The organism is Pedobacter ginsengisoli (assembly GCF_030244015.1).
Taxonomy (GTDB): Bacteria; Bacteroidota; Bacteroidia; order Sphingobacteriales; family Sphingobacteriaceae; genus Pedobacter; species Pedobacter ginsengisoli.
In genome coordinates, this window is the sequence record NZ_JASSYX010000001.1 from 1,380,256 (window position 1) to 1,495,598 (window position 115,343).

101 protein-coding genes and 1 pseudogene (2 of these 102 only partly in view) are annotated in these 115,343 nt (G+C 41.6%); 50 read left to right on the forward strand and 52 right to left on the reverse strand.

Going from position 1 to position 115,343, the window contains the following annotated elements; genetic code table 11:
- The 7 genes from QEP08_RS05955 to QEP08_RS05985 all read left to right on the forward strand — a co-directional run.
- Positions 1–526, forward strand: partial view of a PhnA domain-containing protein gene (locus tag QEP08_RS05955; RefSeq protein WP_285056566.1) — the 3' portion only. It extends 56 nt beyond the left edge of the window; 526 of the gene's 582 nt are visible here — the last part of the coding sequence; its start codon lies beyond the left edge, outside the window; it ends in the stop codon at positions 524–526.
- A gap of 57 nt (positions 527–583) precedes the next feature.
- Entirely contained in the window at positions 584–1,054 is a 471-nt protein-coding gene (locus QEP08_RS05960; RefSeq protein ID WP_285056567.1) for a (2Fe-2S)-binding protein, read from the forward strand.
- Between the two features lie 4 nt (positions 1,055–1,058).
- A complete protein-coding gene (locus QEP08_RS05965; protein WP_285056568.1) occupies positions 1,059–3,242 on the forward strand; it encodes a molybdopterin cofactor-binding domain-containing protein in 2,184 nt (727 codons plus the stop codon).
- 278 nt (positions 3,243–3,520) lie between these two features.
- On the forward strand, positions 3,521–5,980 hold the full coding sequence (locus QEP08_RS05970) for a patatin-like phospholipase family protein (RefSeq protein WP_285056569.1): 2,460 nt from the start codon (positions 3,521–3,523) through the stop codon (positions 5,978–5,980).
- A 29-nt stretch (positions 5,981–6,009) separates the two neighbouring features.
- Positions 6,010–6,330: a hypothetical protein gene (locus tag QEP08_RS05975; protein ID WP_285056570.1), complete on the forward strand. Its 321-nt coding sequence runs from the start codon at positions 6,010–6,012 to the stop codon at positions 6,328–6,330.
- A 65-nt stretch (positions 6,331–6,395) separates the two neighbouring features.
- Positions 6,396–6,635, forward strand: coding sequence for a hypothetical protein (locus QEP08_RS05980; RefSeq protein WP_285056571.1), 240 nt, complete (start codon positions 6,396–6,398; stop codon positions 6,633–6,635).
- 116 nt (positions 6,636–6,751) lie between these two features.
- The gene (locus tag QEP08_RS05985) at positions 6,752–10,042 is read left to right on the forward strand and encodes a glycosyl hydrolase (RefSeq protein ID WP_285056572.1); all 3,291 of its coding nucleotides are present in this window, start codon (positions 6,752–6,754) and stop codon (positions 10,040–10,042) included.
- Here the strand turns inward: QEP08_RS05985 and QEP08_RS05990 are convergent.
- From QEP08_RS05990 to QEP08_RS06020, 7 genes are all read right to left on the reverse strand, one after another.
- Positions 10,039–10,575, reverse strand: coding sequence for a hypothetical protein (locus tag QEP08_RS05990; protein ID WP_285056573.1), 537 nt, complete (start codon positions 10,573–10,575; stop codon positions 10,039–10,041). The two genes, QEP08_RS05985 and QEP08_RS05990, sit on opposite strands and share 4 nt — an antisense overlap.
- A gap of 39 nt (positions 10,576–10,614) precedes the next feature.
- A complete protein-coding gene (locus tag QEP08_RS05995; RefSeq protein ID WP_285056574.1) occupies positions 10,615–11,187 on the reverse strand; it encodes a D-sedoheptulose-7-phosphate isomerase in 573 nt (190 codons plus the stop codon).
- Positions 11,184–12,131 (reverse strand): ROK family protein, encoded by a 948-nt coding sequence (locus tag QEP08_RS06000; RefSeq protein ID WP_285056575.1) that lies wholly within the window; start codon positions 12,129–12,131, stop codon positions 11,184–11,186. Before QEP08_RS06000 ends, QEP08_RS05995 begins: the two co-directional genes overlap by 4 nt.
- A gap of 76 nt (positions 12,132–12,207) precedes the next feature.
- Positions 12,208–12,714 carry a GNAT family N-acetyltransferase gene (locus QEP08_RS06005; RefSeq protein WP_285056576.1) on the reverse strand — a complete coding sequence of 169 codons (507 nt, stop codon included), beginning with the start codon at positions 12,712–12,714 and terminating at the stop codon, positions 12,208–12,210.
- Positions 12,715–12,960: 246 nt separating this feature from the next.
- On the reverse strand, positions 12,961–14,145 hold the full coding sequence (locus QEP08_RS06010; protein ID WP_285056577.1) for a hypothetical protein: 1,185 nt from the start codon (positions 14,143–14,145) through the stop codon (positions 12,961–12,963).
- Entirely contained in the window at positions 14,142–14,750 is a 609-nt protein-coding gene (locus tag QEP08_RS06015; RefSeq protein ID WP_285056578.1) for a YceI family protein, read from the reverse strand. Before QEP08_RS06015 ends, QEP08_RS06010 begins: the two co-directional genes overlap by 4 nt.
- A gap of 40 nt (positions 14,751–14,790) precedes the next feature.
- Entirely contained in the window at positions 14,791–15,669 is an 879-nt protein-coding gene (locus QEP08_RS06020) for an AraC family transcriptional regulator (RefSeq protein WP_285056579.1), read from the reverse strand.
- Positions 15,670–15,825: 156 nt separating this feature from the next.
- Here QEP08_RS06020 and QEP08_RS06025 point away from each other — a divergent pair, with 156 nt between their 5' ends.
- The 3 genes from QEP08_RS06025 to QEP08_RS06035 are packed head-to-tail and all read left to right on the forward strand — an operon-like array spanning position 15,826 to position 18,760.
- Entirely contained in the window at positions 15,826–16,887 is a 1,062-nt protein-coding gene (locus tag QEP08_RS06025) for a sensor histidine kinase (protein WP_285056580.1), read from the forward strand.
- Positions 16,884–17,609, forward strand: a complete 726-nt coding sequence (locus tag QEP08_RS06030; protein WP_285056581.1) for a LytR/AlgR family response regulator transcription factor — start codon at positions 16,884–16,886, stop codon at positions 17,607–17,609. Before QEP08_RS06025 ends, QEP08_RS06030 begins: the two co-directional genes overlap by 4 nt.
- Positions 17,606–18,760 (forward strand): hypothetical protein, encoded by a 1,155-nt coding sequence (locus tag QEP08_RS06035; protein WP_285056582.1) that lies wholly within the window; start codon positions 17,606–17,608, stop codon positions 18,758–18,760. Before QEP08_RS06030 ends, QEP08_RS06035 begins: the two co-directional genes overlap by 4 nt.
- Before the next feature lie 11 nt (positions 18,761–18,771).
- Here the strand turns inward: QEP08_RS06035 and QEP08_RS06040 are convergent, their stop codons facing one another.
- Entirely contained in the window at positions 18,772–19,635 is an 864-nt protein-coding gene (locus tag QEP08_RS06040; RefSeq protein ID WP_285056583.1) for a DUF808 domain-containing protein, read from the reverse strand.
- 224 nt (positions 19,636–19,859) lie between these two features.
- Between QEP08_RS06040 and QEP08_RS06045 the strand changes: the two genes are divergently transcribed.
- Both QEP08_RS06045 and QEP08_RS06050 read left to right on the forward strand, forming a co-directional pair.
- Positions 19,860–21,005 carry a serine protease gene (locus tag QEP08_RS06045; protein ID WP_285056584.1) on the forward strand — a complete coding sequence of 382 codons (1,146 nt, stop codon included), beginning with the start codon at positions 19,860–19,862 and terminating at the stop codon, positions 21,003–21,005.
- A 125-nt stretch (positions 21,006–21,130) separates the two neighbouring features.
- The gene (locus QEP08_RS06050; RefSeq protein WP_285056585.1) at positions 21,131–23,221 is read left to right on the forward strand and encodes a PAS domain S-box protein; all 2,091 of its coding nucleotides are present in this window, start codon (positions 21,131–21,133) and stop codon (positions 23,219–23,221) included.
- Positions 23,222–23,229: 8 nt separating this feature from the next.
- On the opposite strand, the gene QEP08_RS06055 is transcribed toward QEP08_RS06050, so the two are convergent.
- The gene (locus tag QEP08_RS06055) at positions 23,230–26,181 is read right to left on the reverse strand and encodes a glycosyl hydrolase (protein WP_285056586.1); all 2,952 of its coding nucleotides are present in this window, start codon (positions 26,179–26,181) and stop codon (positions 23,230–23,232) included.
- Between the two features lie 98 nt (positions 26,182–26,279).
- Between QEP08_RS06055 and QEP08_RS06060 the strand changes: the two genes are divergently transcribed.
- The 5 genes from QEP08_RS06060 (at position 26,280) to QEP08_RS06080 (ending at position 31,261) form a co-directional block, all read left to right on the forward strand.
- On the forward strand, positions 26,280–27,047 hold the full coding sequence (locus QEP08_RS06060; protein WP_285056587.1) for a hypothetical protein: 768 nt from the start codon (positions 26,280–26,282) through the stop codon (positions 27,045–27,047).
- A gap of 19 nt (positions 27,048–27,066) precedes the next feature.
- Complete coding sequence (locus tag QEP08_RS06065) at positions 27,067–27,825, forward strand: helix-turn-helix domain-containing protein (RefSeq protein ID WP_285056588.1); 759 nt, start codon at positions 27,067–27,069, stop codon at positions 27,823–27,825.
- Positions 27,826–27,853: 28 nt separating this feature from the next.
- Positions 27,854–29,023 (forward strand): FAD-dependent oxidoreductase, encoded by a 1,170-nt coding sequence (locus tag QEP08_RS06070; protein WP_285056589.1) that lies wholly within the window; start codon positions 27,854–27,856, stop codon positions 29,021–29,023.
- Between the two features lie 286 nt (positions 29,024–29,309).
- Positions 29,310–30,575 (forward strand): exo-beta-N-acetylmuramidase NamZ family protein, encoded by a 1,266-nt coding sequence (locus QEP08_RS06075; protein ID WP_285056590.1) that lies wholly within the window; start codon positions 29,310–29,312, stop codon positions 30,573–30,575.
- Between the two features lie 23 nt (positions 30,576–30,598).
- A complete protein-coding gene (locus tag QEP08_RS06080) occupies positions 30,599–31,261 on the forward strand; it encodes a Rossmann-fold NAD(P)-binding domain-containing protein (protein WP_285056591.1) in 663 nt (220 codons plus the stop codon).
- Between the two features lie 13 nt (positions 31,262–31,274).
- On the opposite strand, the gene QEP08_RS06085 is transcribed toward QEP08_RS06080, so the two are convergent.
- Entirely contained in the window at positions 31,275–31,871 is a 597-nt protein-coding gene (locus QEP08_RS06085) for a dihydrofolate reductase family protein (protein ID WP_285056592.1), read from the reverse strand.
- Between the two features lie 352 nt (positions 31,872–32,223).
- The gene (locus QEP08_RS06090) at positions 32,224–32,997 is read right to left on the reverse strand and encodes a hypothetical protein (protein WP_285056593.1); all 774 of its coding nucleotides are present in this window, start codon (positions 32,995–32,997) and stop codon (positions 32,224–32,226) included.
- A 60-nt stretch (positions 32,998–33,057) separates the two neighbouring features.
- Here QEP08_RS06090 and QEP08_RS06095 point away from each other — a divergent pair, with 60 nt between their 5' ends.
- The 4 genes from QEP08_RS06095 to QEP08_RS06110 all read left to right on the forward strand — a co-directional run bounded on the left by QEP08_RS06095 (position 33,058) and on the right by QEP08_RS06110 (position 37,055).
- A complete protein-coding gene (locus QEP08_RS06095) occupies positions 33,058–34,260 on the forward strand; it encodes a C1 family peptidase (protein WP_285056594.1) in 1,203 nt (400 codons plus the stop codon).
- A 202-nt stretch (positions 34,261–34,462) separates the two neighbouring features.
- On the forward strand, positions 34,463–35,500 hold the full coding sequence (mltG, locus tag QEP08_RS06100; protein WP_285056595.1) for an endolytic transglycosylase MltG: 1,038 nt from the start codon (positions 34,463–34,465) through the stop codon (positions 35,498–35,500).
- Positions 35,501–35,622: 122 nt separating this feature from the next.
- Positions 35,623–36,270 (forward strand): hypothetical protein, encoded by a 648-nt coding sequence (locus QEP08_RS06105; protein WP_285056596.1) that lies wholly within the window; start codon positions 35,623–35,625, stop codon positions 36,268–36,270.
- A 14-nt stretch (positions 36,271–36,284) separates the two neighbouring features.
- A complete protein-coding gene (locus tag QEP08_RS06110) occupies positions 36,285–37,055 on the forward strand; it encodes an AAA family ATPase (RefSeq protein ID WP_285056597.1) in 771 nt (256 codons plus the stop codon).
- Positions 37,056–37,236: 181 nt separating this feature from the next.
- On the opposite strand, the gene QEP08_RS06115 is transcribed toward QEP08_RS06110, so the two are convergent.
- The gene (locus tag QEP08_RS06115) at positions 37,237–39,108 is read right to left on the reverse strand and encodes a M1 family metallopeptidase (protein WP_285056598.1); all 1,872 of its coding nucleotides are present in this window, start codon (positions 39,106–39,108) and stop codon (positions 37,237–37,239) included.
- Positions 39,109–39,155: 47 nt separating this feature from the next.
- Positions 39,156–40,289: a helix-turn-helix domain-containing protein gene (locus QEP08_RS06120; protein WP_285056599.1), complete on the reverse strand. Its 1,134-nt coding sequence runs from the start codon at positions 40,287–40,289 to the stop codon at positions 39,156–39,158.
- Positions 40,290–40,505: 216 nt separating this feature from the next.
- Here QEP08_RS06120 and QEP08_RS06125 point away from each other — a divergent pair, with 216 nt between their 5' ends.
- Positions 40,506–41,246: a tetratricopeptide repeat protein gene (locus QEP08_RS06125; RefSeq protein WP_285056600.1), complete on the forward strand. Its 741-nt coding sequence runs from the start codon at positions 40,506–40,508 to the stop codon at positions 41,244–41,246.
- 105 nt (positions 41,247–41,351) lie between these two features.
- On the opposite strand, the gene QEP08_RS06130 is transcribed toward QEP08_RS06125, so the two are convergent.
- Positions 41,352–42,068 (reverse strand): hypothetical protein, encoded by a 717-nt coding sequence (locus QEP08_RS06130; protein WP_285056601.1) that lies wholly within the window; start codon positions 42,066–42,068, stop codon positions 41,352–41,354.
- A 207-nt stretch (positions 42,069–42,275) separates the two neighbouring features.
- On the opposite strand from QEP08_RS06130, the gene lepB reads away from it, so the two are divergent.
- The 4 genes from lepB (at position 42,276) to QEP08_RS06150 (ending at position 46,610) form a co-directional block, all read left to right on the forward strand.
- Positions 42,276–43,451 carry a signal peptidase I gene (gene lepB, locus QEP08_RS06135; protein ID WP_285056602.1) on the forward strand — a complete coding sequence of 392 codons (1,176 nt, stop codon included), beginning with the start codon at positions 42,276–42,278 and terminating at the stop codon, positions 43,449–43,451.
- Between the two features lie 62 nt (positions 43,452–43,513).
- Positions 43,514–44,056, forward strand: coding sequence for a hypothetical protein (locus tag QEP08_RS06140; protein WP_285056603.1), 543 nt, complete (start codon positions 43,514–43,516; stop codon positions 44,054–44,056).
- A 101-nt stretch (positions 44,057–44,157) separates the two neighbouring features.
- The gene (locus QEP08_RS06145) at positions 44,158–44,562 is read left to right on the forward strand and encodes an LLM class flavin-dependent oxidoreductase (RefSeq protein ID WP_285056604.1); all 405 of its coding nucleotides are present in this window, start codon (positions 44,158–44,160) and stop codon (positions 44,560–44,562) included.
- Positions 44,563–44,954: 392 nt separating this feature from the next.
- Positions 44,955–46,610 carry a DUF4932 domain-containing protein gene (locus tag QEP08_RS06150; protein ID WP_285056605.1) on the forward strand — a complete coding sequence of 552 codons (1,656 nt, stop codon included), beginning with the start codon at positions 44,955–44,957 and terminating at the stop codon, positions 46,608–46,610.
- Between the two features lie 54 nt (positions 46,611–46,664).
- Here the strand turns inward: QEP08_RS06150 and QEP08_RS06155 are convergent, their stop codons facing one another.
- Positions 46,665–47,471: a 3-keto-disaccharide hydrolase gene (locus QEP08_RS06155; protein WP_285056606.1), complete on the reverse strand. Its 807-nt coding sequence runs from the start codon at positions 47,469–47,471 to the stop codon at positions 46,665–46,667.
- Positions 47,472–47,509: 38 nt separating this feature from the next.
- Positions 47,510–50,539, reverse strand: coding sequence for a PVC-type heme-binding CxxCH protein (locus QEP08_RS06160; protein WP_285056607.1), 3,030 nt, complete (start codon positions 50,537–50,539; stop codon positions 47,510–47,512).
- A 310-nt stretch (positions 50,540–50,849) separates the two neighbouring features.
- Here QEP08_RS06160 and QEP08_RS06165 point away from each other — a divergent pair, with 310 nt between their 5' ends.
- Positions 50,850–51,353: a hypothetical protein gene (locus QEP08_RS06165; RefSeq protein ID WP_285056608.1), complete on the forward strand. Its 504-nt coding sequence runs from the start codon at positions 50,850–50,852 to the stop codon at positions 51,351–51,353.
- A 139-nt stretch (positions 51,354–51,492) separates the two neighbouring features.
- Here QEP08_RS06165 and QEP08_RS06170 read toward each other — a convergent pair whose 3' ends face one another.
- The 9 genes and pseudogenes from QEP08_RS06170 to QEP08_RS20905 all read right to left on the reverse strand — a co-directional run.
- Positions 51,493–52,800 (reverse strand): hypothetical protein, encoded by a 1,308-nt coding sequence (locus tag QEP08_RS06170; RefSeq protein WP_285056609.1) that lies wholly within the window; start codon positions 52,798–52,800, stop codon positions 51,493–51,495.
- A gap of 73 nt (positions 52,801–52,873) precedes the next feature.
- Positions 52,874–53,356 carry a cupin domain-containing protein gene (locus QEP08_RS06175; RefSeq protein WP_285056610.1) on the reverse strand — a complete coding sequence of 161 codons (483 nt, stop codon included), beginning with the start codon at positions 53,354–53,356 and terminating at the stop codon, positions 52,874–52,876.
- A 355-nt stretch (positions 53,357–53,711) separates the two neighbouring features.
- Positions 53,712–54,401 carry a hypothetical protein gene (locus QEP08_RS06180; protein WP_285056611.1) on the reverse strand — a complete coding sequence of 230 codons (690 nt, stop codon included), beginning with the start codon at positions 54,399–54,401 and terminating at the stop codon, positions 53,712–53,714.
- A gap of 186 nt (positions 54,402–54,587) precedes the next feature.
- Complete coding sequence (locus tag QEP08_RS06185; protein WP_285056612.1) at positions 54,588–54,926, reverse strand: cupin domain-containing protein; 339 nt, start codon at positions 54,924–54,926, stop codon at positions 54,588–54,590.
- Between the two features lie 283 nt (positions 54,927–55,209).
- Positions 55,210–56,331, reverse strand: a complete 1,122-nt coding sequence (locus QEP08_RS06190; protein WP_285056613.1) for an AAA family ATPase — start codon at positions 56,329–56,331, stop codon at positions 55,210–55,212.
- On the reverse strand, positions 56,303–57,010 hold the full coding sequence (locus QEP08_RS06195; RefSeq protein WP_285056614.1) for an RNA ligase family protein: 708 nt from the start codon (positions 57,008–57,010) through the stop codon (positions 56,303–56,305). Before QEP08_RS06195 ends, QEP08_RS06190 begins: the two co-directional genes overlap by 29 nt.
- Positions 57,011–57,323: 313 nt before the next feature.
- On the reverse strand, positions 57,324–57,917 hold the full coding sequence (locus QEP08_RS06200; protein WP_285056615.1) for a hypothetical protein: 594 nt from the start codon (positions 57,915–57,917) through the stop codon (positions 57,324–57,326).
- 229 nt (positions 57,918–58,146) lie between these two features.
- The gene (locus tag QEP08_RS06205) at positions 58,147–58,440 is read right to left on the reverse strand and encodes a hypothetical protein (RefSeq protein WP_285056616.1); all 294 of its coding nucleotides are present in this window, start codon (positions 58,438–58,440) and stop codon (positions 58,147–58,149) included.
- Positions 58,418–58,543, reverse strand: a pseudogene (locus tag QEP08_RS20905) (PD-(D/E)XK nuclease family transposase); the annotation flags it as partial. The gene QEP08_RS06205 and the pseudogene QEP08_RS20905, both read right to left, overlap by 23 nt.
- A gap of 400 nt (positions 58,544–58,943) precedes the next feature.
- On the opposite strand from QEP08_RS20905, the gene QEP08_RS06210 reads away from it, so the two are divergent.
- Positions 58,944–60,377 carry a YncE family protein gene (locus QEP08_RS06210; RefSeq protein WP_285056617.1) on the forward strand — a complete coding sequence of 478 codons (1,434 nt, stop codon included), beginning with the start codon at positions 58,944–58,946 and terminating at the stop codon, positions 60,375–60,377.
- A 124-nt stretch (positions 60,378–60,501) separates the two neighbouring features.
- Here the strand turns inward: QEP08_RS06210 and QEP08_RS06215 are convergent, their stop codons facing one another.
- Complete coding sequence (locus QEP08_RS06215; RefSeq protein ID WP_285056618.1) at positions 60,502–60,948, reverse strand: hypothetical protein; 447 nt, start codon at positions 60,946–60,948, stop codon at positions 60,502–60,504.
- Between the two features lie 11 nt (positions 60,949–60,959).
- On the opposite strand from QEP08_RS06215, the gene QEP08_RS06220 reads away from it, so the two are divergent.
- Positions 60,960–61,664 carry a phytanoyl-CoA dioxygenase family protein gene (locus QEP08_RS06220; protein ID WP_285056619.1) on the forward strand — a complete coding sequence of 235 codons (705 nt, stop codon included), beginning with the start codon at positions 60,960–60,962 and terminating at the stop codon, positions 61,662–61,664.
- 166 nt (positions 61,665–61,830) lie between these two features.
- On the opposite strand, the gene QEP08_RS06225 is transcribed toward QEP08_RS06220, so the two are convergent.
- The 8 genes from QEP08_RS06225 to QEP08_RS06260 all read right to left on the reverse strand — a co-directional run bounded on the left by QEP08_RS06225 (position 61,831) and on the right by QEP08_RS06260 (position 71,649).
- On the reverse strand, positions 61,831–62,055 hold the full coding sequence (locus QEP08_RS06225) for a hypothetical protein (RefSeq protein ID WP_285056620.1): 225 nt from the start codon (positions 62,053–62,055) through the stop codon (positions 61,831–61,833).
- A 159-nt stretch (positions 62,056–62,214) separates the two neighbouring features.
- Positions 62,215–62,991, reverse strand: a complete 777-nt coding sequence (locus tag QEP08_RS06230; RefSeq protein ID WP_285056621.1) for a hypothetical protein — start codon at positions 62,989–62,991, stop codon at positions 62,215–62,217.
- An 86-nt stretch (positions 62,992–63,077) separates the two neighbouring features.
- Positions 63,078–64,100 carry a hypothetical protein gene (locus QEP08_RS06235; RefSeq protein ID WP_285056622.1) on the reverse strand — a complete coding sequence of 341 codons (1,023 nt, stop codon included), beginning with the start codon at positions 64,098–64,100 and terminating at the stop codon, positions 63,078–63,080.
- Positions 64,101–64,145: 45 nt separating this feature from the next.
- Positions 64,146–65,477, reverse strand: a complete 1,332-nt coding sequence (locus tag QEP08_RS06240) for an HlyD family secretion protein (protein WP_285056623.1) — start codon at positions 65,475–65,477, stop codon at positions 64,146–64,148.
- A gap of 3 nt (positions 65,478–65,480) precedes the next feature.
- Positions 65,481–67,700 (reverse strand): peptidase domain-containing ABC transporter, encoded by a 2,220-nt coding sequence (locus QEP08_RS06245; protein ID WP_285056624.1) that lies wholly within the window; start codon positions 67,698–67,700, stop codon positions 65,481–65,483.
- 27 nt (positions 67,701–67,727) lie between these two features.
- Positions 67,728–69,887: a glycosyltransferase gene (locus QEP08_RS06250; RefSeq protein ID WP_285056625.1), complete on the reverse strand. Its 2,160-nt coding sequence runs from the start codon at positions 69,885–69,887 to the stop codon at positions 67,728–67,730.
- Between the two features lie 7 nt (positions 69,888–69,894).
- Positions 69,895–70,626 (reverse strand): capsular polysaccharide synthesis protein, encoded by a 732-nt coding sequence (locus QEP08_RS06255; protein WP_285056626.1) that lies wholly within the window; start codon positions 70,624–70,626, stop codon positions 69,895–69,897.
- Positions 70,627–70,773: 147 nt separating this feature from the next.
- Entirely contained in the window at positions 70,774–71,649 is an 876-nt protein-coding gene (locus QEP08_RS06260; RefSeq protein ID WP_285056627.1) for a beta-1,6-N-acetylglucosaminyltransferase, read from the reverse strand.
- A 146-nt stretch (positions 71,650–71,795) separates the two neighbouring features.
- On the opposite strand from QEP08_RS06260, the gene QEP08_RS06265 reads away from it, so the two are divergent.
- Positions 71,796–72,887 carry a carboxypeptidase-like regulatory domain-containing protein gene (locus QEP08_RS06265; RefSeq protein ID WP_285056628.1) on the forward strand — a complete coding sequence of 364 codons (1,092 nt, stop codon included), beginning with the start codon at positions 71,796–71,798 and terminating at the stop codon, positions 72,885–72,887.
- Between the two features lie 136 nt (positions 72,888–73,023).
- Here the strand turns inward: QEP08_RS06265 and QEP08_RS06270 are convergent, their stop codons facing one another.
- The 6 genes from QEP08_RS06270 to QEP08_RS06295 all read right to left on the reverse strand — a co-directional run bounded on the left by QEP08_RS06270 (position 73,024) and on the right by QEP08_RS06295 (position 78,288).
- On the reverse strand, positions 73,024–74,124 hold the full coding sequence (locus QEP08_RS06270) for a serine hydrolase domain-containing protein (RefSeq protein WP_285056629.1): 1,101 nt from the start codon (positions 74,122–74,124) through the stop codon (positions 73,024–73,026).
- 386 nt (positions 74,125–74,510) lie between these two features.
- Positions 74,511–75,350, reverse strand: a complete 840-nt coding sequence (locus QEP08_RS06275) for a DUF3800 domain-containing protein (protein ID WP_285056630.1) — start codon at positions 75,348–75,350, stop codon at positions 74,511–74,513.
- Between the two features lie 220 nt (positions 75,351–75,570).
- Entirely contained in the window at positions 75,571–75,792 is a 222-nt protein-coding gene (locus tag QEP08_RS06280) for a hypothetical protein (protein WP_285056631.1), read from the reverse strand.
- Positions 75,793–75,796: 4 nt separating this feature from the next.
- Positions 75,797–76,408, reverse strand: coding sequence for a hypothetical protein (locus tag QEP08_RS06285; protein WP_285056632.1), 612 nt, complete (start codon positions 76,406–76,408; stop codon positions 75,797–75,799).
- Positions 76,409–76,652: 244 nt separating this feature from the next.
- A complete protein-coding gene (locus tag QEP08_RS06290; protein ID WP_285056633.1) occupies positions 76,653–77,069 on the reverse strand; it encodes an HNH endonuclease domain-containing protein in 417 nt (138 codons plus the stop codon).
- A gap of 310 nt (positions 77,070–77,379) precedes the next feature.
- Positions 77,380–78,288 (reverse strand): protein NO VEIN domain-containing protein, encoded by a 909-nt coding sequence (locus QEP08_RS06295; RefSeq protein ID WP_285056634.1) that lies wholly within the window; start codon positions 78,286–78,288, stop codon positions 77,380–77,382.
- Positions 78,289–78,589: 301 nt separating this feature from the next.
- Here QEP08_RS06295 and dndC point away from each other — a divergent pair, with 301 nt between their 5' ends.
- The 3 genes from dndC to QEP08_RS06310 are packed head-to-tail and all read left to right on the forward strand — an operon-like array spanning position 78,590 to position 82,426.
- Positions 78,590–79,915: a DNA phosphorothioation system sulfurtransferase DndC gene (gene dndC, locus QEP08_RS06300; RefSeq protein WP_285056635.1), complete on the forward strand. Its 1,326-nt coding sequence runs from the start codon at positions 78,590–78,592 to the stop codon at positions 79,913–79,915.
- Complete coding sequence (locus QEP08_RS06305; RefSeq protein ID WP_285056636.1) at positions 79,909–82,047, forward strand: AAA family ATPase; 2,139 nt, start codon at positions 79,909–79,911, stop codon at positions 82,045–82,047. The genes dndC and QEP08_RS06305 overlap by 7 nt, the downstream gene beginning before the upstream one ends.
- Positions 82,037–82,426, forward strand: coding sequence for a DndE family protein (locus tag QEP08_RS06310; RefSeq protein ID WP_285056637.1), 390 nt, complete (start codon positions 82,037–82,039; stop codon positions 82,424–82,426). The genes QEP08_RS06305 and QEP08_RS06310 overlap by 11 nt, the downstream gene beginning before the upstream one ends.
- 8 nt (positions 82,427–82,434) lie before the next feature.
- On the opposite strand, the gene QEP08_RS06315 is transcribed toward QEP08_RS06310, so the two are convergent.
- From QEP08_RS06315 to QEP08_RS06330, 4 genes are read right to left on the reverse strand one after another with little or no spacing between them, the layout of a single operon-like run.
- Positions 82,435–83,496, reverse strand: coding sequence for an AlbA family DNA-binding domain-containing protein (locus QEP08_RS06315; protein WP_285056638.1), 1,062 nt, complete (start codon positions 83,494–83,496; stop codon positions 82,435–82,437).
- Positions 83,497–83,498: 2 nt separating this feature from the next.
- Complete coding sequence (locus tag QEP08_RS06320) at positions 83,499–85,679, reverse strand: AAA family ATPase (RefSeq protein WP_285056639.1); 2,181 nt, start codon at positions 85,677–85,679, stop codon at positions 83,499–83,501.
- Between the two features lies 1 nt (position 85,680).
- Positions 85,681–85,896 (reverse strand): hypothetical protein, encoded by a 216-nt coding sequence (locus tag QEP08_RS06325; protein ID WP_285056640.1) that lies wholly within the window; start codon positions 85,894–85,896, stop codon positions 85,681–85,683.
- The gene (locus QEP08_RS06330; RefSeq protein ID WP_285056641.1) at positions 85,893–88,082 is read right to left on the reverse strand and encodes a DEAD/DEAH box helicase family protein; all 2,190 of its coding nucleotides are present in this window, start codon (positions 88,080–88,082) and stop codon (positions 85,893–85,895) included. Before QEP08_RS06330 ends, QEP08_RS06325 begins: the two co-directional genes overlap by 4 nt.
- Before the next feature lie 1,042 nt (positions 88,083–89,124).
- Between QEP08_RS06330 and QEP08_RS06335 the strand changes: the two genes are divergently transcribed.
- From QEP08_RS06335 to QEP08_RS06380, 10 genes are all read left to right on the forward strand, one after another.
- Positions 89,125–89,661: a hypothetical protein gene (locus tag QEP08_RS06335; protein ID WP_285056642.1), complete on the forward strand. Its 537-nt coding sequence runs from the start codon at positions 89,125–89,127 to the stop codon at positions 89,659–89,661.
- Positions 89,658–90,122: a hypothetical protein gene (locus tag QEP08_RS06340; RefSeq protein ID WP_285056643.1), complete on the forward strand. Its 465-nt coding sequence runs from the start codon at positions 89,658–89,660 to the stop codon at positions 90,120–90,122. The genes QEP08_RS06335 and QEP08_RS06340 overlap by 4 nt, the downstream gene beginning before the upstream one ends.
- On the forward strand, positions 90,119–90,256 hold the full coding sequence (locus QEP08_RS06345; protein WP_285056644.1) for a hypothetical protein: 138 nt from the start codon (positions 90,119–90,121) through the stop codon (positions 90,254–90,256). Before QEP08_RS06340 ends, QEP08_RS06345 begins: the two co-directional genes overlap by 4 nt.
- A 90-nt stretch (positions 90,257–90,346) precedes the next feature.
- On the forward strand, positions 90,347–90,766 hold the full coding sequence (locus QEP08_RS06350; RefSeq protein ID WP_285056645.1) for a hypothetical protein: 420 nt from the start codon (positions 90,347–90,349) through the stop codon (positions 90,764–90,766).
- Between the two features lie 4 nt (positions 90,767–90,770).
- On the forward strand, positions 90,771–91,316 hold the full coding sequence (locus QEP08_RS06355) for an RNA 2'-phosphotransferase (RefSeq protein WP_285056646.1): 546 nt from the start codon (positions 90,771–90,773) through the stop codon (positions 91,314–91,316).
- A 21-nt stretch (positions 91,317–91,337) separates the two neighbouring features.
- On the forward strand, positions 91,338–91,724 hold the full coding sequence (locus QEP08_RS06360) for a hypothetical protein (RefSeq protein ID WP_285056647.1): 387 nt from the start codon (positions 91,338–91,340) through the stop codon (positions 91,722–91,724).
- Between the two features lie 407 nt (positions 91,725–92,131).
- The gene (locus QEP08_RS06365) at positions 92,132–92,572 is read left to right on the forward strand and encodes a hypothetical protein (protein ID WP_285056648.1); all 441 of its coding nucleotides are present in this window, start codon (positions 92,132–92,134) and stop codon (positions 92,570–92,572) included.
- 141 nt (positions 92,573–92,713) lie between these two features.
- Entirely contained in the window at positions 92,714–93,874 is a 1,161-nt protein-coding gene (locus tag QEP08_RS06370; RefSeq protein WP_285056649.1) for an ATP-binding protein, read from the forward strand.
- 326 nt (positions 93,875–94,200) lie between these two features.
- Positions 94,201–95,184, forward strand: coding sequence for an Rpn/YhgA-type helix-turn-helix domain-containing protein (locus QEP08_RS06375; protein WP_285056650.1), 984 nt, complete (start codon positions 94,201–94,203; stop codon positions 95,182–95,184).
- Between the two features lie 11 nt (positions 95,185–95,195).
- Positions 95,196–95,447, forward strand: a complete 252-nt coding sequence (locus QEP08_RS06380; protein WP_285056651.1) for an Rpn/YhgA-type helix-turn-helix domain-containing protein — start codon at positions 95,196–95,198, stop codon at positions 95,445–95,447.
- 140 nt (positions 95,448–95,587) lie between these two features.
- Here QEP08_RS06380 and QEP08_RS06385 read toward each other — a convergent pair whose 3' ends face one another.
- Entirely contained in the window at positions 95,588–95,839 is a 252-nt protein-coding gene (locus tag QEP08_RS06385; RefSeq protein ID WP_285056652.1) for a hypothetical protein, read from the reverse strand.
- Between the two features lie 50 nt (positions 95,840–95,889).
- Here QEP08_RS06385 and QEP08_RS06390 point away from each other — a divergent pair, with 50 nt between their 5' ends.
- Entirely contained in the window at positions 95,890–96,123 is a 234-nt protein-coding gene (locus tag QEP08_RS06390; protein ID WP_285056653.1) for an early set domain-containing protein, read from the forward strand.
- Between the two features lie 199 nt (positions 96,124–96,322).
- On the opposite strand, the gene QEP08_RS06395 is transcribed toward QEP08_RS06390, so the two are convergent.
- The 6 genes from QEP08_RS06395 to QEP08_RS06420 form a co-directional block, all read right to left on the reverse strand.
- Complete coding sequence (locus QEP08_RS06395) at positions 96,323–96,694, reverse strand: hypothetical protein (RefSeq protein WP_285056654.1); 372 nt, start codon at positions 96,692–96,694, stop codon at positions 96,323–96,325.
- Between the two features lie 504 nt (positions 96,695–97,198).
- Positions 97,199–99,124, reverse strand: coding sequence for a sialidase family protein (locus QEP08_RS06400; RefSeq protein ID WP_285056655.1), 1,926 nt, complete (start codon positions 99,122–99,124; stop codon positions 97,199–97,201).
- A gap of 292 nt (positions 99,125–99,416) precedes the next feature.
- Entirely contained in the window at positions 99,417–100,181 is a 765-nt protein-coding gene (locus QEP08_RS06405; protein ID WP_285056656.1) for a GLPGLI family protein, read from the reverse strand.
- Positions 100,182–100,188: 7 nt separating this feature from the next.
- A complete protein-coding gene (locus QEP08_RS06410; RefSeq protein WP_285056657.1) occupies positions 100,189–102,945 on the reverse strand; it encodes an outer membrane beta-barrel protein in 2,757 nt (918 codons plus the stop codon).
- Between the two features lie 9 nt (positions 102,946–102,954).
- A complete protein-coding gene (locus QEP08_RS06415) occupies positions 102,955–103,656 on the reverse strand; it encodes a LytR/AlgR family response regulator transcription factor (protein ID WP_285056658.1) in 702 nt (233 codons plus the stop codon).
- Between the two features lie 2 nt (positions 103,657–103,658).
- On the reverse strand, positions 103,659–105,002 hold the full coding sequence (locus QEP08_RS06420; protein WP_285056659.1) for a sensor histidine kinase: 1,344 nt from the start codon (positions 105,000–105,002) through the stop codon (positions 103,659–103,661).
- 254 nt (positions 105,003–105,256) lie between these two features.
- Here QEP08_RS06420 and QEP08_RS06425 point away from each other — a divergent pair, with 254 nt between their 5' ends.
- Positions 105,257–105,835, forward strand: a complete 579-nt coding sequence (locus QEP08_RS06425) for an RNA polymerase sigma factor (protein ID WP_285056660.1) — start codon at positions 105,257–105,259, stop codon at positions 105,833–105,835.
- A gap of 18 nt (positions 105,836–105,853) precedes the next feature.
- Here the strand turns inward: QEP08_RS06425 and QEP08_RS06430 are convergent, their stop codons facing one another.
- Positions 105,854–106,948 carry a beta-propeller domain-containing protein gene (locus tag QEP08_RS06430; RefSeq protein ID WP_285056661.1) on the reverse strand — a complete coding sequence of 365 codons (1,095 nt, stop codon included), beginning with the start codon at positions 106,946–106,948 and terminating at the stop codon, positions 105,854–105,856.
- 384 nt (positions 106,949–107,332) lie between these two features.
- Between QEP08_RS06430 and QEP08_RS06435 the strand changes: the two genes are divergently transcribed.
- From QEP08_RS06435 to QEP08_RS06455, 5 genes are all read left to right on the forward strand, one after another.
- A complete protein-coding gene (locus QEP08_RS06435; RefSeq protein ID WP_285056662.1) occupies positions 107,333–107,629 on the forward strand; it encodes a GIY-YIG nuclease family protein in 297 nt (98 codons plus the stop codon).
- Between the two features lie 178 nt (positions 107,630–107,807).
- Positions 107,808–108,977: a FecR family protein gene (locus QEP08_RS06440; protein WP_285056663.1), complete on the forward strand. Its 1,170-nt coding sequence runs from the start codon at positions 107,808–107,810 to the stop codon at positions 108,975–108,977.
- Positions 108,978–109,142: 165 nt separating this feature from the next.
- On the forward strand, positions 109,143–112,508 hold the full coding sequence (locus QEP08_RS06445) for a SusC/RagA family TonB-linked outer membrane protein (RefSeq protein ID WP_285056664.1): 3,366 nt from the start codon (positions 109,143–109,145) through the stop codon (positions 112,506–112,508).
- A gap of 21 nt (positions 112,509–112,529) precedes the next feature.
- Positions 112,530–114,047 carry a RagB/SusD family nutrient uptake outer membrane protein gene (locus tag QEP08_RS06450; RefSeq protein WP_285056665.1) on the forward strand — a complete coding sequence of 506 codons (1,518 nt, stop codon included), beginning with the start codon at positions 112,530–112,532 and terminating at the stop codon, positions 114,045–114,047.
- A 31-nt stretch (positions 114,048–114,078) separates the two neighbouring features.
- A protein-coding gene (locus QEP08_RS06455) for an alpha/beta hydrolase family protein (protein WP_285056666.1) crosses the window boundary here: on the forward strand, positions 114,079–115,343 show its 5' end (the start). It continues 1,465 nt past the right edge of the window; 1,265 of the gene's 2,730 nt are visible here — the first part of the coding sequence; it begins with the start codon at positions 114,079–114,081; the stop codon falls past the right edge of the window.

The window sequence follows — 115,343 nt, forward strand, 5'->3', positions numbered from 1 at the left end:
ATCAACGGACAGCCTTAGTGTTTATGAGGTGCCACCTAAAACACAAAACACTGCTGAAGAGTGTGTGCTTGTGTGTAGTAAATGTTTGGCGCAAATCGAGAAGAAAGAAACGCTGGACAATAAGCATTGGGCCTGCCTGAATGCAAGCATGTGGAGTGAAGTTCCCGGGGTACAAGTGCTAAGCTGGCGAATGTTAAACAGGCTCAGACATGAGAGTTGGGCTATCGATAATCTAGATATGATGTACTTGGATGATGATATGCTCTCCTGGGCTAAAGCTACAGGCGACCATGAGAACGACTCTGCAGTAGAATTTCACAAAGACGCCAATAATAATATATTGGAAAATGGAGATACAGTGGTACTGGTGAAAACGTTGGACGTCAAGGGCTCAAGCCTGAGCGCCAAACTAGGTACAGTAGTAAAAAATATTAAGCTTGTTGATGACAATAAGGAACAGATTGAAGGCAGGATAGAGGGACAGCTGATTGTAATCCTAACTAAGTATGTCCGTAAACAAAGTTAGTAATTGAACAAACGCTACCGGAAAAATTCTTAAATTGAGAAAGATTTTATCCTTATCATGAGCGTTATTGTATTGACTGTAAATGGCAGGAAGCACCGCCTGAATATCGATCCTGCAACACCATTGTTGTATGTACTTCGTAACCAGCTAGCCTTAAACGGCCCCAAATTTGGCTGCGGCATGCAGCAGTGTGGCGCCTGTATGGTGCTGATTGACGGCAAAGCGCAGTACAGCTGCACGATGCCAGTTTCTCTGGTGGAGAAAAAGTCAGTCATTACATTAGAAGGACTTGCATCAGCAGAAGATGTACTTCATCCGGTACAGCAAAGTTTTCTTGATGAACAAGCGGCCCAATGCGGATATTGTCTGAATGGTATGGTCATTTCGGCGGTTAGTTTACTCAATACTTCCACACATTTGGATGATCTGACCATTAGAAAAGGAATGCAGCATGTGCTTTGCCGCTGCGGTTCCCAGGCAAGGGTATTGCGTGCAATAAAACGTGCTGCAAGTGCTTCAGATAAATAATACGATGAAGACAAGCAGAAGGAATTTCATCAAATCGGCCGGAAGCCTTACAGTTTTGTTTTCATTAGACCATACCGGTTTACTGGCTTCCGTAACGGCGGGCCAAGATCCTGAATTGCCCGGTATTTTACGGCGTACTCCAGCTGTAAGCGCATGGCTTGAAGTGTTGGCTGACGGATCGGTACGTGTATTCACAGGTAAAGTGGAGCAGGGCCAGGGTTTGTGTGGTGCAATTGCCCAGGTTACAGCAGAAGAGCTTGACTTGAAAGTTAGCCAGGTAGAAGTGGTCATCGCTGATACGCGCCGTACCCCCAATGAAGGTTTTACAGGTGCGAGCTCGTCTACGGAAAACAGTGTATTGTCGGTCAGATATGCCGCTGCTGCAGCGCGCCGCGAACTAATGGATCTTGCAGCTGTGGCTTTGGGCGTTCCATCAGAGACCCTGAAAATGCTCGATGGCAAAATACTTCAAAAATCCGGCGGACATCCGCTCTCTTTTTTTGAATTGCTTGATGGCAGAAAATTAAAGTCTGAAGTCCGTTTGCCGCTTCATTTAAAACCGAAGGAGCAATACCGTATATCCGGGAAAGCTGTTCCGCGGGAAGATTTTAAACGTATGATCATCGGCGGAGAAATGTATATTCAGGATTTGCGCTTTCCTGGAATGGTGCATGCGCGCACGGTCAGTCCACCGGCTTACGATGCCAGACTCCTGAGTTTTGACGAGACCGGGCTCCGCAAAGCAGTCCCTGTTCTTAAAACGATAAGAGATGGAAGTTTCCTGGCAGTAATTTGTGAGGATGAATTTCAAGCTGTGAAAGCACAGCGCCATCTTGCCCAGCAGGTTAAATGGTCGGTATTGCAACACAAATCGACAAGCCTGCCGGTACCAGAACTCCTGAAAAGTCTCACCGTAGCATCAAGTAAAGTCAAGACTGCTCCAGTACCCTTTCCAGAAGGGATTCCAGCCATAAGATCCTCTTATTATAAACCATACGTGATGCATGGCGCAATCGCTCCATCCTGTGCTGTGGCGCGATACGCAGATGGCTTGTTAGAAATATGGACTCATAGTCAGGGGGCCTATCCACTGCGGGATACGATCAGTGACCTGCTCAAAATCCCTGCTGCTCAAATTCAGGTAACCTGCTTACGCGGTTCCGGTTGTTATGGTCACAATGGCGCTGATGACGCAGCTGCTGAAGCTGCTCTGATCGCAATGGCCTTTCCTGGCAGGCATGTGCGTTTACAATGGTCACGCGAACAGGAGCATGCCTGGGAACCTTACGGCACGGCGATGTACATGGAACTGGAAGCCATTTTGGAAAAGAACGGCAGGATCTCCCACTTCCGAAATTCTATATGGTCCGATACACATTATATCCGGGGCAATCCGGGATATTTGAATGTAGCTGTTTTAAGGGATGCTCCATTTGAGCGGAAGAAAAACCCGTCAGGATCCGGTGGTTACAGAAATGCCGATTTGTATTACACTGTGCAAAATCAAACTGTGACCGCCAATTTCTTCAACGGACCCTTGCGCACCTCAAATCTCAGGAGCCTTGGTTCTTACGCCAACCTCTTTGCAGTGGAGTCTTTTATGGACGAGTTGTCAGATCATGCTAAAATCGAACCTTTTGACTTTAGAATCATGCACCTTGAGGACCAAAGGGCCATCGAAGTACTGGACAAATTAAAACACAAAGTAGCCGGGCTTCCCAAGCAGAAAAATACGGGAATGGGCATTGCGTTTTGCAGGTATAAAAACAGTGCGGCATACATTGCTGTAGCGGCACAAGTAAAAGTGCATCCTTCGACTTTTAAAATCACGCTCATAAAACTATGGGCTGTAATTGATGCCGGAGAAATTATCAGTCCTGATAGTGTGGTTAACCAGATTGAAGGTGGCATGATACAGGCAGCCAGCTGGACGCTGTTCGAAAAAGTTGGATTCGAGCAGCAGACCGTACAAAGCCGCACCTGGACAAGTTATCCGATCATTCGTTTTAATGACGTACCAGAGGTAGAGGTTGAAATCATTTCACGTCCGAATGAAAAATTGCAGGGGGTTGGAGAAATCGCAATGTGCGTAACCCCCGGGGCAATTGTAAATGCCATCGCCATCGCCTGCGGACAGCGAATCAGGAATTTGCCTGTGGGTGATCAACTAAGCATAAAAAACCGGTAAAATATAAGCTGATGAAAAGAGTATTAAAATTACTTCAACAGCAGCGGCCCTTTCAGAGAAATTAGAAGTCTACAATCTAAAAGTGATCTCGCTTAGAAAACTAATGCTGCTATATTTTAACTTATAGTGTAGTAATGTAAATTTTAATTATATTTATATACCTTCTAACTAGATTATATGTACCTAAAATCGCTTCGCACTCCAGATTCCGGTTTCCTCCAACTGAGTTGAGGGTATCCGACAGACAAATCAGCTATCGAAGCTTAAAAACCCCTATTATGAGTAAAACACTAAAACTTGGTTTTGCAATGGGAGGTGGCGTTTCACTCGGAACGTTTTCCGGAGCAGCTTTGTCTGAAACAATTAAACAGGCAGTATTACATGCAGGTTATTATAGCAATGATACTGGAGAAGAGATTTTCCATGAATATGACAAGGTGATTATTGATGTATTTGCCGGTGCCAGCGCCGGTTCGATGTCTCTTGCCATTATGTTAAGAGGCCTGGCTCATCAAACGCCTGAAGAAAGAATAAAGGCCGAGAACATATTAAGGAGCGATCCTGCAATCAATTTTGATACCTTGAGCCCCGGGAAAAAGAAGGACCTGATCGTAGCTCAGGTTGTTCAAAACCTACAGGAAGACATCTGGATCAATGAGATCAATATAGAAAAATTGCTCGGCACCACGCTCAATGACCAGGAGAACCTGGCCTATGAAGGCGGAATACTTAGAAGGGGTGCTCTTGAAGAAATTGCAAAAAAGTATTTCGATCTTAAAGAAGCTTACAATTCAAATTTTGAGGATAAGAGACTGTTGTCAGATGAGATAGTATTTGGAAGTTCATTATCCAATCTTACGGGGTTAAAGACAGACAGCAGGGGCGGAAAAGATTTCAATAATGATAATTTTGCCGCTTCAGCAGATGCCTTTACTTCAATATGCCATAAAGAGTTTCGTGTGTTTCATTTGTTTTTTAATTCTCAAAAAAGCAGAGATGTTAAAAAGAATCCGGAGGTCTATCCGGGCAAATGGATCCGTTACCACAATGGAGATAAAAAGAGTGGGTTTTTTGGTGATCTTCGTACTGCGCCGGCGTGGTCGCGCATAGTCGCTACCTCCATTGCCTGTGGAGCTTTTCCGTTCGCATTCGAGCCCGTTGTTCTTGAACGTTTCAAATTTGAATTTAATGAATGGCCGGCAGAATTAGAGGATGCAAAGTTATGTGAAAGAGCGACAGGGAGACCGGATCAGTTGTCATACCCATTCACTTATATGGACGGCGGTACATTTAATAATGAGCCGGTTAGAGAGGCCTTTAGAATGGCAGCTTTTTTAGACGCAAAGGATAAGTCGGATAATTTTGACCGCTTAATTGTTTTTGTTGATCCTAGTGTGGGTGCTGAAACCATAGACTTCAGGGTTCCTGTTCACAAGGAATTTAGTATGAAGAAGCCTAGAAATATTCTTGGAAATATTGATGGCTATGACCTCATCAGAAAGTCGACGCTTGATCGTTTGGCCGGACACTTTGGAACAATTCTGACCATGATCATAAATGAAAGCCGGGTCAATGAAAATGATAAAATAGCCTACATTTCAGAGTTATTCGATAGTAAAGGCTCCTATAATGACCTGCTGTCAAGTCTTATCGAACAAACGGACGATGTCATTCCACTGGTGGAGCGCATAGCTAAAATCCTTGAACAGATGATCGATCTTGAAAAGGTCAATGAACTTTTGCCGCAAGGAGCATTGACACTTGCCGGGGAACTGAGACGGGTTGTTAATGAAAATCAAGGTCAATTTGCCGGATTGGAAACAAAAATAGACTCCTTTGAAGAAAACGGCATTCAGGCAGTTTTGTCGAATGACCACTTGTTGTTAAAGGCGATGTTTGTGGTCTTTGTAGACCGGCTGCTCAATCTTACGGGAAAAAGCAAACAGACCAAAATTATGGCAATAGCGCCTACTGTTATAATAGATGGTGTTGAGAAAGTTCAGAAGCTACCTGGTGACTACCTGATGGCATTTGCAGGCTTTACTTCTAAATTGCCAAACGTATACGCAGCTAATTTGGCCAGACACTGCACTGCAAGACTGATGAAAAAACTAAAAGTACTTAAAGCGGACTCGCAAATTCCACCATATGAAGATTGGAAGGGTCAAAAGCCCTATGTTGAAGAGTATAGGAGCAAGTTGTTGCTTATCCGTTCGAGAATTGAAAACCTTTTCACACGCTCAAAAATTATTGATATTTTTCCCGGCGTTGACAGCATAATTTTAAACGGGCTGAGCAAAGCCGTCAAGAATGCTTTAGACGATATCGACCTGTTTGACGATCCTTTTTGGTCGTTTCTTTTCAAAATTGAAGTCGATTCCAAAAATATGGAGATCGACGGGACGGGCTCCTTTAACGATACCGCGCCGCAGAAAATTGACGGCAGGCTTTTTCTGATTACCGAACTGTATTACTTCTATGGAGAAAATATCAGATGGGAAGGAGTAAATGTTCAGGACGGTATGATCGTCGTCAATAAGGATGGGTTTTTCTCTGACAGAAAGTTTTGCAAATTGCTGCTTCCTGACAAATCCGAAATTGAAATAGCCAATAAGATGCCGAACCCAATATTTGAATACGCTAAACTGACAGATGCAGACGCAGGAAAAGATCTGCCCGCCAGCGGATGGGTGCTGAAACCGGGGGTGAGGCGTATTGACGAAGATTTATTGGTGTAAATAACTAAAAAAAGTATCTTTATCCCATTATGGGTTACGCAAAAGAAAGAGCAAAGCTGGAAAAACTGCTGAAAAAGCTGGACGTTATACATACGTTTGATGAGAAAAATATGGCAGTACTGCAGGACGTTCATGAAAACTATTCGCACACAGTCAGAATATTGAAGAACAAAGCACCTGAATTGTTCCTTTCTCTTTATCAAAATGAATTGCAGGCAGTGAAAGATGGCAGAAAAGCGGTTAAGGAAAGCATAGACGAGGAACCCAGACAAACCAATTTTATCGCCTATAAAGAAGCGATCATCAAAGCATTGGAAGATACGATCAACGTTACGAACGAGACGGTTTAGAATCAGGGTATATTCTTTATTGCAGTAAAATTTCTTAATTTGTTTATCTCAAATTAAATTATTGTATGACTGCAAATGTGCTCTTAAGAATCATAATCCCTTTTGTGTTTGCTTTTTCATTTCTTAAGCCGGATCAGGTATCGGGACAAACACCAATAGTGCTATCGGATTCCATTGCGAAAAAGGTAGATGCTTTGTTTAAGAAATGGGACACTCCCAACAGTCCCGGTTGTGTCATAGGAATCTCGGGGTTTGAAGTTAATGACGGGAGGATCATGCATTTGCGGTTTGATAAAATAGACTAGCAGGAAGACCAGCTGCTAAAGGTAACTCCTGACAGTACAGGACGGTTTCACAATAACTTTTAGGTAACTTGGGTTGATGTAAACCAAATGTATAACCTGTAATACCAAGCTCCTGCGTGAAATACAATAACTCATCTGTCTCTTTTTTTCTGGGAATCTTTCTATCGTTCAGCTATATAGTTTCTTCGACTGCCCAGGTAGCGAAGGTTCCTTTCGTACCCTCCCAACAGGAAATTAACCGGCCGTTTGGCAAGCATGACGCGGCATCTTTTCTCAAGCCACCAAAAGTGTATCATCCGGAAACATGGTTTCACTACATTGGCGGCAATGTCTCAAAAGAAGGGATCACCAGAGACCTTGAAGCAATCGCAAAGGCTGGTATTTCCGGGATCCAACTGTTTCACGGTCAGTTTGGCGGTCCATGGCCTGGCGTCACGCCTCAGATTGCAAGCCTGAGCGAGAACTGGGACGATGCGGTGAAGCATACTGCACAGGAATGCCTTCGTTTAGGCCTCAGGTTCTCCATGAACGCCTGCCCGGGATGGGCAACTTCGGGTGGTCCCTGGATCACACCCGAAAATGCGATGCGTACCCTGACCTGGAACCGTACAGATGTTGCGGGTGGTAAACTGATCAGTCAGGTCCTTTCCGTTCCGGAACCCCATTCGGAGGATTGGCGTGATTATCATGACATTACTGTTTTGGCTTTTCCAACGCCGCTTGGCGATACAGGTCAACCCCTTGTTCCTCAATCGATACAAAGCAACGTCAATGTAGACTGGCAACCATATCTGGCCGGGCGGGCCCGCGAGCCCATCCGTCTGTCTCCGGCAGCACCAGATAAGCCTTATTGGGTAGAAGTGAGTTTCGCTGAGGACGTGATGCTGCGCAGCGTTGAATTTCCTAGTATTAACGGAGCAAATCATGCCCAGAACTTTGAGCCGGGTATCAAGATCGCTGTTCAGGCGGTTATGCCTGATGGCAAGCTGCGTGATATTGTACGTGCAGATATGCCTCGGGCGAGCTGGCAGGACGACAGGCCGATCACATTTGCCTGCTCAGAATTGCCCGGCGTGAAAAAATACCGCATATCAATCAATAATAAACATGACATGGCTTTCGCTTCTCTGCGGCTGTTTTCTGCAGCAAGGAAGAACAGCTGGGAATCTGAAGCAGCCTGGACCCTGCGCAGCCTGGAGCGTACGGCACAGCATCCAAAACAATCTGCTGCGGCCTTTATTGCACCTGGACAGGTGCTTGATCTTTCAGATAAAATGAATAAGGACGGTCAGTTGAACTGGCAGGCGCCGAAAGGCAACTGGACCATACTACGTCTCGGACATGTAAATTCCGGTAAGAAGAACGGCCCCGCACCGGCAGAAGGGACTGGCTGGGAGGCCAATAAACTCGCAGCCTCAGGGGCTGATGCACAATTTGCCGGCTATCTTGGACGACTTTCCGGGCCAAACGGGCCATTGGCGGGCGGCTTGCTGAATGGTGTGCTGATCGACAGCTGGGAGTGCCATACGCAAAGCTGGACCACAAATATGGAAGCAGAATTTCAGCACCTGGCCAACTACTCTCTACACAAATGGATGCCGGCCCTGCTTGGTTATGTGGTACAGGACCACGAAACTACTGCGCGGTTCCTGACCGACTGGAGAAAGACCCTGAACGACTTGGTTACCAACAATTTTTACGGACGTATGGCAAGCCTTGCACGTAAAAACGGGCTGTCCGTTACTTATGAAACCGCCGCAGGTGACGTCATTCCGGCCGATATCATGGAATACTTCAAGTATGCTGACGTGCCCATGTGCGAGTTCTGGCAACCGCTGTCCGATAACTTTGTGGGCTCTCTCAACTTTAAGCCAATTAAACCAACTGCATCAGCAGCAAGACTTTATGGAAAGCCACGCGTCGCGGCGGAAGCTTTTACCTCTTTTGCGCTGACCTGGGACGAACATTTCGAAATGCTGAAGGAAGTAGCAAATGTCAACAGCATCCAGGGGGTCAGCCATTATGTATTCCATACCTATACACACAATCCTCAAACACCTTTTCTTCCGCCAGGGACCTCCTTTGGCTCAGGTATAGGTACGCCATTTCTGAGAGGTCAGACCTGGTGGCGGTACATGCCCGATTTTACAGATTACCTCGCGCGCTGCACTTATATGCTGGAAAGGGGAAAGCCAGTATCAGACGTGCTGTGGTACCTGGGCGATGAGATTAATCATAAACCTGATCAGAAAGCCGCCTTTCCGGCGGGTTTTAAATACGACTACTGTAACCCGGATGTATTGCTAAACCGGCTTAAAGTAGAAAATGGTCTGCTGGTAACTCCTGAAGGGATTTCTTATCGTGTCCTTTGGCTGCCGGATGTACCCCGTATGTTGCCCCATACACTGGAAAAGATCCATGAACTGGTAAAGTCCGGTGCGACCATTGTGGGCAATGCCCCCCTTGGCCTTGCTACATTGTCTGGCGGAGAGGCATCAAAACGCCGTTTTGATGTTGCGGTGAAAGCACTTTGGGGCGGAACAACAGCAGGAGTGAAAAAGCTGGGCAAAGGGCTTGTAGTTTCAGGAAAAACACTTGACCAGGCATTGGTGGCCCTCAAACTTAAACCTGATGTGCTTGGCGGTAATGCCCTATGGGTACACAGAAAAAGCGAAGGGGCAGACTGGTATTTTATCACTGCACCTAAAGGAAGCGGTTTTGACGGTGAGCTCAGTTTTCGTGCGAGCGGGCAAGCTGAACTTTGGGATCCGGTTACAGGAACATCCAGTCCCACAGAATACCGGCAGGAGGGTGGACGCAGTATTGTTAAGCTCAGTTTGCTCAAAGCAGGCTCCTGTTTCGTGGTTTTCAGGAGAGATAAAAGCCCGGAAGCACTAGTGAAATCCGCTGTTCCTAAAGTGGTCTCTGCTATTCCTGTTGCCGGACCCTGGACCTTAAAATTCCCTGCCGGATGGGGGACGCCGGAAAGCCTGCAGCTGACAGAACTCAAAGCCTGGAAAGAACTGGATAGGTCCGCTGAGGGCAAAGCATTCTCAGGAACCGCAACTTATACCACGACATTTAACCTGGATAAAGTACAAGACGACAGGGAATATATACTCGATCTTGGAAGGGTAGATATGGCGACCCGCGTTACCGTAAATGGTAAAGAGGCGGGCAGGTTATGGGTACCGCCGTACCGCATCAAACTGGGGGAGCTGCTCCGGACAGGACAAAATACCCTGACAATAGAAGTTACCAGTACCTGGTTCAACCGCCTTGTTTACGATGCCGGACAGCTGGTAGAAAAACGTAAGACCTGGACTATTTCAGGACCGGATAAAAATGAAGCCCTGAGGGAATCAGGATTGTTCGGACCGGTAAAACTGGAGCTTATCAATCGTTAAAATCCGGGTTCCCCGGGTTTCCTTATAAAATCAATGGTGATGCCGGTAAAACAGTCGTCCTGGCAACCATCCGGTACGAATCCGCATGAAGAGATCATGCCATTGTTTTTCGTTTCAAAATAGAAGTCGGCATCACTTCTTTTTTTCAGCCAAACGGTTTTGGCGCGGTCATATATTTCATCAAGCGTTAAAGCAGCTGCGCCCATCTCATGGCTGTTCAGCGTGCTTTGGTCTTCTATCCATTCTTCATGAATGGTTACCGCCGCAGAAGGGGGCTGGCTGGTTGATCTGGCGGTATAACTTCGGCTTGTTATCTTTCCATTGGTCACAGTGATCATGGTAAAGGTCTGGAAATTCGTCCACGATGATGTGCTGACCTGGTAGGTGTAAGAATTGCCTGATGTGGCTTTGAAGTTCAGCCAGGCTTTATAACTTTTATCAAAGTCACTTTTGTGTTCTATTTTATCTTTTTTGCAGGCGGTAAACAATGTCGCCGTCAGGAGCAGCGCTGAGAAGAAGTTAATTGCTTTCATATTTGTTTTTTAGGATAAACGAATGAGAAGCAATATTCGCTACAAATGGTGCAAATTTTCCATCTCCATAAACACATAGCAGACCATATGGCAAATGTGCATATGGCAATCTTCCACCCGGCCGTAATGTCCCGAGTCTACAATAATTGCCTGATCGGCGATTTCGGCAAGCTTTCCCTTATTTTTGCCTAAAAGTGCCACTGTGAATATGTTGTTCTCCCTGCACCACTCAATGGCTCTGACGAGGTTTGATGAATTGCCGCTGACACTCATCACCATCACCAGGTCTCCCGGCCGTGCATAATTTTGCAGCTGACGGATAAAAATATCATCATAACAATAGTCATTGCCAATGGCAGTGACCCAATTGGTATTGTCATTCAAGGAAAGACAGCGAAACCGCCGGTAGGTCTTGTCAGATGCCCCCTTACCGAGATCAGTGATCATATGAGAAGCATTGGCCGCACTGCCGCCATTGCCAAATACAAAGATCTGGCGGTCTTCCTGTAAGGCGTTTTTAAAATGGCCGACCAGCTTTTCCACTTCATCAAGCGGTATGGATTCAAGTGCTGATCTCTGCTCCGTCACATAATCTGTTAAAAAGGTTCTCATGATGTATAAGTGTGTTGTTTTAAAGCAAGTCTTGCAAGTTCAACTGCGCCCGCAGGAACTACATCCTCCCCAAGTTTTGCAATCTCAACCGGAGGAGCAGGTAAAAAAGAATGCATCAGGTAACCCGGCAGCGCAGACACCAGTGGTGCACGCAAGCCTTCTCCCAGCAAGGACAATCCTCCGCCGATCACTATCACCTCAGGATGTAAAAGATGGACGAGATGGGAGAGTGCATAGGCCAGATCGTCTGCGATTTCCCTTACGATTTGTTGTGCTGCCGGATCCTGCTGTGCCAGTGCAGGCCCGAGTAAGCTTGCTCCGGGGACATTCCCTGCTTTTGACAGCACTGACAAAAGACTGCCGGGATTGGTGTTTATATACCGGATTACTTTTTCGTTTACCGCCCATCCCGAACACCGGGATTCCAGCGTACTGCCATTTTTATCGAGCCTCAGGTGCCCGATCTCGAGCTCGCCAGGCGCCATGCCATGGTAGATCTTTCCGTCTGCAAACATTCCGCCACCTATTCCGCTTCCCAGGGTCATGTAGAAGAGCTTGGCGTATTTCATGCCCCAGCCATAGACACCCTCGCCTAATGCGGCTGTATTGGCATCGTTGTCTATGAACACAGGCTTGTCTGTCAGTTCCTCCAGCCAGTTTTTTAAATTGAAGCTTTCCCAGCCTTGTACCTGGTTGGAGACCCTGATTGTTCCGCTTGCCCAGTCTACCGGCCCGCCAAACCCGACCCCAATGGCAGCAATGTCCCTCAGCTGGTCTTGCCATTCCTGAAAGCACTGTGATATATCTGCCCGGATGCCAGCGGCGCCCGCTGAAGGATCAATTGTATAGCGTCTTCGCGCTTCAATGATACCATCAGTGCCGCCTATGACCAGCTGCAGTTTTGTGCCGCCGATTTCAATGCCCATGAATTGTTCAGCCGCCATAGGGTGCCAGTTTCATAACAGTTTAAGATTTGGTTAACCCAATATACTTAAATGTTTGAATAGCAGTGCAATAAATTTACCTCAATGATTTTTCAAATGCCATCCGGGCACTGTCCCTGAAAAATACCTCGCCGCAATAAGTGTAGCCCGCTTTTTTCAGGATATTCAGCATGGCTGCATTGTCAAAATTGGTGTCGGCTTTGATGCTTTGCACCTGGTTTTCCCGGGCAAATTCCTCTATATGCTTTAGCATTTTGCCGGATAGCCCTTTTCCCAGGTAATCTTCTGAAACCGCAACCCTGTGGAACACAACATAATCGCCTGTTGTCAGCCATTTTCCCTCTATTGTTTCATAGGCGGGTTCGTCATTGATCATGATTGCCAGATATCCTGCAATAGTATTTCCATCTGTTATTACAAAACCAGCATCACAGGTAATGTCCTTTTCAATCACCGCAGGATTTGGATATCCATCCTGCCACTGCTCACTTCCGTCTTCTTTTCTCCGCTGAATGGCCTTTTGCAGAATGGCCCAGATCTGTGGCAAATCTGCTGAAGTTGCTTTTCTAAAGGTGTATTCCATAGCAGGCAAAGTTGAGAAAAAAACTCCGGACGCTTTGCCGCACCGGCAATTTAATCTTGCCGCTTTCTGAAAATACCGGGGGCTGCAAGTGCCATACATTGGTGCGGTCTGCCGCATACTGATTCTATACCTGCTGCGAAGCTTCTGCGCTAAAAGTGCCTTTTATCGCGGCAGGAGCACAGATGGACCGCAGAAAGTACGCAGAATAGCGCAGCAAATATAATTCAAGACAGAAAAATCAGGTACTTAATCGAAAACAGCAATCTTGGTTATAAACGAACGTCGTGCTTCCTTGTTTTCCAGCTTTTCCATTTTCTGGTTTTTCCAGTAACAGGCCAATCCGCCTTGTTCCCCGGAAATATATACATTATTTCCTTTGGTATTCAGCATTGTGGCTGATCCGTAAGTTACGCCGCTTTTTACAGGCAGGTCAAATTTTTCGGTTTCGAGCTTGCCCGTATTGGAGTTTATTTTAAGGGTGACATATGCGCATTTATTGCTGGAGTTTTCATAATAAGGTAAATACACAGTGTTTTTTGCATAGGCTCCCTGATTGATATGAAAGTTGACTTCTGGTAATTCCGCCTGGTACCTGGTTACCGTATGGCTCACTGTATTGATCACGAAATAGAATAAACCAGTGACCGGTGTCCCTTCCTTTTTACAGGCCACGATAGCAATAAGGTTGTCTTCGTCTTTTGCAAAGACGTTTTCAACATCTATATAGATATAACCAGGAATCTGCAGCTTATAGTCCTGAATCCATTTGTCTTCTCTGAATACTTCCAGAAAAGTCGTTTTCGTATCAGGACTTAAGGATTTTGAAACGAACAGCCCTTTGCTGGTGCCGCAATACCAGGCATAGCCATTTCCATTTGGCGTCTGGGCCAGCGGGTGGTATGTAGGTTTGCCGTCGGCGCCGGAAACTTTGTAATAATAGGACCGCGCACGCTGCCCGGGGACGGTTCCCAGCGCTATAATGTAGGTATCCCCGTTATACGTCGTGCTGCCTTGCGACCATTCCACATAGCGTGGATCGAGGTCACGCCCGGTTGATTCGGCAAAAGGCTTGCTCACTTGCAGGAACTGGCACAGGCGGGAACCTTTGCCATCTTTTACTTCATTACCATAAAAGTCTATCCCGCGCGCGATCCCGCCAGGAGAAACTACGGCACGCTCATAAAAGCCCGTTACGATCAGACCACTATGCCTATAGGATACGATTGATGTGTCCCTTGTGCCTGCCTGCCATTTGGTAACTACGTAATAGGAGTCAGTCACCTGAGTTTGCCCAAATAACATCGGATCATTCACAGGTTCGATCACTTCCTGTTGCGAAGGTTTTTTATCCTTGTCCTTTTTGCAGGCCGTTAATAGACAAGATGCTGCGAAAAGCAATATGGTTATTTTATTTATCTCTTTCTTTATCATTTTGTTGCTGCCTTTATATTAAGTTTTATTTCAACATCTGGTAAGATGTATAGCGGTTTCGAGGGGTCATTGAAGCTGGTCATACCCCAGGTCAGGCGATTGAGCTTAAAAGCGGCCGTGGTTTGCAGACTGTCGGGGCTCAATGTGATCCTGGCGGGAAAGCTGAGCGGATGTGTCTGTCCAATCATTGAAAAATCACCTGTTATGCGGTAATTGTTGCCCGCTGCTCTTGCGGTATCCGTTTCACTGAGTGCGGTTACGTTTTTTAAATTGAATACCGCGTCTGGATAAATGACCGCGTTAAAGAAATCCGGATTTTGCAAATGGTCCAGTAGCTGAACTTTCAGTGAATCGGGCAGGTCATAATTGCTGATGCTGGCGATCGGAATGGTGAAGGTCCCGCCGGTGACGATGCCATTCGCTGCAATGGCCTCTCCGTATACACGGAATGCGCCGGTATGAAAATGGTCTGTGGCTGAACCCTTCCATTCCAGCAGAGAGGTATTTCTGTCAATACTAAAGTGTGCCTTGTCATTGTTATCTTTACTGCAGGCAGCAAAATTGGCTATAAACACCATAGCCATAGCGATGTTCTTAAATTTCATGATTTTATTTTTGATGAATACTCTGCGGCAAAGATCCCGTTCAGGCGGCGGATGTCTTTGTAAAAATCCGACATTCCGACATTTTAAAACATTTTCCCGCCGCGACCAGGTATTCACCGGGAGAGCCTGATCTGATGGCCGAGGGACTTATTCCTGTAAACTGTTTGAAGTCTTTTGAAAAATGGGCCGGATCAAAGTATCCGAGTTCATAACCCAATAAAGAGAGTTGCTGGCCCGGATTGTTTTCCAGTGCATGCAGTGCAGTATTCAGGCGCATGAATTTACCGATATCCTTTGGCGAAATACCCACGCGTGAGCGAAAAACCCGTTCCACTTGCCTTGCACTAATGCCCAGGGGGCGCTCCAGGTCTGAGACCTTCAAATTGCCTCCTGTATGCAGGAGCTGTTTTAAGGTATATTCCACATAGCTGGCTTGATTGTCAACAGGCAACAGACGTTTTTCAAAGAAACTGTTTAGTATCTTACACCTGGCCGAGTCGTTTTCAGCTTCGTATAGCTTTTCATTGACGAGCTGCGGATCAGCCGACCAGATGTTTTCCAGGCCTATACTTGCCTGATCTGTAAAGTCTGCAAGAGGAGCAGCCATAAACTGTTGTATACCGCCCGTTTTAAATTGAACTTTTGCCAGTCTGGTATGGCCTGAAAACTTTAGCCATAGCGGTCTGGTCAGTTGCCCAACTAAGAAAGTGTCAAGCGTAGTTTGCATACCCGCCTTGGCACCTATAGTGCTGTATTGGTGCTTGTCACCATAAATGAAAAGCGCAGAGACCTGTCCAAAAGGGATCAGTCTCCATAATGGGGAGATCTGATGGAATTCTTGCCAGGCAATATCTACAAACATGTAATTGTCAATGAAAGGCTTCAGTTGTACTGAAGGAGAAAAGGAATTTACGTGCATAAACCCAAAGCAACACAAACCCATGAAAAAAGTGAAAAGGCATCGACATACGGCAGTTTCTGTCGCCAGAAAACATTGAACAACATGCCAGAGCTAAACTGCGACTGTTTATATTTGCATCATGATACCGGAAATTAAATTAAGGATACGTTTTAAATGAAAGATACGTTGATCGGACATGCTGTGTTCTGGCTGCTTGCCGCCGGTGTGCTGACACTCATTTATGGCACAGCCTTTGGCAGTTTTGATTTGGGCTGGCGTGTCATTGCGATGTTGCTTCCGGTACACATGGCCTATTTCTATGCGATATCCTACTGGGTATTGCCAAATTTTTTTTTCAGACGGCAATACGTGATCACAGGCTTTGCAATGATTCTTTGCGTACTAGGAGCGACTGTAGTGTACCGGCTGAATGAAATATTGATTTCCGATCCGTTTATCTATCATTATTACAAGAAAAACGACCCCGGATTTAGCTGGAGCAAATTAGAGGGCAGTATATGGGAGCAGTTGCGGCGCCCGGTTGATTTGGTCAATGCCGCAGAGCGCAGCAATGTGATTGTCTGGCTGGGTGTCGCATTGCAATTTGTAAAACTGTGGTACGAACGGAGGCAGGCAGCACTGCAAGCCGAACTGAATTTTTTGAAAAGTCAGATCCATCCGCACTTTCTTTTCAATACGCTCAATAACCTCTACAGCCTATCTCTTAATGAATCCAAACAGGCACCAGGTGTCATTATGGAGCTGTCACATATCCTGCGTTATATGCTCTATGAATGTAAAGCAGACTTGGTGCCGCTTGTCCGTGATATTGAGATATTGCAAGACTACATCTCGCTGGAAAAGATCAGGTATGAAGAGCGGCTGGACCTCAATATAAATATTACAGGTGCGCTCGGTGAGCTTAAAGTAGCCCCCTTATTGTTGCTTCCACTGGTAGAAAATGCTTTTAAACATGGCGCGAGTGAAACAGTGGAAGGCGCCTGGATCAATATTGATCTGGCTGTGTCTGGCCATCAGTTAAAATTTAAAGTATCAAACGGAAAACCCGAGATTCAACCGGCGGATGAGAGACCGGACAAGATCGGACTGGCCAATATCCGTAAAAGACTCGAGCTGCTGTATCCTGGAAAATACCATTTTGAAGTCTGGAACGAAAAAGAAGTGTTTATCGCCGAACTGGACCTGGACATGCAGGCACATAAAAATAAATCATGAGTATCCGGATCCTGATAGTTGATGATGAACCGCACGCGATAGCCGTAATCGAAAATTATGCTAAGCAGGTAACCGGGTTGACAATCGCAGGGACTTGCCGCAATGCTTTCGAGGCTATCCGGCAATTGGAGGAAGACCAGGTTGATCTGATGTTTCTTGATATCAAAATGCCTGGAATGCAAGGCACAGAACTGTTGAAAGGCCTGAAGGACCCGCCACTGGTGATCTTTACCACAGCGTATGAAATGTATGCAGCACAGGGATTCGAGCTTGATGCGGTGGATTACCTGATGAAGCCGATCTCCCGCGGACGTTTCCTGCGTGCTGTAGAAAAGGCGATCACTATTCGCCGCGGACAGGCAGCTCCCTTGCCTGATGCTTTTAGAACCTCGTTAACTGTACCTACCATAGAAAAACACCTGTATATCAGGGTGGAGCGGCGCACGGTCAAATTAAAGACAGCTGATATTCTCTGGATTGAAAGCGTAAAGGACTACATCAGGATAACTCTTGTAGACAAAGTACTGGTGACCAAGCAAAAAATCAGTGTGATAGAAAAATTGCTTCCTTCCGGGGACTTTTTGCGGATCCACCGTTCTTTTATTGTACCATTGTCCAGGATAGAAGCCTATCATCCCAATCATCTGCGCATTGGAGAAAAAGAACTGCCGGTTGGGAGAAACTATAAACAGGATTTGCTCAAACTATTCTCTCATTTATGAAAAAACTATTTTTACTCCCGCTTTTGCTGATCATGTCCGTATGGAACGCCCGGTCTCAAAAAGCAAATACACCGGACAGCCTTCCCGACTCCATTTTTTCAGGAAAACAAGGTAAAATGCATATTCAGGGCATTGCAATGGATAGGGTAAACGGTTATGTGTACTTTTCCTTTACAGACCGGCTCGTTAAAACTGACCTTTCCGGTAAACTAATCGGAAGTGTAAGCGGTTTTGTCGGACATCTTGGTGATCTGGATTTCAATACTGATGATGGAAGAATCTATGGTTCTCTGGAATATAAGAATGATGCCATTGGCAAAGGGATCAGGAAATCACTGGGTGTAGAGAATAGCAATGAAAATGGATTTTATATTGCCATATTTGATGGTTCAAAAATCGTACGTCCTGATATGAACGCAGAGAAAGAGGAACTGCTCCGTACAGTTTACATCAGGGAAGCAGTAAAAGATTATGAAGACAGTGTAAGGGTTAGCGGGATACCTAAAGCCCATCGGTTTGCATGTTCAGGGATAGACGGAGTCTCATTTGCCCCTGCCTTTGGCAATAGTAAAACCAGTAGGAAATACCTCTATGTAGCATATGGTGTCTACGGTGATACCGCCAGGAGTGATAATGACCACCAGGTGCTACTGAAATACGATGTCGCAGACTGGGACAAATATGAGAAAAAGCTATCGCAGGGCCAGTTGCATCAGTCAGGTCCTGAAAGACCTGCAGAAAAATACTTTGTTAAGACAGGAAACACCCGCTACGGCATTCAGAATCTGGGCTATGATCCTCATACCGGGAATCTATTTGCTGCTGTGTACCGGGGCGCCAAAATCGAGTTTCCAAATTACGACCTGTTCGTTATCGATGTGCATAAGAAACCTGTAACAGGCGAAATTGAATCAGACAGCAAAAAGATAAAGGTCAAAATACTTTCTCTGCTGCAGGCAGGTTCAGATGATGGCAAAACAGGCATCAGAGGTTGGCATTTTAAATGGGGTGCGACGGGTCTGTGTCCTTTAGGTGATGGATTGTTTTATATTTCGCATAATGCAAAAGATAATGCCGGAAAGGAGCAAAGTACGGTCCATAAATATAAATGGGTTGGGGATAGTCAGGATTCATTTGTCCTGGTCAAATAAACTAATAAGGCTTACTTCAAAAATGATATGCCTGCTTTTCCTATCTTAACAATTCCCACTGTTGCGAGCCCGGCAGCGATACCCATCGCCAACTCCTTTATTGTCGGAATTACGTTTGGCCACAGGTGGTGCAAGAATTCGATATTGTGCACAAAAATCCCCCCTGAAACTAAAATCAGCGCTATAGTCCCAACAACACTTAATATCCTGATAATAACAGGCAGCGATTTCACAAGTAAATGACCCAAGCCCGCAACAACGCCTTTATCTCCGGAGCTTTTGATCAATTGGTATCCCGCATCATCCATTCTAACAATAATGGCAACTATGCCATAAACCCCTACGGTTGCCAGTAAAGCAACAACAGAAACCGTTAAAATTTGTAATGTCATATTTTCTTCTAAAACAGATCCGAGTGCAATAATTACGATTTCCACAGAAAGAATAAAATCAGTTGTGATCGCAGATTTGACCTTTGCCTTTTCTGCATCAGCACCATCTTGTTTAATCTCTGCGACCACCTCATGGCCTGTCTTCGGACGATGAAAAAAGTATTCGATTATTTTTTCAACTCCTTCATAAGCGAGATAAAGCCCTCCCAGAATTAAGGCAATCTTAATTGCAACCGGAAGAAACGCATTTAACAACAACGCTATCGGCACAATAATAATTTTATTGACCAGGGAGCCTTTGGTAATTGCCCAGAGCACCGGTAATTCCCTTGAGGATAGAAAACCAGTGGCCTTTTCCGCATTCACCGCTAAGTCATCACCCAAAATGCCTGCAGTTTTTTTTGTCGCAATCTTAGCCGTCACCGCGACGTCATCCATTAAAGCAGTTATATCATCTAAAATCGCAAAAAAACCCGAAGCCATATTTATCTCAATTAGTAATCCCCCAAAATATCTTTTTAAAACCTGATTTTGAAAGAAAGATAGTAATATTTTTTCCAGGGAATGGTGCTAATGACCAGACCTGGGGTATCAACCTATTTGAAGAGGACAAGGCCTGTACATTTTACACTTTTTACATTTCTTTTTACACCATTGCCGATGTGTCAACATCTCATGCTGCCTAGCTTTGTATAAACCGCATTACTATGAGAATACCAAATGTAATATTTCATTTTCTGACGTTCCTTTCTGTGACGGGATTTGCCCAGGTCAAGGAGAGCTGGATCAGAAAACCCATTTCAGAATGGCCGAAAATCGCACTGATCAACGAGGTGCAATTCAAGAACGGCGACCGTTATATCGACCCGTCTTTTAAATACGCTGGCACTGGCTTCCTCATAGATAATGGCCGGGACACGCTGGCTGCCACCGCCAAACATATCCTATGGATAGCCAAAAACAAACAAGGTAAAGGCACCGAAATCAACACAGCACTCAAAAAATGGATCATGAGGCCCAAAGGTGATTCCAAAGATTCCGCAATCATTGACAGGTTGCTCAACGAGGATCCAAATGAGCAGCTGGAGGGAAAAGGATCAACAGTACAGGACCGCGACTGGATTGTTTTTAGTGTAAAGCAAAACAGTTCTGGTTTATATCCGCTAAAGCCCAGATATTCGCCGGTCAAGCCAGGAGAAAAGGTCTACATTCTCAGCTGTGCATATGACGATAGCCTGTGTACGGTTCATCAAGGAAAAATCTACCAAAAGCTAGGCATGGATATCTTGATCAAGCGGGATATGAAGGCCCACAAAGGTGGTTGCAGCGGTTCACCTGTGATTGATGCCAATGGATATCTGATTGGTGTGATCAGCGGGAGCACAGGTTCTATAGCTGGTAATGTTTCTGTGGCCATTTCTACAGAATACCTGCAGGATGTACTTGGCAAGAAGATGAAACTCAATGAACCTAAAAAAGACTATGGTGAATTGATCTACGGTAAAGTACTTACAGAAGGAACTGCAGCGGCCATAAAACTATACAAGGCACTAGTTAAAGACCCAAACAATTACTACCTGTACAATTTGCGTAGCCCGAACCGTAACGGTCTGAGGGAGACAGCCGAAAGGCTCGTGGAATCCGGACGCAGTGCCGAGGCTGTGACCATCATGAAATTTAACAATAATATCGGTTTCCGTTTTTATGAAAACTATAATTTACTCGCAAAGGCAGAGCTTGCCAGTGGCAACAAGGTTGGTGCCATTAAAGCCTATCGGGCCTCAATTAAAGCCAATAATGACAAAGAAAATCAAGCTTATGCAGAACTGAGAAGACTGGTAAATAAGCCTTGATCAACACAAATAACCGATAGAAGCCTAAAGCATATGCTTCAGCGGGCCTGCAAATAGAGTTTTAAGAATCTTTTGCGAACTTTATTAGTAATACTTGTTATATTATATATTTATATTATAACACTATGGTAAACTCGCGAACGAATGCACCCTCCGGTCAGACGGCCAAAGATGAGCTGGACTTTCGAAAATTGTTCGAATGCAGTTATGCCGGGGTTACGCTGTTAGATAAAGATCTCCAGGTGATTTACCGTAGCCCGTCAGCAGAACGTATCACTGGCTGGAACACAATGGAAATAAAAAAACAAGCACCGGAATCACTGATACATCCGGATGACCGGTCTTCATTTGCTCAATTGGTCGCTGATGCGCTCGCCAAACCCGGTAAAGCGATTACGGAAACGTTCCGGGCAAAGCATCATCATGGTCATTATATCTGGTTGAAATGTACGTTTAACAACTTATTGAGCGAACCAGGCATTGGCGCTATTGTAGTCAGTTTTGCCGAAGACCCTCAAGGAATGGATGTCCGGGACCAACAGATGTTTGAGCAGGTCCGGCTGTTAATTGACAGGGCACCTGATATCATTAGTATCATGGGAACCGACCGCTATTTTAAAAAAGTAAATCCAGCGATGACGAAGCTGCTGGGATTTACAGAAGAAGAACTGCTTGCAATGCCCCTCGATTTGCTGGTACATCCGGACGATTTAGCAGCCAGCCAGGCACGTACAAAGGCTTTTATCCAGGGCGGGGATCAGACAATGTATTTCGAGAACCGTTTTGTAAGCAAAAGTGGTAAAGGTATATGGCTTTCCTGGACTGTAACCCGGTCTGCAGAAGAAGGAATTATGTTCTGTGTCGGAAAAAATATCTCTGATAAAAAAGAAATGGAGATTCTCCTCAATAAAGTAAATGCTTTAGCCAGGATTGGAGGCTGGGAAGTAGACCTTATCAATGGTACAGCTTATTGGTCACCGATAACGAAGGAAATTTATGAAGTCCCCGAAACGTTTATTCCAAGCGCTGACAACTGGTTGTCCTTTTACCGGGAGGGGCATGACCGAAACTTCATAGGCCGAAAAATGGCAGATGTGATCGCGACGGGAAGGCCATGTGATATAGAAGTAGAGATGTTGACTGCGCGCGGCAACATACGGTGGGTACGTGCAATTGCGGAAGCAGAGTTTGTGGACGGGCAATGTGCCCGGGTTTATGGAAGCTTCCAGGATATTGACAGCCGGAAGAAAGCTGAACTGGCAGCCGTTGCTGCACTGCAGGAGCGGGATAAAATCCTGGAAAGTATTGGTGATGGCTTTTTTGCCGTTGACCACGACTGGATCGTTACCTATTGGAACGTAGCTGCGGAGCGGGTTATCGGTATGAGCCGGGAGGAAATGCTGGGCGAATATTTCTGGGATAAATATCCCGAGGCTATAGAACTCGAGTTCTACCGGCAGTATAAAAAAGCTATGGAGACCGGGAAAGCTGTACACTTTGAAGATTACTACCCGCAGATGGATAGCTGGTTCAGTGTCAGCGCATATCCATCGGAAAACGGATTGTCGGTTTTTTTCAGAGATGTTACCCAGGGCAAACGGGCAACACAGGCACTGGCAGAATCTGAAAAGCGATATAGTGACTTGTTTCAATTGAGTCCGCAACCTATGTTTGTTTATGAAATGAGCACCCTGCGTTACCTCGATGTAAATCTTGCTGCCGTTGAACAATATGGCTATAGCCGCGATGAGTTTCTATCCATGACCATCCTGGACATTCGGCCACCGGAAGATATACCGCTTGTGCAGAAGACTGTGAACGAACAGTGGAACGAACCCAAAGTAAAGCTGGAAGGCATTTTCCAGCATCGTAAAAAAAATGGTGAAGTTATCCGGGTAGATATCCACAGCAACATAATCATCTATCATGGCGTGCAATGTAAAGTTGTACTCGCCCATGATGTCACCGAACGTGTGCGTTATGTTGAAGCCATTGAGATCCAGAACGAAAAACTCCGGGAAATATCCTGGATGCAATCGCATGTCATCCGTGCACCGCTTTCAAGGATCATGGGACTCTTGCCCTTGCTGACCGCTGATGATCCGGAGCAGCAGCAGATACATGATTTTCTTATTTCCTCGGCAAATGATCTGGATGAAACCATCCGCAATATCACAAACGTGACCAAAGTTGTGCCTTTTAAACATAACGATTAAAATAGCCCTCATAACTTTACCGCCTCTTCAAAAATAAATCTGACAGGGCCCGATAAACCCGCAGGCACCAGCTTACTGTCTTTTCGATAATAATACCATATTGAAAATGCGCTGCGCCCGGATGGCCGGGGCTGATGTTTTATAAACCAGTCCGGATAAGATTTCATAGCCCTTCCGTTTTCAGTCCTATCGAAACCCCATTCAAAATCAGCAGGCAGCTGCTCATCTCCAATTAAGCGGTTCGCCCAATTATTGGTCACCGTGATTTCCAAATGATTAGCTCCTGGTTTTGCCACACCGGTAAGATTAACTATATAAGGCGGATACCAAAATACTCCCATGGATTTTCCATTGATCTTAACAGAAACAATATCATTTAACGTCCCCAAATCGAGCAGTACCCGCTGGTGGGCTTTCAAATCTGCCTTGCCGATAAATACTTCTTTTCTGTAGACGGCTGAACCAGCAAAATAAGCAATCCGGGGGTCATTATGATTACTGAAATCTTTCAGAACTGGCAATGAAACGGAAAAAGGGGTGTCCAGTTTCGGATGTAGCTGCACCTTCCAGGGTCCATGAATTGCCTTGTAAGAAGGAGCTTTTAGCTCCAATGTATTTGTTTTGCCTGAAGCATAACTGACCGAGACCCAGACCGCTGCGGATGAGGTGATCAAAGGCAAACCTTTCATGTCAGCTGAGAACTTGATATTGGCTTTGCCGCCGATCACGTTTGCCGAAACCGCATGGTCCTGCAGATCATGAGGCTTCCTGAAAATAACAAAGATTGACTGGAAATCATTCAGACTTAAATGAACATAAGTCCTTCCTCCTTCCTGTTTCCAGATACCAGCATTCACACGTGTTCCGTCTTCTGCATTCCATATCTCAGGCTGCAGGTTTTTCTGGCGGAAGGAAATCAGCACATTTTGAGGTTTGCCGCGCATGTTGGCCACATAATATACTTCGCCCTGGTCACCTGTCCTGTGTATGGCAGTAACAGACTCACCAGATTCTACCTGATAATCCGGCTGATAGGCTATTCCCTTTAAAGCAACAGTTATGTTGGGCAAAAGGCGGCTAACAGGGTCAACGTATCCGCGTCCCCACAACTCGTCAGCAATTTCTTTCAGCGATATATCGCAAGACGGATAATTCATTAAGCCCGGAGACGACGATGGTCTGCTGGCCACCACGGTAGCACCCTGACTGAGCAGTACTTTTATTTTTTGTGCTGTCTCAGGGAGCATAGTATTGCTCCTGGGAAAAACAATAAAAGGATAGCGCCTCCCTGATGGCAAAACAATTCTTCCATCTTTCACTTTCAACTCTACCCTCAGAAAATCCCGCACAGCGATCAGGTCCGCATTTCCCTGCAATTCATCCACACACAGGTAATCGGAGACGCGCTCCCCATATTGCAGCAGTACCTGGGCACGTGCTAAAAACTGGGAAAAAGCCTTACCTGGCTCGGCCCAGGTCTGGAATCGCCCAAAATGTGTTCCCCACCAGCCCATGCCCATTCCCGGCTGGTACTGGTCATCAAAAGGCTGATGTACCCAGTGGTGCAGGATCAGTCTGTTCACACCAGAGGCAAAAGCGCCAACGGCTGCAGGTTTTAAAGAAGCCGGATCTTCCGTGTATTTGCTGATGCCCGGAGCACTGGTAAAAGCCTCCGCTCCAATTATTCTCTTACCGGCCGCGGCTGCCGCAGCCGGAATTCTAGTATCAATAGCGCCTCTGCTGTCAGACCAGAATTCGCCCATAGGCAAATCGGCAAATGCAGCACCTTCCACAGTATTAAACGGACCCTCATAAGGCTCCCACTGCAACCGTAGACCAGCATCATGCAGCGCTTTCTTCCCTATGGCCCAGCCATTGTCAAAATACAATTGACTGATCACATCCTGATAATCCCATTCAAACCGCTTGGTCTGATCATCATCAAAACGGACACGGACAGCTTCTTTCGCCGCTGCGGATTTATACTCGTTGGTGATCGCCGCAGTAAATGTAGGCAGCCAGGGCAGAGGATCATATCCTTTTCTGCTGATAAATTCCTTCCTGAACTCCGGCGTCCAGTTTTGGTATCCCGCTTCATAGCTGTCGATCAGGACATGCTTAAAACTTTTTCCCAGATATTCTCCGAGATGATTTTTTAAAGGCTCCAGCACGTTTTTCCAGTGATATTCAGACTGCACCCTGCTCATTTTATCCGCCTCAAATGTTTTACCCAAAATGTCGTCGGGCAGGGGATGAGGGATAGACATGGTTGCAGCATAGCCAAATCTGTAAATGATCCAATCTCCTCCGGGAAATGATTTGACTTGATTACCGGTTTTGTTAAAATACTTTGTGAAATCCAGCGGCGAATCAAAATGCAAAGAATCTGCGATAGGGATGGCCAGGTAAGCGATATCCTGATACCATGTGGACGGGTTTCGCGGTAGCACAATAGAACCCCATCCTTCCGATATTACCGGTTCCGGTTTTTCAATGGCGATTTTTTCAGACTGCTGTTTGACCACCATCTTTCTCCAGACCAGTTTCTGCATTCCCCGCTGCTGATCTATCCAGGGTCCACCGGTCGTGGAGTATCCGGGAGAGTTGTGCAGGCCAATTTCCAGACCAAGCCTGTCTGCCTCCGAGGCCGCAAATTTCAGTGCCTCCCAGTAAGCTGTACTGCGATAAGTCTGTTCCGGCCATGGATTGTTCAATGTTGGCGCATGCGATTCCTGCACTGCCGAGGCGATGTTAAAGATCGTCGCGCCACCTATGCCTTGTTCCTTCATCGCTTCGAGGTCTTTTGTAATCCCTGATTTGGAAAAGTTTGAACCCATCCAATGCCACCAGACATAAGGCTTCGAAGTTGTTGGCGGATTTTTAAACAGGCTGTCAAGCTGCCGTGCATCGGCAGACAGGCAAAAAATCACGCAGCATGCAATGGAGAGTGTTCTAAACATGCTTAAAAATAAGCAAGATTCAGGGATTAAGCAAGCCGGTTTTAGAGTGAAACTGCAGTTAATTATAGTCCTTTGAGAAATAATATGTAAATTCGACTATGAAAAATAAATTACCGCTCCTTTTATTCTCTGCATTGGTCCTTATTTTATCCTGTGGAAAGAATACCCCAACTGAAGATCTGGAATCATGTCCGCCAATAATCTTATTGAGTAAAATTAGCGGGACCACCAATCTGGATTTTACCTATGTTGACAGAACCCGTCTGGTCAAAATTAAGGATGGTGAAAAAAGTACTGAGGTGTTTTACACAGAAGGCAGTTTTGATTATACATTTAAATTTCAGTATCTCGACAATACCGCTACAATCGCAAAAGGAAAAGTAGTGGATGTCCTGTCGATGATGAACGATTTTAGGCCAGGAGAGGAAATTGAATCCAATTATGAAGGAAACCAGTTGAAGTTTCAATCAAAAATTAGCTACACTTATACAGAGGAGTCAATCACCAGGACGCAAACCAGATTGGATGATAACAGTGTGATTATCCAGAAATATACTTTAAAGAATAATAACATCGCCTCCCTTGACAATGGTAGCGGCACCATTTATACTTATAAGTATGACGACAAGCGTAATCCACTTGCGAACAGGATATTGAAATACCGAATGGGTCCCATTGATTTCTTCTCGGCAAATTCAGTTGTTGAGGTTGAGGAAAATCAAAACGGCATGAGGAAAATTATTAAAAACACATATACCTATAATCAGGATGGTTATCCATTGACCATGAAGTCAGTAAACAATGAAGGTATCATTGTAGCTGACTACAAATTTGAATACAGTATTCTTCCTGGTGGATGTTATTAGAAGTACAAAGATAAGGTAGATGATTATCCAGGACTTTTACTGCAAATTCGTTAATCCGGTCGGCCTCCTTGCCGACTTTGTAGAAAGTATCGGTATGTTCCATAACCCCTCAAATGGACCAAAAGAAGTGGTGGTCTTGCCTGATGGGAGAATTGATTTGTTTTTTGTAAAGTCAGGTCACGCTCCTTTGCAAGTAATGCTCATTGGCCTGGAAACAGAAGCCGAACAAAGAAGCATCCCACCGCAAATGCTTGTCTTCGCAATTAGCTTCAAGCCCCTCGCTGTTGAATACCTTTTGAAAGTATCTATTGCAGGGTTTTTGAACAGTGCGACAGATCTTCCCGACGATTTTTGGGGTTTCACTGAAGCCGACCTAATGGATTTCGATGTGTTCTACAAGAAGGCAACAGAGAAAATAACCACACTATTGCCGCAAGAAACAGACGGGCGGAAGCGCATGCTGTTCAATTTGATTTACGCTTCAAAAGGCGAAATGAGTGTAAAAGAACTCTCAGAAATGGTATCCTGGAGCAGCAGGCAGATCAACCGCTATTTCAATCAGCAATTAGGACTTTCACTGAAAGCATATTGCGATATTTTGCGCTTCAGAACCTCACTGGAACACATAGCACAAGGAAAGCTGTTCCCGGAACTCAATTTTGCAGACCAAAGCCATTTCATTAAAGAGATCAGAAAGTTTTCAGGTGTAGTTCCTAAAGAACTATCAAAAAACGAAAACGACCGATTTGTACTATTATCCGTGTTAAAGCAGCGCTAATTTTGTATTGTTCAATAAAATTGAAAGTATGAAATTAAAGAATAAACAAGTCGCCGTTATAGGAGGGGGTCCCGGCGGGCTTACCCTCGCAAAGCTTTTGCAGCTTAAAGCTGTCAGCGTAAAGGTGTATGAAAGAGACTTCAATAAAGACGCACGGGTGCAAGGGTCACCGCTAGATTTGCATGAAGAGTCGGGGCTGGCAGCGTTGCGCAAAGCAGGCCTGCTCGAAGCGTTTAAGCAAAATTTTATGCCTGGTGCAGATCGCATGATCATTGCAAATGAACTTGCAGAAGTATTTTTAAGCGATCACGAAAACAAGCCGGAAGCGGACTTTGGTAATGAATATTTTCGTCCGGAAATAGACCGCGGTTCACTGAGAAAAATTCTGCTGGAGTCCCTGCAAACGGATACAGTAGTATGGGACAGCCATTTCATAACTATGGATGCACAAAACGAAGGCTGGCTGCTGCACTTTAAAAACCAGCCATCAGCCTATGCCGATCTGGTCATCGCCGCAGATGGCGCCAACTCTAAGATTCGTCCTTTCATTACAGATCTTAAACCATTCTATTCTGGCATTACCATGCTTGAAGGCAATATTTATAATGCCGAAAAGACGGCGCCTCATATCAATGCATTGCTCAATGGTGGCAAGATCATGGCATTTGGAAACGCAAAGAACCTGCTGCTCGGTCAAAAAGGCAACGGAGAGATCGGTTTTTACGCAAGCTTCAAAACAGGAGAGGACTGGGCGGTGACCAATGGCTTAAACTATCATGACCACACCCAACTGCTAAACTGGTTTAAAACAACCTATGCCGAATGGAGCAGCATCTGGTATGAGCTATTTGAAAATACAGAAGTCCCTTTTATTCCCCGGCCGATCTATTGTGCATCCCCCGACCAAGACTGGGATACGTTGCCTAACCTAACAATGCTTGGTGACGCTGCACACGTGATGCCGCCTTTCGCAGGCGAAGGCGTAAACATGGCCATGCTTGATGCTCTTGAGTTGAGCGAATTTCTGACAGATAATCAGTACAGCTCCATACAACATGCCATCTCTCATTATGAAACAGCCATGCGGAAACGGGCAGCAACAGCAGCAAAAGAATCTCTTGAAAATGGGGAGCGGATGCATTCAGAAAATTCTTTGCGGGATATGCTTAATATGTTTGGCGGGCATATGGTGACATAAAAAACCTGTACCATTTCTTAATGGTACAGGTTCATCATTCCTATTTGATTACGCTAATGATTAATTAGCCTGGGCTAAAAATATGACTGTTAAAATTATAGTCCTATATTAGAATATATCATTTCCGTTACGTAACAGAGATGATATAAACCCTTAAGAACGACTTGTTTTAGACGGGCTGGTAAATGTGGACCTATGATACTTAAACCAAATTTTATAATTTAGCCATTATGACTAAGAGACTTCCGGCCTGCTACGATAATAATAAAATATAAACCCCAAAATAATGATGAGATTTACTTCCCTGCTTTGTTTTACACTTTTGGCGATCAGCAACGTTAATTGTTCCGCACAAATTTCATTGTCAAACCAAATTACATCACCTGCCGAAGTCTCGTCATCAAATCAACCCACACTCAATAAGCAGGGAATCATCACAGGTGCCGACCAGACAGAAAAATATTTGCCTTATCTAAAAGGAAAAAGAATCGGCCTGGTTGCAAATCAAAGTTCCATAATTGGCAGGAAAAGCAGCGTAGATAGTTTAGTGAGCCTTGGGATCAAAATTGTAAAAGTGTTTGGACCTGAGCATGGTTTCAGAGGCAATGCCAGCAATGGAGCCTTAGTGAGCGACGAGAAAGATGCTAAAACTGGTATTCCGATCATCTCTTTATATGGCAAAAACGAAAAGCCGACAAAAGAACAGCTGGCGGATGTCGACCTGATGATCTTTGATATTCAGGATGTGGGCTGCCGCTACTATACCAATATCAATACGCTTGAGTATGTGATGGAAGCCTGTGCAGAAAACAACAAAGAACTGCTCATTCTTGACAGGCCTAATCCTAACGCATATGTAGTAGACGGACCTGTAATGACTGATGATAAATTTAAATCTGGCATAGGGATCCACTATACACCCATGACGCACGGTATGACCATTGGTGAATTTGCACAATACCTTAACGGGGAAGGGTACCTGAAAGAAAAGTGCAAAATAAATATTATCAAAGTAGCCAACTATGACCATGAAATGCCATATGTATTACCGATAAATCCTTCACCGAATTTGAATACACAGCAGGCAGTGATGCTTTTTCCGAGCTTATGTATGTTTGAAGGAACAGCGATCAACGAAGGCCGGGGAACTCGTATGCCATTTACCATATTGGGAGCACCCGCATTGAAAGGCAAATATTCATTTTCGTATAAACCAGTAAGTATTCCCGGAATGAGTGAGCGGCCAAATCACAAAGACACTGTTTGTTATGGCCTTGACCTTCGCAACTATGACATCGACAAGCTTCGGAAGAACCGCCAAATTGATTTATCATGGTTGATTGAATTGTACAAAGCGTATCCGGATAAAGCACATTTCTTTGGTCAGGAGAGAGCTGGTACAGGTGTGTCTCCGTTTGATTTGCGCATAGGTACCGATCAATTGAGAAAACAGATCATAGCAGGAGTGTCTGAAGCAGACATCAGAAAAAGCTGGGAGCCGGGATTGCAGAAGTTTAAGGTGATACGGGCGAAGTATTTACTGTATCCGTGATTTCTTTACCAAATTTTTAGTTTATGGGACAGATCAAAGTAATCATCACAGGAACAACGGGTATGGTCGGCGAAGGCGTCATGCTGGAATGCCTTTCTAATCCAAAAATCGCAGAAGTATTGAGTGTGAGCCGCAAGCTATGCGGGACCTCTCATCCCAAGCTTACAGAATATATTGTCCCCGACTTTCTTTCCCTGCAAGTAAACGATTCCCGGTTAAGCGGTTACGATGCCTGTTTCTTTTGCGCGGGTGTAAGTAGCCTCGGCATGTCGGAAAAGGACTACACCAAGATCACCTACGAAACCAGCCTTCATTTTGCCAGGATACTTTCCGCACTGAGTCCGGAAATGACCTTTATCTATGTCAGTGGTGCAGGTACAGACAGCTCCGGGAAGGGTCGTTCGATGTGGGCAAGAGTAAAAGGCAGAACGGAAAACGATCTTCAGACGCTTCATTTTAAGAAAGTACATAACTTCCGTCCTGGCTTTATGAAAGCAATGCCAGGTCAGCAGCATACCCTGAAGCTGTATAAATATATGGCCTGGATGTATCCGGCCTTGAAAACGTTATTTCCAAATATGGCAAGTACCTTACAGCAGGTCGCCCGCGCCATGATCGCATGCGCGAGTACAGACCTTAAAGAACCCGTACTGGAAGTCAGTGACATCAATAGGATACAGGCGTAAATAAGCAATTCAGCTAAACAGCATCAACATCGTCAGTGATGATTTCACCGGCACGTTTATAACTGGCAATAATAACCCCTTTAGAAGTCACATGGCTTTCTGTTAATGAAAACGCTCGCGGGATTGCACCCTTATCGAAAAGTTTTTTGCCTTCACCAAGAATCAACGGGTAAATTTTTATTCGGAGCACGTCCACCAGGTCATGCTCAAGCAACAGATGAACGAGTTCACTACTGCCCCAAATCTGAATGTCGGCACCCTCCGAATTTTTAAGCTTTTCAATCTCTGTCAGGCCATTAAGGAATACCGTATTTTTCCAGTCCGATTTTTCCATACTCCGGGACAGGACGTATTTGGTGCCCTCGTTGATGCCCGGCCAAAAATCCGCATGCTGCGGCCAGTAAGACGCAAAAATGTCGTATGTTTTTCTGCCCAAAAGATACTCTGCCGGTTTAAGCTCTTCCTGCATGATCCGGCCGAAAAGCTCATCACCATACGATGCCGTCCAGCCGCCAAGTTTGAAGCCACCTGATGTGTCCTCTCCAGGTCCACCCGGTGCCTGCATCACGCCATCCAGGGAAATCATCGATAAAACAGTTATTTTTCTCATTTTATTGGGGTTTTAGTTAAGATAAAAGTTTATTTACAATAGAGTACTTTAAAAAAGCTACTTAAATTTAGTTTGAATTCGTTGAACAATACAAAGATGGCGCTCGGTTCAGAATCTGAGAGCGTGTAAAAACGACTATTTAAGGGGGGAATTATGTCAAAAAGTCGGTTAGATAAAAGAGCTATTTAAGCTTGTTGAGTAACACTTCAATAGGGGGAAATAAAGAAGATGGTTGAATTATATTTGGAATATCCATATATCTGTATCGGAGGCTTTGCTAAAATGCCCATTCGGGGGGGATGGGCATTTTTTAATCACGATACTTATTGATTGAATATCTTAAATAATTCACCTACTTGAAGACACTATAATCTAATGCTAATCTGAATTGGTTCTTGTCCAGGGTTGGAATATTTGTTGTGCCAACGGCTTTATAATAAGAGAGTTTGATATTTACCTTGTTTTTGACAAGAATTCCTAATTCGATTTTAGGGCCATGTGGAACTGATGCTGTGTTTCCAAAATAAGAGCTTAAATCAGATTTTGACATTCCAATAATGCCATAGCGAGCTTGCAACCAAAATACTCCACCATCCTGATAACCAGTATCTTCTTCCCATGCTCCTGTTTGAAAATAAAGTCCTGCATCAACGAATCCAGCCGGCTTCAATAAGGCGCTTGCATTAGTAACGTCCCTACCAGAAACCAGTTTGCCACCAAAGAGTGTTGTAAATTTTAAAGAAGTAATATCGCTTTTTGAAGAGAAAATCTTTAAGTATAAATTACTTGAAAGATTTAGAACTCCACCGGTAGGATTGATCAAACTTAACACTGTGTTTTTGTTTAATTCATTGGTTCCAAAATCTCCACTAGTTGCACCAACTAATAAATACAAGGGTAGATAAAAAGCATCCGGCTCCCCGATATTTACTTTAACAGCTTGAGCTGTAGTTTGAAGTTGACCTTGGAAGCCATAATCGATAAGACCTTTTCCGAATAACTCTACTGACTTAGTTTTTTGGGAAGTACTGTCTGATTTTTCTAAGTGCCCAGTGAAAACCTCGACAACTTGAGCATTAGTGTTTAAACAAATAATTAGAAGAAGAAAAGTAAAATTTTTTTTCATGATTACGTTTTTTGATTTTAAAATATTTAATTTAGATATAGCGAATTTAAATCTAAAATAATGTTTAAATATTTAATTGCTCTTATCTTTTTTTCTTTTTTTCTTTCTTCTTTAAAGGCCCAAAATAATTTATACAATACCGGTGAATTAGAGTTTACAGATTCACTTGAAAAATCAGTTATTTCTACAAAATTTAAGAAGAAGGACTTTAAAATTGATACTTTGGTTGATTTAAGTGATAAAATGCCACCTGCTAGTGATCAGGGTAGTCAAGGTTCCTGTTGGGCATGGGCAGCAGCTTATGCAATGAGAAGTTGGATGGATGTTGAAAAAAATAAGGGCTACTATAAGGCTGACGGGTCTTTGGATAGCTCAACGCTTTATAGCCCTGCATTTGTTTATGAAAAATACCGTAACAGGCGCGACGAACCTTGTAACTCAGGTGCACTTGCAAAGCTCACACTTGACAAGATCCTTCAAGAAGGAGCGGTCACATTTGATAGATTTTCGTACAAGAGTACCGATTGTAACCGAAGCAAAGATATGAATGCTTCAATTTTACAAAGTGCTAAGAAGAATGCCTTGCTTGGTTATGATGTTTTTGTAGTGACGGATCTTTTTTCTGCCCAAAAGAAGTTAACTGACGGCCAGCCTTTGATTATCAGTATACGACTTGATGATCAAGTAGGGGATTTGGGTCGTAGTCCCAGTATGGGTAAACCTAAAATTTGGAAGCACTACGGTGATAAGGGCCAAACCCATGCTATGGTGTGTGTAGGATATTCGGATAAGCTCAATGCCATTAAAGTTTTAAATTCCTGGGGAAAAGATTGGGGTGATGATGGATATATATGGATCGATTATGAAATTGCAAAACAATCGATAAATTATTATTGCTATCCACAAAAGACTCAGAAGAACATCAAAGTTACTACAAGCTCAAAAGCGCTTTTTGAATTAGCCTCCAATTCAAAATATTTGATACAGCCAACTGATGATTTTTGGTTCAAAGTGGGATATTACGTGAAATTTGAAAATTATAAAATAGTGCTTGCAGATTTAAATAAGAGGGAGAAAACAGCAGTTGTTGAAGTTCGCGAGGCTTCTAATTATAAATTAATAAAGAGCTTATTTGTCAATGTAAATACAAGTAACGAGTTTTACATAGGTGATAAAAAATATGAATTTCAATTTAAGGAGATTGGCTATCGTGGATATAACGTCTTTAAAAAGGCGGTAATTTTCGATATCTCCGAAATTTAGACAACTTTGTCGACAATAAACATGACATAAAAACAAAAGTGTGGAGTACATACATTACTTTTATGCCTGTGTCAGTTATGCTTGTGGATTCTCCCATCTCTGTAGAGCATAAGAAGGTAATAATCAATGAATTTTTTTAAAAACTTATTATAACTTAGAGCCACATTAACTCCATCTTGGTTTTCAAACAGAGGCTCGATCAATGAAAGTTTTAAAGTTTCTTAGCGTTTTAGTGATTCTTGCAATCATCGGTTTCTCCTATTGGGTGTATAAATCTTTGAATACCCCCCATGTGCACAATAAGAATAACCAATTTATACAAATCCCACACGGCACATCCCCCGGGCAAATACTCGTTAAACTCACCTCGGAAGGGGTTCTTTCTGCACAAATGCTGCTGAAAATATATTTGAAAATCACCGGCACCGGCAATGAGATGCAGGCAGGTGAATATCAATTCAAATCACCGATTACACCCCTTGAGGTACTTGAAGAGCTGAAAAATGGTAAATTACGAACTGTGAAATTAACCATCCCGGAAGGCTTTACCCGCTTTGATATTGCCAAAAGAATTGTCGCGCAATTCCCTCAAAATGAACCTGCAGGCGAAAAAGCTATATTGAACCTTATGGATGATATTTCATTCATTAAAGATATAGCTCCGGAAGCTAAAAATCTTGAAGGCTATATGTACCCAAACACATATAATTTCCCACGCTCAGTTACCACCCGTGCTATTCTAAAGAAAATGATCGGGGAGTTTAAAAAGGTCTGGAAGCCGGAATATGCAGATCAGGCGTTAAAGTTGAAACAGACACCTCACCAGATCATTACCATTGCTTCTCTCATCGAAACAGAATCGCGATTGGATGAAGAGCGACCTATTGTAGCTTCTGTAATAAATAATCGTCTGAAAAAAGGAATGCCGCTCGGAATAGATCAGACTGCTGTTTACATAGCGAAGATGGAAAATCGTTGGGACGGGGTAATCAACAAAAGCGATTTGGAGTCAAATTCTCCGTACAATACCAGAAAGGTTGCCGGTCTCCCGCCGGGTCCGATTTCTTCAGTTTCTGAAAACTCGATCAAAGCCGCCCTTTATCCCGCCAGCACAAACTATATTTATTACGTTTTAAATGTGGAGAAAACTGACAAGTCTCATAGATTTTATTCAACGGCTGCAGAATTCGAACGTGGAAAAGCCGCCTATCAAGCCTGGCTGGAAAAGGAGCGGAGATGAAAGATTTCATTCTGCTTTCAATAAGCCAATTGAGGATAGAAATTAATCTGAGTTTTCTGACTTAGTAGATGAGTACTGATTGACAAATATTTGTACTTTTAATCAACCAAATAATAAACATTATGAAAGCGCTCAAAATCTTCGCATTGCTTGTGCTGATCAGCACCATCGCAAATGCCCAATCTTCAGCCGAAAATGTTAAACCAGTATTGCCCGATACTTTCCAAAACGTACTGGATCTGGCCAGGATGACATTTGTTATGCCAAAAGACGCTATTTCTATCCCTGTAACAAAAAACAGGCAAATGCATTATGAATATGCGATTACCTTCCAAAACCAGCCATTTGAAGTCAGATACTCCGTAGCCCCAATGGGATATTCAACGGCTGAAGCATATACTGGAGCAAAAGGCATAACCCCGCACATCGAATCAAAACTGAACGATGAATTTGGCGCTAAAATCCTTTCCACCACAGTAGCGCTGAATGTAGCTGGCGGAACAGAAACACAAGGCATGGGTTCAAATCCACTTCCACCTGAAGCAGTTAAAAAAGAATTTGGTGCAGATTGGGGTTCGACCACAGTTATCCCCATAGGCAATAACTCCTTCGGTACGGAATACAAATTTTGTGTGATGGTCACCCTTTTTAAAAAGGATGTGGCACACGCTTACGTGATGTATTTAAGCGACACCAAGGAAAATTTAATGAAGCTAATGGGAGAGCTGATTGCAAAAACCGGTGCGTTCTATGCACTAAAATTCAAATAATACGGTGTCGGTTTATGGATTTTTTCGGATATGTTAATACAGTACAAATAGACATAACAGCCGGTACCCAATCTGGCTATCCATTTGATATCCCCTGTATACGAAACTTCAGAAAATTCAACTTTCATCCGAAGGTCACCTATCTGATCGGCGAAAACGGAATGGGAAAATCGACATTACTAGAAGCAATCGCTGTTGGACTGGGGTTTAACGCCGAGGGGGGCAGTAGAAACTTTAACTTTAATACCAAGGACAGTCATTCAGATCTGCACAATTATTTAAAGATCAGTAAAGGAATACACAAGATCAAAGACGGCTACTTTTTACGAAGCGAAAGCTTTTACAATGTAGCATCAGAAATAGATGAGCTGGACAGCACTGACGAAACCGCCCCGTTTAATCCAAGCAAACGTATTATCGACTCCTACGGAGGAAAATCACTGCACCAACAATCTCATGGCGAATCTTTTTGGGCTTTATTTATGAACCGTTTTGGCGGCTCAGGACTCTATATTCTGGATGAGCCGGAATCCGCACTATCAGTAACCCGTCAAATGGCCATGCTGGCACGAATGGACAAGCTGATCAATCAAAGATCACAATTTATCATCGCTACCCATTCACCCATCGTTCTGGCCTATCCAGATGCCACTATCTATCAGATGACCCCCGAAGGAATACATAAAGCAAAATATAAAGAAACCGACACCTATCGACTATATAAAGGATTTCTGGACAATCCAGAGCAAATGACTTCGATATTGATAGATGATGAAGATGACTGATGCAAGCTTAAAAATGTTTTGCTGCTGTCTGAAAATTTCTCCTCACAATGGCCGTTGACAAAGTACATACCCAACCCTTCAATAACATCATGAGTGACAATGTCGCAATCAAACTCAATAATATGAATGCCTCCAGATTTGCATAGGTAAAATGCCAGCTGCTCCTTGACATCAGCGCCGTTCATCTTTCGCTCAGTTTTGTGCTGATGTAGAAATTGGCCGTATCCACTTTAAAATTTGCCTCACTAGCCTCATTCAACACCATGCTCTGCCACTTGTCAGACGGCTTAATAAACTGATTACTACCATTGAACATCACCCTGACCGGCATGTTGAAGCCCGGTACAGTATTGTTCCATCGATAATTCACTTTGTCTTCATGAAAAAAATACGCCAGTTCAGGTACCATTACTGTTCTCAAATACTGATCAAAAACATAAGAAAGATCGATGCCCGACTTTTTAGAGATATAGGTTTCGATATCACTGGAACTCACAGTTTTTAATGCAAAATCTTTCTGAATCCCGCGCAAGATCTCAAAGAATACTATATCATCATTCAGGATGCTTCTCAGGGTATGTATCAAACGGCAGCCCTTAGCGTAAGCATCACCGGTATCGTAAAAAACATGGTTCACACCATACTCACCAATTACCGTTTCTTTGTTAGCTGGTTTTTCCGCTTCAATTGTTTTTAACGCAGCCTCCGGGCCTAATCTTGATTCATACATCAGCTTTTCACCATAAACTGCAAATCCTTCATGCAGCCAGAAATCCGCAAAATCCTTCATGGATACATTGTTGCCCCACCACTCATGTGCAACCTCATGCCACATCAACCTTTCCAGTTCCGTGCTGTCTCCGCCAAATCCGCCAAGTGCTACAGCGCTCTGATGTTCCATAGCATGCAACGTCTCAATCAGCTTAAACCCATCACGTGAAAAAGGGTAGGGGCCAAAATATTGCTCATATTGCGCAAGCATAGGTTTCACTTTCGCAGCGAGTCTATGCGCCTGGTCCACATGATCAGGCAAGCAATAATAATCCAATGTGAGCATACCATAAGTATCCGAGAAATGAGTATAATCAGCAATATTAAAAGTAACGTTATAATTGTTGATGGGATAACTTACGAACCAATCGGTTAACACCTTGTTCCCCGGCAGATTTACTGTTCTGCGCAGTCTCCCATTCGAAATATTTTGTAACCCTGCAGGTACAATTACCGTGATTAATGTACTGTCAGGCTCATCAGAAAGGTGGTCTTTGCAGGGCCACCACAGGCTCGAGCCAGAACCCTGGCAAACCGCCTGAGCAAAAGTCTTCCCATTGGTGTCCTTACGCCAAAGAATACCTCCATTCATAGATACGGACTGATCCGGTTCCTGCGGCTGCCCATGATAATACACCCGGATCCCGGCATTTGTACCCTTGGGCACAGAGGCAGGAAACCGGACAAAAACCGCATCAAACTCCCGTTTGTAACTCAATAACCGGCCATTGTAAACAATACTATCTATCGACATATTTTCATAAAGGTCAATTTGAAGTTCCTGAAAATGCTGCAGCGCCTTGAAACGCATCAAAACATTGCCCGCCAGACTGCGGCGCTCCGGCTGAATATCCACAGTCAAATGATAATAGGTTACATCATAACAATCCCTGAGTGGAGAGCGCTTTCCCCGCAGGGTGTCTGCTCTTGTAAAACCATTCTGCCGGTTGGGAACCCTTTTTGCAACAGGGAAGTGTGGATCATCAAAAAGTTTCTGGCAGCTATAATCTTTTCCGCCCTGATTAACGATCATCTTATTAGTAACAAATGTAATGATCGCCTCAGGACTCACTTTATCCACCCGATATCTGTTTTCACCCAAAGACTTTAAATTGAGATAAGATTTACCATTCTCAGAAAAATATATGGAATCTCCCTCTGCCTTGACGGAGAAAATCCTGAGCGGTGTCAAATCAAACTGATAGGTGCCCGCGAAACTGTTGTGCTGACCTTTTACCCAATTGAATGCCAACAGAAAAAAAATGATAATGCGAAGTTTCATTTGATGTGTGTTTAGACCACAAACCAATGCAAAAGGTCCCCCGATACCTATTCAATTCTGGATTTGAATGGCATTTCGTATATAATCACTGGGTGTTTGACCAGTCGCAGCTTTAAAAGCCCGCTGAAAAGTTGGCTGAGAGTTGACCCGCAATCAAAAGCAATTCCTGTTATTGTCAAATGCTGCTTATCAGGATCCAGGATCATCCGCTTAACTGCCTCCACACGCCATGCGTTCACGTACTCCGAAAATCCCTTTTGAAGCACCTGGTTTAAAACAGCAGACAACATTTTCGGATGCATATTCAGGTGTGCAGCCAGACTGTTCAGGTTCAATTCAGGATCCAGGTATAATTGATCTTTCTCCATTGCCAGTTCAAGCGCGGCTACAGAACGTTCAATTTCTCCAGCTTCCAGGTTGTCAAAATAAGAAGCAGTCTTTTTTTGCTGACTGACATATATGATCCTGCTTCGGTGGTAACCCGCGTACCCTATCCAGTAAACAAAAATCACCGCTGCAATTTCTATCATATAGTATTTCTTGTCCCCAAGCACTGCCAGGAATGGTGAAACGGTAGCAATCCACAACAGATTAAATATGACCAATACAAACAGGAGCGTTTTTAGCCAGCGCATAATCATTGTTTTCTCTCCAGCTTCCCTGTTGTCCTGTTGCGCATGCTCACTAGCCAGGTTACGGTATTCACGGATGGCAAGTATTAAATAAACAGTAAAAACCAAAACGCTCAATGGTTCGGCAATTAAACAAAACCAATCGTTTAAAACCCTCACATCTACAAAACCTTTCTTTCCGTTGACCTGTAAAATCCAGGTCACCAATATCCAGATGCGGCAGAACAACGCCAGCCAAAGGATTGAAAAATGCGGCCAGTTTTTTAAAGTCGCAGAGACGGTCCGGAATGAGCGGACGTACAAATAAATACTCGGGCCCAATCCAAAAATGAGGATAAATGAGCATAGCTCAAAAAAGGGGAAATAGCTAAAAAGTTCAGAGCTCCAGTTTAAGGTTTCAAAACCATTGTAACTCAATATGAATATAAAAAATGCCAGTGAGCACTTCTGAATTTTATTATGCGCCGGCGCAAAGAACAAGTAAATACTGAAAAAAAGCGCCTGCGATGCACCCAATAAAACGATCAGTGAAAATACATCAAACTTCATCGGTTTTAAAGATAAGAAAGTCTTCGCTTAGATTTATCTATCAGATGACCCCAGAAGGAATACATAAAGTAAAATATAAAGAAACCGGTACCTATTGAGTTTAAAAAAGCTAACTTGGGGTATGAAAAAAATTAACGCTGCTCTTATTGTCCCAGATATTATACGCAGGAACCATAAAGGATTACTCATTGGCATCAATCAATAATAAATAACCATATGAATCTACGCTCCATTCTTTTTACAGCAACTATTTTAGTCAGTGCCGTTTTTATTTCATGCGGACAGGCGCAATCTCCTGCAAAAGCAGACCTGCCATTAGTTACTAAACCAATAAATTACAACGCATGGCAGGAAGAAGCTAAAACCAATATACGTCTACTTCCAAAATACGGGAATCTCCCTAAGAATGAGCAGCAAAAAGAGGCCGACAATAAATTGATCAGCAGATATGAAAAGCAGGAAGGAACAAGGCATAAGGGATCAGAACTATTGATCAATCAGGGATTTAAATATCTGTATAACGGAGACATTAAGACAGCAATGTACAGGTTTAACCAGGCATGGTTGCTGGATTCAACAAATACCGACATTTACTGGGGGTACGGATCTGTGTATTTCTATTTGAAGCAGTATCAACTCGCAATGGAGCAGTATGACGAAGGGCTGCGTATCAATCCTGAGAACTCAAAAATAATTACCGATAAGGCGACCCTCCATATGATAGCATACCAGATGAATAACGAAGCCTCCAAATTGAAAGAAGCCATAACTCTATTCAATAAGTCGTATGCACTGGACCAAAAAAACCAGAATACCTTGTTCAAGCTTTCAGTCAGCTACTTTTTGGACAATAACTGTAAAAAGGCACGATTATATTATGACGAATGTGTAAAATTGGGCGGAGAACCAATTACACCTGAGTATACCCAGGCTCTTAATGAAAAATGTAAAGATTAACTTACAGGAATGGTGTACAATATATTAAACGGCGACTCCCTTGCTTAGTTTTCCACAAGCAAAAATTGAAGGAGATATTGTTGTTGTTAGAGAAGGTCTTATTGGTTAGAAAAGATCAACCATTCCCCACCAACGTTTGTACACGCTAAACCTTACAAAGCCATTAGTAAGACGAGTTTTCTTACCTTCAGCATCATAAAGATTCAATTCAAACTCAGCCTCTATACGATACCTGTCGCTGTCAACCTGTTCCTTTTTCATAATCTCGAAATGAGAATCATCTTGCGGAAAATCTGAGACATCTTTAAAGTTAAACTCGCCCATGCCTGATTCTCCAAACGGATCAAAACTAAAGCAAACGCCATCAATCGCATTGATGTTCTGAAAGTCAACCGCAAAATCCTGTTTACCTTTATCAAGCATCTTCCTGATGTCCTTTGGATACCACATAGATCCAGCCTTAACCATATCTCTGACATGAAATCCTTTACCGAACGATAAGGTCGCATTGCCAGCTGAACCTCCAAAACTTTTTTTATAATGGAAATAAATAGAATCAACAGGAGAAGAATAAATTTTGCCATCAATAGTGCCCCAGTCCTTCATATTCTCCACAGGACCATCCAGTAACTTTAACCTTACGCCACTATTACCCATACCAACAGACCAGACATCCTTTGACGTATAAGATGTCCCATTCACTTCAAAGTAAATGCTGTCAGGTAAAATAACTGGTTCAGGATCAGGTTTAACTTCAGTTTCAATTTCAGGAACATTGTCTTTTTTACAACTCGTAAAGCAAATTGTAAATGCAACGGCCATTAAGGCAAGACGGAATAATTTAAGGATACTCAATTTGGATAATGTTGCTGATTGCAAATAGGGGATGATATACATGTTCTGCGTTAATCTAGACGCGAAAATACAATTTTTCCTCAATAAAGAATCTATTCCTATGGAAAAACAGCAATAGGACTCAGTAACAATTTAGAAGTTTGCCTATCTAAAACTCAACTAAAACGTACTACTATGCCAGGCTGGAAATTTTTCCTGAAGAAAGACCATGTAAAGAAAGAAAAGACAAAAAAGAGAGAATGGCTTGACGCCATAATCTTTGCCGTCGTTGCAGCCACCTTAATCCGGATTTTTCTTATTGAGGCCTATGCCATTCCAAGCGGTTCAATGGAGAAAACCCTGCTGATCGGCGATCATCTATTTGTGAGCAAAGTAAACTACGGAGCGCGAATTCCCATGACACCCATTGCTTTCCCGTTTGCACACCACACCATGCCTCTGACAGGGACAAAGGCCTATTGGGACGGCGTGCAGTGGAAATATCATCGGCTGCCTGGCCTGTCTGACATTAAAAGAAACGACATCGTAGTCTTTAATTTACCTGTTGGAGATACCGTCGCCCTGGAAAACCAGGAGCCAAGTTACTATAATTTAGTCCGGCAATTTGGCCGGCAATCCATTCATAGTCAATATACCATAACCAGCAGGCCAGTAGACAAAAGAGAAAATATCATCAAAAGATGTATCGGGATTCCAGGGGATATCGTAAGCATGAAGGAGGGCATTGTCAGCATAAACGGTAAGCCAGAACCACTGAAAAGTACCAGCCAAATGCCATATAGAATCCAATTCAAAACAACTGACATTAATTTTGACGTATTTAGTGAGCTGGGCTTTACCGTGAGCGAAATGCAGCAGATTAGTCCGGATAGCTACCTTGCCATTGCTAGTCCCGATATGATCGGTAAATTAAAGAAACTTGATTTTGTAAAATCTGCCGGTTTAGAGGTAAAACCAGATACAGTCAATGATGGCGATCTTTTTCCGCTTGATGCTAACCGCAAATGGAACACAGATAACTTTGGCCCTGTAAAAATTCCTTCAAAGGGCTGGACCGTTCAACTGGATAGTACTACCATGCCATTATATTATAGGGCCATCAGAACATATGAGGGAAATAAGATCGAAAGGAAGACGGACGGTTGGTATATCAATGATAAACTCGCAAGCTCATACACCTTTAAAATGAACTATTATTGGATGATGGGTGATAACCGGCACAATTCCATAGATTCCCGGCATTGGGGTTTTCTGCCTGAAGATCACGTTGTTGGAAAGGCACTATTTATTTGGATGAGCTGGGATAAAGAAGCTTCGTTTTTCCATAAAATCAGATGGGGAGATTGCTGAAAGGAATTAATTAGATCTCTCATATTTACTTATATTTACCATAACCTTATAATCTAAACAAAATGACGCCTCAAAAAAAGCTATACCTGGCAATAATAGTACTGGTTACACTTGCCGTGCTGCGGGAAACAGGAATTCTGAACCTGAATTATTACAAGACAAAAATCAATACCAATGCACAAGTGACATGGTTTTCGAGTGCGAAGACTAGAGCCGCACAGTATTCAAAACGCGTTGCTAATCATAGAAATACCGATTTGTCAATTGTCATATTACTGGACAATGATACCATCTATAAAGAGGTCAATAAACGTCCACCGGTTCTAATGAAGCTTCATTCTTCTTATGGCAGATCCTTATGGAGACCATTGTATAAATCAACCAGTTTCACAGCCGCCGGATCGATGAGCTCAGATGACGCAAACGAGAAATTAACATCTTCAGAATATGCATCAAAATCACACCTGTTTGGCGAGTTAACAATAAACGGTGATATTACCATATCTGGCCTTTGTTCTCACAGACAAGCGATTCAGGTAGTCAAAAATGTAATCGCGGGGAAAGCCGTAGATGAGTTAAAGAGATATTTATCATCATTACAGTGAACATGTTTCGGATCCGCGGCAACAAAAAATGACGCTCAGTTGTCTGACATCTACCAATCCGAATTGCTAAATTGGGGCTGCTTTATAGATCAGATTAAAGAATGAAAAAAATTGGATTCTTATCATTTGGACATTGGTCCAACCATCCCACCTATCAAACCCGTACAGCTGCCGATACATTACTACAGTCTATTGAACTGGCTGTTGCAGCTGAGGAGATCGGTTTAGATGGTGCCTATTTCCGCGTACATCACTTTGCGGCACAACTGGCATCTCCATTTCCATTGCTAGCAGCTGCAGGCGCCAAAACAAGCAAAATAGAGATTGGTACCGGTGTCATCGATATGCGGTATGAAAACCCTATGTATATGGTAGAAGACGCCGGAGCTGCCGACCTGATCTCCGGCGGACGGTTACAATTAGGGATCAGCCGGGGTTCGCCCGAACAGGTGATCGATGGCTGGCGCCATTTCGGATATGAACCATTAGCCGGACAGACTCATTGAGGAATTGGCTAATGATGAAGCAATTCAGGAAGCAGACACACTACTTTTGACCATACCGAATACATTGGGTGTTGATTACAATGTGCATGTGCTCTCGTCAATCCTGGAACATGTAGCTCCCGGGCTGGGTTGGCGTTAGCTCCGTTTTTCTCATCCCTCACAAGGCATAGAAATCCATTTCATCCCGGTGAAAGTGGTTTGGTCACATTTTTTATGCCTTTCATCACATTTGTCTAAAGCCCTTTCTCCGAGGTACTACCTTTAAGCAAGGATTGGTTTTAACCGGGCAAACACTAATAATTTTAAGAAGCTCGTGAACTGGCGATGCAACGCAGCCCGGATAAAGCCGTCTTATGAACGTGCCTGATAGAAAATAGGTAAGCCAATAAATTATGAGAAAAATAACTGCTACTTTTTTATGTCTTGTTCTGATGTCCTTTGTTAGCCGGTCCGCTTTCTGTGCCGCCCCAGGTGCTAAATACAAAGAAAATAAGCTTGTTCTGAATGGAGTAAATTTTTCAGTAGACCCGAGAATTGAATTGTTCCATACCATGGAGGTGCTGGCGGGTGTCCCTGTTACCAACTTCATTGACCTGGATTATAAACAGAAAATGGTAGATCGCTTATCGCCGTTTAAAACTCATCCGCTGTTTACTTACCTACGGCGAAATCCTTTGTACGGGAAACTATTTACCACTATTGATGGCCCGATCTGGTTTATGCTGCACATGACACCTGAGCTGGATTGGCGTAAAGATATCCCGGTCCCGGAACAGCAGAACCCAGCGCTGGATTCTCTGCGGATATTGATGAAAGACTTCTCGGTAAAGGCAGATTATGCGGCATTTTTCAATAGCAATTCCGATCTCTATCAAATTTCGCTGGCAACCCTGGCTTACAATCTGCCGGACTTTGATGAGAAAAACCGGTTGATGGATTACTGCGGGGCGAAAGAGAAAGCAAAGACCCAGTTCAATGTGATTCTGAATTTCCTGGGCTGGGGCAACTTCGGGCCGAGAATATTCAAAAAAGATGGCGCGGAGCTGTATGCTGTGATTGCACCTGACAAGACAGCCATCCGGGTGCCTACATTTGACGTGCGCAGCTTATATAAACTGTTGTGGCACGAATTCGCACATTCCTTCGCCAATCCGGCCGTTGAAAAGGTTCAGTCCCAGTTTGAGCCGATGAGCCATTTACTGGAACCGATCCGGGAATCCATGAAGTCTCAGGCTTATGATTCCTGGCTGGTGGTGGTCAAGGAACACCTTACCGAGGCAATTGCCTGCCGGATGGCAGCACTAAAGTTTGGCGAAGCGGCAGCGGACATGAATTACTTCAGATACCAAAAAGGGATGCGCTGGATTTACTTGACGCCTTTGATCAATGCTTTGAAGGTTTATGAGGCCAATCGCAGTACTTATCCCACCCTGGACAGTTTTATGCCGAAAATCATCGTATCACTGAAATCTGTCGGACAGGCCGATATCGACCGCTGGATGGCAGAGACTGAGCAAATCCGTAAGCCGGATCTGACTGTTATTCCGACGGTTGGAGACATTTACGATAGGAAAAATATCTTGTTTATTTATGCTACAGGCGAAACGGACCAGGTAGCTGACCGGAAGCTCAAAGATTTTATGAACAAGTTTAAAAACCAGGTGGGGGTGCTTAAGGAAGCAAAAATGGTGACAGACACTGTAGCCCTGACAATGGATTTGAGCAGCTATAATTTATCGGTTTGGGGGACGCCCTGGGGCAATAAGTTCCTGGAAAAGTACATGCCACAGATTCCGCTGCGCATTACTGGTGAACAGGTGGTTGCTGAAAATACGTATAGCGGCAGCGGCTACGGAGTTTTGATTGGCTGGGTGAATCCTGCAAACCCGCAAAACACCATGGCAGTCTATACGGGGCAGAGTCCTGCTGATGTGGTTGATTTTAACCAGATTATGAACGGCAGTGGAAATTATCACATCTTCCGGAATTTCATTACCATCAGGCAGGGCAGTTTTAACAGGCAGGCGCAGACTTGGGTAGCTAAATGATTATCTACTTCGAATGCGGATCGACATGATGTCCATAGACGGGAGGTTATCTCATTATAATTTTTTATACAAGATGTTTTTGAACTGTACTTTAAACGGCGGGCCTGCGTGCATTTGAAACCCAAGTAAACCTTCGGCAACAAAATTCTTCGGATCTTCATCAATAGCAATGCTCATTAACTGGCCATTTATAAATTGCATCATAACAGGACCGCGCGCAACAATGTGATAAGTGTTCCAATCATCCGCTTTAACTGCGCTCTTAAGCGCGTTGCTGTCGCCAATGTGGCCTATTATTTTGTATTCTAAACCGTTAGGGCCATTAACAACACGTGTCACTTCTCCGCGTTTAGACAATACCACATGTCCCTGGCGTCCTCTTTCTTCGTGTACATTACCTGTGAAACCGTTGCTGTACTCAAAATCAGCCTGGTATCCTTTGAGTATCCATTTGCCTAACTTGGGCATTTCAGTACTTCTGTACTGTAAACCGCTGTTAGTGCCATTCATTTTATAATCAAATTTCACTTCAAAGTCTTTTACTTTGCCAGCGCGCCAGATCAGGAAATTATTTATTTTAACTACTTTTTCCGGAGTAGTCTCGCCAATAATTTCGCCGTTCTCTGCACGCCAAAATGTTGGGTCGCCATCCCATCCCTTTAATGTTTTTCCATCAAAAATAGACACAAATCCTAAGCTATCATCTTTAACATAGTTTGGATAAATACCACCGACCCGTCTGGAAGGCGGGCGGTTTTGGGGCACCGGTTGACCCGGGTCTTGTGCCTGCACTGTATTCAGTGCAGCAAAAAGAACCATTACGCTAGCAGAAATTTTAATTAAATAACTGATCTTTTTCATTTATTATTGTTGTTGACAGGGTGTTAGTTATAATTGGTTTATGACTTCTTTTTTAAGCTGCTCAGGTATTCCAGCAAATCAGCTAACTCTTGTTTATTCATAGTTTTATCCAATCCTTCCGGCATCAACGATGTTTTCAATTCTTTAATTGATTTTACATCAGAGGCCTTTAGTTTTTCTGTTGTGCCGCCCGGGTATTTTACATCAACCTCTGTTTCTGTTTTACTGAACACAATACCCGTTACCATTGAACCATCTTTCATGGATACCTCAGAAGTTTCATAACCGAAATTAATTCCGCTAGATGGATTAACAATGTTTTCCAGCAATGCTTCTTTTGGCAGCTTTGAGCCGATTTCTGATAATTTCGGGCCAAAATCCAAGCCTGCTCCGTTGACCTGGTGGCAAACAAAACAAGTTCTGGCAAATATTGCTTTGCCCTTAGCTACATTTGCTTTACGGGCTGTTAACTCTCTAAATAGTGAAGAAAGATCTTTGCCGGTTGATGGAGACGGAATATTTGCCGCCACAGCGCCACCTGGTCTTGGTCCCGAAGGCGCATTTGTTTTTAGCTCTGCCAATACATCTGCAGGTGTATTGACAGCAGTGGCCAATTCCTGTGCACGCACACGTCCACCTCTGCTTCGTCCAATTGCAGTTGCTGATAGTTTACGAATTTCCAGGTTGTATTTGGTATCAAAAGCAACGGATTGTAATAAGTCTAACGATTCCTTAGTTCCAACACTGCCTAATGCTATTAATAAAAGTTTAGACTTTTCTAAATCATTACCGGCAAGCATATTGGTTATTAAAGACGAACCGCCTGATTCAGTAAGTGCGGCCAATGATGTTCCGGCTATAGGCATGTTATATTTTTCAATGGCCAATTGCAGCAGTTTTGGATTTTCTGAAGTAATCTTATACTGATCAATAATGTCAACATATTCTGGCGTTCCATATAATGATGGAAGAACTTCTTTTAATGTTTTTTGAACCGAAGCAGAACTACCCACTGCTTTAGGATCCATATGCTTTAACACAAGCCTTGTAAAATCAGGGGTCTTGTTTGGAAGGTCGAGCATTTTTAACAGGTAAGCAGATTTAGCAGTACCTGTATTAAAATCAAAGGCACGGAAATAGCGTAACCTGTTTTCTAAAGGAGTTTTTTCATCAGATGCCAACTGCGACAAATAGGGCAGGGATTCATCTGTTCTTGCACGCCAAACAATGTCTTTGCTTCCATCATCTTTAAGCGGATCTTTTACCTTTTTCAGGTATGCTTTAAAAAACTGGTCCCATTGGTGATCTGCTCCAATACCTAAAGCTTCAAGGTACCAACGATCTGTGCCTGAATTTTGGGACGCTAGCGTTGCCCATAATGCAGGTGCATTTTGATCTTTGTTATGATGTAACGCAATGGCCAATTCTCTTTTGACCTGTGGATCAGCATCATTTGTCAATTTGGCTACCGTACCGGCAACATCAAGTTTTAACTGCCTTGCAGCACGTATACCTACAATTCTAATATTAGGATCAGCATCTTTAATGGCTTGTGATATGTAAGTGCTGCCTTTGCCCGGCATTTTTATCAGTGCCCATAATGCCCTGGCACGTAATCTGGAATCAGCCGTTTTTTGTCTCCAGAGCTTTTCTAATTCAGGTATGGCCCTGGTGCCCAATGCCTGTAAACCAACCCACGCTTTGTATCGTACAGGTAAGTTGGCATTTTGTAGTGCACTAACTAAACCTGCTGCACTATTAAAATCAAATACAGGAATGGTGTAGTCATTTTTTCCGATAGGGAACACCCTGTAAATTCTTCCCTTGTCTAAATCACCGGCCTGATGACCGCCCACACCCGGATCGTACCAATCTGCAACAATTAAAGATCCATCAGGAGCTGCACATACATCTACCGGCCTAAACCATTGATCTGTTGGATCAGTTAATATGTTGGCAATAGTTGCCGTATATCCTGCACCTTTATTTGTAACCGGATAGGCACGAACCACATTATTTCCCGGTTCAGCATGTATCATTTGATTTTGATAAATTTTAGGTAAGAGCGTTCCCTCATATACCATCATCCCCGAAGGTGAACCCGCACCCGTTGCCAATAAATTAGGTACTACGCCCGGATCATTTTGATGCCAGTGCTGCAGCGGGGTTTCTTTTTCCATATTTGTACGGGGTGCTCTCCAGCTGGCATTGCTCATTTCGTCGTTGAAACCAAATTTGCCATACTCCATTACATAGTTAATACGTGTTGATTTGTTTCCATCATCATCATTATCACTTTGCCAAAGGGTACCGTAACTATCTACAGCTACTTCAAACATGTTTCTGAAATTACTGGCAACAACTTCTACATTAGATCCGTCAGGGTCGCATCTTAAAACCATACCCTGGCGATATTTATTTTGATCAATAGGGTCGCCATCCTGGTCTAACACCGGATTGTTATTTTTGTCCCGTATCTGTTTACCTTCGTTACCAAGGTTGAAATATAATTTTCCGTCTGGCCCAAAAGTAAAGGCATGTGCGCCATGGTCATGCTGTTCGCCGCCAATCCCCTGGAACATAATTTCTTTTCTATCGGCTTTACCGTCCTCGTTATCGTCATAAAAAGCCCATATATACGGGCTTTGCGCTACAATCACGCGTTTACCTAAAACGCAGATACCCAGTGGCGCGTTCACTTCTGGTCCCTGGTAAAAAACAGTGCTTTTATCCATTACACCGTCCTTATTGGTGTCTTCCAATAACATAATCCGGTCGCCGGCCGGGTTAGTTGGTTTTTTGGTGATATCAAAGCGATAATTGTAGGCTTCGGTAACCCAAACCCGTCCTTTTTCATCTACCGAAATATTGGTTGGGTTTTTTAGCATGGGCTCAGTTGCCATTAGCTGTACGTCCAGACCGTCGGCCGGTACCAGGCCGTTAACTCCCGGCGATTGGATGGTTTTTTGCATGGTTAATGAAGTGTATGAGTACAATATCGTACACAATGCAACAAGCACTGGAATCGACAGCATCTTAGTATAATGCTTCTTTCTTAATGTGTTCATATCTGACCGGTATATTTGGTTCTGTAAAACTAGGATTAATTGTAACCCCACATTTTCCATAAAAAGACTTTTTTTTGTCCAAAACAGACTTTAAACTATTCAAATTTGAATAATTCGTGCGGATCGATGCCTTGCCATAGGAAGAAAACCCTGTCAAGGCGCTGCAGATAGCTAAAGAAATATTTGTACTTTTAACTCACCAAATAACATGCCCTCAGTTGGCCAATTACTAAATTATAAACTGATGAATCTCTCAAAAGCACCGTTTCAATACATCTGCATCTTGGTATTCATGGCCTGCACCCTAGGTATGAAAGCACAGAATACTCGCAATCTAGATCTGATCAAAGGCGTCTCGATTTTTAAATTTGGAACAGACACCAGCGAAATTAAAGAAAAGAGGCTCAGATCCAGGTCACTTCAGGACTCAAGACATGTAGTCTATTACCAATACACCGGAGATTCCCTAAAAACAATTTTCAATGTTCCCGTCAATGAGGTATTGCTGTATTACTACAAGAACCAGCTGTTCCGCATTGATGTGAACTTCGGATCGCTCAGCAAAGAATATACCTCGCAAGAATACAACCAGGTGCAGCAACAACTGGAGAAACTTTATGGGACCGAAAAAGTGAAGCTGGCCATGAGTGGAGCGGTCATACTGGGTGGATTCCGTTGGGAGGGAAAAAAGATTAATGTTGACCATTCGAGACATTCCTATCCTCCAAAACGCAAAGCCGACAATGCCATTGTTGGTGAAATCAGCTTTTCAGATAGAAACCTAACCAGGCAGAGCGTACTGGATAAAACTTAAAAATAGGATGGGCCGGGGTAAACTTATCTTAAAAACTCAAACTCATTATTAAATGAAAGAACAGCAGAAAATCAAGATTCCTCCCAAACGGGAAGCAGCTTGATTTTCTGCTTTCGTATTTATTTGCGGCTTACTATTACTATTGCTTTTTCAAGCGGAAAGTTCCTTCGATGGTGATCGGCACCGTTTCACATCCTCCCGCTACCGTTGTACGCAGGGCTCCGTGTATTTCACCCTTGATCAACTTGTCACGATCTGCCGAAAGCTTGATATTTCCGGGAGCATGCAGATATACTGTACTACCGCAAGCAGTGTAATAAGAGGTAAATCTTTGAATCTTACCGTAATAAGGAGAAGTCAATGTCACATAAGTCTGTTGATCGCCGTACGGCTTCGTGCCCAGGCTGAAATCCGGCGCCTCTATCTGCATGGCATGCCCACGGCTTGCATCGCGTACATAGAAATGCAGTTTTCCGCCTTGTGAACGGGTCGTGACGTCATAAAGTAAATAGCTCGTGTTGCCACCTAAGACAAATTTAGCATACTCATCCGGCATCAACTGAAGGTTGTATGTCAGCCGCAACGCCTGCCCGCGGTAGGGCCGGTTGGGATCAGAAAAGTCGTTTAGATTTTTAAGATCCACATAAAGTGACATATTCAAATAGTTTTCGATCTTAGCCGGCGCTTTGTAGCTTGCGGAAAATCCATTCCCTGTTAGCACACCAGTCACTTCAGGTGACCCACTGAAAAACAACTTCCAATCCCCGATCTTGGATGCATCCAGACTATAGGGCGGGTCTATCAGGTCGTCTATTGACTCTATCGGTGGTTGCGTAATTTGGATCTCCAGCGAAGTTTGCTCGCCGCCGTCTAACTCATCCTTGCCGTTATTTTTAATTGTGATTGCCTGCATCAAGGTCCAGTCGCTGAAATGCCGCGTTTTTACTTTCATTGTTTTGGTGAGTTCATCATACACAGAGTTTTTCGCACAGTGCCAGTAACCATGCTTATCCTGATAAGTCATGTACACCCAATCGGGTAACAGAACCATACCAGTTGTGTCACTTAACGGAATTGATATTTCGACATCTTTCTTGAATTGCACGTCGTCAGGTAACAGCCGGTAAGATTTACCTATACTTCCGCTTGCCATAGTATTGGTTACCTCCTGTATGCTTATGATTACATCATCATCCAGAGCACCGGCTGGAACGGTAAGTTGCAGAGCATTATTTGGTACACTCAGGTTTCCTCCGGCAGCACCGATGGTCGCCTGTATCTTTTCGCCCTTAATCTCACCGTGCGGCTGCTTAATATGACCCGGGAAGACTACTTCCTCATCGGGGATCGGATCTGGCTCAAAAGTCTGCTTTTTTTTACAGGCGCTAAAAGTTATAGCTAAACACACTATAAGGGAGGCGTATTTAATCGATAGTTTGTTCATCATTATATTGAGGGGGTGTTTGTTATACCGGCTGAACTGGGTGGTGTTTTTGAAATAAAAGACGCTTTAGGCTTGCTCATCGCCCGGGGACAATGAGGCTAATTTGATAGACATTTGTCATCCGCTCGATCAGTCGCTGTAGTGCTTCAGGTGGTGGTGGCCCCTGTGGGGGAACGATTACCGGTTCGCCAATGGTTGGTGTGCTGAATTCCTGAAAAAATTCCCAAAACTTTCCCGGGGTGATTACAGTCAGGAACCTTGCTTCCGCGCTCAAAATTCTGAACAAGTGAGGAACTCCGCGTTCGGCGAAGATTGATCCTTCGGCTTTCAGTTTAGTCCTGGAGCCTCCAATAACAAACTCCATTTCTCCTTCCAATAAGTAAAATGTCTCGTCTTCATTGGCATGCACATGCAATGGAGGCTCTGAGCCTTTTGGCAATACCATTTCCATTAAAGCCAGCGCACCGCCGGTAGCTGTCGGCGGGATCAGGGTTTTAAAATATCCGCCGTTATAATCACGGTACGAAGAGAGCGCCGTCTCGTTTATAATTTCGTTCATGTCTTTATGTTTTGCTGCAAAGTTTCACAGGCCGCATAGAAAATGCAAATTCGGTCGACAAAGGGTAACTTTTATCGACAGAAAACCTGATTGTTGTTGTTAGCTAAACCCACGCTAGTGATTAGAGCAAGAGGAGATATCTTATTACTTCAATTTCTTGTTAAAGATTTCTCTATCGGTAATTTGCCTCAAAGTCTTTGTGCACATCTTTATCGCCTTTAAACCAGCGATAGTAATAACTGAAAATAACGCCCGACATTGAATCTGGCTCCGATATTCCGTGTTTTTCATGTTTCAGTGAAAATTGATGTTTATAATTAACCCTCTTTGCCTGTTTCTGATCGGGGATAAGTATTTAACCTCTTTTCGACATCCTACCTTCAATTTTGCTACTTGCAGAAAACTTCTCCTCGCAATGACCCTTGACAAAGTACATGCCCAGCCCGTCAATAACATCATGAGTGACAATGTCGCAGTCAAACTCAATAATATGAATGCCTCCAGATTTACATATATTAAAAGCCAAACGCTCCTTGACGTCAGCGAAGTAAATGAACTCAGGGCAACTGGAATCACATCGTTCCATCCAGAAAGCAATTTCAATCAGCTTAGGTAAGCTATTGATATCTACAATGAGCGCCTGATCATACGTTATATCGCCTATTAGCTCTGCAAAACCCTTAATTGCTTTCTGGAATGGCTTATATTTATTATCGGGGTTACCGACAAACTTAAGCTTAACGTGGCCAATCATAATTACCTCTTCAACATTCAATTGATTCAGCAGGTCAACCATCTTTCTAGAAAGCTCATCAGTAAATGTGGTAATCTCTGTATGATTGAAGGAAACGACGCTATAATGCTTTTTGATTTTTTTGGCTTCAAGAGCAATTGCGTCATGCATATCATAGTACCACTGCCCATCGTCATCTTTTGAGAAATAAGCAGGATCATCATCAAACATTGCAGTTTGAATTTCTATTATCTCTGAAGTAATAGAATCAAAATTCTTAAAAATGTAATCTCTGGTAACTGGTTTTATCATAATTTCCTCAGCAGAACGCCTTCAGTATTTCTAAATATCTTGAAGCCTCTTTATTTCTTCAATAGCATATCCTGTTCATTCTTAGTCATTTTTGAATATTCTACTATGTTATATAAGTTTTCATCAAGCTTTGCTTTTTTTCAATGGAGATGAAGCTTGCTTCGCAGGTCTCAAAAATCGTTTTCTTCAAATGAGGAGAAAATTCTCACCTCCAACAGGCCCATAAAAAAATACCCACGTGGCAAAATCATCCGTAAAGTCTTCAAAGCGATGTTCGACACCCGCTGATACAAATATAAAATCTCCGGATTTGAACTCCCGGCGGGCTCCTTCCTTAGAGAATGTGCCAGAACCGGAGGCGATTACATAGATTTCATCTCTATCATGCGGTTGCTGAAGATCAACCTTATCCGGCTTATAAAATTCAACCACAAGTGACCCATGTTTAAATATTTCTGTAAACAGACCACCTTGTTTATCGAGTAGCTGAGCAGCCTGCTCTATAGAGATTTCTTCGTTATTCATAGCTATATTGTTTCGTTGTTGGCGATAGCAGTAAATCAAATCATGGGATCTTAACAGGAATCATGAAGCCAACAACAATGCCTAAGATACGAATGCTCTTTGCATATTCACTGGAAGAACGAAACTGAACAGCCAAGGACTTATTGGCGACGCCATCAAAATAAGTTCTTACCTCTTATTATTCATATTTGGCTTATCATAAAAACTCAAACCCCTTTCTGAAAACTATAAATCCGTTCTGAGTAAAAAAGCGCCTCAATTATGATGAGGCGCTTGCATAGACCTATCCCGGATAATAACTCACTTCATGTGCTTCCCATTGTGCCGGGACCTCAAGCTTTCGGGCGAGTCTGTCCACAACAGCAGAAGGAACAACATCATCACGGGTTTTATTCTGCACATGTAAATCCTTGAAAGGCACCTCGACATACACAATACGCACCCTGGCTTTGTAAACAGAAAACAATTCAATCAGCTGCATACGCATTTGACTAGTGATGTTGGTAGCGTTCCAAACAAAAGACTTACTCTTCCGTAGATGGACCCTTGCAAGTTCTTTTGCCTCCTGAATAACCTGACCATTTCCAGTCTTATCGGTAGGAGAGACACCTTTTTCAATTCTGATGGCGTCCAGAGAAATTACCGGCCAATCGGAGTAATACTTTTTGATAAAAGTATCTTTGCCAGCACCAGGCAGCCCACTCATCAGAACTACTTCAAAACCAGGATTTTCAAACGGTATGTAGTCAATATAGGCGTCGTCATGCTGCATATAGTGTATCTTTGCCTTATCAGAACTAAACCTATAAGGCACACCCCAGCAATTATTTTCCTGACAAAAAGCTTCAAAGCAATCTATCCGGTAGAGCATATCATCCTGATCATCGCATACCCGCCCCAGCATATCAGCACGCGCCAGCAAAGCCAGCCACTGCGTATTTACCTCCATACTGGCCTTTACCAGAAACTTCAAAGGATCGGGTTTTTCAAACAACCAAATCGGCAAACCATGATGGCGTACCAGGGCGGCAATCTCTTCCCTTATGGTAAAAGGAGCAAGGTCATTTACATACAGCAAATGCCTGGCAAACTGAGCACCTTTCCGGGCATGCCCGTTTGCAGTGATGCTGCCGTCTGCCTCCAAAACCGTAGTGCTATATTTCTCCACATCGTGAAGCAAGGCTGTAACCCATAAGATCTCCTGCTCCTCAACAGAGAGTGCCTTATAACCCTGCTCATCCTGCAAAGCTTTCAACACCATTTGCGTGTGTATAGCCACATTACCTTCTGCATGATGACGTGCGTCCTGAGGGACATCGCTCATTCTCCTTACCCAATCAAACCGATCTTCAAGATAAGTCCACTCTTTATTTTCGCTAAAGGTCCACATGTTTACCTCCTTCATTTGTTAATTGGGCACGCTTCCAGTTCCTGATCCAATGTACATCGGTTTTAACGTGCCCCTTTCGTACATATTTAAATAAATTTTTCGCAAAATCGGCTACGGGATATCCATTTGCGTTGCGGGTAACAATCCCCTCTATGGTGGTTGCTTTCCCTTCCGATACATCATAAGGCTCAAATGTTCCCCTGCCGTTTACCAACATCAGCATTTTATCCTCAAACAGTTTTCTGTCATCAGGCATTTGTTCTGTCCCAAGTACCGGAACAGTAGGCAAATCCAACAGGTTCGCATAAAACCGGGTCTCTTCCCAACCGAGCCAATGCTCATGCAACCGTATGCCGAACACATAAAAATGATGTTCCAACTTTTTGTATTCAATGGAATGAATGGCGTACAAATTCTCCCCAAAGATTTCCAGATCGCCCAGATCGTGCCTCACCAATTGCCAGAAACGCCGCAGACTTTCTGTCCAGGGAGAAGTAGCAGGCGCAGCATGGGAACGCGCGAAAACACCATATTTTGAAAGGCAGTTGTTTTCACCATCAAGTTTTTCTGTATGTATAAGATTAGGGGTACCCTCTATGTGGTCCCAGTAGTCGTGTGCTATGCGGTCGTCGCTTGTTGTTCCAGGCGAAAACGGATAATGATAGGTACGACCGTATTTTTGTGATATAGTCATGTTTTCAAGAATTTAATAAAATTAAAATACCGCTTCCTTCCCTGAGATGGGAAAGATCATAAAAGATTTATGGACAAGCGATTACATGACTCAAGACTTATATGGTTTTGCTGACACAAATATAGATAATAATTAAAGATGTCAACCGGTCAATAAAAAAAACTTCAACCTGAGAAGCCTGCTTACAATATCGAAACCCTAAAAAGCTAGCTTGTTCCTTGACGTCACTGAAGTAAATGAACTCAGGACAACTGAATCACATCGCTCCATCCAGAAGCAATTTCAATTAGCTTAGGCAATGATCAGAGGTCAATTAATGGCCCTTAAAGTCCTTCAAACACTTTTTAATGTACAGCATCATGTCGTATGCGGTTGTTTGTTTTGCTGTTGCAAAACCGGGTCGGTAACGTGTCTGGAACAGCTGTAAAGAATCGCCCTGAAGATGCGTAACAGAACTGATCAGTGACTTCGAAAATACCCTGTCAACAAACGCAGTTTCTTCCTCCTTCAGCAGATTGCGCTTAAGCCGCTCCACAGGATTCTTTTTCTTCCCCAGTAAACCCGGCAGCGACAACAAATTGATTCCCACAAGAGAAGAAGTAGAACTTTGAAACGCACTGTACCTATTGTTATAACTCACCTTCTGGCTGAACAGATCAGTCAGGCCCGGGGCTTTGTGGTTAAAAACATTTGCGAACTGAATCCTGTTGGATAAGCTATCCAATCTGGTATTACGAAAACCCATAATATTTACTTGTTTAAGTTTCACCGACACCCTCAGCCCCGTATCCTGTACGGCAGTATCCCTTTTGGCAATAACCTGAGCATTTGATGAATTTGTGACGAGCAACAGCATAAGGACCGAAGCCACTTGTAGCAAGACCGACTTTTTGATAAGTACCGACATTGACCAAAAATAAAGGCCAATTACCAGCTATTTTAAATATTAACAATCTTCAACACAGTAAATTAATAAGTGTGATGTCTATCTAAGTGCCCCAATCTCCCCGATAGAAAGCTTGAGGTACTTTGTAATTTGGTTAACCGGTACGTTACTCGTTCATTTCCTCAGGTGTTAAGCTGCCAAGTTGTGCGGTTTTTAATACTGGCAAAAAAGAAACTCAGTACAGTAATATCTAAAGCCTCTCTATCTCTTCAATAGAGAGATTTGTACATTCAGCGATTAACTCAGGATCTACACCTTTCATTTTCATTTTTGAAGCGACTTCTAATTTCCCCTCTAATTTCCCCTCTAATTTCCCTTCAATTTTTCCTTCAATTTTTCCTTCAGCTTTCCCCTCAGCCTTTCCCTTCTCCCTGCTAGAAGCAGCAGCCAGGTCATTATCCCACTTGCGTTTTAAATCCTGGTCGTACATATCCTGTTCACTCTTAGTCATTTTTGAATATTCTGCTGCCTTTGAAGATTTCATTGAGAAAATCTATCAGCAAATCTTTATTAGGATCTGAACCAAAAATCTTTTTAAAACTGAAATCAAGCAGAGGATTGATGTACCGGCTGTGTTTTAAAGGCATAGAACTACATTTTCAAATTATGCCGCAAGTGTAAACAACAGGTATTCAATTAGTCGGTGATTATCCGGTTAAGTTAGAAATCCCACATACCTCGAGATGACAAGGGGTACTAAAGAAACTCAAACCCATTATTACTCGCCATAGCAACCAAAGACTGAATGTTATCTCTTAACCTTGCTCTAAGCTTATCCCTGCTCTAGTTGATGAAATAGAATCATCATATTTTGAGAATTAGTATTAAATTGCACTATTAAATTAAATTAACGTGTTTTCAAATAAGATACTCGATCCACTATATCTAATTTTCCTTCTAACTTTTAGCACCTGTTTACTCAATGGATGTAAAAAAGATAAGCCCGTAGAAGAACCCATAAAAGCCACCCCTCTGGAAAACGTAAAAATGACGTTTTCCCAGCCTCAAAAAGCGAATTTTGCTCAGGGAGATACCATTAACTTTGAGATTGTATTACAGGGTGATACCATACAAGACTTCTCAAAACTCACGATTACCTGGCGAAGCAATATAGATGGGATAATAAAAGAAGTCAAAGGCGTCAAAGATTTGAAACTGTCAGACACAACCTTGTCTGTCGATGAACATATCATCACTGTAGAAATCAAAAACGAACTGGATTCAGTAAAAAAGTCATCTTTCACCATACAAAAAGGGGTAGGACTTTTGAAGCCTGAAAAGACAGACCATACCGTTATTCTCCGATGGAAAAAATATGAGAAAGCCAACTTCAAAGCTTACAAGATTGTAAGACATAGGCAAAACCGGCCTGTAGACACCATCACTATAACAAACCAAGCCACCACAACTTTCACTGACGACACCGTATGGCCGGGTGATGCGTATAAGTATACAGTAGTTCTAAGCAGAACAAATGGAACCCTTAAAGGCAATGAACGGTCCCTCGTGGCAGGAACCTTTATTGAAATGGATTACCCCATCCGCAGCCTGGTTAAAGACCCGTTCAGAGACCGGATATATGCACTTGTAGCGGAAGGTCCACGGTCTTACCCTCTTGGAGGTGGAAATGGCATAATCGTGGTCAATACAAAAGATTTAAAAATTGAAGCTCGATTACTTAAGCACATCAGCTGCACAGACATGACCATTAGTTTAGATGGAAAGTATATGTATTTAGCTGATGAAAGTACAACTATCCAAAAGATTGAGCTGGAGACGCTGACATCCGCGGGTACCATTGAGACCAAGTCCCTTGGCGTGTACCATCTGGAAGCCGGAAGCAATAATCGTTTGTACTACTATGTTACACCTCCTACAAGCGGCACCAGACATTTCGGGATAGTAGATCTGGCAAACAATATAGATCTGCCTTATAAAGAGAAAATGAAAGATCAACCTTTCAACGTTGGAGATTTTGATATAGATCCGGCCACCAACACAATATATCATGTTGAGGCGCTTAACGGAGGGAACTTTAGCAAAATCACTACCACTTCTGATATTTTTGAACTGCCAGTCAGCTTTTACGTGCATTCGGCCTTCGGAAAACTTATTTTTAACAGTTCAAAGCAACGTTTATTTGTAAATGAACAAGTCTATGACAGAGACCTGAACTTTATCGGTGAATTCTATGACGGAAGTTCCGAAGCGCTGATCACAGCGGTATCCCCATCAGGAAACCTTGCCTTGAGCCTTGGAGATTTATATGACGTCAATACATTTAAAAAAATAAAATCCCTGACCAGGCTTCCTGGCCATGGCATTTTTCTGAACGATAAACAGCTGATTTGTTACTATACCGAAAACCCCCTTGATAAGGTCTATAAATCCAGAATATTTCGGTATGGAGTAGATAACTAAAAGATTTCCATACTAAAAGAAGTGCTAGATTATTCCAGAGGTTTGTTTCCTGCCATCAGGACTTGACGATCTCTGTTTTAACAAGAAAATACAACTGGATACATTCCCTGAAATACGCACCATATCAATTCTCTCTTATTACTTCAATTTCTTTGACCAAAAAATCACGTTTTACACCATACCTTAAATATTTACTTGCAATCATTCTTGCTTTTACCCTTACTTTAGGTGTGAATTTATCTCCCCATGAATCTACGAGAAAACTGAGTTTGTCATTGTGGCCGCCGGCTAGCGGAAGAAACACCGTTGTATCACCAAAGCTAAAAGCCGCAGTGGCATTTGTAGCTTCCCACTTAAGTTGAGGATGTTGTTTCTGAATTTGCAAGAAACGATCTCTAAGACTACCTTCAATCTCCCGGGCTTCTCCTCGGTATTTAGCAACAAATTCGATATCTGTAATAACGTATCCGGAATCTGGCAATACTACAGGTGTTTTCAGTAAGGAGTCGATATTGCAGGCGGCTGACTTCTTACTTCTGCCCAGGTATTCACTGTTGAAATAAATCGCCATCTTTGTTGCGAATGAACCTATATCAAGATCAGATCTCCAAAAACGGATTTACAGTCATTGGAGATGTATTTTCTGAGGAACAGATTTTGCTTTTTTGCGAAAAGATAGAAAATGCCAATAGTTCCAGTGAAACCTTTAGAAGATCTGCCGACCTGTTTGCAATCAGGCAGTTTTTAAAAGAAGTGCCAGATATTTATCCGCTGATTTTTAATGACACATTTAAAAACCTGCTGGCCGGACTATTCGCAGAGGACTATTTTGTCGTCAAATCGATTTATTTTGATAAGCCAGAGCAATCCAACTGGTTCGTTTCGTACCATCAGGACCTGACGATCTCCGTTGACAAGAAAATAGAACTCGAAGGATTTACAAAATGGACAGTAAAGCAAGACCAATTTGCCGTGCAGCCGCCGTTACACATTCTGGAAAAGAGTTTTACCGTCAGAATCCATCTTGACGATACCGATGAAAATAATGGAGCGTTGAAAGTTATACCAGGCTCACAGCTTAAGCAGATTTATCGTCCAGAAGCAATTGACTGGGAGAACGAAACTGAATTTACCTGTTCGGTTCCCAGAGGAGGCATTATGATTATGAAACCTTTATTGCTGCATAGTTCGAGCAGAACGACAAATAACAACAAAAGAAGGGTAATACATCTGGAATTTTGCAGTCAGGAATTACCAGGCGGACTGCAATGGTCCGAAAGAATTTAGTAGACTAGTGTAAATTCAAGACGTAATAGTCTATGATCTCCGAAGTAATAGAATCAAAATTCTTAAAAACGAAATCTCTGGTAACTGGTTTTATCATAATTTCCTCAGCAGAACGCCTTCAGTATTTCTAAATATCTTGAGACAAAAAGCACACATCAGATATGACCTAAAGCTTATCTATCTCTTCAATAGAGAGATCAGTATATTTTGCAATTAACTCAGCAGACATGCCATCTGCTTTCATTTTAAAAGCAACCTGTCTGGAGCTTTCTAATTTCCCTTCAATTTTTCCCTCAGCCTTTCCCTTCTCCCTGCTAGAAGCAGCAGCCAGGTCATTATCCCACTTGCGTTTTAAATCCTGATCGTACATATCCTGTTCACTCTTAGTCATTTTTGAATATTCTGTAGCTGAGCAGCCTGCTCTATAGAGATTTCTTCGTTATTCATAGCTATATTATTTCCATTATCGGCGATAGCAGTAAAATCTAAAATAGATAAAATAGCTTATTGACATGAAAATATCTTTAACTTTTACTTGTGATCAGTCCCTCTACAACATCGAAATCTTTACAGATCCATCTTTATTAACCCGCACCGATATTCTGACAGGCCACACTCTCTTACCACCGCCATCAACTTTTGGTAACCACGAAGTAGCTTCGCGGCTCATAAACTCCAAAACTTTGTTCGAATAAACAGAAGACTTGCCCTCAATTAGTTTTAATTTTCCAATAGTGCCATTTTTCTCCACTAATCCGGTTAAAATGATAATAGAATCAGTTACCGCAATAGACTTCCATTGTTTAAATTCACGCTCAAGTTTTTCTGTCAACTTTAAAATGTCACCTTTAAAAACAGGATAATTTCCTAAAGCGCCACGGAAAGGTTCAGTATTCCCTTCATAGGTATAAAAATTGAAATGATGCACAAGCGAATCTCGCCGGATGATTGTTGTCAAGTCATAATTAACATTAACGTCCGTCATTTTTTTTATCCCTTGAAAATTGGTCAATTTCGCCGTCGTAGCGTTCGGTAGCGGGAACTGCTTGTATTTTTTGTTAAAGAGATAAACATCACCGTCAAACGTCAACGTATACCGCTCAGCAAAAAAAGGCTCTGGTTGACCCCGAAAAAATATCTCTATAGTTTCTACATCCCCTTTATCATAAAAAATAACAATGTGACTAATGTTACGATACCGGTCAAAAAACTGATTGGCTGAAGGATTGTAAATGCTCACATCAAAACCTGCTCTTGAAGTAGTTTGCGCTTGTAGATGAAGGTAAGAGATTAATATAAGAATGATAATAAAAAAGATCTTTTTCATAGCCATACTTTAGATGTCTTTACTGAATATTGAAAGACGTTTCCTGTATGAAATAACAGGAAACGTCGGGTGATAAACAAGTTTTATTAATTTCGTTTATAATATACGATATTCGTTACATAATTAGAATTTGGTCCTTGGATATGCCTACCATGAAATTGTTCTTCTGTTTGTTTTACAACTCCTGCATTGTTATTTTTCGAAGTATATGACCCGTCTGAATTGATGATGCCGGAATGTACAATGGAACTAGGTCCGCCTCCTACGGGTGTATCCCAAATTATTGCATAGTCGGCCTGCTCCTTCGGAACAATGCTATATGGGCTGTTTGAATCGGTACTGGTTAATACGTCATTAAACGCTGTTGTCTCGTCGCCGGGCAGATCGCTATCAAATATCCAAACTTCGCCATTTGCAAAAGCAAATCCTGTGCAGTTGGATTTATGACGGTCTTCAATTGTTATTAAATTACCATTGCTGTCCCTCACTTCTGTAACTTCATATGCGGTTATTTCATCACCATCTGCCGTTTTGATCGTAACCTCCCGAAAAGTCATTTTTTCTCCATTAATCGTCACGTCTGGAAGAATGTTATCCGGTAATGTTCTACCGGTTGGGGTTTTGATTATCTTTCCACTAGCGTCTTTTTTCCACGGATCGTCATTGCTTGCAGGTGGCGGCGGTGGCGGTGGCGTGTAAACATAATTTCCGCCACCAGTAGGAGTAAAAGAGTAACCATGCGCAGCAAAATAGGCAGTATAATAATCCAGTATACTATTACCACTAGAAAAATAGCCACTATAGTTAAAACCACTGCTGCCGCTGGAACCGCTACTGCTTGGAGCCTGTCCAACAATAACGACCTCATCCAGCATAATCGCACCAGATGTTCCGCTGAAATAATAATTACCACTCGAATCCTGACTCATCGGAAATCCTTGATCCTGCAGGTAATCCACGACCTCATCAACGGAAGAGTTCCAGGTTAAACCACTTGATCCCGAGCTGCCGCTCCCGTTTCCGCCCAAGATAAAGGAAAGTTCTGTTTGCGGGATGACAGCTAATTCCTTTTCCAGCTGATCAAAAGCAAGTTTTAGTTTTCTTTTCATAAAATTTGTTTTTAAATAGAAATTGGTTAATTATATAATTCTTATTTATTTAGAATTCCCTATATATTTCATATTATCAAAAAATCGTTCGATCAATCGCCGGTCTTTGGTAATTATTTCAGCCGTCCCTCGTGATTCAGATTTAAAGTCCAGTGCGGTACCATAATTTGTTGTCATACCTTTAGGAAAAGTCACAGTGACCAGATAAGAATCCACCATTTTACCATCTCCCATTTCAATTGGACTGGAAACCAGGGCAACATTATAGACTACCCCCTTTATATACCCATATTCCATGTATGGAAAGTCGGCAAGTCTGATAATCACTTCCTGACCACGTTTAACTTTTCCCGCGCCCCGTACAGGCAAAATAATTTTTCCGAACACCTTGTTTTCACTCGGAACAATTGAAAAAATCGGCTCGCCTGCACGTACAAACTGATTGTCGCTCCAGAACTTTAAAAACTGAACCTTTCCTGAAATAGGCGTTTTAATCAGATACTGTTTTTCCCAAACATTAATCTTATCAATCAGGTTGTTAAACGAAGTCAATACTTCCAGATTCAGCTGGAGCTCTTTCTCTGATTTAGCGATACGGTTCTGTTCTATCGTATGTTCAGTGTTGGTGATCTGTTCACGAATACCGGCTGTATTTCTCAATGAAGATTTCACCTGATCCTCCGCGTAAATTCTACTGGCCAAAGACCTTTCAAACTCAGCCTGACTCATCACTTTACGCGCAAGCAAGATGGAATCTCTTTCAAGGAATTTATTAGACAGCTTGAGGTTTTGGTAACTTAAGCCTTCTTTTTCCTTTAGGGTTTTAAGCGCAAATTCCTGTTCAGCTAATATGTTAGACAAAGATTTCTCCTGTCTCTCAAAAGAATGGTGATCCTGATAATCGGCCAGTTGCTTGGTGCTTGAAAGAAAAGAAGCATAAGGAATGGTGAGATCACCAAGATTCAGGTTTTTAGGCAAATGATTATAGATAGTCCTTACATCAGAAGTAGGCGAAGAAATATTGGCAATCAGACCTTTTATCCGGGCCACAACTTCCGGATGCGCCGGATTGTCAATCCATGCCAGCAGCTTTCCCGAATTAACATTATCCTGTGACTTGATACGATTAATCTTCAGAACACCATTCTGTTCATTGACAAGCTGGACCGGAGCCTGCTCAGCAGAAATTGTGGCATCACCCATGACGATATCCGGATACTTGACAATAAAGCCAAACAATAGGAGTAACCCGACAATAAAACAAACCACCAGCGTGATCATTTTAGCGAAGCTATTAGGCATCCGTTCTATGATGTCAGTTACTTCCTCCGTGCGCCTGGAAGTAACAATATCGCTTAATTTTTGTACATTTTCCATAGCTTAGTTCGGTAAGAATTTAATTTCAGATTGACTTTCTACAAGTTGGCTATATCTGCCTCTCCGTTGTATAAGGCTATCATGATCACCCACTTCAACAATGTACCCATCCTTCATAACCACTATCTGGTCAGCTTTTCTGATTGTACTTAATCTGTGAGCAACAACGATTACTGTCTTACCATGGAAGATCTGATCAAGTGCCTGCGTGATTTTCTGTTCGTTGATGGTATCCAGTGAATTTGTGGCTTCATCAAAAAAGAGGATGTCAGGGTTTTTGTATAAAGCTCTTGCAATTAATACGCGCTGTTTCTGTCCGCCACTCAGTCCGCGTCCATCTTCGCCCATTTTTGTTTGGTATCCCATTGGTAATTGCTCTATTTCATGAGCGATATTGGCGGCCGTCACAGCTTTTCGTAATTTCTCATTATCAAGTTTTTCATCATCAAGAATAATATTATTCAATATCGTATCATTGAAGATCTTGCCGTCCTGCATTACCGCACCACATTTGGCACGCCATTGTCGTAAACTTATGTTATTGATGTTCAGACCACCAACCAACATTTCCCCAAAGCTTGGTTTATACAAACGGAGAAGTAATTTTAGTAACGTCGACTTACCACTGCCGCTATCCCCAACTATAGCAGTAACCTTACCCTGAGGAATGATAAGGTTGATATTCTTCAATATAATAGGGGATACCTGGGTGTAACGAAAAGACATATTATTAATGATAATGTCATTATTTACCGCCAGGGTCATATCATTATTGCCAGAATCTTCGTCCTCATCCTTTAGAACTTGAATCTCATTTAAACGCATGAAACTGATCTGCGCGAACTGAAAGGTCACCATAAAAGAAATTAATTGCTGTACTGGTCCATTAAGCACACCGATGATAAATTGCGTAGAAATCATAACACCAAAAGTGATCTCACCCTGAATAACAGCCTTAGCACAAAAAAAAGTGATAAGTAGATTTTTTACACTGTCAATAAAGCTTGCGCCAAGGTTTTGGACATTATTGATGCTGAGCATACGCAAATTAATTTTGAAAAGCCTTGCTTGAATGCCTTCCCATTTCCAACGTTTGGCCTGCTCGTAATTGTTAATTTTAATGTCTTGGATACCGCTAATGGTCTCTACCCAGTAACTTTGATTTTTTGCAGTCAATTCAAAATACTCCCAATCCAGTTTCTTACGAAACCTAAGAAAGCCCATTACCCAAAAAATGTATAGCAGGCTTCCCGCAATGAAGAGGATAAAGATTGTCAAGTTAAAGGTGAGTAATACTATCGCGAATATTAAAAAGGTCAAAGAAGAAAAGATCAGGTTCAGCGAATTATTCATAATGAAACTGCGAATGCGTTCATGGTCATTAGCCCGCTGTAAAATATCGCCCAACATCTTGTTTTCGAAGAAAGTTACAGGGAGCTTCATTAGCTTTATTAAATAATCGGAGATGAGGGCAATATTGATTCGTGACGAAAGGTGCTGGAGGATCCAGTCACGTACCGCCGCACTCAAAGTAAGACTTACAATCAGGGCCAGGTTAGCAATTAGAACAATGTTAATAAAATCGACATCCTGAGTTTGAATCCCAACATCAATAACCGCTTTTGAAATAAAAGGGAGCATTGCCTGCATCCCGGTAATCAAAAGCATCACAATACCCAGATAAAGGAAGCTCTTTTTATAAGGCAGGAAATACCCGACGAGATTTTCCAGCTGCTTTCTCCTCTCTGCCCTTTCACCCTCCTGTCGCTGTTTGAAGTCAGCCTGGGGCTCCATGATCAGCAAAACCCCGGAGTCCATATTTTGGTCCTTTTTAAACCATTTATCCTCAAATTCCTTGCGGTTGTAGGTCACATGGCCTTTGGCCGGATCAGCGATGTAAAACTTAAGATTCTCACCACGTTTTTCCTTGACATCATACAACACAACGAAATGGCTGTTGTCCCAATGAACAATAATGGGAAAAGGAACTTTCATTACAATGTCCTTTATGCTGCAGTAGGCAGCCAGTGTCCGAAGACCTATGGCCTCTGCTCCATAAGAAATACCAGCGAGGGAAACACCTTCACGGGTATTCCCGCATAAATCCCTCAAATATTGCAGGGAATAATACTTACCATAGTGTTTAGATATCATTTTCAGGCAGGCAGGACCACAGTCCATCATATCTAACTGTCTATCTACAGGGAAGCTATATAAATTCATGGATGATATATTAAAACAGGTTAGGGACTAGTAAATACCACAATAAAAGCGCTTTATATGATCCTTCATTTCATACATGAAAATATCAGAATATGCGTATTTACTTTGTTGGGATCTTAGCACTTTATCCAGCCATTTCTCCAGAGAAACGTGCTTTTCAGCAGTATTGAAAAATTTAGCCTTTAATCCCTGACCTATCGCAATGTGAGTAGCCAGTTCATCAACAGAATGTTCAATTTCGAGATTTTCGAGTTCTGTATAAATCAGGTCGGCAGCACTGTCCCTTTGCGATTTTGCATTTTCATTGGACACATTCTTTCCATGCAGCCGATAATAGGTCAGACATTCAGGTATATTGAAAGCCTTATGTTTCTTAAGAATTTTGAACCACAAATGATAATCCTCAGCATGCGGGTACTTATTAGAGTACCGAATCTGTTTCACTACATTGGCACGCATCATCACAGCCGGATGAGAGAAGGGGTTTTTAAACAGTATTGCATTTCGGATTTCTTCGACAGTCACGGGATACTGGTTTATGCCAATTATATTACCTGAATGATCAATCACATAATGATGGCTTCCTACAAGAGCCACAGATTGATTCTCATCTCTCTCTAAAAATTCAACTTGCTTCCAAAGCCTATCCTCCCGCATCATGTCATCAATATCTATCCGGGCGATGAATTTACCTTTGGCATATTTTACCGCTAGGTTGAGACCAGCAACAATGCCAAGTTTCGTTTCATTACGGAGAATGACCATCCGCTTATCCTTATATCGCTTTAATAAGCGAAGCGTCTTGTCTGTCGAACCGTCATCGATTATAATTAATTCAAAGTTTGAATAGGTCTGATTCAGGATGCTGTCAATACATTCTTTGAGGTACTTCTCACCATTATAGCAGGGCAGAATGATACTTACGAGCGGACCAGATGACGTTTTTCTTGTCAACACCACAGGTTTATCAGTATCAGCCATCAGCTTTTCGTAAATCCTGACAGTTTCATTGGCCATCTTTTGAGCTGTCAAATATTGAGCAGCATATTCTTTGGCCATAGACGCCCTTTTCTGAGCGACATCTTTATTTTTCAGTACAAATAGCAGATTTTTTGCAAGGTCGTCCGGCGATACAAAAGCATTTTCGTTGCCCAATGTCAAAGGCGTCCTGAAGCCATACTCCTCCGGTACCAACTCAGCCAGACCATCCACATCCGCAACGATAATAGGCAATCCATGGTGCATCATCTCTATGGTTGTATAACTGCACTGTTCGATGTAAGAAGGCACAACGCCTACATCCGCCATTTGATAGAAGTCATATAATGTTTTTTTATCAAGCATACCCGTCACCGTCAGTTTCGCCCAGTTTCTTTTGGTATTTTTAAAGATACCCCTGTGGTCCCCATCACCAGCGATAACCAGACGTACATTGCTAATACTTTCCAGCACCTTGTCAAACGCCTTAACCAAGTCGAAAACGCCTTTTCTTTCATTCACATTGCCTGCGAAAAAAATAATATGCTCGTTCTGATTAAAGCCATATTTTTTTTTCAATACTCTCTTATCCTGTACTTTAAACTTTCTAAGCCCTAATCCGTTCCGGATTACACTGGTTCTCTCCGCCGGAAATCCAAAAAGAAGTCTTAATGAATTCTGTGCCATCTCTGTTACACATAAAATATGGTCAACAGAATGATAAGTTACCCACTCCCGCACCAGGGCAAGGTCCAGATACAGAGGCCGTGCAGAAGAAAGCAACTGTCGGTTCAGCGTACGGAACAAGGGATAACCAGTCGTAATAGAATCACGCCATGGAATGCAATGCTTGGTTAAAATGGTTTTACAATTTATTTTTTTCTTTAATTGCTGTGCAAAAGGCGCATGATTTATCCAGTTGAAATGAAACAGCACCTTATCCTTTCCGTTGGTCTCCTGCATTAAATAGTCGGCGAGCTGATCATCCAGCTTATGATTTAGCCAAATACCAAGATCGTGAGGGACAAAGTATTTGTTGATACCCTGATCTGTTACCTTTTGTATTTCCTTATAATCTGTAGCCTTGACAAAAAGAAAATTCAACTGTATTTCTTTCTTTTTTGAAATATAGTCCGATAACTGAGAAACGTAAGTGGTCAAGCCACTATTGGTTTGATTAAAATAATCAATGAGATAAAGCTGGAGCATAATTTTGTTATATAGGGGGTGATTGTCTTATATTTTCTATAAAAGAGCCATTGTCGCCCTGCATTTTCGGGTCAGTACCATTGGCTTCCCACATCTTCTGCCAAAGGTGTACGATATAAGAGTGCTTAACAATATCCGCAGAGTCAACAGTTAAAAATTGTTCAAAATTTTGAAAGTCAACAGGACAAAACGCTTCAGGAGGCTGCATGAACGAATGGAGTTTCATTCTTCTGATCACTGTATCCATATGCATCGCGCCAATTTCAGTCCAACAGATATCAGCGGCATTCTTTGATCTTAGCGTTGCAAGGATCAAATCCAGTAATTTCTTGCCGAATGCGGATTCTTTAGGCATTTTAATAACAGCGTTGCAGACTATTGGTCTGCCACTCCCGTCCCTTTCTGTCGCAAAAACAAAAGATTCTTTAAAATCCAGTTTTTTTAAACAAACCGTATCGCAGTCCACCCACCATCCACCAGCCTTGTGCAAAAGTACAATCCTGAACAAGTCTGAAAAAGTAGCATAAGAATTTCTGGTGTCTTTAAATATTAGATCTTTATGGACAATGTCATTTGCATCCTTTACTACAATATGGGGAGGAAGGTTATGAATTTTTTGATAGGTGTAAAGATGGAAAATGTGTCCCATAGCAGGGTAAGATTTCATACATAACTCCTGCAACGGACCTATTCTGTTATCTATCCACAGACTTTTAACGACTAAATTATTATTCTCCATTGACTAATTTTTAGTACAACAAAAACACAATTGCTTTAATACAGAAAAAAAATAGTTCTTGAGAATAATTCCAGACTGAGAGAGAGAGTTAAGAGCTCAAGCGTTAATCCTAAATTAAAAAAGTAAATCGAAAAATGCAAATATTTTTTACAGTTGTTTTTGGGCGACGAGGCCAGTTTCTATCAAGTCAATTACAGTTGAATCAACTGATAAATCAAATTTTCTGGCAAAGTGGTATTCAGAAAACATAAATCTATTTAAATCTTCCTCGGTTAGCAGTTTCGGCTTTGGGCCCGGCGATTTCCAGTCTATAAACCGTAGATTATTATTGGTGCAGTTCGCCCCGAATACTGAATTTAAAATTATTGTATGGAAGAAAATCTCTTCCGGATGTACAACCATTTTAAAAAAATGAACAAAATACGGATTATCCTTAATAAACGAATAAAGATAGTTTGCACAGGACTTCGTTATAGTAAACCAGTTAGAGCCACCATAAGGAATCAGATCACCGGGGATATTTCTGACTTTGCAACCGTCTGATAACTGTTGACGATAAAATACGGCGCTCTTGTCGTAACCCAATTCGTCGACAAGCCAATAATACTCATACCGGTGCTTGCCACCATTACCCATCCATTCTGGGTTTGGAAGTTTAGAAAATTCAAAGAATTCTTTTCCATTGTGGCTTGCCAGGTATTCTAATATGTATTCATTTGTTTTGATTGGATAGTCCTGTCCGCTTATGAAGCTTATGTAATCGTATTTGTTTAGTGTTATAGAAGCACTCAACAGCATCATCTGGGCATACAGAATACTAAATCCTCCCCAGTGGACTTCAATACGCCTGTCTAAAAAGTAAACATTATTATTTCTCAATTTATCATTGAATTCATCCAGATCAATATCTGCCTTTTTGTCGACGTGAATAAAGATATCAATGTCAGGATGGTCTAAAGACTTTATTAGTCTCGCGAGCAGATCGAATTCTTTGTGGGCAAGGACGAGATAAGCGACTTTCATTTGAGAGCGAGTTATTACTTAATTTAGTTTTATCGATTGCTAAGATATAATTTAATTACAATTTGAAAATAACAACAAAGCTATTAAAAATAAAATTTTTATTTTAGATTAGTAATTAACCTTAATCCACAGTAAAGCACTCTCAAATGTATCCAAAAGTTGTTTTAGCCGTTATTTTCTTACTCTCTTTTTTTTGTTCTGAAGCGCAGGAAATTTATTCCATCAGCGGCATCGTGAAGGATGCCAGCGGGGAGACGTTACCTGCAGCAACAATTTTTCTGGACGGTTCCGAAAAGAAAACCTATACAAACGGCAAAGGGGAGTTCATATTGGGAAAATTATCACCAGGAACCTACGAACTTACTGCTCATTTTGTCGGGTATAAAGCTTCGAGAAAGAATGTAATTATAAAGGATAAATCGGCAACAGTAAATCTTACAATGGAAGTTGCTGAGAATTCACTAAAAGAGGTCGTGATCACCAATAGTAAAAGCCGGAACAAGTATATCCAACTATTTTTGAAAAGCTTTCTGGGCGATACCGAAAATGGCAAATCATGCTACATCGTTAACCCAAAAATAATAAGATTTTCAGAACAAACGATGTACGTGACTGCTAAAACAAGGGATTTCCTGGAAATAGAAAATAGAAACCTGGGGTACCGGATTAAATATTTGCTCAGGGATTTTAAATTTAACCGTTCAACATTAATATCGAGCTATACCGGTGAATGCATTTTTGAAGACCTAAAGGGTACAGCAGACGAGATGAACATTTGGAAAAAAAACAGGAGGGAGGCCTACTACGGATCATTGATGCATTACTTAAGGTCTTTATATGCCAATACTGCAGCCAGGGAAGGTTTTTATTTCTATGCCATAAAAAACGCGAAGCAAGAAACACAGCAGATTGATACCAGGCAACTGAGTGTACAAAACATTGCTAAACCCATTGACAGCAATTTCCTTGAGATGGAATTTTCCGAACCTTTATACGTGTTTTATGATTTTCAGAAAGATCAATCACCAGCCGACACGCTAAACGACGAAGAACGTATTACTAAAGCTTTTAACGCGAAAACAGGCTCAATTATGGAATTATATCTGAAGAAAGCCACCATTGACGCAAAAGGAAGCATAGTAGATTACCGCAGTTTTCTCATTAAAGGGTATTGGGGAGAAAGGAGAATAGGTGATCAGTTGCCTTTTGAGTATGTACCGGATGAGAAGAAATTGTGAGATGACACCTTTTTGGCCTGCAATGCGTAAGGTACAAGTGCTCAACAGCATACACTTATGGCCAAAACTGTTCATTTTGTAAGTATTGAACTCTGCCCGCTCCGGGATAAAAGTTAGGTAGGTAGAGAATCAATATTCAAATCCCCTCCCACAACCTACCAGCCGTCTCGGACAAATTAACGCCACTAGCATTATAATTCCGCATTATTATTACCCCATATTTCTTATCCAATTCTATTGAAAACTGTGCTGTATAGCCTGGCACCCATCCATCATGCCCAATTACATCAGAACCCGGGATTACGAACATACCCAAACCATAATCTTTGCCACCTCTGGGGATTTGTTGCATCTTACGAATGCTGGCTTTGCTGAGCAAACCCGGTTGTACCATGAATGTACTAAAAAACTTGGCCAGATCTGCTGGAGTTGAATACAGGCTGCCGTTGGCCGCTGCGGGCCCCCGGCCTACATGCATACGTCGCGGCAGTCCGGCGTCTGCAGTGCCATTTCTATTGTCCAGCCCCTGTGCCAGATTCTCCCTATTTGGATCAATCGAAATGAAAGTGTGCGTCATATGCAGCGGATATATAATCCGTTCTTTAACCATTGTCACATAAGAAATGTGGGCAGCGCGTTGCAAAGCCAGCTGTAATATAGCATGGCCTAAATCAGAATACAACCATTGCTTGCCCGGTCTTGAGGCAAAAGATGCAGTAGGCAAGTCGGCCAGTAGTAAACGTTGCCACACATTTTCACCCCCCACAGCTACACTCTCATGAGCAGCGTACCGGTATAGTCCCGATGTGTGCGAAGCCAACTGCCTGAGCGTAAATTTTGTATCCTCGCCGTATCCAATTATTCTGGCAACTTCAGGCACGTATTTTTCAGCGGGATCATCCAGAAGAACCGTTTTATCTTCAACTAGCATCATCAACAGGGTGGAAGTAAAGGTTTTGGTAATGGAGCCCATGCGATAAATCGTGCCAGTATCTGCCAGTTTTTTCGTATCACGATTTGCATAGCCAAACGCCTTTGCCCATATCACTTTGTCATTTTTTACAATTGCAGCCGATATGCTTCCGTCTATTCCATCATCCGCTACACTGGCTTTCAGTTCATTTTCAAACCTCGCTATCGCCCGGGCCTCACGTTGGGTATATTGGGATAAACAAAACAGAGGACATAAAAAGGCTACAGCGCAAGCCAGGAATAGCATTTTTCTCATAGGCAGCATACCAATACATTTTGATTTACAGCAAGATAGCAAATGTGTTTTGTGCAGGCAAATTCACCAGCATGGCTATTGAATGCAGACGAAATTTCTATATTTAATCAAATTAACGTTATGAAATAAAGCGAATCGTTTAGAAATGACTGGGAGAAACTGTAAATCTGTTTCTTGTCTCCTTTAGCGGCAGGGAACCATGGGCTAAGGAAGCGATAGGGCACCTCTCCGTCAAAGTAACGCAGCAAGCGATGTGTTGATGTATTGTTGCTTGCTTTAAGCGTGCTGACTAATGGTGCATAGAAAATAAAAAGTGAGTGAATGTTTATTTTAGTTGGAATATTCTTACATTTGTATCGGAGGCTTTGCTAGCGATAGCATTGCCTTTTCTTTTTTTATACTATAACAATACTCCATATAGTATGATTTTGGACGTCGCCTATTTGCCTTGACGTGATGTACCTCATAGACTTTAACAAATCCAGGTACGTATTTAATTCTTCTCGACACGCCTTATCAAGCTTTCCGGCTCTGAAATTCCAGGACAATATATAAGCAATGAAATCTACAATCTGAATTCCTGTTGTCAAATCACTATGAACAAAAAAGGGTTCTGGAATAATAAGTGCAGATCGGGTTCTCCCTTTAAGTGTCGATTTAAAGTATCTGTCCATTTGGCTTAAAACCAAATGACTTGCAGATTTGTCCAGTTCATCAAAAACAACAATACCTTGCATTTGATCTTTCTTGTCCTCTAAAAAGTAATAAAACCTTTCAAATAAATATACATAATCCTTTCGAAGCATATTATTGTCATCAGGAATTGTTCCCGGGTCTGCAATTATAGATGCAAAAACTTTGCATCTAAACCGTATACAAAGTTCAAAAATCTGTTTCGCGTAATCTAATTTTGCTTGTGCAAGTGCAGTTAAACCCAATTTAGTTACGGGCAAACTTGGACCAAGGGCCTTTCTTGCATTTTCTGTTCTATCAATTACTGGAATAGGAGGCATCTGACTAGCTAATCGAAAAGTCTTCTTTTTAAGGAACTTTCTGGCTTTAATCTCATTCTTATCATCCCGATATTTTTTTCCGAAACAAGATATCTCTAAATCATGAATTGACTTAATTAGATTCCATAGATCTTCATCTTTAATGCTTACACCAGCAAGTACTTCATAGGGGGAATCGTGATGATCCTGACCACTCTCATCGATAAATAAAAAATATGCCATTAATTTTTGGACGCCTTTAAGTGACAGCAAACATATATAAAAGCTGTTTAATAATCAAAAAGAAATTATTGATCAAAAAATTGAAATATTTTGTATTATTTGTAAATTATTTGGATTTATTTCCGATATTATAATTACTGCAAAAATATGAAAGCGCTCGATGGTTAGAACAAAAGATCTCTCCTTCGTCGAGATGACGGAAAGGGTCGTACGAAGGTCGCTAAAGAAACTCAAACCCATTATTACTCGCAATAGTAGTTAAAGGCTGTATATTATCTTTAAACTTAGCCTTTAACACCTGAATATCCAAGTTACCAATATCCCCCAAATCCGGAACAAACGTCAGGTAATCCTGCAGCAGCTTTTCCGTATTCTTATTGTGCGCATCGCTGACCAGAGTCTCAGGGATGAGGTTGCATAGCAGATCGTGAGACCATCGCATTCTCCTAGTCTAAAAATTTAATGGTTTTCGATATTCTGACAATATGCTTATTCAATTTCCTAGCACTACCAGGATTATAAAAAAAGTACAGCCAAATATCTGCCCGGCTTTCTTTATGAATGAATAAAGTTTTACATAACCAGTATTGATCCTTGTACGGTCCAGGCAAAGTCAAGTCATAGGTGCCAGAGCGGTCAGCACCATATTTATTTCGAGAAACATCCCTGGAGTCATACACTATAGGATTATTTACTGTATCACGGCCAGCAACTTTAAGATAGTTCTGATTGAGATCGTTAAACATACCAAACTTTTTTAGTCTTTCTGATAATGCTTTGGTTGTGTCAATCTGAAACAAAGCAAAATAAATAAGCACACTGTCTTTTAGGGCTTTCAGCTGATGACGCGACCCAGTCAGAATTATTGATCCCAGTCGGGCGTTGTGAGAATCATATATCAACTCATAGCCCTTGGGTGGCATATATGCGACCTTTATGCGATCAAGTTGTGCCAGGAATTTCTTTTTTGTAATTGGTCCATCATCATCTTCCACAAACTGTGCATTAGCATGAAAAAAACCAAATACCAAGAAAAAAAAGATTATCACTCGATTCATTACATCTTATTTCAATTTCCTATAGCCATCGATTAACTAAGATAGTAATAATGACTTAGAGAAATCGGGTAAAGAAAGAGTACTTTGTATACAATGCAGAAAAGCATTGCGTCTAACCTGTCATAAACTCAAACCCATTATTACTGGCAATGGTAATCAAAGGCTGAATATTATCTTTAAACTTAGTCTTTAGCACAGAAACATCCAACTTGCCAAAATCAGTCAAGTCCGGAATAAACGTCAGTTAATCCTGCAGTAGCTTTTCCGTATTCTTATTGTGCCCATTGCTGATTACCGTCTTTAGCCCAAGCACCTGCATATCAAAGTACAGATCAAAATGATGTGCCATAGACGGCAGCTTGTCGCATTTGCTGCTATTGAAACTTTTATCAGCAGGGATGAGGTTCCACAACAGATCGTGAGACACAAACGCATAAGGTACAAAGTGCTCCACGGCATAGTCACCAATGGTCAATTTTTTTTGCGTATAAATGCAATTGACCGGGCCATTGTGATGAATTACCAGGTCCCAGAAATCCTTGCGTTGTTTTGTTAGACCATTCCTTTGAGGCGGCTTAATCAGCTTGTTTGGTATGTCAGGGACATTAGGATTGTGCTTTTGCAGATATAGGCTCAGGTGCCAATAGCAAAAAGACTTCAAAATACCGCTGTTTTGGGAGAGGTGTGCAATCCATTTTGGATTAATGCTTACTTCATGCTCATTTACTCCATAAGCGAATCGTTTAGAAATGACTTGGACAAACTGTAAATCTGTTTCTTGTCTCCTTTAGCAGCAGGAAACCAGGGGCTAAGGAAGCGATAAGGTACCTCTCCGTCAAAGTAACGCAGTAAGCGATGTGTAGAGCTATTGTTGCTCGCTTTTAGCGTATTGATGATACTATGCTTTTTGGTGTCGATGTTCAGGTTTTCGATGACATAATTAGCGACTTTACAGGAAAGAATTCAAGTGATTATTTAACCTTTTCAATCTTAAAGCTCATTGCGGTACTGAGATAATGGTTCATATTTAACAATTCAGCTAGATCTTCAATGATTTCAATCTTAACATCTTCCGATGTAACATTATTCACCAGGTATATCTTGAAATTCTTACCAAACTGCTTTGCAGCATTTAGCTCATTAATTGTTATCAGAAAGTTGTTAAACAAAGCAGCTGTTGTAGCTTTTACTTCTATGTAGATTGTATCTTTAGCAGCATTAACATATGAAATATCATAACCATATTTTTCATTCTTGATGGCATGATGGTTTATTGTTTCAACCTCTTTTTTGCTTAATGTGCGTTCAAGATACGAGATAACAACTTTTTCACCTTGATTGCCAATCTTGGTTGACTCCTTAGAGTATCTCGGCAAGAGGTTTCCAGAAGATTGTTTCTGATCTTTTGGTTTTGCTGTAGCTATTAGTGAATTATTAGCCAAGCTTATGTTTACTTCCGCTAGGTTTGGGAAAACTGTATCAATTATTGTTGGTTCGTTAAATATCTCTGCTTGCCTAATCAGTCCTGAAATCCCAAGGATTTTATTAAATCTTTCCTCGCTAATGATTCTAACGCCATCACGCCAATGATTCGATTTCGTTACTTCCTCATAATAATCTCCCCCAGCGTCTTTGAATTTAACTGGCGTATAAAATGGAAGATAGTCAACTATTTCTGCATAGTATTTTTTGTCATTTTTCTCATCTTGATATACATCGCCTATCATAGCATAACCAAAATAATGCTTGACCCCACCTTTGTAGTAAATCACTTTTGTTCTGGGTGTTAGAATGCGTTTATATTTATTTGGGAAATGATATTTTACACCAGTTTCATCATTCCATTGAGATACCTCATTTTCAGCTATTATAGCAAACATTGTTATACAAGATTTTGTGCGTTAAATAATTATCTTGTAATGTTGTGAAAAATATTTTAAACTCTAATATTTATTTGAAAAGAGTAATGAGGCTCCATCTTTTGTTACTAACATAATATGACGCCTTGTTGATAACTAATCATAGTTACCTATCCTCTAAATATCTAATTTTAATCTCGTTAAATTAAAACCGATAAGAAATGACTTTATGAGTTTATTCTTATTTAATCACGTAAGCGTCAATGTTTTACCCTAAGGGATGAAGCATTGACGCTTTTGTGGTTTTATCAATTTTAGAACTATGGCACTTGATTTAAAGTTTTTAGAAGCGGAAATACAAGATCAATATCTTAATGATGATAATCCTCGACCTTGGATTTTAGGATTTTCGGGAGGCAAGGATTCTACAATGCTTCTACAGGTGACATGGCTAGCCATACGTAAGATTGACCCAATTCTTAGAAAAAGACATGTGTATGTCGTTTGCAATGACACATTAGTCGAGAATCCTAGGATTGCAAAATTTATCCATATTACGTTGGATAGAATTCAGAAAGCAGCAGCCGAAGAAGGCATGCCTATTTCTGTTCAACAGACAAATCCACGTTTGGAAGATACATTTTGGGTAAATCTACTTGGTAAAGGCTACCCAGCTCCAAATAATACTTTCCGGTGGTGTACAGATCGTTTAAAAATCGATCCTACTACTCAATTTATAAAATCAAAAATATCAGAAGTAGGGGAGGCAATCATACTATTAGGTACCCGAAGTGACGAAAGCAATAGTCGGGCGAAAAGTATAGAAAGAAGTAAAATACATATTGACAGTGAACGTTTACGTAAACATATGTTGCCTAATGCTTTTGTTTTTGCTCCAATTAAAGATGTAGAAACGGATGAATTGTGGGCTTATTTATTACAGGTTAATCCACCATGGGGTGGCACTCATCGTGATTTAATTACTTTATATAGGAATGCTTCTGGCGGTGATTGTCCTCTCGTAATTGATACGACAACGCCATCATGTGGACAAAGTCGTTTTGGTTGTTGGGTGTGCTCTGTTGTTAAACGTGATAAATCTATGGAAGCCCTCGTTGACAATGGAGAAGACTGGATGGAGCCGCTTATCGAGTTTAGAGATATGCTGGTGGACTATCGAAATGATAGGAGCTGGCGACAAACCTGGCGTAGAAATCAAGACGAAGATCACGCCGATGAAAATAATTGGGGACCTTATACCCCCGAAAAGAGAGCGTTTATGTTGCAACGCTTGTTAAAAGCTCAGAAAGAAGTGCAAGAAGAAGATCCGAATTTAATACTCATAAATTACCAGGAACTAGTAGCCGTACAAGTCACGTGGCATCGAGATTCTATATTTGATTTTAACGTTGCTGAAATCTATAATTCGGTATATCAAACCCAAATGGGTAAAGAAGAGTTTTCTGATGATCAAATATTTGAAAAAGATCTGCTAAAGCAAGTTTGTGAAAATGAAGAGGATTTCCAACTTATAAATGAGTTATTGGAACTCCAAAAATCTAAAATTATTTTAGTAAATAAATATGGTATACAGAGCGATATAGATAATCATTTAACGAATAACACTAATAGACGCTTGGTATGTTAATCGATCGAATTAATTTAAATAATTTTAGGGCTTATCAGGGTAAACAGCAATTAGCACTCTCCACAAATCCTGAAAAGCATGTTACTATCATCTCTGGGCAAAACGGTTTTGGTAAGACCTCGCTATTAACTGCTTTAGTATGGGCATTATATGGCAAGTTAATGGTAGACGTTGATGAGCGATATAGAAAAGAAGTTCAGGAAAGTGGCGGGTACCATAGGTATGCATTTAAACTGATGAATCGAAATGCTCTGCAGGCCGCAGCAGCTCAACAGCATGTATTAGAAGACGAAAAATCACATACCAAAAATATATTAGAACAACGACGAATTGATACTGATATTGAAGCGCTGTATAGTTTTAGTTGCAGTATTATATTAACTAATATATTTATACCGCATCTTTCATGTAATGAGCTAAGCATTACCCGAACCTATAATACACGGAAAGAAAAAGAAGAACTTGAAATTCTGATAGATGGGAGAGTAAACGAACTCACCAAAACAATAGGGCAAGAGATTTTTATCAATGATTTTATTCTACCAAAAGAAATAGCTAAGTTCTTTTTCTTCGATGCTGAAAAAATTACAGCATTAGCTGAAGTAAAGAGTTTAGACGAGAAGTTATATTTTAGTAAGGCGTACACTGAAGTCTTAGGAATTAAAAAATATACTGATTTAAAACAAAACCTCGAGAATCTACAACTTAGGATTAGCAAAAAGTCAGCTTCAAAGGGTGATCTTAAAAAAATAGAAGATTTACAACATAGACTTAACAAGCAAGATGAACTTATTCAATTACATAAAGGAGATCTGGAAAGAAAAGAACAAGATTTATTAATTAAAAAAGCAGATTTGGCTGAGGCTCATGAAAAACTGGTGAGGTTGGGAAGTGCAATGACCGATGAAGAATTGAATGATTATAGAAAAATGCGGATGAATTTACGTGAGGCTATTTCCAAGAATAAAGCAGATTTTGCAGACCTTTTAGAGTTGGCGCCCTTTGCTATATTGATGGGCAAGATGCAACGAGTACAGCAACAAATTTCATCGGAAGAAAGACAACAACATCAAAATCTAGTTAAAGATTTATTATTGGAGAAATATGAATCATTAAAAATTGCATTTGCTAAAGTAAAAACTATAGATCAGAATGACGTTGCGCTTATATTACAAGAGCACTTACAAGAGCAGACGGATACCACAACGAATATTTTGTTAGGATTTACTAGTGATCAAATTAATCTTTTCAATACTGTATATGCAAATTTACAAAATGCCTATGCCAAGCAATTTAAAGCGTTGGTCGCTGAAGGTAAACGGTTACAGAGCAGTTATAACATTGCCAATAAAAAGCTACAAGACGCAGATTTAAAAGCTAATGATCCGGTAATTAAAGTACTAAAGTCTAATTATAATGAGTTAAGCATTGAGGTTGAAAAACTAGAGGAAAAGATAATAGTACTTAGAGTAGAGTTGGGGATTGCTGATAAAGAAGTATCGACCCTTCATCGTCAACTTTCTGAACAGACTAAGCATATTAAAGTTGAAAGGCAAGATCAAGAAAAAGCAGCCACCGCTGCGAGATTAATAAGGCAACTTGAAATATTTATTTATCAGCTCAAACTCAGGAAAAAAGCTTCTTTAGAGAAGAATATCAAAAAAGAACTCAATAACTTAATGCATAAACAAGATTTCGTACACCAGGTAGACGTGAAAATCGAAGGTGATCTGATTGATATAGATCTCTATGATTCTTTAAAAAATATTATCAATAAAGAAGGTTTATCGAAGGGTGAGCAACAACTGTACGCAACTGCTTTATTGAAAGCATTGGTAACTGAATCGAATATCCAGTTCCCAGTATTTATCGATAGCCCATTGCAGAAATTGGATAAAAAGCATGCTGCTAATATCATCAAAGAGTTTTATCCTTCTGTATCTAGTCAAGTCGTTTTATTTCCACTGTTAGAGAAAGAACTTTCTGAGAATGAATATGAACTTCTGCTACCTAAAATAGGTAAGGCATATTTGATCAAGCAGGAAACCAATTACGCCTCAACATTTATTGATTTATGGCCAAATGATTTGTTTAGCCAATTTAATCAAAGCTTAATTTCTCATGTTCAGTAGCATCAAAACTTCAAGATCTAATAAAGATTTGGTAACACAGCTCACCAATAAGTTAAATCTTGGGGCTGAGAACGTTATCGCTCGTTTAGCCTTCAGTTATTCCCTAGCAAAAGAAAGTAAGCTGGATATAAAACATATGAAGGATTCACAAGGGAAAGAGTATAATGTGAAAGTTCTATTTGGTAATTATCTAGATGTCTATCTTTCACTTTTAGTTATGCACTATCAAATTAATATCAATCATATAGATATTAGTAAGTATGTCAAAATGCATATTGATGATGGATTAGAACTGATAGATTATGAAATAAAGAATAGAACTTCCGTTTCCGGCAATGACTTTATAGTAAATGAGATAGAAAAAGGCCTACTTTTGTAAACCCTTTTCTATCTCCAATTAGCTCTAATATATTCTATCATTTCTGAGGCTTCCAAAGCTTTGGTAGAAGCAGATCTTCTGATATAAAATTCTTGTTTATTTCCATCTGCCTTATTACTTAAAATAATTTGCTTTGAGCTTCTTTTTACTTCAAGCATGCAAATAGTTCTTTCGCTAATTAAAGGGAAGCTTATTTGGACTAAGGAAAAGAATGCATTTGTGAAATATTGTTCTATTAGATTATCTAAATGCTTTTGAAATTCATCCATTAAGTCCTTTTTATTTCCAAAAGATTTTAAATCAACTTCTAAACCTAAAATTTCTTTCTCATCATCCACACCAATAAATAAGATGCCTCCAGAAGAGTTTGCAAAAGCGGCCAAAGTTTTCATACAGCTATGCTCCATCTTTCTATCAGGATTGCCAGTATTTAAATTAATTCTTAAAGTAGACTTAAATTCAATATTTGAAGTTTCTCCTTTACTTATAAAGTTCATCACATCTATTTGACTTTTTGCTCCAACATCAATTGAAACTGTTTCGATTTCTTCTATTTCTTCATCCATTTTAGGCATCAAGTCAAACTCCTCCACTATATCGTCGAGTAAGTCAATAAATAAGTATTGAGAGTTCGAAAGTTCATCTTGATCATACTTATTCTTTAGGTAAATTAAACCTCCATTTGCATATTCCTCTATAAAGGTGATAATCTTTTTTATGACTTCATCCAGCTGTTTTTCTGACATTTGCTCTAACTCATCCCATTCAAACCCTATTTCGTCGGAGTTACTAAAAACCACAAATAATAAATAATTAATGATGTTCCCCCTTTTCCACATATTCATTTTAACAAAGTCTGTGGTCTGTGTACGAGGCGGTAACTCTACTCTAGAGTTAACGTGCAGACCTATAAAAAAAGCATATATGTATAATTCATATTGTGGCCCAAATTGGGAAAACTGACCTTTACTATCTCCTTTGTTAGCTAAAGCTTTAAACAATGGCTCGTGAGAAAGTGCAAATCTTGGGCTCTTAATTAGAATTGCGTCTTTAAATTCTTGACTGGTCATTTTTATTTTAGTTTAGTTTTTAAGGTATAAGCTTCAATTTGTGGTAAGCCCTCAGGAATTTGATTTACATATATGGTTTTTACTTTAGCATTAGTGAGTAATTCATTTCCTAAGGCATTGAGTTTATTTTTAGAATCTTGTTCGTAAATATCCTTAATCAACAAGATACTTTGAGGGAACACTTCGGCGGTTTCTTCAAAGAAACCTTTTATAAATGCTTGTCCAAAAGCAGAGAGAGGAGCGTCTGCCAGTAATGGATATTCATAGCCAGTTTTCGAAATTGATATAATCGCCATCAAAACCGATAATACTTTCATTCTTTGGAACCCTTCAGAAGCGCCACTTACTTCATTCCCATTTTGATCCTGATATCTAAACTCAATAGCATCATTTACAGATTTAATGAATTTTAATTCACCCCCCTTCAAATCATTATATTTAATGAGGTTTTTAAAATGTACGTTAGCATGCTCCTCTAACTTGTTGAGCATATCTTCATAGATCCGATCTTTAGTTCGCTCAGCTGCATTTTTGAGATCCATAGCATAGCTGTAGTTTTGTTTATAGCTTTCAGGGATGTTTTTAATAGTTAGTCGCCCTTTTTCTTCTTCTAACAAATGTAAATCTTTGTTTAACTTCTGTAGTTTTAAGTTGCTATTTTCTAGTTGTCGCTTAGTATTTTCTAAATTACTAATGGCATTTTTATATTCGGCCATTATTGACTTAGTACTACTTTCTGCATCATCATTTCCTATGATTAAATTAGATCTCTTATCTTTTAAATCTTTTATTCTAGCTACTAAAACTTTAATTTTTTCATTGGTTTCATGCTCCTTTTCTCTAGTTTCTTTGACGGTATTTAGCACATTCCCTGTGGCCTCTAGATATGGGTGCGAACCCATAAGAATATCAGACATAAACCTGCTCAAATCATTCTTGAAAATTTCAATATTTGATTTTTTACTTGGTCTTTCTAAAAGTTTAATTAGGTGGTTATGCTCTTCAGAACCTTTATGAGCTGGCCGATTACAGATGTAGCAAAACTCCTTATCGATCATTGTTTTTAGCGTAACATAGTCTGGAGAATCTGTAGGCAAAAACTTAACCGAACTGTTATCTTCCGTTTTCAGCTTTTGCAACTTAAAAGCTGCTCTTTTTTCATTGTAATCTTGAAACTTATTTCTGAATTTTTTTTCATATTGACTTGTTCCATGTGCAATCCATGCATAACTAGTGTCGAAAAAGCGTTGGGTAATTTTACTAGTTAGATTCTCGTACTCCTCCTTTAAATTGTTTAGGTGTATATTAGCAGTTTTTATTTTATCGTCAAATTCTTTTCTTTTTTCCGCATTTTCATTTGCTGTTTCTAAGCTTTCTATTTTATCTTTATATTCAATAAAGTTACTAGTGTACTGAATATTTCGCTCTTCTTCTATTTCCAAATCCTGACGTAACCGTTCTATTTCCTCTATTATAGAGTCAAACCTTTGTGTATCCTGGTTGGAAGCTTTTATTTTATTGTTAAGACTATCTTCCGCTCGTTTAAACATATAGCTAGTAGTGTCCTTAAGCTTATTATATGTTTGAATATTAGTCAATGTTTCTACTGCATCTTTTATAGCTTTTGGATTGGAAAAATCTATCAACTTATCCACCTCTTCACCTTGGAATAGTGAATAAGGTCTTAGTTTTATCTGAATTAGCTTATTTAAAATTCTATTTCTCTCATCTTCTTCTCTGACGGGATGGTATTGTAACAGAATCAAGTCTCTTTTGGAAACTTCTATTTCTTCTATATAGATATACCAATCATCGGGCGAAGTAATAGATTCTCCAATTCTTTTAGCAGTGAAGCCTTTTGTAATTTCGTATTCGTAATTACTATCTTTATATCTAACTCTAATACCACATCGAGCTTCCTTACCCTTTTCCACTTCGTTTTTGGCCTTATCAGAGAGAATTTTTAATGCCGCGGATCTAATTGAGGGTCTACTTTTTGTATCAGAATCTAATACTTCATCTTTAAAGAGCCATAGAAAGCAATTGAAAAATTTGGATTTTCCATTTCCGTTGTCGGCAACTACAATGTTTACACCTTCGTCGAAGATATACTCGTTTTTTTCGAAACTGCCATAATAATTATAGAAGTTTTTAAAAGATATGTTTGTAATTATCGATGCCATACTAGGAAATTTTCATAATGTTTTTCAACTGGTTATAGGTCGTAGCATCAGAATGATTCTGTAGAATAGATGCCCTAATAATTGTGGCTAAATATTCAATAATAGGATGGGCATATGGCGGCGCCAATTGCGCTTTATTGATGGCATCTTCAGATAGCTCATATTTAGCTTTTAGTTCTTCATCTCTTAAGATGTCTCGCAGTAAGTTCTCGTTCATTCTTTAATTTCTTGAATTAAAATATTTACATCAAGGTCATATATTGTACAAATATCTTTTAACTCATTAATAGTGTATTTTGCATTGATCGCTAGACTAGCAAAATATGCAACTCTATTTAGTTCTGTTCTTAATAAATTGCGCTCAATATTATAAAGACTAGGATCTATGTCATTTTTTCTCGGTATTACTACCATATCGTATATAGTAGCAAATGCTTTATCCTTGTGATTCCGCAAGAGCCTTCCTCTACGCTGTATGTATTGTCTCGGATTCCCGGTACTACTCGCAAAAATCCCTATCTCAGTTCGAGGAACATCGACACCTTCGTCAAGCATTTTCATAGCAAAAATGATATTGATGATCCCTTTTTCAAATTCAAATAATATATCGCTATGGTTAGCATCCTTTGCAGTATAAGAGCTGAGTTTTAAATTAGGGTCAAACCTATGAGCTTCCTTTAAAAATTGATAAAGCAAATTGGATTCTTCACCATATGCATCAAACCCCTCTGGTACATAAGCAAAAACATATTTTAGCTTATTCTTGTCTTTTAATTCCTTTAGTATTTCTTTAAAAATTGATAATTTTCCTTTTGCTTTATGTATAATTCTTTTTCGCTTAAGAAGCAAGGTTTCAACAATTGGATTGTCTTTGAACTTTATATTTTCAAAGTCAAAGTATTTTAATAACTCCCTAGAAATTTTATTGTATTCTTCTTGTTCTTCGGAATCTAATTGTACTATTTTTGGATAATAATAATAATTAGTTAATCGGTTTTCTTCTAGTGCCCTTGCCATGGAAAAATTATAACAATAAGGCTCGTGATCTTTAAAAAAAGAATTTAAAAAATCCGTACCTTTTGGATCATAAACTCTTTTAGGAGTAGCGCTTAAACCAATTCGCTTTTCTGGATTTATCTTTTGTAATATGTCTACAAAGCTATTACTTCCCAAATTGTGGGCTTCATCTGCGATAAACAAAAATGTTTTAGCAATATATTTATAATACTTTTGAAATTTAGCTGAAGCAAAAGTGTCGTTTACAGCAATGATGCACAAATTAGGTTTAATGCCATATTTATAATTGCTACAATAATCGGCAAATGCCATTTCCCAAATATTACCTCCGCCTACTTTTAAAATGTTCTTGAAATTGAATTTTAATACTTCACTTTCCCACTGATTCAGGAGTGCTACTGAAGGTACTAGGATCATGAAATGATATGTCTGAATTTGGTTAAATAAGTTAAGGACGCAGTTTAAGGCAGTTATGGTCTTTCCAGTGCCCGTAGCCATTGCAAATAGGCCTGCGTAGCCATTTTTTACCCAATTGTTGTATGCTTCAATTTGGTAATCCATAGCGCCAGTTACATAAGGAAACTTGGGCTTGTTACTCATTTTTTCTAGTTCAAACTCTAAGTCATTTATATACGAAGCCAAAAGGTCATTGCTAAATATTTCATTCTTCTTGCGGATCAAGTCAACCTCTTCAACCAATAATTCTTTTAAATCATAGCCATTATAGAACTCATCTTTAATTATTGTAGAAATACTATCGACATCTAAATACTCTAAAAGAGCAGCTTTTTCATCGAAAATCTCATCGAAATATATTTGATCTTCTTTGATTTTGTAACGTGAAGCCTCTCCATCACTTGTTAAAAAGCAGTTTAAACTTTCAGCATTTTCCAACAACCCAAAAGCGGTGAAGTTACAGGAAGCATGGAATGAAAGGCTATCATTTCCATCTCTGAAGATGCCGTCCTTATAATGAGCAATACCTTTAGATTTCGGTTTAACGATCTTGATTTCAATTCGATCGTTAGCAATCAAATACGCTAGACATTTAAAAAAATGTTCACCGTATTCATCTAAGCCATCCCTAATACTCTTAATGTCTTCCAAATCAAATGGAATTTGCACATCTTTGTTCTTGCCCGCTATTATAGCTGCTTTGTCTTTTTCAGAAAGAATGTGGTTAGCAATAATGCGCATTTTACCTTCGTTGTAGATAAATCGAGCAAAACCCAAAGACAATACATTAATAGCAGCGGAACTAAAATAGCCCAATAGTAAATCAAACTCTTTAGAGTTGCTAAGACAGTCTAAATAGAATTTTAAAGGTTCAAATTCTGAACCTGATCTATAGCTTTTACTTTTCGGAAAGGAAATTTGATTGAGCATTATTATAAAGTGACAATTCCCTATTATTACTAGTATTCCTAATTTTTGTAATATTACCAAAAAATATATTAAGTTTTCCAAAATGATAAAAGAATAGAAAATAGAACGTATAATTTAGATCAGACAAGCTGAATGCCCAGAACCTTAAGACGTAATAGAGTTAGCTACTTGGTTAAATTTTCCTAAGGAATGTTCATCTTGAACCGAAAACTTTTCGCATTATCTACTTTAATTTACTTTTTTTATAATTCGAGTACACACAATCTCTTTCAGCGCCAAACTGCAAAGCTTCAGTTACAGCTAACGCTGAATACATAATCCAGCCTCTAGCTTTATCGTTGATCCGTCTTAGGTTCCTGCAGTTCAGGTGCTTACCATACAGCTCAACTCAATCCACGCCCAAGCAATAATAAACCATGATAAACTACGGGCGCTGGCCGTAATTCCGAAGTTAGAGCCAGACAGCAGAATTATTCAGTTTTTCTATTGTTGATTTATACCTGCTACCCAAAACTTACATAACTTAGCACAAACAAAAAGATTATGTAAACAGCTAAATATTATATTTTTGCCAAATAATCCAAGAAATTGGAGCATTTAGCACCAAGAGCTTTGTTAGACTAAAACTGGTAATTTTAAACATTGACAAAGGGATAGGTGAAAGGTGCTCACGTGTAAAAGCGTGGGCCCGCTTATTCGTCAATGTGGGTATACCAGTACCTAGTCTAACGGATGTAGTGGGTACCGCGCTTTTTTCACGTTAATAGAAATAGTTCTTTCAGAGCGTCTTCAGCTAAGTCCCCAACTACATCCAGCAAAAGTTCCATTTATAATATCGGCCTAACAAGCTAAATGGAAATACAGATCAAAATTCTTTTCTCCCTCATACTTTGTCCACCAGACTAGGAGAGACTAATATTTCGATTCGCCTCGAAATTCAAGAGATCTCTCGTGCCTCGAGATGACGAGTTGCCCGGCATGACGAAGTCACCGACACCGCAAAACAACCAAACTAACAATTCATAAAAACCAAACTGACATAATGAAAACTACACCACTTATTTTAATGGCACTGCTGTGCCTCAATTTCTGCTATGCGCAAGACAAAAAGAACTGCCCAAAGCCAACAAAACCATCACAAGTAATAACGGCAAAGCCAGGCATTAAACCCAACAACTCCTCGGTCAACCAACCCTATAAATACGACTTTTCCGGTTTCAAGTCCGGTTATCAGCCCGGCTATATCGTCACCGACGATGCATTTATGAAGGGTAAAACCATCGTAGTGCGCAATTACTCCATCATCCAGCTGTTTACGCTTGCCCTGAGATTGCAGAAAGGCAATATAGACACTTCAAAGGAACAGGCGATCGGCAAAGACCAGATCGTTATAGAAGTGCGCCAGCCGGAAAAGCTCAATACACTTTACTGCTACAAGCTCGTAGTACCGTTTTACCTCACAGACAATTTCTACATCATCATGCATCAAAGCATCAACGAGGAATTCCCGCAGTACACCGCGAAAATGGAAAGAAGGGACGGGGCAGATGTCATGGTGATCAAAGACAAGGAACTATGAAAAGAGCTGCACAAGCGACAGAACACGTGATCCTGAGGGCCGTCACCAAAAGCAATTGGGACAGTTGCAATTTTGCCCTGCTGCACATCACACCGGAATGGGAACTGATCATGAGCCAGCGCCTGATGGCCCTGCAGCCATTCAAAAGTGATTTCAATTTCTACTGCCATACCTATTGGGATGCTCCGCTGGGCTATTATTCCTGCGACACGGAGGGCGACACCGGCCTGCTGCTTCAGCTCATGGAGCAGCGGCATGAGTCATGGGCATTTGTGGAATTGGACGATCCTGCAGAGCCCGACAGGTTAACGCTGACGGAAAGCGACCTCGATACGCACATGATGATGATCAATGCAGATGGCGGTGCATCTTTTATGTGTTTTGGCAAGCACACCGACGAGGAATATTCTACAGTAGGGTTCAGTTTAACCAGGATTTTAAAAAAGCATATAGCAGGATGACACCACGGGAAAAAGAATATTACCAGCAGATCCGCAGGAGGTTTGAAGATGAGCAAAAGATAGCAAGGGCGGTCAAATGGGCGATCTATGTGATGTTGGCAGGGTTGTTAGTCTGTTGGGTGTGGAACCTGTAGCAGGGGAGCGTATATCCATGAAATTTGAATGCAGCTAGGATATCAGTATACCTTTTTACCTTTTAGGTTTTTTGATCTTATATTTGAGTTATGAAATATCTTCTATCGCTCTTGCTTGTGATCGCATCCCTTGCCTCACATGCTCAATTATCTGAGCCTTTTTTTATAGGCAATTGGAAAGTAATGGATGTCGTTTTGACCAATGAAGCCGGTTCTACAGATAAAAAGGTCTTGACTATGCTCAAACCACCTTTGCTAAAAAGTACTTTTTTATTTCAGAAAAATCATAAGGGCGTTTGCAGAATTATAATGCCCGGGCTAGCAAAAGAATCTACACCGTCTCCAGATATTTACTGGACTTATAACCCAGATAATCAGCTATTATCTATTCAGGAATGGAAAGATCGCAGGGGATTTATTGCCAGATTTATTGTCACTGTAGCGGATGATGATGTTTCATTTGCTTTAACCGATTACCCCGTTATTTTGAAGGTAAAGAAGGTAAATTAGGAGTATGGACACTAAACAAATAAATTCAATCAGTAAATTTCTAAGTCTGGTCTTGCGCCATCGACCTGAATTGATTGGTATAGAGCTGGACAAGGAGGGCTGGGCTGATGTTAATTTCCTAATCCAGCAAATCAATGCCAGTGGCACATTTATCGATCGGGAGTTGCTGGATCTTGTGGTAGAAACGAATAGTAAAAAACGGTTTGCTTTTGATGAGCACAAAGAGCGGATCAGGGCAAGTCAGGGTCATTCAGTTGCTGTCGATCTGGGTCACAGTCCTCAGATCCCGCCAGATTTGTTGTATCATGGTACAGCGGAAAAATCTGTCAGTTCAATTTTGAATGCTGGCCTTGAGAAACGGGAAAGACAGCATGTACACCTCAGTCAGGATGTTCAAACGGCGACTCAGGTAGGGGGAAGGCATGGTAAACCAGTGGTATTAACCGTTCTGGCCGCTGAGATGCAGGCTGCAGGTCATTTGTTTTACTTGTCGGAAAATAAGGTATGGTTGACTGATTATGTACCGGTTCAATTTATTAGATTGCATTGAAGATCCTAACAGAATCCCAGAATGTCCGTTAAAGAAATCATCATTTTCTTGTTTATTCACTTGGTGTTGCCTTTAGCGGGACTTGCGGTTTACCTTCGTTTACTGGCAAGACTTAGAAAGCAGAACCTGGTAAGTACACTTGGAATTTATTTCTTCATCATCTTTGTAACCTATGGCGGTTTGTTAATGGTGGTGTTGACTGCGTTTTTTTGGCGGTGGTCAGGGATGGCTTCCTTAGGTACATTTTACTTGTTACTGCCTGCTCCGGTGTTAATGGGAATTACGGCATATAACAATAATAAGCTCAATTCACTTTCCAGGTACCATAGGCTCGCTTTTCAATTAGGGGTGTTTTACTTTGTGGTCTTTCCGGCAGTTGTCCTTATCATGTACTTTTCGAGGGCTTAGATCGGCCATTAATATTGAAAATAAATTCAAATATTTTGGAGTAAATCTCAGAATGTTGATAAACAGTGTAAATAATTAATTATTGATTAATGTTTAGATTTTTTATTTAACTTTGCAGGCACATTTAGAGAATTGGTTTTTTAAACTTAAAGGCATTCTAAAGGTTGATGTTAAGAAAAAGCAATTCCTCGAAAATTATGTTAAGATTTTTGACTACAGACCCCCTTACGCCTCCAATTGTTTATTCGATAACCTTTGACAAGGTTATGAAGTATGCATTGGTTCATTACGGAATGATTATGGAAGGGGGGCATGCTTTCTTAAAAAAGGAGAATGGTAAATGGGTGATTATTTCAGCGAAGCGGATTTGGCAGGAGTAGTTTTGGTTCACCGAATTCGGCTATCACATGGGCGCCCAAAGATTTGAAGTCAACCCAGCAGGGGATACGTTTGATAGTTTTGCGCAGGCTCTGAGTTTGAGAACTATAAACGGTTTTTTCCTGACAGAAAAGTTTTCCCTCGGTCTTGGTGTAGGTATTGAAGGTTATAAAACACCTGATGCCAATTTTTTTTACGATAGCTCCTTTCAGGTTTTTGCTGACGCCAGGTACTACTGGAAGAATGAAAAAAATACGCCTTTTGCTTATGCGGATTTTGGCCACTCCATACAGATCAACAACAATTTCCTGAATGGTATAAATATGGGCGCCGGCGTGGGATATAAATTTTCGCTTGGTGGTAAAACGGCTTTTCAAACGAGCCTGGGGTACAGTCAGCAGAACAGTAAAATGGGACTTCACAAGGAACGTTATCCGATGGGTACTTTACGTGCAGGATTTTTGTTTTAAGGTGTTACAGGTAGATGATCCCCGGCAATTATGGCAGTAGGGTATGGATATTGAAGAAAGCTATACCGCAACCGATTTATAGGATTTATCCTTGTAATTGTAATATTTAATATTACTTTTGCTAGGATGATTTTAAGGAAAATGAAATCCCAGGTATTAGAATTACTGCAGGAATTTCCTGCTGTTGCGGTATTGGGGCCAAGACAAGTAGGTAAGACTACGCTTGCTGAAGAAGTAGCATCTGATAACGGTTTTGATTACATTTATTTGGATCTGGAAAGGCCTTCTGATGCAGCTAAATTGGAAGAACCAGAGGCTTATTTTGAAGCACATAAGGGCAAACTGATTATACTTGATGAGATACAGCGTGTACCAGAGATATTTGCAGTGCTGAGAGGTGTGATAGACCAAAGGCGGAAGCAAGGGCTTAGAACAGCACAGTTTCTGATTTTGGGATCGGCTTCGCTGGATTTGCTGAAACAATCTTCTGAAACGCTTGCAGGGAGAATTGCCTATGAAGAACTGGCAGGTTTAAGTTGTGATGAATTACCTGAGCGTTCGGTAGCTGACTTGAACAGGCTATGGCTTCGGGGAGGTTTCCCTGACAGTTTTCTGGCCAGGAGTGATGCTGCCAGTTTACGCTGGAGAGACAATTTTATCAGTACTTACCTGGAAAGGGATGTGCCACTATTAGGCCCCAGAATACCTGCTGTAACTTTACGTAGAATGTGGACCATGCTGGCCCATCAACAAGGGGCACAGGTCAATATAGCGCAACTGGGCGCAAGCCTGGATATTTCAGCAGTAACGGCAAAGCGTTATTTGGAATTGCTGGAAGATTTGCTGTTGATCAGGACACTTCGGCCCTGGTCTGGTAACTTGGGGAAACGGTTGGTCAAATCGCCAAAAATCTACATACGGGATAGCGGACTTGTACATGCGCTGTTGAATTTGCATACGTTGGATGATGTTTTAGGGCATCCGGTTACGGGCCCAAGCTGGGAGGGATTTGTTCTGGAGAATATGCTGACTAGTCTTCCTGTTGGCGTAACGGCATGGTTTTACCGGACTTCGGCAGGAGCGGAAATAGATTTGGTCTTAGAAAATCAGCAGCAGAGGTTGGCTATCGAAATCAAAAGATCGCTTACACCATCAGTATCTAAAGGTTTCCATCTCGCATGTGATGATATACAAGCAACCCATCGTTATGTGGTATACCCGGGGGAAGAGGGTTATGCAGGTGTAAATGGTATTCAGGTGATTTCATTGCCAGAAATGATGAAGTTCATACAATCATGGTAAGATAGAAAACAATCTACTATATGGTTCCCGGAGCAATTCCGCAGGTATCTATGATCTCAACGATATGGTCGAAGTTATTGATCTTCTCCTTTTCCAAAAACTGTGGCTTTTCGTTCATTTTCCTAAGGATGGTAAGACTAAGTTAGCGTTTCTCATATCAAGAATAATATATTCCCTCATTTAAGATTCCCTGTTATCAAAATTTTGATTAATGTTTCAAATAATTGATTTATATTATTGTTTTTTGAAATATATGTTAATCATAATGTAATATTTATTTGTTATTGTGTGTTTATGGATATATATTTGGTGAAAATCAGATGTAAATGTTAGAAGAACTGACTGTTGAAGAGCCGATCGTTGAACTCAAGAGAGATCCCAATTATAAGAAGCAGCCTAAACGTGATGATGAATTATGGAAGGGAATTCTTGAAGATGTGTTTGAGGATTTCCTGAGGTTCTTTTTCCCGGATGCCGACGAGATTTTTAACATGGAGGGAAAGTTTAGCTTCATGGACAAGGAATTTAACAGGCTTTTTCCACCGGAGGAAAATGGTGTAGGGGTTCGTTATGTAGACAAATTAGTAAAGGTACATTTGAAAGCGGGTGGAAGCAGGTTTATCCTGGTTCATATTGAGGTTCAGGGGCAAAAAGGAGTCGAAGATCTGGGGTCGAGAATGTTCAGGTATTTTTACAGGGCCAAAGACAAGCACAACGTATCCATTACTGCATTTGCCATCCTGATTGATGAGATCAAAAGCTATCATCCAAAAGTATATAGAGAAGAATATCTGGGCACTAAACTCAGCTACGAGTTCAATACTTACAAATTCCTGGATCAGGATGAACAGGAATTGCGAGAAAATCCTAATCCATTTGCAGTAGTCGCTTTGGTGGCATTGCTTGCATTAAAAAATAAAAATGTTGATGATGAAGCTTTAAAACAGATCAAGCTTGATCTGACTAAAGAGCTGATAAAAAGAAAGGTAAGCAAGTCCAAACACATTAAAATCATGGACTTTCTTGCGTATTATGTTAATTTCCAAAATCCAGAAATGATGATTAAATTTGAAGAAGAAGTTGAACAATTAACCGGAAGGACCACACCTATGGGAGTCAGGGAAATATTACTGGACAGAGCTAAAAATGAGGGCCGTCAGGAAGAACGGGCTAAAGCGGAGGATGAGAAGAGAGAATTGGCGCGTGAGGTTGGTCGTGAAATAGCCCGTGAAATGTTAGCTGATGGAACTCCAATCGATCAGGTTATAAAATATACCCGGCTGTCTAAAGAAGAGATCGAAGAATTATAAGTCATCTCACAATGGGAGTCAGGGAAATATTACTGGAAAGAAGAGAAAGAGAGGGGCTTGAAAGAGGCCGTCAGGAAGAACGGGCTAAAGCGGAGGATGAGAAGAAAGAACTGGCGCGTGAGGTTGGTCGTGAAATAGCCCGTGAAATAGCCCGTGAAATGTTAGCTGATGGGGCTCCAATCGAACAGGTTATAAAATATACCCGGCTGTCTAAAGAAGAGATCGAAGAATTGTTAGTGATATCGTCAAGGGTACAGGGTTGAATCATCAGGAAATTGAAGAATTATAAGTCACTATGTATTGAATAAAAAATATTTAAAACAGGAATCCTCTTAGAAAAATCTAAGGGGATTTTTTGTTTTAGCAACAATTTTTAGAGTAAACTAGCGCACGTAACTTACAATTATCCCCCTTTCCACAATTCCTGCGGGACTTCTGCATACCTTCTGCGACAAAAAGTACCTCTAACCGCAGAAAGCAGGCTATTTAACCGCAGGAAGCCCGCAGGAGGCCGCTCCCAGCCGCAGAAAATAGTATTAAATCGTTTGGATTGGAGTATTAACAATGCGTCTTTAAGTGTTTGTTTATCCTGCTCATTATTGCTACATTTAGTAGCAGTTTGACCCGGAGACATCTCATTTACATAGCTTGTCATGCCTGCAAAACAACAAACAAATTACGCACTGCATAAATGTATAATTAAAAATGACAAACAAAAGTATCAGTATGATTATGCTGGCGATTGGCATGGCAATTACGGCCCAGGCGCAAGTATCACCAACAACTATCAAAGAAGACTTTAAACCCTCGTCAGTGAATCAGCCTGGTCAGGATTATCCGCAGGTAAACTCACAAGGCTATGCCCGGTTTCGGGTAAAGGCCCCACAGGCCGATAGCGTAAAGGTAAGTCTGGGCCTTGGTGGCAGGGGTGGAAGGTAAGATCAAGCCTTTTATTATTGTCATGACCTATGTGTCGCCAAATACTGCTCATGAGTTCCAAACCTGGCGGCGTAGCCTGCATGAACTGGCGCCTTTGTTGTTCAGAAATTAAGGGGTCTGAAAATCAGCTAAGCGGTTGGGTCAATTAATTCATTCACCTTGTTTAGATCTGGCATACCTGGCTTTTCGTTTTCATCTGTCAATTTTCTCGCTTTTGCTGATAATAAGTGACCACTTTGTGCAGGAAGGCTTCACCTTTAATGCGCAGATCATTGATTTCTTTGTGAAAAGCTTCGATCCGCTTTTCGATTTCTTTGTGATAGGCAGTGTTGCCGGTTCTGGGATCCCGGATCACGATGTTCTCCAGCATTCGCGCCATTTCATAATTTGACAATTCTGTATTTTGATACTTCAGGCCAAACTCTTCCGGTGTATACCATGCATTGTTGTATTTATTAAAAAGCCACATGTTTAGACGCAGGGCCTCCTTGACGATAGGGATGAGTTTCTGCTTGTCTGCCCGCTGCTGGTCCCAATGACTAAGTCTCGGGTTGTCCTGATATCCTTTCATAAAATTTCCCATGTTTTATAATGATGTCTTCAATTCTTGTCGTGTATTTGCGGGAAAGGTATTCCTGACGCATAAAACTTTCATAAAATTCAAAATTAGGTTGCTACAAAGTTATAACTAAATTAATTAGTATTTGTTAATATTTTGCTAATAATTTTAGGTTTAAAAATTAATGTCATTAAGATTGAAATAATAATTGAACGAAAATTCAGTTATTCGAAAAATTCGAATAGTTCAACAAGAAGGAAATCGGGAAGTTTCACACGAGATTGAATTTTACAACCTCGATGCAATTATTGCTGTAGTTATCGCGTGAATTCCAAGCAGGCCACGCAGTTTCGTATTTAGGCGACGAAACTACTTCGGGAGTTTATCATTAAGGGCTTTGTATTAGATGATGAACGCTTACGAAAAATTTCGGGTATCACAGGATCAGGCTTTTATAAGCGATTTCGAGAAAGAAGTAAAGCGGCTAAACAGCAACTGACTATTGCAGGAATAAACCTACGGACTAACCGTTCCGAAACGCAGTTGTATGTTATGTCCGCCACCGTCTCTTTTAACAGAGCTGACGATTGCAATTTCCTTTGGACCGAACTGGTATAATGAAGACCAGATGTTCTGGGTCCAGTCTACGGAATACAGGACTTTTTGCTTCCATGGTACAGCCGCATTGTTCCAGTTTTTACCGTAGTCCGGACTGATGGAAATGTAACCCGTGTTTGAAGTGACGACCAGACGGCCATCGCTCATTGAAAGCAGAAACGGACCTCCGTTTTGGAATCCTGGCAGATACTTTCCAAGGCCGGCGGGCCATTGAAAGCCATCGGGACTGGTTTTGTAATACACTGCACAGCCTTCAGTACCACAGATTTCATATACCAGGATGAATTCTCCGTTTTTCATTTTTGACCAGACAGGCATACCCGGACGGGAAAGATTGTACATCTTGTCGTAAACGATCATTTTCTCTTCTCCCCAGCTCTTTCCCATATCGGTGGATGTTTTTTGAGAGATGACTTGAGGTAGCCGTTCAGGGTCAGTCATGTGTTTTTCATTGGCATACATGACAGACAGGTCGCCATTGTCCATCTGTAAAATATGCGGTTCATAAACACCCTTATCGGGACTGCCCAATTCACCTGGTTTACCTTCATTGGCATCAATGGTGCTAATTTTTGTCCAGGATACTCCATTGTTTTTACTTTTATAAACTGGTAACCGGTAAGATTCCTGCCAGCGAACGGACCTGCAGGCCAGTACAATTGAACCATCTTTAAGCAGTGTTATTTCGGCATTGTCCAGATCCCTGCCTCGATCTGAGATTAGCGATATAGGCTTCCAGGTTTGACCATTGTCTGTGCTTCTGGCAATTTCCAGTTCCAGGCCCCCTGCAGGATCAGCCAAATAGCCTTTGTTGCGTGCAACTGTGTAGGCCGCCAGCCAGGTTTTCTCCTTCAATTTCAGCAGTCTGCAGTATTCCGATCCGTAGTTAGTTCTGTCTGTATGAGTAGGACTGTTGTTCCCGGTAATGGGTTCATTATCGATCACTATGGTTTTCCCCCATACCACTGCGGGTCTATTTCTTGTGGTATCGATGCTCCTGTTGTAGTCGTGCAGCGGGGATTGGATCAGGGCAAAAAATTTACTCAATTGCGTGCTGATATTAGCCTGGTACATTTCCGGACTTCCCTTCAATGCCTTGTTTTTCAACTGCTCCGCGGTGTATTTTGGAGGGGTCAGGTCGTAAGCTACATTGAAATGTTTTTTCCAGATGCCATCATCAGGTGTATAAAATGCCATTTCATATTCCTGCATGTGAAAACCCTGGTATCCGAAATGGCTGATCTTTTCGTTGACCATCGTATCGACGTATTCTTTGTAAAAATTGGCCAGTTCGGGGTCTTTAACGATCTTCGCCTCATAGCTTTTACACTCGTCAAAAAGCTGGATGTAAGTTTTATCCTGATCAAGCCAGATGAGGTATTTAGAGATGACGCTGGCACAGGGGTAAGGGCCGGGGCCTACAAAAATCGGTCTGCCAGTGCTTCCCTGGTTGTAGGAGTAGTAGGTAAACAGGTATTTGATGCCCTTTGATTTTAAAAGCGCGATCTTATCGTTGAGTCGGGTAAGATCGGTAGCGGTGTATTTGTTGTAGTATTCCTGTGCCAGTTTTTTATCGCCGCCTAGCCATGCGGCGTCGCCTCCGCTGATCCACAATTGCCTCCAGTATCCTGACGGGATATCCGCAGTTTCTTTTTCCATAATTTCGCGGGCTGCTTTGAAATGCTCTAAGGCAGCTTGATACTCCTGGTTTTGCAGTCCGAAGCGGCCCTTACTTAGGTGTTGATTGTAAGAAGATTGTGCGTTCGAAATCAAGCTGAAGAATGTCAGGAACAAAAGGGACAGGACAATATGTTTATTGGTCATTATGATGTTGATCTGCGTTTGAATGAAAATACAGATTTTTCTCTTCTGATTAAAACGTTGCTACTGAAAAATTATATAAACTTGCTACAAACCAGATCAGGTTATATTTGACATATGGATAACAGCCATCAACCATATTTAAATCCAGTGAGTTGGATGAGGATTCAGTTATCCGGAAAATCCGGACAACTGCCAATGACGGAAAAAATTACATTCCACCTGGCTGTTTAGAATTCGGAAATTTCAGAACAAGCGCAGAAGGCCGCTTCCAGGCGCAGAAAATGCTTTACCTTCAAAGCATGAATGCTTTCAAATTGACGGTAACTGGTTCCTTTCTTTGCTCAGACAGCTCCCGGAGCCGGAGTTTCAGACCTTTCCTATCTATCTGCCTGCCTTTTTTAGGTGCCCTGAGCGCAGCAGGTGCAACAGGACCTACGGCTACTTTCGAGGCGATCCAGTTGATGTGCTCGTGGGGCAGCGCGACCTGCAGGATCATTCCCGGGAGGCCAGTAAACGATTCAGGACCCCCCGGTACAGGGATTTGATCCGTATAGAAAGCCACGACATAGAGTGAATCCTGGGTCATTCCATTTGCCCTGCGGCAGCTATACCCGGCGATATCGCGCAACTCCGACGTCAGCCTCCAGCGTATCTTGCCAACACTGTCTTTAAGCAGGTAGGTAGCGTCATATACGGTCTTTTGACTGGCCAGGGTATGGTTGTTATGATTTACAAATACGGTACTGTTTTGCAAGGCGATCTGCGGAATAGAAAAGAAGCCTGCAGATAAATTGCCTGCGCTCACCGGCGTAAAGAGGGTTTCCCCGTTGTTAAAACTTAGTTTGCTGTACAGACGGGCAAACTGGGGTTGTTGCTGTTTATATTGTTCGAAAGCAAGTTCATTGACATTATCACCACCTGGCTTAAGTAAAGCATACATATTAATGGTTTTGGTATATTCAACCGTACCGGAAGTGATCAATCCGGTCTGTTGTGCCGACGCAGCATGGCTGCCGGACAGCAGTAGAATGACAAAAAGAAAGAAGAAATTTTTCATGGTTTGATTATTTGCTGGAGTTTAGGCTGTGGTTAAAATCATAGCTGAGTGACAGCATGAAATATCTTTTAATGGTAGTATAGGTGTTCTCTGTGATCAGGCTGCTGTTTATGCTGCGGTTAAAACCGGTATTTTGATTCAATAAGTCGTTGCCGGACAGCGATAGCTTCATGCTTTCATTCCTAAGGAAATTTTTGCTGAGTGCGGCATTGACCAACAGTCTTTCAAAGGGCGCAGGAAAGATGGCTGTTCGCGCGGTGTACTGATAATTGGCATTAGCCGCTAACTTCAATTTTCCTGGTAAATAAACATTCAGATCGGCGGTTGAGTTAAATCCCCGCCCATTATTATTGCGTTCCGGCTGCAGTGATGATGCGCTGACGGTATAGCTCGGTCCGAGGGTCACATAGAAATCATAGCGCTGCTCTACGTATTTAGTAAATCTCGCCTCCAGCCGGTAGGTGTTGGTATAGTATCGGTTTAGCAAATGGTTAACAAAACTGTAACTGCTCATTCCGTTGAAATCAAAATTGAGGCCTGCAATCAGATCAAGGGGTTTGATCTTCCTGTCGTAAAATAAAGCAATACGCGCGTTAGCGGGTTTGCGTCGGTAAAGGTTAACGAAGCCTGTTGTACTTTTACCAGCCGAATCCGTTATTACCTGGTTCACAACCGCTCCGGAGGTCAGCATGTAGCTGCCCCTGATCCCGATCAATTCACCACCGTTTGGTTCATGAGATTGGTAAAAAGTAAAAAAACGGTGGCTAAAGGCAGGTTTGAGGTACGGATTGCCGCTGGTGATGTTGAGTGGATCGTTGTTGATCAGTACCGGTTGCAGTTGCCCGATATTTGGTGGGTTGGCATTGCCTGCATAATTGAAACGAAGCGATGCCTGCTGCGAAAACTGGTAAAGCAAATTTGCCTGCGGATTCAGCAGCTGGAACTTACGGGCAAATAAGCTGCCGGTAATGCCGTCCAGCTGGCTGAACTTGACCAGGCTGCCATTGGCACCGCCGTCCAGTAATAACTTTCCTGCTTTAAAGTTGATCAGGGCATTGAACTGCTGGGTTGTTTGTGTCAGTTTAAAATCGTTGCTGTACAAACTGTCTAAAAGGCTGTAACCGCCGTTAAAGTCGCGGTTGTAGGACCGGCGGTCTGACCGGCTGTTGCCGCTGCCCAAACCGTAAGTTAGCATTAAGGCCAGTTTCCTGGAAATTGGCTCGCTGTAGGTGATGCTGCTATTGAATGCTTGATTTGTGAGCAGTAACGGCTTGAACTGATCCGTTTTTTCGGTACTATCCGGTTGGCCAGTCAGGAAAAAATCGAGCTTCGTGTTTAAATAACCCCGGGTATTATTCTTGTCTGCGGCCTCCACCAAATAAACAGCTAAGGTCCTTCCTTCCTTCTTCAGTTTATGGCTGTACAATACGGCTGCGCTAAACTGGTTTTTGGATCCGTTATTAGCTATGGTGGTGTGGTTTTCGTTCAGCTGCTGCCCGGCCGTATAAGCGTTTGAAATAAAGGTGCTTTTTGCACGGGTGTTTTTTTGTCCGCCGCTGAGCGTGATCTTAAGTTCAGTGTTTGGGCTGAATTTCTTCTGGTAAGCCACATCGGCAATTTGCCTGAAAATGAAATTCTGAAAGTTTCGGCCGGCACTGCTGTTGATGGTGCCCGCAGGCAGGTTATTTTCTGTCTCCGTCTGCTCGTCCCCGTCGACATTTAGCGCACCGGTCTTGAAATTGATATTGACCGATTGGTTGTCTTGCTGCCATTTGTGGTCATAATGCAGTCCGCCGGTTCTGGCCAGCGGCAGGCCCTGGCCGTTGTAGCGCCCGGAAAAAGATTCCAGTTCATCACCGCTTTCCAGGTGTATGACCGAGCCCTGCTGAGAAAGATCAACGTTAGATGAACCGTATTTGGCATTGTCCTGCCAATCCAGATTGGTCTTGCCATCGTTTCCCCAAATTCCGTAAGCAGAAAGCTTTTGTTTCGGTTTGAACAGGTTAAACATCCCTTCACTTTTATAGTATTTACCGGTGCCGGACCCTGCGGTCAATTTTCCGAAATAGCCATTCTTCTTATCTTCTTTTAAAACCACATTGATCGTTTTGTTTTTGACCCCATCGTCTATCCCGGTGAATGCTGCCCGGTCGCTTTTTTTATCATATAACTGGATCTTATCTACCATATCGGCCCGGATATTTTGGGTGACCAGGATAGGGTCATCACCAAAAAATTCTTCACCGTCCACCAGTACTTTATTGACCGCCTGCCCCTGAGCGGTAATGCGCCCGTTTCTGTCTACCTGTATACCCGGCAGTCGCTTCAGCAGGTCTTCTACTTTGTCGTTGGGATTTAATTTATATGCCTTCGCGTTGTATTCGGTGGTGTCGCCCTTGATCCTGACCGCGGAGATCGTCCCTTTAATGATCACTTCATTCAGCAGCACAGAAAGGGGTGTCAGCTTGATATTGCCAAAGTCTTTCAGCAAATGATTGCTGTCCAATACAAAATCTTCGGTATAATCCGCATAGTTTGGATAGGTTGCCAGCAGGATGTAATTACCGCTGCTTAGCTGATTTAGCATAAAGTTACCGTCGGCTTTACTGCGGGTGAAGGCCTGGATCAGCGAATCTTTTTTGTTCAGGATGACAATAGATGCCCCGGTAATTGTAACCCTGCCTTTTACACCATGATTCTGGGAAAAAACAGGCAAAGCAAGGGCGATTAGCCATAAAATGGCTATTAATTTAAATGGGTTCATAACGTAAGGTTAGCTTTTGTTTTTAATTAGGTTGTCGAGTTCCTGCCGGTAGGCCGAGCCCAAAGGCAGTTCCGTCTGCCCGACCCAGACGCTTGTTTTATCAATTCTGGTGATCAGTTGCCGGGCAACGATATAGGACCGGTGAATGCGGATAAATGATGTTTTTGGTAGCAGGCTCTCTGTCTCGTTCATTGTTAGCCTGGATAATATGGGCGGGCCATCGACCTGAAACCGGACATAATTACCCAGACTCTCCGCGTAGTGAATGGCGCTGAGCTCTACACGGACATGCTCATAGCCGCTTTTTATGAATATCGCCGGTTCAGGACCATTTGCCTGCGGGTAGCTCCGGCGGAATTCAAATTGCTCGGCAGCTTTATTGCATGCTTTCAGGAAACGTTCTGCTGAAAAAGGTTTCAAGAGGTAGTCTATGGCATTTAGTTCAAAACTTTGTACCGCATGCTCACTGTAAGCGGTTGTGAAAATAACAAGGGGCGGCTGGCTGACGGTCTGGATAAAGTCAAGTCCAGAGATCCCCGGCATTTTAATGTCGAGAAATAACAGATCCACTTGTTGCTGGTGCAGCAGGCTTACCGCTGACAGGGCATTGGTAAAACACTCCCTAAGGTCTATAAACGGGACTTCTGCTGCGAGATTTTTTATGATCTCCAGGGCTATGGGTTCATCATCGATCGCAATGGCTCTTAACATATTTATTCTGCTAAAGTGTTAATGATTAGTTCTGCTACAAACTCCTGACGCCGTATGCCATAATTCAGCTCGTGTTTGCCTGGATAAAATAAGTTCAGTCTTTCACGTACGTTTGGTAAACCAATTCCTGAATATTCCGCTTCAGGATCATTGGCGGCCGCGCTAAACAGGCTATTGCGCACCTCGAAACGGATTTCTTCGGCTTTGCAGGTCAGCGTGATCTTTACCCATGATTTTTCTGGCGGTTGTACGCCGTGTTTAAAGGCATTCTCAACAAAGGGGATCAGCAGCATAGGCACGATCAATTGACTGCCGGCACCTTCATCAATGGTCAGTTCAATGCTGGTTGACTCTTCGGGGAGCCGCAATTTCTGGAGAGAAATATAATTGTGGAGATAGTCAATCTCCCGGCTTAAGGGGATAAAATCGAGGTGGTTTTCACGAAGCATGAAGCGCATCATGTCGCCAAGCTTTTGTATGCCTTCGGCAGTTCGTTTTGAGCCGTCGAGCAGGGCCGTGCCATATAAGGTGTTCAGTACGTTGAACAGGAAATGCGGGTTGATCTGTGAGCGCAGGAACTGCAGGTCTGCTTTGGAGCGGGTCAGGGCTTTTTCAGCACGCTTTAGCCGAAACATCCGCCTGTTTTGCTGTATGGCATAAACAATCAATGCCAGGGTAATTAAAACATAGTAGCCGCGGAAGATGGCGAGGTTGTCGATCAGATGGAAAGCCACCCAAAAGAATGGAATCTTGATGAAGAGGATCAGGGCGGTGCTGATCTGGTTCAACCGTGAAACCCGGTAAGCGCTTTTAGGCAATCTTTCTGCTCTGGCAATAAGGTATTCCTTCAGGAAGAGGTAGACAGCGTATATCAGTACTAGTTTTAGTCCGTTGATACAGCCAAAAGTAAGGTCCTGAAGGGGTCTGTCATTGTATCCAAAAAGGGCATAGAACTGAAACAGGGGGCCATAGCTGTTCAGATAGGGCCTGGTGTAATAGGTTGCGGTATTTGCAGCTAATGCCAGCAGGCAGCCGAGCGCGCCGATCTGAAGCGCCACCCCGAGATAATACGCTGGTTTTTTTTTGTTCCGGAAGAGTACTGGAATGGTGAAAAAATTGAGACACAGATAAGTGGCATAAAATACCAGCAAGAGGCCTATTTGTGGCCATAAGAAGTTTAGGTAGATGTCGTACGCCAGGTGATTCCTTTGAAAGGCGAGCTCATAAGCTTCCAGATCTCCAGGGTTGATCAGTGCGATCCAAAGGTATTTGACCGTAACCGTTACCAGAATGAGGGTGATGACGATCAGCCCGTGTGTTTTCCATTTGACTTTAAACTGTTTCATATCTTTAACAAGATTAAAAGATATTCTGCTACGATCTTGAAAAATGTGACGGTTCCGCAGAAAAATGTGACGAAAAGTCAAAAGGTGCAATTCTCAGCGCGATCGGGACTGGTGAGGAAGCGGCGATCGAAAAATTTGAAGCGGCTATATAGCAAATAAAATTAGTATGCACCCTTATTCACGTTCCTACCGAAAAAATATATAAACTTGCCATAACTTATTCTTAACTTTAATAGGAGGGATTCATAAAAACGATGGCTGGTTATAGCTCTTATACCGATCAGGAATTGCTGGACTTGCTGAAGTCAGGCGATCATCTGGCATTTAGCCAGATATTTGAGCGGTATGGTTCGCTGCTGGTGTCGTTTGCCTGCAGGAAGGTTTATGATAAGGGACTTGCCGAAGATATCGTGCATGATGTTTTTGCTGATCTTTGGGCAAAACGCACGGTGCAGCAGATTTCAAAAGGATTTGAGCCTTTTATGTTTACAGCAGTACGCAACAGGATCCTGGACCATTATAAACATCAGAAAGTTTCGCAGCGGTATCTGGATAATTTTAAGGAATACCTGTCACAAACGGAAGACAGCGCAGACCACCTGATCCGGCAGCATGACCTGTCTTCCCTTATAGAACGGGAAATCGCCGCCCTGCCCGAAAAAATGCGCGTAGTGTTTGAACTGAGCAGGACTACCGATATGAGCCGTAAGGAGATTGCTGTCCATCTGGACATGCCGGAAGAGACAGTCAAGACCAACATGCACCGCGCGTTGAAGATATTGAAGGGGCGGCTGGGCGATTCGCTGATTATCGTCTTTCTGAGCCAGTTTTAATAATTGCAGATTGGCAGATCAATGTTCCGACTGCCCCGGTATTTCGGGAACGCCCGGGTCATCCAGTACCTGTACGGCAGTTCCGTCACCAACTGTTTGCCAGTCGTGCAGCACCCAGACCACTTTTTTATCTTTTGTGACTTCGATCATTTGCGGGCCCTTACCGTTTTGGCCGCGCGAGGTAAATATGGTGTTGCCATTGGCCAGCCTGGTGCAGGTTTGCGGGGCTGATGCAAATTGATACTGTGCAGGCAGGTCGGTTTTGCAATTGAACTCCCAAACGGTTTCTTTTTTTTCATTGACTTCAAAACTGCGCCACTCATTCTCGTCGGTGATCAGGGTATTGCCATTTTTCAGGCGAATGGCCGCCCAGGGTTTCGGTGTGTTATAACTCCAGATCTCCTTAAAATCCTTGTCGTACTCCACAACTTTGCCCTGACTTAAATACGAAAGGAGGTAGGTGCCCTGTGCCGTTAACCTGCCGCGTCTGAACTGACCATGCACACCACGCACATCGGCATTTTTGTAGGGTATCTCGCGTTCAACCTCGGTTTTTCCGGTTTTGTAATTGACAATGTACAATTTCGGCTTGGCAGCATTGACCACAAACATGATCTTGTCCAGACCGATGGGCTGGCAGCTGTGCACTTCAGCATGCTCAGGGCCGTTTTCCGCGAAGTCTTTTTTCCAGAGTACTTTTTTGTCGGGCGTGATTACGGCTACGTATTTCATCCGGGTAAAGAGGATGTTGCCGTTGGATATCATCCATACATCGTCATACTCAAAGCCTTTGCCGGTCTGGTAGGTCCAGATTACTTTTCCGTCATTTATTAACGACATACGGGTATTGTTTTCACCTAAATACAGCATGGAATGCTGGGCCAGGCCTTTTCCGGGCAGGTTTGCCGGTGCTTCTTCACCCGGAGTGATCATTGCCGAAGCTTCTTCCTGTGGTGCCATAGCGGGCACACCAGCTGCCGTGAACAGATGAAGCACATCCAGGCATGGTTTCTCCGACAATGCAGCTGTTTTTTTATTTTGCGCAAGTGCGAAATTTGCTGTGACGACCGCGCAGGTCACGAAAAGAAGACAGATGTTTAAAGTATGTTTCATAAAGAGCTAAAGCTTAGTGGTTTATTTTTGCACAACCTGGGTTGCTTTATTGACGAAAGTAAATGATTGGTAGAAAGATAAAGCAAGACAGGCCGGAAAAATCTACGCAATCGTGTGCGTAAAGAGTGGGGTCAAATGTGAAAAAATGAATATTCCAAGACTGGCCCAGCCTACTTTTCATATCCAAATATTTACCCATAAATATCCATAAGATTGATTTAGAATTCATTTTAGGCCATTATAAGATGTAAATCACAGCTCCTGTGAGTTTTCTTTTTTAATGGCACACTATATCCTCTTTTAGCGGCACACGTCATCCTGAATTTATTTCAGGATCTCGGAAGAGTAAAACCAATTATTATATTTGGACCTAAAATAACATCTATGGACAGAGGTGGTTGTATATACATTTTAGCCAATAAAGTTAATACGGTATTATATACCGGTGTAACCTCTGATTTGTATTTCAGGATTAAAGAGCATAAGGAAAAGCACAATCCAGATTCTTTTACTGCAAAATACAATTGTGATAGATTAATGTATTTTGAACAATTCAGCTCAATCGAGGAAGCTATTGTTAAAGAAAAGCAAATAAAGAATTGGCGAAGGTCTTGGCAAGTCAACTTAATCAATTCCACAAATCCAGAATGGGAGGATTTATTTGATAGTATTGAGCCCTAAACTATCTTGTCCGAGATCCTGAAATAAATTCAGGATGACGACCGATAAATAGATTGTGCCATCAAACATGCTCAAAGTGTGCCATTAAAAAAGAAAGTTCACAGCTCCTAAAAATTATTTAACATTATTTGAACCCTTGCTTAATACTTAATCGTCATGTCTTTAAATAGGGTAAAAAATGAAAGTATCGGATCACGAGGATTTATTTAAAAGGTATCAGTCGGGGGAAGTGAGCCCGGAAGAGCGCGTGATCGTTGAGGATTATATCCTGAACAATAGATTTAATGAACTGCGGCTTTCGGAAGAGGAATTGGAGGCGATTACTGCCAGACTTGCGCAAAGGATCGGCAGGATTGCTGATGGTGAACGGCAGGCGGTGCCGTTGTACCGCAGGTGGAGGGGCATTGCGGTTGTCGCAGCTGCGGTAGGAGCGATAGCGATTGGGGTTTATTTCTTTAATGCTAACCGTCATGCTAACACGCCTCCCCGAAATGAATTCGGGGCAGGATCTCAAGATATAGCTCCGGGTAAGAATGGTGCGACGATAACATTGGCTAATGGTAAGGTGATAGCGTTGAGTGATGCGAAGAGCGGGGTTATTGTGGGAGGTGGCAAATTAGCCTATTACCCGTCATTGCGAGGAGGAACGACGAAGCAATCTCCCCTGCATGATGAGATTGCTTCGATACCTCGCAATGACGGGGAGGGTAAACAACAGATCACAGCCAGTACCGCTAAGGGCCAGACGTACCGGTTTACTTTGCCGGATGGAACGAAGGTCTGGCTGAACGCTGACTCAAAACTTGAGTTTCCATCCAGTTTTGTGAATAGCAAAACAAGAAATGTGAAATTATCAGGTGAAGGGTATTTTGAAGTGGCAAAAGATAAAGCCCATCCTTTTATTGTTGAGACGAAGCGACAACAGATAGAAGTGCTGGGTACGCATTTCAATGTAAGTGCGTATGCCAATGATGTAGCGATGAAAACAACGCTGTTTGAAGGAAAGGTAGCGGTAACCGAAGATGGAAGCAGGCTGACCTTAGATCCCGGTGACCAGGCTTACAGCGGACTGGATGGCGTAAGGGCGAAAACCCTGATGAACCCGGAAGCAGAAATTGACTGGAAGAACGGCGACTTTATATTCCGGAATGAGGCTCTGGAGTCGATCATGAGCAGGGTAGCCCGATGGTACAATATAGAAGTAGTGTATGCACCGGGGGTAGACCGGATGCAGAGCTTTAGTGGGTCGGTATCGAGGAGTAAGCCGGTGTCTGCCATATTGGGGATCATACAGCTGACCAAACAGGTAAAGTTTAAAATAGAAGGCCGAAAGGTCTATGTACAATAAAAAAATAAGAAGCAATAAATAAATCAACCAAATAAACAACTAACCAAACAAACATGAAAAAACTTTACAGAAATGACCCGTAGATAATCATCCTTTTTACGAACAAAGCCTGCCACCGATTGCAGTCGGAAACAGGCCTAATGTTCAGGTTTACCCTATTGAATAATGCGAATTAAGGAACAAAGTAAAAACCTAAACGAAGTAAAAGTAATGAATTTTTACCTTAAAAGCCTATGCCGGCCCCGAGCAGGTATGGCGAAAATTTTGTTGGTGATGAGACTAATTGTAGTACTATTGACAGCCACAATCTTACAGGTCAGCGCGAGCAGCTATGGCCAGAGTGTGACTCTGAAACGAGACAGGGCATCACTGGTCAATGTGTTCACTGAGATCAGGAAACAAACAGGCTACGATTTTTTCTATAGCGATAAGATGATGGCCAATGCCAAACCCATCAGTATAGATCTAAAACAAGCAAGCCTGGAAGAAGCGCTGAAACAGATATTTGAAAATCAGGCCCTGCAATACGAACTGAAAGACAAAACCGTCATTATCCAACCTAAAGAACCTACCTTTCTGGAGCGACTGGCGGACCGCTGGGCTGCTATTGACATCTCTGGTACTGTACTGGATGATAAAGGTATACCGCTGCCGGGGGCGACGGTGAAAGTGAAGGATGGTAAAGGGGCGGCTCTAACAGACGCGAAAGGACGGTTTTTGATTGAAAATGTGGCTGATGATGCGATAATTTTGATTTCATATACCGGTTATGTGAGTAAAGAAGTACCTGCGAAAGCCGACATGGGAGCGATTGTGATGACCCTGTCGGTAAACCCATTAGACCAGGTACAGATTATTGCTTATGGGACGACTACGCAGCGGTTATCGACCGGTAATGTGACGACGATTAAGGCGGATGTGATTGAGAAACAGCCTGTGAATAATCCGCTGCTTGCATTGCAGGGCAGGGTTCCGGGTTTGTTTATTGAGCAGGCGACAGGTGTTGCAGGTGGAGCCGTTAAAGTTAAAATTCAAGGGAGAAATAGTCTTCGTAATGGCAGTGATCCCTTATATGTAATTGATGGTGTTCCATATTCTTCGCAACTACTCCCAACCGCAAATCCGGGGTTTGATATACTTCAAGGGGGGAGTCCAATGAGTTTCCTCAATCCGTCAGATATTGAAAGTATTGACGTATTAAAAGATGCCGATGCAACAGCTATTTACGGCTCCCGAGCCGCGAATGGTGCAATATTGATTACAACGAAGAAAGGTAAGCAAGGAAGTGTCGGCATTACTACAAGTTTGCAATCTGGGATCGGGAAGGTAGGAAAAGAACTAGATGTGCTAAATACACACCAATATTTGGTCATGCGTCGCGAGGCCCTAAAAAATGATAACCTAGAAATTTCCTCGACAGACTATGATATTAATGGTCTTTGGGACACTACCAGACATACAAATTGGCAAAAGAACCTTATCGGCGGAACAAGCAGATATCATGATCTTCAAAGCTCTGTTTCGGGGGGATCACGGACAACTCAATTTACCGTTGGGGCAGGATACCATAGAGAAACGACAGTTTTTCCTGGCGATTTTAATAATACAAAGGGATCTGTAAGATTTAATATTAGTAGTGGGTCTGAAAATCAAAAATTTAAACTACAAATTGGCGGAGCATATTTGATTAACAATAATCAACTTCCAAATGAGGACTTAACGAATACAGCTATACAAATGGCTCCAAATGCACCGCCTTTATACAATTCAGACGGGACACTTAACTGGGCGTCAGATGCTGTAGGAAATTCAAGTTTTTCTAATCCTTTGGCTTTGTTGTATGTGAATTACAGGAATGAAAGTAATAATATAATTGCTAATTCAACAATTGGTTATCAATTAATTCCAGGATTAGAGATTAAGAGTGCTTTCGGATATACCAATCTAGAAACGGATGAGACAACAACTTATTCTTCTTTAGTAACCCCACCTGAATTCAAGGAATACAATACCAGGCAGGCTTATTTTGGAAATGCAAAAATTAATACCTGGAATATAGAGCCTCAGGTCACATATCATAAAGTCTTTAAAAATGGGGTATTAGATGTTCTAATGGGAGGTACCTCTCAAAGGACAAAGAGAACTTCTTTGCAATTAGGTGGTTATGGGCAGTTAAGCGATAGTGCTTTAGAAGATCTCAAGTCAGCACCCACAGTAAATGTCATCTCAACATTAGATGAGTTATATAGGTACGCAGCTTTATTCGGGCGGATTAATTACAAATTAAAGGAAAGATATATTTTTAGTCTGAATGCCCGCAGAGATGGTAGCAGCAGGTTTGGACCAAAAAATCAGTTTCATAATTTTGGGTCTGTTGCAGCAGCCTGGATTTTCTATGAGGAGAATTTAATTAAACAAACATTTAATTTTTTGAGCTTTGGAAAATTAAGAGCTAGTTATGGTACTACTGGCAATGATCAGATTGGTGAATATCAATTTTTAAGTATGTATAATCCGATCAATACTCCAAATCCATATCAAGGAGCATTGGGTCTTAGTCCGAGAAATATAGCTAACCCGTATATCGCCTGGGAAGAAACAAGAAAATTAAATATTGGCTTAGACCTAGGTTTTATTGATAATCGAATTATTCTTAACACAAATTATTCTCGTAATAGAAGTTCAAATCAGATAGTAAATTATGCTTTGTCTAGTTTTGCTGGGTTTTCGTCGATTTTGGTGAATTTACCAGCTTTAGTTCAGAATTCAGGTTGGGAATTATCTTTGTCCACTATAAACCTAAAGCACAACAATTTTTTATGGAATACCAATCTCAATTTAACCGTTCAAAAGAACAAACTTTTGGAGTTTCCAGGCCTTGCCGAGAGTTCTTATTCAAAAACCTATTTTATTGGGAAGCCAATTACTGGTCAACAGATCTTACGTTATTATGATGTCGATCCTTCCACTGGTACTTATAGGTTTTTAGATAAGGATGGAAATTTGACTAGTAAGCCAAATGACTTGACAGATAAAACGTTCTTCATAGATATGACTCCAACTTATTATGGAGGGTTTCAGAATACTTTTTCATACAAAAATTTTGGACTAGATTTTCTACTCCAATTTGTAAAACAAAAAGCATTTGGGAGTTCATTTGGGTCTTATCCCGGCAGGTTTGGAGGTAATCAACCTACTTCAGTTATGTCGCGTTGGCAAAACCCTGGAAATCAGTCGGATATTCAGCGATTTAATTCGGACTTTTCCTTAAGTACCGGAGCAGGAAGAGCAGCTCAAAGTACTGCAAATTGGATCGATGCTTCCTATATAAGATTGAAAAATATATCTATAACCTGGGAGGTTCCAGAGAGGTTTCGAAACACATTGAAACTCAAAAGTTGTACCATTTATGCACAGGTTCAAAATCTGTTTACTATCACAGATTATAACGGTTTAGATCCAGAAACAAAAAATCTTAGTGGCTTACCACCTCTCAAGGTAATGACGCTGGGAATTAAGTTTGGGTTATAATAGTTTAAGAAATAATAAGATATGAAAAATTATATAATACAATTCAGAGCTTTAAATTCTATCTGGTATGCAGTGAAAATAAATGTTGGGTGCATTTTACTATCCATTTGCATTTTATTTGGGGGGTGTAAGAAACTTATTAAGGTTGAAGGTCCACATACAAGTACAAACTCTATAAATGTTTACGATTCTGACGTAACTGCGGCAGCGGTTCTCACAGGAATTTATACATCCATGGTTTCTGATGGGCTTCGTAGCGGAGGGATAGCGTCGATGACATTGTTCCCTGCTCTGTCGTCTGACGAATTGATCCTTTTTGGGGGAATAAATGCCTCACAAAAGCAATATATACCTTATTTTATGAATGACCTTAACAATTCAAATACAACTGTTAACACGGGGAAATTCTATTCGGCAATTTATGTTATAAATTCGGCAATCGAAGGTTTGAACGGTTCAGAAAAACTTACTCCTAGCGTAAAAACGCAATTGTTGGGAGAGGCATTGTTTATGCGTGGCTTCTTTTACTTTTATCTGGTGAACTTATACGGGGATGTTCCTTTAGTGTTGACAACAGACTATAAGAGTAATTCGTCGATGCCAGCTTCGGAAAAAAAAATAGTCTATGAGCAGATTATTAAGGATCTTAAGGAGGCAAGAGATTTCTTGAGTCAGCAATATCTAAAAAATGATGGCCAGACTTCCTATCCTTTAGGACAAGAAGAGAGGGTTAGACCAACAAGGTGGGCTGCTATAGCACTTTTGGCTAGGACATACCTATATACCGAGAATTGGCAAAATGCGGAAGAGGCTTCAACTTCGCTTATAAATCATGTCTCTTTATTCCATCTAACTATGCTTGAAAATACTTTTCTTAAAAACAATAGTGAAAGCATCTGGCAATTACCTCAAGTTAATACGACTCTCATCTCTAATACGGAGGAAGCCTATGTTTTTGTGTTACCTTCAACTGGTCCGTCTACTGGTGTATTCTATCCATTTTATTTAAATCGACGACTTGTTGATAGCTTTGAGCCAAACGATCTAAGAAAGAAGATATGGTTAAACAGTGTTAGCGTAGGAGACATTGAATATTATTATCCTTTCAAATATAAAGTTAATGAACAAAATATGCCGATTACCGAGTATAATGTCGTATTACGCCTGGGAGAACAATATTTAATTCGTGCGGAGGCAAGGATTCGAAATGGTAAAATTCAAAATGGGGTCTCCGACCTCAATCTTGTCAGAGCACGTGCCACAGATCAATCTCCGGGTTCAATTAAGTTGCCGCAATTGCCGGAAAATTTGTCTGAAGAAAATGCATTAAAGGCAGTGTTGCATGAACGTCAGGTCGAGTTATTTATGGAATGGGGTCATAGATGGTTCGATCTAAAAAGAATGGGATACGTAAATGAAATCATGACTACAGTAACAAAGGAAAAAGGAGGCATCTGGAATTCTAATTGGCAGTTATATCCCTTTTTCTTAGATGATTTAAAGTATAATTCTAATTTGGTTCAAAATGCGGGGTACTAAACCGATAATTGTCCATTCGTAACTATTTGCTATGAAACTTCTTAAAAGCCATTATACGTTTATTTTAACACTTTTATTCGTTTGCTCGGCTACAGCGCAGAAGAAAGTAATTGATGAAACCGCATATCGTAATTGGCCGTCAGTTGGCTATGCTGCGATAACTAATAATGGAAAATATGTATGCTACACGATTGAAAATAAGACTTCAAGCAAAAATGCACTTGTTTTGAAGTCTATAGATAATCGCTGGGAAAAGAATATTAGCGGAGTTATTGGATTTTCTTCCATTAGTAAAGACGGGAAATATGCAGTTTGTCTTAATCAGAAAGATAGTCTTGTCATTGTTACTTTAGGAAAAGATCAGATCAGAAGTTTGCCCAATGTTGCCTCTTTCAGAATGTTTAAGAGTGAAGGGGGAGACTGGATTTTCTATAAATTAACGAATTCTAATAAAGAACTAGGCATTTACAATTTAATTACTGCAAAAGAGCAGATACATCACGGAATTATTGAGTATATATTGGGTGATGACGGTCACACTTTAGTTTTGCAAATAGAGAGAAAAATCAATAAGACGATTTCACAAGAAATAAAGTGGCTTGATTTAAATACAGGGAAATGCGACTTGATTTGGCAGGGTTTGGAGGCTAACAGTATTATCTTAGATAGCGAACATAATCAATTGGCCTTTATAAGTAAAGACTCTTTATTTCATTATAATAGGAATACAGAGAGAACCACCTGTTTAATAAACCAAGAAAACATAGAAATCAAATCAGACTTGACATTAGGAGGAATTGATAGATTTAGTATTAACGGTGACAAACTTTTTATAAAGCTGAGAGAGGAGAGTAAGCCAAAACCTGTTTCAGACGCGGTTGAAATATGGAGTTATCTTGATTATAAATTACAGTCTCAGCAAAAAGAAGAACTTGGATTAAAAAGCTATGCAGCTGTTGTGGATTTAAGTAAACGAAAGATTTTACGCTTGGAACAACAATTTGAGAATGCTCAGTTTAATGATCACCCGAATCAGAGCGATACAATTGGCATAGTTACCTATCAGAAAAGTGATGGCAGAAGTGGCGAAGTTGAGTGGAATCTGGCTGGTCGGATTTCGTATTCTTTAGTTTCTGTCAAGACAGGGAAAAGAACCAAAATTGAATATTCCCCTACAATCTCTCCTAAAGGTAAATTTGCTGTTTATTTTGATATTAAGCGAAAGTGTTTTGTGAGTTACAATATTAAAACTGGAGTGCCCAAAAATATCTCAATGCAAATGATGGAATTTCTGAA

Bases quoted from the DNA above. Each gene is read 5' to 3' on its own strand.
- QEP08_RS05960 (WP_285056567.1), top strand. From the start codon at position 584: ATGAGCGTTATTGTATTGACTGTAAATGGCAGGAAGCACCGCCTGAAT.
- QEP08_RS05965 (WP_285056568.1), top strand. From the start codon at position 1,059: ATGAAGACAAGCAGAAGGAATTTCATCAAATCGGCCGGAAGCCTTACA.
- QEP08_RS05970 (WP_285056569.1), top strand. From the start codon at position 3,521: ATGAGTAAAACACTAAAACTTGGTTTTGCAATGGGAGGTGGCGTTTCA.
- QEP08_RS05975 (WP_285056570.1), top strand. From the start codon at position 6,010: ATGGGTTACGCAAAAGAAAGAGCAAAGCTGGAAAAACTGCTGAAAAAG.
- QEP08_RS05980 (WP_285056571.1), top strand. From the start codon at position 6,396: ATGACTGCAAATGTGCTCTTAAGAATCATAATCCCTTTTGTGTTTGCT.
- QEP08_RS05990 (WP_285056573.1), bottom strand. From the start codon at position 10,575: ATGAAAGCAATTAACTTCTTCTCAGCGCTGCTCCTGACGGCGACATTG.
- QEP08_RS05995 (WP_285056574.1), bottom strand. From the start codon at position 11,187: ATGAGAACCTTTTTAACAGATTATGTGACGGAGCAGAGATCAGCACTT.
- QEP08_RS06000 (WP_285056575.1), bottom strand. From the start codon at position 12,131: ATGGCGGCTGAACAATTCATGGGCATTGAAATCGGCGGCACAAAACTG.
- QEP08_RS06005 (WP_285056576.1), bottom strand. From the start codon at position 12,714: ATGGAATACACCTTTAGAAAAGCAACTTCAGCAGATTTGCCACAGATC.
- QEP08_RS06010 (WP_285056577.1), bottom strand. From the start codon at position 14,145: ATGATAAAGAAAGAGATAAATAAAATAACCATATTGCTTTTCGCAGCA.
- QEP08_RS06015 (WP_285056578.1), bottom strand. From the start codon at position 14,750: ATGAAATTTAAGAACATCGCTATGGCTATGGTGTTTATAGCCAATTTT.
- QEP08_RS06020 (WP_285056579.1), bottom strand. From the start codon at position 15,669: ATGCACGTAAATTCCTTTTCTCCTTCAGTACAACTGAAGCCTTTCATT.
- QEP08_RS06025 (WP_285056580.1), top strand. From the start codon at position 15,826: ATGAAAGATACGTTGATCGGACATGCTGTGTTCTGGCTGCTTGCCGCC.
- QEP08_RS06030 (WP_285056581.1), top strand. From the start codon at position 16,884: ATGAGTATCCGGATCCTGATAGTTGATGATGAACCGCACGCGATAGCC.
- QEP08_RS06035 (WP_285056582.1), top strand. From the start codon at position 17,606: ATGAAAAAACTATTTTTACTCCCGCTTTTGCTGATCATGTCCGTATGG.
- QEP08_RS06040 (WP_285056583.1), bottom strand. From the start codon at position 19,635: ATGGCTTCGGGTTTTTTTGCGATTTTAGATGATATAACTGCTTTAATG.
- QEP08_RS06045 (WP_285056584.1), top strand. From the start codon at position 19,860: ATGAGAATACCAAATGTAATATTTCATTTTCTGACGTTCCTTTCTGTG.
- QEP08_RS06050 (WP_285056585.1), top strand. From the start codon at position 21,131: ATGGTAAACTCGCGAACGAATGCACCCTCCGGTCAGACGGCCAAAGAT.
- QEP08_RS06055 (WP_285056586.1), bottom strand. From the start codon at position 26,181: ATGTTTAGAACACTCTCCATTGCATGCTGCGTGATTTTTTGCCTGTCT.
- QEP08_RS06060 (WP_285056587.1), top strand. From the start codon at position 26,280: ATGAAAAATAAATTACCGCTCCTTTTATTCTCTGCATTGGTCCTTATT.
- QEP08_RS06065 (WP_285056588.1), top strand. From the start codon at position 27,067: ATGATTATCCAGGACTTTTACTGCAAATTCGTTAATCCGGTCGGCCTC.
- QEP08_RS06070 (WP_285056589.1), top strand. From the start codon at position 27,854: ATGAAATTAAAGAATAAACAAGTCGCCGTTATAGGAGGGGGTCCCGGC.
- QEP08_RS06075 (WP_285056590.1), top strand. From the start codon at position 29,310: ATGATGAGATTTACTTCCCTGCTTTGTTTTACACTTTTGGCGATCAGC.
- QEP08_RS06080 (WP_285056591.1), top strand. From the start codon at position 30,599: ATGGGACAGATCAAAGTAATCATCACAGGAACAACGGGTATGGTCGGC.
- QEP08_RS06085 (WP_285056592.1), bottom strand. From the start codon at position 31,871: ATGAGAAAAATAACTGTTTTATCGATGATTTCCCTGGATGGCGTGATG.
- QEP08_RS06090 (WP_285056593.1), bottom strand. From the start codon at position 32,997: ATGAAAAAAAATTTTACTTTTCTTCTTCTAATTATTTGTTTAAACACT.
- QEP08_RS06095 (WP_285056594.1), top strand. From the start codon at position 33,058: ATGTTTAAATATTTAATTGCTCTTATCTTTTTTTCTTTTTTTCTTTCT.
- mltG (WP_285056595.1), top strand. From the start codon at position 34,463: ATGAAAGTTTTAAAGTTTCTTAGCGTTTTAGTGATTCTTGCAATCATC.
- QEP08_RS06105 (WP_285056596.1), top strand. From the start codon at position 35,623: ATGAAAGCGCTCAAAATCTTCGCATTGCTTGTGCTGATCAGCACCATC.
- QEP08_RS06110 (WP_285056597.1), top strand. From the start codon at position 36,285: ATGGATTTTTTCGGATATGTTAATACAGTACAAATAGACATAACAGCC.
- QEP08_RS06115 (WP_285056598.1), bottom strand. From the start codon at position 39,108: ATGAAACTTCGCATTATCATTTTTTTTCTGTTGGCATTCAATTGGGTA.
- QEP08_RS06120 (WP_285056599.1), bottom strand. From the start codon at position 40,289: ATGAAGTTTGATGTATTTTCACTGATCGTTTTATTGGGTGCATCGCAG.
- QEP08_RS06125 (WP_285056600.1), top strand. From the start codon at position 40,506: ATGAATCTACGCTCCATTCTTTTTACAGCAACTATTTTAGTCAGTGCC.
- QEP08_RS06130 (WP_285056601.1), bottom strand. From the start codon at position 42,068: ATGGCCGTTGCATTTACAATTTGCTTTACGAGTTGTAAAAAAGACAAT.
- lepB (WP_285056602.1), top strand. From the start codon at position 42,276: ATGCCAGGCTGGAAATTTTTCCTGAAGAAAGACCATGTAAAGAAAGAA.
- QEP08_RS06140 (WP_285056603.1), top strand. From the start codon at position 43,514: ATGACGCCTCAAAAAAAGCTATACCTGGCAATAATAGTACTGGTTACA.
- QEP08_RS06145 (WP_285056604.1), top strand. From the start codon at position 44,158: ATGAAAAAAATTGGATTCTTATCATTTGGACATTGGTCCAACCATCCC.
- QEP08_RS06150 (WP_285056605.1), top strand. From the start codon at position 44,955: ATGAGAAAAATAACTGCTACTTTTTTATGTCTTGTTCTGATGTCCTTT.
- QEP08_RS06155 (WP_285056606.1), bottom strand. From the start codon at position 47,471: ATGAAAAAGATCAGTTATTTAATTAAAATTTCTGCTAGCGTAATGGTT.
- QEP08_RS06160 (WP_285056607.1), bottom strand. From the start codon at position 50,539: ATGAACACATTAAGAAAGAAGCATTATACTAAGATGCTGTCGATTCCA.
- QEP08_RS06165 (WP_285056608.1), top strand. From the start codon at position 50,850: ATGAAAGCACAGAATACTCGCAATCTAGATCTGATCAAAGGCGTCTCG.
- QEP08_RS06170 (WP_285056609.1), bottom strand. From the start codon at position 52,800: ATGATGAACAAACTATCGATTAAATACGCCTCCCTTATAGTGTGTTTA.
- QEP08_RS06175 (WP_285056610.1), bottom strand. From the start codon at position 53,356: ATGAACGAAATTATAAACGAGACGGCGCTCTCTTCGTACCGTGATTAT.
- QEP08_RS06180 (WP_285056611.1), bottom strand. From the start codon at position 54,401: ATGATAAAACCAGTTACCAGAGATTACATTTTTAAGAATTTTGATTCT.
- QEP08_RS06185 (WP_285056612.1), bottom strand. From the start codon at position 54,926: ATGAATAACGAAGAAATCTCTATAGAGCAGGCTGCTCAGCTACTCGAT.
- QEP08_RS06190 (WP_285056613.1), bottom strand. From the start codon at position 56,331: ATGAAGGAGGTAAACATGTGGACCTTTAGCGAAAATAAAGAGTGGACT.
- QEP08_RS06195 (WP_285056614.1), bottom strand. From the start codon at position 57,010: ATGACTATATCACAAAAATACGGTCGTACCTATCATTATCCGTTTTCG.
- QEP08_RS06200 (WP_285056615.1), bottom strand. From the start codon at position 57,917: ATGTCGGTACTTATCAAAAAGTCGGTCTTGCTACAAGTGGCTTCGGTC.
- QEP08_RS06205 (WP_285056616.1), bottom strand. From the start codon at position 58,440: ATGAAATCTTCAAAGGCAGCAGAATATTCAAAAATGACTAAGAGTGAA.
- QEP08_RS06210 (WP_285056617.1), top strand. From the start codon at position 58,944: ATGACGTTTTCCCAGCCTCAAAAAGCGAATTTTGCTCAGGGAGATACC.
- QEP08_RS06215 (WP_285056618.1), bottom strand. From the start codon at position 60,948: ATGGCGATTTATTTCAACAGTGAATACCTGGGCAGAAGTAAGAAGTCA.
- QEP08_RS06220 (WP_285056619.1), top strand. From the start codon at position 60,960: ATGAACCTATATCAAGATCAGATCTCCAAAAACGGATTTACAGTCATT.
- QEP08_RS06225 (WP_285056620.1), bottom strand. From the start codon at position 62,055: ATGACTAAGAGTGAACAGGATATGTACGATCAGGATTTAAAACGCAAG.
- QEP08_RS06230 (WP_285056621.1), bottom strand. From the start codon at position 62,991: ATGAAAAAGATCTTTTTTATTATCATTCTTATATTAATCTCTTACCTT.
- QEP08_RS06235 (WP_285056622.1), bottom strand. From the start codon at position 64,100: ATGAAAAGAAAACTAAAACTTGCTTTTGATCAGCTGGAAAAGGAATTA.
- QEP08_RS06240 (WP_285056623.1), bottom strand. From the start codon at position 65,477: ATGGAAAATGTACAAAAATTAAGCGATATTGTTACTTCCAGGCGCACG.
- QEP08_RS06245 (WP_285056624.1), bottom strand. From the start codon at position 67,700: ATGAATTTATATAGCTTCCCTGTAGATAGACAGTTAGATATGATGGAC.
- QEP08_RS06250 (WP_285056625.1), bottom strand. From the start codon at position 69,887: ATGCTCCAGCTTTATCTCATTGATTATTTTAATCAAACCAATAGTGGC.
- QEP08_RS06255 (WP_285056626.1), bottom strand. From the start codon at position 70,626: ATGGAGAATAATAATTTAGTCGTTAAAAGTCTGTGGATAGATAACAGA.
- QEP08_RS06260 (WP_285056627.1), bottom strand. From the start codon at position 71,649: ATGAAAGTCGCTTATCTCGTCCTTGCCCACAAAGAATTCGATCTGCTC.
- QEP08_RS06265 (WP_285056628.1), top strand. From the start codon at position 71,796: ATGTATCCAAAAGTTGTTTTAGCCGTTATTTTCTTACTCTCTTTTTTT.
- QEP08_RS06270 (WP_285056629.1), bottom strand. From the start codon at position 74,124: ATGCTGCCTATGAGAAAAATGCTATTCCTGGCTTGCGCTGTAGCCTTT.
- QEP08_RS06275 (WP_285056630.1), bottom strand. From the start codon at position 75,350: ATGGCATATTTTTTATTTATCGATGAGAGTGGTCAGGATCATCACGAT.
- QEP08_RS06280 (WP_285056631.1), bottom strand. From the start codon at position 75,792: ATGCGATGGTCTCACGATCTGCTATGCAACCTCATCCCTGAGACTCTG.
- QEP08_RS06285 (WP_285056632.1), bottom strand. From the start codon at position 76,408: ATGAATCGAGTGATAATCTTTTTTTTCTTGGTATTTGGTTTTTTTCAT.
- QEP08_RS06295 (WP_285056634.1), bottom strand. From the start codon at position 78,288: ATGTTTGCTATAATAGCTGAAAATGAGGTATCTCAATGGAATGATGAA.
- dndC (WP_285056635.1), top strand. From the start codon at position 78,590: ATGGCACTTGATTTAAAGTTTTTAGAAGCGGAAATACAAGATCAATAT.
- QEP08_RS06305 (WP_285056636.1), top strand. From the start codon at position 79,909: ATGTTAATCGATCGAATTAATTTAAATAATTTTAGGGCTTATCAGGGT.
- QEP08_RS06310 (WP_285056637.1), top strand. From the start codon at position 82,037: ATGTTCAGTAGCATCAAAACTTCAAGATCTAATAAAGATTTGGTAACA.
- QEP08_RS06315 (WP_285056638.1), bottom strand. From the start codon at position 83,496: ATGACCAGTCAAGAATTTAAAGACGCAATTCTAATTAAGAGCCCAAGA.
- QEP08_RS06320 (WP_285056639.1), bottom strand. From the start codon at position 85,679: ATGGCATCGATAATTACAAACATATCTTTTAAAAACTTCTATAATTAT.
- QEP08_RS06325 (WP_285056640.1), bottom strand. From the start codon at position 85,896: ATGAACGAGAACTTACTGCGAGACATCTTAAGAGATGAAGAACTAAAA.
- QEP08_RS06330 (WP_285056641.1), bottom strand. From the start codon at position 88,082: ATGCTCAATCAAATTTCCTTTCCGAAAAGTAAAAGCTATAGATCAGGT.
- QEP08_RS06335 (WP_285056642.1), top strand. From the start codon at position 89,125: ATGAAAACTACACCACTTATTTTAATGGCACTGCTGTGCCTCAATTTC.
- QEP08_RS06340 (WP_285056643.1), top strand. From the start codon at position 89,658: ATGAAAAGAGCTGCACAAGCGACAGAACACGTGATCCTGAGGGCCGTC.
- QEP08_RS06345 (WP_285056644.1), top strand. From the start codon at position 90,119: ATGACACCACGGGAAAAAGAATATTACCAGCAGATCCGCAGGAGGTTT.
- QEP08_RS06350 (WP_285056645.1), top strand. From the start codon at position 90,347: ATGAAATATCTTCTATCGCTCTTGCTTGTGATCGCATCCCTTGCCTCA.
- QEP08_RS06355 (WP_285056646.1), top strand. From the start codon at position 90,771: ATGGACACTAAACAAATAAATTCAATCAGTAAATTTCTAAGTCTGGTC.
- QEP08_RS06360 (WP_285056647.1), top strand. From the start codon at position 91,338: ATGTCCGTTAAAGAAATCATCATTTTCTTGTTTATTCACTTGGTGTTG.
- QEP08_RS06365 (WP_285056648.1), top strand. From the start codon at position 92,132: ATGGGCGCCCAAAGATTTGAAGTCAACCCAGCAGGGGATACGTTTGAT.
- QEP08_RS06370 (WP_285056649.1), top strand. From the start codon at position 92,714: ATGAAATCCCAGGTATTAGAATTACTGCAGGAATTTCCTGCTGTTGCG.
- QEP08_RS06375 (WP_285056650.1), top strand. From the start codon at position 94,201: ATGTTAGAAGAACTGACTGTTGAAGAGCCGATCGTTGAACTCAAGAGA.
- QEP08_RS06380 (WP_285056651.1), top strand. From the start codon at position 95,196: ATGGGAGTCAGGGAAATATTACTGGAAAGAAGAGAAAGAGAGGGGCTT.
- QEP08_RS06385 (WP_285056652.1), bottom strand. From the start codon at position 95,839: ATGACAAGCTATGTAAATGAGATGTCTCCGGGTCAAACTGCTACTAAA.
- QEP08_RS06390 (WP_285056653.1), top strand. From the start codon at position 95,890: ATGACAAACAAAAGTATCAGTATGATTATGCTGGCGATTGGCATGGCA.
- QEP08_RS06395 (WP_285056654.1), bottom strand. From the start codon at position 96,694: ATGAAAGGATATCAGGACAACCCGAGACTTAGTCATTGGGACCAGCAG.
- QEP08_RS06400 (WP_285056655.1), bottom strand. From the start codon at position 99,124: ATGACCAATAAACATATTGTCCTGTCCCTTTTGTTCCTGACATTCTTC.
- QEP08_RS06405 (WP_285056656.1), bottom strand. From the start codon at position 100,181: ATGAAAAATTTCTTCTTTCTTTTTGTCATTCTACTGCTGTCCGGCAGC.
- QEP08_RS06410 (WP_285056657.1), bottom strand. From the start codon at position 102,945: ATGAACCCATTTAAATTAATAGCCATTTTATGGCTAATCGCCCTTGCT.
- QEP08_RS06415 (WP_285056658.1), bottom strand. From the start codon at position 103,656: ATGTTAAGAGCCATTGCGATCGATGATGAACCCATAGCCCTGGAGATC.
- QEP08_RS06420 (WP_285056659.1), bottom strand. From the start codon at position 105,002: ATGAAACAGTTTAAAGTCAAATGGAAAACACACGGGCTGATCGTCATC.
- QEP08_RS06425 (WP_285056660.1), top strand. From the start codon at position 105,257: ATGGCTGGTTATAGCTCTTATACCGATCAGGAATTGCTGGACTTGCTG.
- QEP08_RS06430 (WP_285056661.1), bottom strand. From the start codon at position 106,948: ATGAAACATACTTTAAACATCTGTCTTCTTTTCGTGACCTGCGCGGTC.
- QEP08_RS06435 (WP_285056662.1), top strand. From the start codon at position 107,333: ATGGACAGAGGTGGTTGTATATACATTTTAGCCAATAAAGTTAATACG.
- QEP08_RS06440 (WP_285056663.1), top strand. From the start codon at position 107,808: ATGAAAGTATCGGATCACGAGGATTTATTTAAAAGGTATCAGTCGGGG.
- QEP08_RS06445 (WP_285056664.1), top strand. From the start codon at position 109,143: ATGCGAATTAAGGAACAAAGTAAAAACCTAAACGAAGTAAAAGTAATG.
- QEP08_RS06450 (WP_285056665.1), top strand. From the start codon at position 112,530: ATGAAAAATTATATAATACAATTCAGAGCTTTAAATTCTATCTGGTAT.